The following is a 109,826-nucleotide window of genomic DNA, read 5'->3' on the forward strand; positions in this document are numbered from 1 at the left end:
CCTTCCCTGCGTCAAAGCCGGCAACATCAGGACAATCCCGCCGGTATGGCCGTTTGGCGGGCTAGCCGCCGCTACCCGTTTTGCGACGTTTTTGGCCCGGGCATGACCATCATGCAGTCCACGGCCGGCCGTCGTGCTCGTTTCAAGGCAGGGATGCTCGTCGCCCTCGTCGGCGTGCCGGCGATGCTCGCCGCCTATCTCACCGCTGCCGGGCTTTTGCGCCTGTTGCCCGCCGACATGTGGTGGCAGTCGCTCGTGGCGACCGACTTTTCCGATCCGCGGCAGCTGCTTTACCGGCATGCCTTCCTGCCGCGCCTGGCGATCAGTCTGCTGGCCGGCGCGGCGCTCGGCCTGACCGGCGCGCTGCTCCAGCAGCTGCTGCGCAATCCGCTCGCCGAGCCGACGACCATCGGCACAAATGCAGGCGCCACCGTCGCCCTGACGATCGCCACGCTCTACGCGCCGTGGATGCTGGAGCAAGGTCGCGAATGGGTGGCGCTCGCCGGCGGCGCCCTGTCGACGCTGGCGGTTCTGGCTCTGGCCCGGGGCCGGAGTTTCTCGCCGGTCGCGATCATCATTTCCGGCCTGGTGGTCAGCCTCACATGCAGTTCGGCGAGCGCCCTGCTAATGGCGGTCAATCGCGAATATTCCGAGGAACTCTTCATCTGGCAGAGCGGTTCGCTGATCCAGAACGGCGATGCCGTGGTGCTCGGGTTCGCGCCATGGCTGGCGATGGCCGGCATTGCCGCCTTCCTTCTGCTCCGGCCGCTGCGGCTTCTCGACCTGAGCGACGAGGGAGCCGAAAGCCTCGGAACGAATCCCTCGGTGACACGGCTGGCCGGGATGACTGTCGCCGTCGCGCTGAGCAGCATGGTGGTCGCAGCCGTCGGCGTCCTCAGCTTCGTGGCGCTTGCGGCGCCGGCGCTGGTCAGGCTCGCCGGCGCACGGACCCTGCGCCAGCGCATGATCTGGGCGCCGCTTGCTGGCGCCGCGCTGTTGTGGCTGACCGACCGGCTGGTGCAGGTCCTGCCGTTTGCCTCCGAAATCCCGGCAGGTGTGGCGACTGCTTTCCTCGGTGCGCCGCTGCTGTTTCTTCTCCTGCCGAAATTGCGCACCAGCCCGGACCGGGACGGCGCCATGCTGTCTTCCGTGCGCAAGCGCAGCGGGTGGCCCTGTCTGCTGCTCGGGCTCGTCGCGATGGCGCTTCTTCTCTGCGCCGCGCTTGTCATCGGGCGAGGCGCGGCCGGCTGGCACGTCGCCTCGGCCGCCGAACTTGCCGACCTGCTGCCGCTCAGGGCGCCTCGCATCGTCGTCGCGGTTTGCGCTGGTATGATGCTGGGCGTGGTCGGCACGCTGATGCAGCGGATGACCGGCAATCCGATGGCGGCGCCCGAGGTGCTGGGTATCTCAGGCGGCGCCTCGCTAGGCATCCTGCTGCTCTTCGTCGCGACTTCTGATGTCAACCGTCCGGCGATGATCGCGGCCGGTCTCGTCGGGGCGCTGGTCAGCCTGGCGATGGTTTCGCCGACCGGCCGCCAGCAGCCCCTCGCGCCTGATCGGTTGCTGCTTTCCGGGGTCGCCGTGGCGACGATGGCGTCGGCATTCTCGGCGGTGATGCTCGCCAGCGGCGATCCTCGGCTCGATACGCTGATCGGCTGGCTGTCCGGCTCCACCTACCGGGCCACCGCCGCCGATGCCACAATCGCCGCCGTGACGGCGACTGCTCTGCTCGCCATCGTGCCCCTCACCAGCCGCTGGCTGGAAATCCTGCCGCTTGGAGAAGCCGCCTCGCGCGGGCTCGGGCTTGGCCTGTTTCGCGTGCGGGTCGTGCTCCTGGTGCTTATCTCGGTGCCGACGACAATAGCCACGCTGGTCATCGGGCCGCTGAGTTTCGTCGGATTGATGGCGCCGCACCTGGCCCGCATGCTCGGCCTTCAACGCGCCTTGCCGCAGCTTTTCACTTCCGCGATGCTTGGCGGGATAATGCTTGTCTCGGCCGACTGGGCCGGCCGGATGCTGATTTTCCCGTGGCAGATTCCGGCGGGTTTGCTTGCTGCCCTGGTTGGCGGGCCTTACTTCATGGTGCTGATGTGGAAAGGCCGGCAATGAGCGGCCCCGCTTCGGGTTGGCGACCACAAAGCGCATTGCACGCGCTCAGCCGGCGCGTGCTTCGCGGATCACGCGAGGCGCAAACGCCCCGGGCGGTGGAGCCTCGCGGCGCGCCAGAGTGTTGCGCAGCAGCGCGATCGTTTCACGGCCAGCCATTGCGATCTCGCGTGGCCTGTCGACGCCGACGATCATGAATTCCTCGATTCCCAGGGCAGCATAAGGAAGCAGGGAAAGCGCGACTTGTGCCGGTGGTCCGACAAATTCGACCGCCTTCTGGCCGGAAGCGTTGCCCTCCGAACGGATCCGGACGGGGAGCGCGAAACGCAGCTTGCCGGCCCGACCGTGTTCGGCGGCGGCATTGCGCACCCGCTCCATCAACTGCCGGATCTCGTCGAGCGAACCCGGTGTCAGCTCGAAGACATCGGCATGCCGCCCGGCGACCCTGAGCGCCGTTCCGGACCGTCCGCCCATGCGGATGCTCACGCCGGCGCTACGCGGCCCCTTGCGCGGCACATAGCCGCCGCTGACGCTGTAGAAGGCGCCTTCATGATCGAACGGCCTGTCGTTCGACCACAACCGTTTCAGCAGCACCAGATATTCATCGACGCGCTGCCAGACGACCGTATGACCGACCGGACGCGTTTCCGCATCGTCGTCGTTCAGCGGCTCGCTGAGCATCCTGAGCGACAGCCGACCGCCGCTTTTCGCGTCGAGCGCCGCCAATTGCCGTGCCGCCACCGTCGGCTCGATCACACCAGCCCAATGCGTGAGAACGATCTCGAGCGAAGAAGTGCGGTCCAGCGCCCGGGCGGCAATATCCATATTGGTCAGCAGCCCGGCCGGATCGTCGACGACGATTTTCTGGAAACCGATGTCCTCGATCAGCGACAGCTTTGTCGCTGTTTCCGCGAAATCGTAGAAAAACGGCGCGGTTGGGTCGGCCGGGTGAGTTTTACCGGGAACATGCGTGAACTCGATCGGCATTGCCATCTCCTCCATCACGTTGGGGCAAGGGGCGCGATAAAGCGCACCGGGACTCGGTTCATTCAACTCCGATATCGCGAAACGGGAGACAGCTATCCCTTTAGTCAGGCCCGATGACTCGCGGGCTCCATAGTCAGGGAACAAAACCCAGAACGACCGCCCCGGTGAACACGAACGCAAGGGCAAAGACGAGATAGGCAAAGGCGCCCGCATAGGCCGGCCGCCAAGTCTGCTCGGAACCGAGCCTTTGGCCTTTGCGGGCAGTGTGGGCGTTCTGGAAATAGGACACATCGACCTCCGTCTCGGCAGTTAATCTATTAAATCAGTAGACTTTGTCGAGTGCTATTTTCCAGCGATCCTTAGAATGTTTTTCTCCAACCTGAGGACAATTTGGTTTGTTTGCTGCTTAGCGCGGCACTTTCCGAGGTCGATCGGCCCGATGGCAAAACGCCCGGTCGTGCGGGCGGGCAGGGATGGGCGGAGCGGCCGCCTAGTTGGCGGGCGGCCTGTAAGCTTCCAGGCCGAACAGCATCAGCACGAGCGACACCAGGAAGAACCCGACCGCGACGCCGAGCGCGATCCGGGCGTAGAGTCTATAAACGTCGCCCATGATGGTGCCGAACACCCGTCGTGCCGAGGCATCGGCTGGGCGCGATTTCTCATCGAGGTAGAGCCAGACTTCGGTGTGCTTGGGATTTTTGAAGGCTGCGGTCGTGGCTTTCCACATCAGCGCCAGAACCATGGTCAGCGTGAGGAACGCGCCGGAGCGAAATGCAGACACCGGGTTGAAGGAGAATCCGACCATGACACAGCCAATGGCAAGCGAGCCGAACATGACGGCGCGCCCGATGCACCCCACAGCAACCCGCCTGATCTCATCCATCGGCGCCCTCGGCAGCAAGCTCGCCGACAATGTGCGAGCGCTGCGACCGTATCAAATCACTTTAAGGCGAATGTGCCGCCAGGACGGGTATACCTCTGGGGATTCAGCATGGGCGTGCAGGCAGCGCAACTTTGCGAACCCAACAGCCTGAAATACGGCCATCGACGCGGCCGGCCGGCGCGCTCTATGTTGCATGGCAAGCCGGATCGAACCTTTCCGCACCGACAGGCGCTGCCTCGGACAGGCATTGTCTGGGCAAGACATCCGGCAGAGGAAGGCTATCGGCTATGCCGAAGGAGACGGAATTGAAGCCGCCGAGCGGCGCGACACCGCTGATAGCAATTGCGGCTGCCGCCGTCGACACTGAAACAACCGGGCCCGACGCCACCAAGGCGCGCGTGGTCCAGATTGGCGCGATCGGCATCGCGCATGGCAAGGTCGTCCGGGAAACTCAGCTCGATCTCCTCATCGATCCCGGTGAAGCAATCCCGTCCGAGGCTTCGCTCGTCCACGGCATCACCGATGCCGATGTTGACGGAGCCGGCAGCTTCCCGGATGCATGGGCACAATTCCAGGAGTTCGTCGGCGACCGCATCCTCGTCGGCCATTCGATCGGCTTCGACCTGGCGGTATTGGAGCGCGAATGCCGACGCGCCCGATTGCCCTGGAAAAAGCCTCGGGCGCTGTGCGTCCGGCTTCTTGCAACCATAGCAAATCCCAATCTGGCAGACCATTCGCTGGAAACGATCGCCGGATGGCTTCGCCTGAAGATAACCGGCCGGCATTCGGCTCTGGGCGATGCGATTGCGGCCGGAGACATCTTTGCCGCGTTGATTCCGGAGTTGCGCAAACGCAACATCCGAACACTTGGAGAGGCCGAGGTTGCCTGCCTTGCCCTTTCGGACGCTCTCGAAGCCGGCCATCGCGCCGGCTGGGCCGAGCCGGTGTCGCGACCCCAGGCTCCCGCGTTTCAGCCGGTTGATCCCTATGCCTATCGCCATCGCGTCGGCAGCCTCATGAGCAGCCCACCAATTGTGGTGAAGTCGACCAAACCGACAAGGCAGGTCATCGACCTCATGGTCAAGCGCAAGATCAGCTCGGTCCTCGTGTCCGAGCGTGGAACGCCGGATCAAGCGATCGAGGCGTATGGCATCGTTACCGAGCGTGACCTGCTGCGCCGCATGTCGTCCGACGCCGAGCGGGCTTTTGACATGCCGGTCGCAAGCCTCGCAACGCGACCGTTGGTAAGCATCCGCGCCGCCGCCTTCGCTTATCGGGCGATCGGCCGCATGGATCGGCTGAAAGTCCGCCACCTCGCCGTCCGCGACGACGGCGGCATGCTGGTCGGCGTGCTTTCGTCGCGTGACCTTTTGAGGCTCCGCGCCGCCGCTGCCATCGATCTCGACGACACGATCGAACATGCCAGGGATGGCGCCGAACTGGCGGCCAGCTGGTCGATGCTGCCGGGCGTGGTGCGTTCGCTCATCGGCGAAGCGATCGACCCGCGCGTGGTGGCGGAAATCATCAGCGACGAACTTTGCTCGCTTACCCGCCGCGCCGCCGTGCTTGCCGAACAGCAGATGCAGATCGAAGGTCACGGCCCGCCGCCCTGCGCCTATGCCGTGCTCGTGCTCGGCTCAGGCGGCCGTGGCGAAAGCCTGATGGCCCCCGACCAGGACAACGCAATCGTCTTCGCAGATGGCGAGCCGGATGGGCCCGAAGACCGCTGGTTCAAGAAACTCGGCGCCAGGCTCGCCGACATGCTCGACATCTCAGGCGTGCCGTATTGCAAAGGCGGGGTAATGGCCTCGAATGCCGCATTCCGCGGTAGCCTCTCCACCTGGAAGCGGCGCGTCGAGGATTGGGTTCGCCGCCTGCGGCCTCAGGACCTGCTCAACGTCGATATCGTCTACGACCTGCGACCGGTGCATGGCGACACGACGCTGGCCGCGCAGTTCGTCGAATATGCCTATGACCGTGCCCACGCCGAGCCGGTGTTCGCGAAGCTGCTCGGCGAGCAGATGACGACCGGCAGTCCCTTCACTGTCTTTGGCGGCTTTCAGCTTGAAAATGGCCGGCTGGACATCAAGAAGCATGGCCTTTTTCCAATCGTCGCGACCGCACGCACGCTTGCAATTCGCCACGGCATCCGCGAGCGGAGCACCCGTGCCCGGCTCGAGCAACTGATCGCCCTGAATATTGGCGGCGAGCCCGACATGAAGGCGATGCTGGCCGGCCACGCCATGCTGGTCGGCTTGCTGCTCGCTCAGCAGACGCGTGACATCTACGCCGGTATACCGGTATCCAACCGCGTCGAGATCAATGCGCTGGCGCGCGATCAGCAGGCACAGCTCAAGAGCCTCATCAAGCGCTTTCAGTCGGCACCCGACCTGGTGCGGGACCTGATGTTCGCATCGCCGGCGACGCTCGGACAGTAAACAAACTCAGCTGCGCGCGGCGCCAAGCAGTTGGTCGACGAGAGCGCTGCGGTCGGCCTGCACCAGGAAATCCTCATGCGCGCGCAGCAGATTCATTCTCAGGAAATTGAAGATATAGTCGTAATCGTTGGTCAGCAGATTGGGGTGGATCGGGACCATCTCGAAAACCGTTCGCGCCAGCGGCTCGGGGATCTCGCGCACCGGGCGCGGCGGGCCGATCTGGGTGGCGGCGAGGCGCTGACGTGTGAGTTCGGCGGCGTCCTCCCAGAAAGTGGCGGGCGAGCCCGCCGGAACGGCATATTTGGAGAAGCTTGCCAGGGCGACTTTTTCCAGCGCCGCTGGCAGGCCTCGCTGGCGCAAGCCGGCGGGTTCGCGCAGCGCACCCTCCACCATTTCCGCCACCATCGCGTAACACGCAGGATAGGCGCGCCAGCGCGAATGGTTGAGCGCCGCCTGGAACTCCTTCTCGCTGAACAGCTTCTGCCAGTATACCCCTGCCCTGACGCGGCAGAACTCGACGATGCTTTTCTGCGCCAGGAAGGCGGCGCGCGAATCCATGAAGTCAGCCAGTTCGCCGACGCGGCCGATCGGCTGCGGCTTGCGCAGGAACGCGGGCAACAGGTCGTTCAGCAGGCCCATGGCGCTCTCCCTTCGGTTCCAACCGTTGACCGTTTAGCCTCCGCGATGCCGCACCGCCAGCCTCTTGCCGATTCAAGTCCTCTCACCGATTCTCCAGTCCTTTCACCGATTCTAAAGTCGTATGAACAGCCGCGACAAAAAGTGATACTCCTCCACAGTTACGGTCGGCTGATTCTATGCTTGGCCGCGACATATGCCGGAGGGCTTCCGCGTCAGCGGAAGAGGCAAGCTTTAAACGGCGCCTTGCGGTCGAGACGGTTCGCAAGCTGCCAACCTAGGGAGGGTTCAACGCTATGGCGACGCCAGACCGCATAAGTTATTGGAACAAGACCAAGAGCCTCATGTTCGTCATGCTCGGCCTATGGGTGTTCTTCGGTTACGTCATCCACATGTTCGTGGAGCAACTCAACACCATCGTCATTTTTGGCTTTCCGCTCGGCTTCTACATGGCCGCTCAGGGTTCGCTCATCGCCTTCGTCGTCATGCTGTTCTGGTTCGCACGGCGCCAGAACGCGATCGACGAAGAGCATGGCGTCCATGAAGATTGATCGGGGGAACTTCAATGGCTAACACGACATCCACCACCGCAGGCGGAGGCGACTTCACCTCCAATCTCGGCCGCATCTACGGCATCTACACCGGCGGCTTCATAGCCTTCATCATCCTGATGGCTGTCTTGAGCGCCATGGGCGTCGAGAATGTTGTCATCGGCTACCTGTTCATGGGCTTCACCATCGTCATCTACGCGGTGATCGGCGTCCTGAGCCGCACCATGCACGTTGGTGAATATTACGTCGCCGGGCGTCGCGTACCGGCGCTCTACAACGGCATGGCGACCGGCGCCGACTGGATGTCGGCGGCCTCCTTCATCGGCATGGCTGGCTCGCTCTATCTGCTCGGCTATGATGGTCTCGGCTTCGTGCTCGGCTGGACCGGCGGCTACGTGCTCGTGGCCATCCTCGTTGCGCCCTATCTGCGCAAGTTCGGCGCTTACACCGTTCCCGACTTCCTGTCGGCGCGCTACGGCGGCAATCTTGCCCGCTTCATCGGCGTGATCGTTCTGTTCTCCTGTTCATTTACCTATGTGGTCGCGCAGATTTTCGGCACCGGGCTGATCTCGGCCCGCTTCCTTGGCATCGACTTCAACGTCGCGGTCTATGTCGGACTGGCCGGCATCCTGGTGTGCTCCATGTTGGGCGGCATGCGCGCCGTCACCTGGACGCAGGTCGCCCAGTACATCGTGCTGATCATCGCCTATCTCATCCCTGTCATCTGGATGTCGACGGTGAAAACCGGCGTGCCGATCCCACAATTGATGCAAGGCCAGGCGCTGGCGAACATCACCGCGCTTGAGACGGCGCAGGGCATCACGTTGCATCACATCACCCCATTTGCGCATGGCGGCTATGATGCCAAGAACTACTTTCTGCTCATCCTCTGCCTGATGGTCGGAACGGCGTCATTGCCGCACGTCCTGATGCGCTACTTCACCACCCCGTCGGTGCGTGAAGCGCGTGTCTCGGTCGCCTGGTCGCTGCTGTTCATCTTCATCCTCTACTTCACCGCGCCGGCCTATGCGGCGTTCGCCAAGTGGACGATGCTCGACCTGGTGGCGTCGGGCCTTACGCCCGAAAACATCGCCGAGAAAGCCGGATGGATGATGCGCTGGGCCGCTGCCGACAATACGCTCGTGCAGATCTGCGGCAAGGCGGCGACAGACACCGCGGCGATCGTCGCGGCCTGCGCCGAAAAGGGCGTGACGGCACTTTCGTTTGCCGACATCAACCTCAACGCCGACATGATCGTGCTGGCGACGCCGGAAATGGCCGGCATGCCTTACGTCATCTCGGGCCTCGTCGCCGCCGGCGGTCTTGCCGCCGCGCTGTCGACGGCGGACGGCCTGCTGCTGGCCATCGCCAACGCACTCAGCCACGACATCTACTACAAGATGATCGACCAGAATGCGCCCACGTCGCGGCGCCTGATCGTGTCCCGCATCCTGCTGGTTATGGTCGCCGTGCTGGCCGCCTACGTCGCGTCGACCAAGCCGTCCGACATCCTGTCGATGGTGTCGTGGGCGTTCTCGCTTGCGGCAGGCGGGCTGTTCCCGGCGCTGGTGCTCGGCGTCTGGTGGAAGCGGGCGAACTCGGCCGGTGCGGTCGCCGGCATGATCGCGGGCTTCGGCATCACCATCTTCTACCTTGTCATGACCCAGTACGGCGCCGACTTCGACAAGGCGACGCCGAATATGGAACTGTGGTGGGGCGTGAAGAACATTTCGTCGGCGGCCTTCGGTCTGCCGGTGGGCTTCGCCGTTATGATCATCGTCAGCCTTCTCACCAGGGCGCCGTCCCGGGATATGCAGGATTTCATCGAGGAAATCCGTGTGCCGCGTGGCAAGCAGATGATGGAAGAAAAGACTGCCTGATCGCGCATAGCGATCGGCGCTCAAGGCGGGGTCCGGTGACGGACCCCGCTTTCATTTTGGAGGCGTCGCTGGCATAACGCGGCGCGCCGCTGCTTGGAAACTCCCACGTGAACGATTTCTGGTCCTATTGGTATTTCCACATCCCGAACTTCATCCTTGCCGCGGTGATATACACGCTGATCGGGCGTCTCGTGCTCGGCCTCTTCGTGCCCGAAAGCTGGGACAACTACATCTGGCGCTTCTTCAAGACTGTCACGGACCCGTTCCTGCGGGTCGTGCGGGGCATTACGCCGTCGATCCTGACCCAGCCGGTGGTGATCGTCTTCAGCGTGCTCTGGCTTATGGCCTTGCGCGTGTTCTACCTCGTCTTTCTGATCAATTTCGGCATTGCGCCGATGGCTTCGCAGGGGGGTTGAGGCAATGGACAAAAACGCTCTTGTCCCGGTCATGGCGGTCGCCATCGTCAACGGCATCTTTTCGCCGTGGGTGCTGATGGTGTTCCTGTTCTATCCGATCTGGTATCCGGGCTGGGCGCCTCCCCTGAGCCAGATCGTCTACATGGCAAGTGCGCTGATCCTGTCGACGATGACCATCATGCTCGCCGGCGTGCCGGCCGCGCTCTATGAGCGCTGGTCGGCGCGCCCCAGGAGCATCGTCGTCGCGTCGATCTGGCTTGCCGGCACGGTTTTGCTGACGCTGCCGGCGCTGCCGAATGTGATGCGGGCGCTAAGCAGTGGCTGAGAATTCCCATCCCCGGCCTGTCAGCGTTCTTCGCGGCGGAACGGCTTGAGCAGCGCCGAAGGCGCGACGGCGTTGCGTGACATCACCGCCATGGCGACGATGGTGAAGATGAAGGGCAGCATCAGGAACGCCTCATAGGGGATATGGCCGAGCCCGCTCGCCTGCATGCGCAGTTGCAGGGCATCGACGAAGGCGAACAGCAGGGCGGCCCCTGCCGAACGCCAGGGATCCCAGCGGCCGAAGACGACGAGCGCGATCGCCACCCAGCCACGCCCGGAGACGAGGCCGAAGGTGAAGGCGTTGAACTGCACCATCGACAGGAAAGCCCCGGCCAGCCCCATCAGGGCACCGCCAAGGATCACCGCCTGGAAGCGCGTGGCGATGACGCCGACGCCGGCCGAATCGGCGGCGCGCGGATTTTCGCCGACCATGCGCACCGACAGGCCCCACGGCGTCCGATAGAGCACGAAGGCGGCAAGGGGAACGGCTGCCATCGCCATGTAGACCAGCGAAAACTGGTTGAACACCGCTGGTCCGAGCACCGGGATGTCGGAGAGAACAGGGATCGGCAGCGTTTCGAAACTCTTGATGCTGGGCGGCACCGATTGCTGGCCGAAGATCAGCCGGTAAAGGAAATAGGCGAGGCCCGACGAGAACAGCGTCACGCCGATGCCGCAGACATGCTGGCTGAGGCCGAGAGCCACCGTGAACAGCGCATGCACGGCACCCATCAGCGCACCGGTCAGCACCGCCGCAAGCACGCCGAGCCACAGGCTGCCGCTGAGGCTGGTCGCGGTGAAGCCGGTCATCGCCGACAACAGCATGATGCCTTCGATGCCGAGATTGAGCACGCCGGCCCGCTCCGAAAACATCTCGCCCAGCGTCGCGAAAGCCAAAGGCGTGGCGATGCGGATGATCGCGGCGAGGAAGCCGACCTGAAAAATCTGTTCGAGCACGACGCTCATCATGCGGCTCCGACGCGGCGGATGCGATAGGCCGTGAACAGCAGCGCCACCAGCATGGCGAGCAGCGCGGTGCCCTGGATGACGTCGCTGAGGAAGGCCGGAACGCCGGTGGCCCGCGACATCGCCTCGGCGCCGGTCATGACGGCGGCGAGGAACAGCGCCGCCGGCATCACGCCAAGCGGGTTGAGCCTCGCCAGCATGGCGACGACGATGCCGGAATAGCCATAGCCCGGCGAGATGTCGCTCATCACCTGGAAGTGGACGCCGCCGACTTCGCTGACGCCGGCAAGGCCGGCGAGCGCCCCGGACAGCAGCGCCGTCGAGATCAGCACCCGCTCGACATGGATGCCGCCATAGCGCGCGGCCTCGGGATTTTCGCCGATCACCCTGATCCTGAAGCCGAGCGTCGTGCGCGCAATCAGGAACCAGATGACCGGTGCGGCCACGAAAGCCGCCACGACGCCGAGATGCAGCCGCGTGCCTTCGAGCAGCACCGGGAAATTCGCTGAATCCTCGATCGGCGGCGAGATCGGGTAGCCGCTGAAGCTGTCTTTCCAAGGGCCTTCAATCAGTGCCATCAACGCGTAGAAGATGACCGAGTTGAGCAGCAGTGAACTAACGACATCATCGACTTTGAATTTCACCCGCAGCGTCGCCGGGATCAGGGCGACCGCAGCACCTGCGGCGGCGCCGGCGAGCGCCATCAGCAGCATGGCGAGCGGCCCCGGCATCGGAATGGCGCCGACGGCACAGCTCGCCACCGCACCGGCAAGCAACTGCCCCTCGGCGCCGATATTCCAGAATTTGGCGCGGAAGGCGACCGCCACGGCAAGCCCGGTGAAGATCATCGGTGTTGCACGCACGAGCGTTTCGGTGATCGCGTAGCTGTCGCCCAGCGACGCCGCGAACATCACGCCATAGGCCTCGATCACCCCGGCGCCGGCCAGCGCGATGAGGCCGCTGCACAGCACCAATGTCGCGCCGATGGCCAGCAACGGCAGAGCCAGGTTGAACCAGGCGGGCGTTGAGGTGCGGGCTTCGAGGCGGAACATCAACCATGGCCCTCCGCCCCGGTCATCATCAGGCCGAGCCGCGCGATGGTGGCGTCGGCGCTGGCCAGCGTGCCGGCAATGCGCCCCTCATACATCACCGCGATGCGGTCGCAGAGCATCAGCAGCTCTTCGAGGTCTTCGCCGATGACGACGATGCCGCAGCCCCTGGCACGCATGTCGAGGAACTTTTCGTGGATGAAGCGCGCCGCACCAATGTCGAGGCCGCGCGTCGGCTGCGACACGATCAGCACCTTGGGGTCGAAGGCGAGCTCACGCGCCAGCAGCGCCTTTTGCAGATTGCCGCCGGACAGCGCTCCGGCCCGCGTCATCGGCCCGGGGCAGCGTATGTCATACGCCTTGATCTGCGCCTCGGCGAAGGCGCGGATCGCATCCGGCCTGAGCAGTCCGTTGCGGCTGAACGCCGCCGTGCCGATACGCGGCAGCACCATCGAATCGGCAAGCGGCAGGTTGGTGACCAGTCCCGTCGTCATCCGGTCTTCCGGGATGCGCCCGAGACCGAGCGCCTGCACCTCCCGCGGCGAGAACCGCGAGACAGCTTTGCCGGTTATCGTCATCCGGCCGGCATCGGGCGCGCGAACGCCGGAGATCACCTCGGCAAGCGCCCGCTGGCCGTTGCCCGAGACACCGGCAATGCCGAGGATCTCGCCGGCGCGCACCAAAAGCGAGACATCGCGCAGCGCCATGCCGGAATGGCGCGACGTCGAGATGCCGTCCAGGGTCAGCACCGCGGCACCCGGTGTCGACGGTCCCCTGGCCGGCGGAACGATCTCGTGGCCGCACATCAGCCGCGCCATCTCCGAGGATGTCGTGCTGGCAGGTGCGTCGACGCGCCCGGTCACGCGGCCATGCCGCAGCACGACGCAGCGATGGGTCAACGCCCTGACCTCGTTGAGCTTGTGCGAGATGAAGATGATGCCGAGACCCTGGGCAGCCATCGACCGCAGCGCCGAAAACAGCCCGTCGACCTCTGTCGGCGCCAGCACCGCCGTCGGCTCGTCGAGGATCAGCAGCCTTGCACCGCGAAACAGCGCCTTGACGATTTCGAGCCGCTGCTGCTCGCCGATCGACAGCGCCGAGACGGGAAGGTCCGGATCGAGCGTGAGGCCATGCTGGCGGCCGATCTCCGCCAGTCGCGCCAGCCCGCCGGCGCGGTCGATCCGGCCCGATTTGCCGGGAATGCCTATCAGCAGGTTTTCCAGCACCGAAAGCCGCGGCGCCAGATGAAAATGCTGGTGCACCATGCCGATGCCGGCGGCGAGCGCATCGGCCGAGTTGTTGATCGTCACCGGCCGGCCCTGAACCAGGATCTCGCCGGCGTCGGGGGCATAGGCGCCGAACAGCACGTTCATCAGCGTCGTCTTGCCGGCGCCGTTTTCACCCAGCAGCCCGAGAATTTCGCCGGGTGCGACGCTAAGATCGACGGCCTCGTTCGCCATGACGGCGCCGAAGCTCTTGGAGATGCCGCGCATTTCGATGAGAGGGGCGGGCAAAGGCGAGGGTGCTCCTGGTGGGAGATGGCGCTGATATCCCTCCCCCTCGAGGGGAGGGTGGCCCGAAGGGCCGGGTGGGGTCCGCTGTGACGCGCTCCATCCTTATCGGTCTAAAGCTCGAGGCAGCTGAGGTGACCCCACCCGCCTCGCTTCGCTCGGCACCCTCCCCTCAAGGGGGAGGGCTGCGCCGCTCAATCCGAAACCGGCGTGTTCTCGTCGACGACGACACGGAAATTGCCGTCGAGGATTTCGGCCTTCTTCTTCTCGACCAGCTCCTTGACGTCGGCGGGCAGCGTCTTGTCGAATTTGTGGTAGGGCGCCAGAAAGGAGCCGCCCTTGGCCATGCGCGAGAAATCGCCATAGTCCTGCGCGGTGAAGACGCCGGCCTTGACCAGTTTGATCGCATGCTCGACCGTCGGATACATGTCCCAGACCGGGCCGGTGATCACCGTGTCCGGGCCGAGGTTGGACTGGTCGGACATGTTGGAGATGGCGAGGATCTTCCTCTCGACTGCCGCTTCGATGACGCCGAAACGTTCGGCATAGATCACGTCGACGCCGGCGTCGATCTGGGCGATAGCCGCTTCCTTGGCCTTTGGCGGGTCGAAGAAAGAGCCGATGAATGCGACCTTCCTCTTGATGTCAGGATTGACCTCGCGGGCGCCGGCGAAGAAGGCATTGACCAGCCGGTTCACTTCCGGAATGCCCATCGCCGCAACGGCGCCGATCGTGCCTGATTTCGACATCTTTCCGGCGATCAGGCCGGAGAGATAGGCGGGCTCGTGGATCCAATTGTCGAAGACAGCGAAATTCGGCTCGGCCGGCCCGGCGCCGGAGCCGAACAGGAAGGCGACCTTCGGAAACTGCTTGGCGGTGCGGCGGGATTCGCGTTCGGCAGCGAACGCATCGCCCAGCACTAGCTCATAGCCGCCTTGCGCATATTCGCGCATCACACGGCTGAAATCGGCCGTCTGCACCTTCTCCGACCATTTGTATTCGATGCCGAGTTCCTTCTCGGCCCTCTGCAGGGCGACATGGATCTGGTGGACCCATGGCTCCTCGGTCGGCGTGGCGAAGATCGCCGCCACCTTCAGCTTCTTGTCCTGCGCCAAGACCTGGCCCGGCAGCATGGTTGCCGCCAGGCCGAGCGCGCCGAGTTCCAGCAAATCGCGTCGCGAAAGCCCTCCGCGTTTCGATTGGATTTTGCTCTTCCCGTTTTCCATTGCATGCCCCTCTGATTGGCGCCGTGTCGAGCCGGCTGTTTCTTTGGATATCAGGCGAGGGAACTATGGAACGGCATCCGACCTTTGTCCACATGGTCAAATTTGTCGGGAAGCTGCAGCCGGCTGCCCTCCTCGCAAGACCACGGCGGCAGTGGATTGCTTGCTCAATGCTTGATGCGATCGCGCATGGCGTACCAGAGCATGCCGAGCACATAGAGCGGGCCGCGCAGGGCGGTACCGCCGGGAAACGGCATTGGCTTCAGCGTCGAGAACAGATCGAGCCGCGACGCATCGCCGGTGATCGCCTCGGCAAGCAGCTTTCCCGACAGCGTCGACAGGATCACGCCCTTGCCGGAATAGCCATGCGCAAAATAGACTTCGCCATAGTGGCCGACATCCGGCAGGCGCGACGTCGTCACCGAGACCAGCCCGCCCCAGGCATGATCGATGCGGCGGCCGCGCAATTGCGGAAAGGTCTTTTCCATATGCGGCCGCACGAAGCCGGCAATGTCGGCGGGCGGCGACGGCGTGTAGCGCTCGCCACCGCCGAACAGCAGGCGGCCGTCCGCCGACAGCCGGTAGTAGTTGACGACGAAGCGTGTGTCGGAAACGGCGGCGTTGCTTGGGATGACGTCGCTGGTGTCGTCCAGCGGCTCGGTGGCGATGATGTAATTGCCGACCGGCATGATGCGGCTGTTGACGCGCGGTTCGAGCCCCTGAAGCAGGGCGTCGCCGGCCAACACAACATGTCTGGCCCGGACCGAGCCCTTGGCCGTGGAAACCCGGATGGAAGGTTTCCGCTCCAGCCGCAGCGCTACCGAATTCTCGTGGATGGTGACGCCTGCCGCTGCCGTGGCGCGGGCAAGACCCAGCGTGTAGTTCAGCGGATGCATATGGCCGCCGAGCTTCTCGTACATGGCGCCGTGATAGGGTGTGTTCACCATTTCACGCGCCTGCGCCGCCGACAGCATCTCGACGTCATGAAAGTTCATCACGCTGGCAAGGCACTCGGCCTCTTCCTCGAGGTCGCGCAGGTCGGAGCCGTTGACCGCACCGGCCAGATGGCCGGTGAGCCGGAGGTCGCAATCGATGGCATGGCGCTCGATCAGGTCGAGCACCAGCCCGCGCGCCTCGAGGGCGAGAGCGAAAAGCGCCCGCGCCCGTTCGGGCCCATAAAATTTGACCAGGCCCTTGGCGCCCTTGCGCAGGCCGGGGATGATCTGGCCGCCATTGCGCCCCGACGCCCCCCAGCCGATCTTGCCGCCTTCGAGGAGAACCACCTTCAGCCCGCGCTCGGCCGCATGAAGGGCTGCGGACAGTCCGGTGCAGCCGCCGCCGACCACCACCAGATCGACGTCGACGTCGCCCTGCAGCGCCGGATGATCATGCGCCGGATTGGCGGTCGCGACATAGTAGGATTTGCCGATGTCCAGTCCGGAATTGAAGCCCATCATCAGACCTTGAGCAGCAGGTGGTCGCGTTCCCAACTGGTGACGACGCTCTGGAACAGGTCGAGCTCGACGCTTTTGACGCGCAAATAGGTCTGGACGAAATCCTCGCCGAGCAAGTCCCGAACCGGACTGCAGGCGGCGAAACGGTCGAGCGCCTCCTCCATGGTTTTCGGCAGCGTGCTCTTGCTGCGATAGGCGTTGCCCGATGCCTCGGGCGAACGCGAGAGCTTTTCCTCGACGCCGAGATAGCCGCAGAGCAGCGAGCCGGCCATCGCCAGATAGGGGTTGGCATCGGCGCCGGGCAGACGGTTTTCCACCCGCCGTGCGGCCCGCCCGCCGGCCGGCACGCGCAGGCCGCAGGAGCGATTGTCATGCGACCACTCGATGTTGGCGGGGGCGCTGTGGTTCGGCCGGATGCGGCGGAACGAATTCACGTTCGGCGCAAACAGCGGCATCACCTCCGGAATGTATTTCTGCAGGCCGCCGATGAAATGCCCGAACATCTCGGTGTCGGCATCGTCACGCCCGGCGAACAGCGTATTCCCGGCCTCGTCGATGACCGACATGTGGAGATGCATGGAGCTGCCGGCTTGTGCGGCGATCGGCTTGGCCATGAAGGTCGCATGCATGCCATTATCCTGCGCGGCCCGGCGCGTCATCCGCTTGAACAGCAGCACCTTGTCGGCCAGCGGCAGCGCGTCGCCATGCAGGAAATTGATCTCCAACTGCGCCGTGCCTGACTCGTGGATCAGCGTATCGAGCGGCAGCCCGGCCTTTGCGGCATAGTCGTAGAGCCGCTGGATCACCGGCTCGAATTCCTCCAGCGCCGCCATGTCATAGGGGTGCTGCACGGTTTCGGAGCGGCCATTGCGCCCGACCGGCGCGATCAACGGCCGATCGGGATCGGGATTGGGCGCGGTCAGGTAGAATTCGAGCTCCGGCGCCACCACTGCCCGCCAGCCGCGCTGGTGATAGAGATCGAGCACGGCCCTCAACACATGACGTGGCGAGGCCATCCACGGCCGGTCGTCCATGTGAAACGCATCGGTGAAGACATAGGCCTTTTCAGCTCCAGCGCCGGGCGCAAGGCAGAGCGTCGCGACATCCGGCACCATCCGCATGTCGGGATCCTGATAGGCGAAGCCCTCGTCGTTGGAACCGGAATAGCGGCCGTCTATGCAGACCAGGAAGGCGCTGCTCGGCAGGTAGAGCGCGCGGTCTTCGAGCGACTTCAGGAACTTGGCCGTTGGCAACGCCTTGCCGCGCAAGACGCCGTTTACGTCCGGCACCAGGCACTCGACTTCCCTGATCCCCTGCTGCTCCAGCCATCGCTTCGGATCGTCCGTCGGGGTCATTTGCGGTGCATCCGTTGTCGTGGTGTTGAGCATCAGGTCACGTCCTTGCGAGGGCGAGAATGGCTTCGGCGGCGGCGTCAGTTCCCGGCGCCCGCGCCATGGTGGCCGCATTCTCCTTGAGGCGAAAGCGCATCTCGCCGTCGGCCATTAGGCCAAGGATAGCCTGTTCCAGTTCGTCGTCGCTCCAGCCATCGCGGCTGAGGTAGCGGCCGCCGCCGGTTTCCTCGGCGCGTTGCGCATTGTCGTGCCCGTCCCAGCAATAGGGCATGATCAGCGACGGCACGCCGAAACGCAGCGCTTCGCAAAAGCTGTTGTTGCCGCCGTGATGGATGAAGAGATCGGACTTGGCGACAACCGACGGTTGCGGAAACCAGGCGTCGAGATAGACATTGTCCGGAACCGCGCGATAGCTGTCGCGCAGACCGCCGACATTGACGATGAAGCGGGCCGGAAGCCGGTCGAACACGGCGAGCATGCGCTCGATCAGCCCGACATCCATCGCGCCCAGGCTGCCGAAGCTGAGATAGACCAGCGGCCCGTCATTGCGTGGAAAGACCGGCACGTCGAACGGCCCTTCCGAACGGACGCAGCCTTCGAGATAGACGAAGCGGGCCGGGTCGAGCGGCTCGGCGCGCTGCCTGCGCACGATGGTTGGGGTCAGCAGCAGATTGAGATCGGGCGAAGCTTCGAGAAAAAGCCCCTCCGGCAAGGGCGCAAGGCCGGCGTCGGTCCGAAGCCGGTTGAACCGGTCATGTGCCGGAGCGACGGCTGCCAGGTAGCGCGCCTCGAAGGCCGCGCGACCGGGGTCGTCGGCGGCGAGACCGGACAGATAGGGCGGTACATCGGCGTCGGGCAGCTCGGTCTCGGCGCAGGAGACGACGCGCACCCATGGGCAACCGGCGGCAGCAAGTGCTGGAAACATGACGACGTTGTCGAGCACCACGGCGTCCGGCTTCAACCGGGTCAGCAATTTGCGCAGCGGCGCCTCGGCATTGACCGCGGTATCGACGATCGCTTGCCAGGTCGGGGCGACGTAGGTTTCGAGCTGGTCGATCGGGCTCAGCCTGAAATGCGGCAGATGCCGGCGCACGAAGGCCTGCCAATAGCTCTGGCGTTCGCTGTCGGTCAGCGGATCGTCGGTCGGCAACTGGTATTCCTGAAACCCGTAGTCGGCGAACACGCCGGAAAAGCCGGCGTGACAGATAAACACCGGCCGCGCACCCCTTGCGCGCAAGGCCTGCGCGATGCCGACGCAATTGAGCGCGGCACCGAAGCTCGCTTCGGGAAACAACGCGATAGTCGGGCTGGTTTTGCGCGTCACTGTTCTCGTGGTCCTCGTCAATCCGGCCGGCTGATCATGCCGAACAACGCGGGGGCGCCGCGACTGGCCGCCTGCGGTCGCTGGCTGCGGGACAATCGCAGATGGACGCGAAGCAGATCGGCTGCAACCTCATACTGCCGGCTTTCCAGTTGGTCGAGTATGGTCAGGTGCTCGCGCAGCGATTGCTTCAGCCGGAAGACGTTGACGCCGGCATAGGTCCCCGGCAGCCGGCGCAGCCTGAGATGGTCCGACAGCGCGTCGGCGACGAACCGGTTGCTGGAGCCGCCGGCGATTAGGCCGTGAAAGTCGATGTCCAGCCGCTGGAACTCTCTGATATCGAATGTGGCGTCGTGCAGCGCCAGCAGCGCCTCCATGCCCTGGCGCAACGCTGCCGCGCGGGTCCCGTCCAGCCGAAAGCCAGGCGCCAGAATGGCGGCGGGTTCCAGCATCAGGCGGAACTCATAGCTTTCCCCTTGTGCCTCCGGATCGTCTGGCGCTCGCCTGAACAGCCAGGACTGTCCCGGTGCGCGATCCAGAAGATTTTCGTCTGTCAGTTTCTTTAGCGCTTTTAGTACTGTCCTTCGTTCGGCACTGTAGCGCCGCATCAACGCGCCGATGGTCACAGTCTGATCCAACCGACGTGCCGACCGATCGCGCAGGATCATCTCCGCGAGTTCGTCCTCCTCGGCGCTTGGCAGGTCAGTGGCAAGCGTCGCCTGCTTGGTGAGGTCAACGGCCAGGCGATAGCCGGATTCGGCTTCCCATCGCACGACGCCTTTTTCGGTGAGCAGGCGCAGCGCGGCCCGCACCGGAGTCCGCGAGACGTTGCAGAGCGAGGCGATCTGCTGTTCCGGGAGATGGGCGCCGGCCTCGAAGCCGCGCTGCCGGGCTACATCGAGAATGCGCTGCGCGAGATCAAGATGATTGGTGCGCGGGCGTTTGGCAACGGCTTGCATGGCGTTTCTCGTGAACGGGCTCGACCGCTGCGGTTTTACCAATTGCCCTTGCGGGCGCGATCGGCTGGATTTCGCCGCGATTTTCCAAATTATGGATTGACGTACTTTTTTCCGCAATAGTACTGTGGGTTCAATCGGCAATAAAAAGACCGGGGAACAGGATCGAAGCGGCGGCATGGTCGCAAGCGCTGGTCCGACGATTGATTGAATTCGACGATCAACCAGAATGGGAGTCTGTCATGACCGCCACCACCCTGCGGCACCGTTCGTTAAAAACTTCCGCGGTCGCGCTTGGCCTCGCTATGGCGCTGTCGGCGCCGGCGGCCGCCGCCGACCTCGTCATTTCCAACTGGGACGGCTACATGGCGCCGGACGTCATGGCCGCCTTCAAAGCAGCGACCGGCGTTTCCGGCGAGGTCGTCGTTCACGCCACCAATGAGGAGATCATGGGCAAGCTCGTTGCTTCGGGCGGCAAGGGCTATGACGTGGTCTTCGTTTCCTCGTCGTTCGCAGAAGTGCTGAACAATCTCGGCCTGATCGAGACGATCGACCACGCCAAGATCCCCAATCTCGCCAATCTCTATCCTGAGGCGGCCAAGCTGCCGCACGATGTCGGCAACAATTTTTCCGTGCCTTACACCTGGGGCACCACCGGCCTCTGCTACCGCTCGGATCTGGTGAAGACCGAGCCGGCCAGCTGGAACGATCTTCTCGCCCCGTCCGAGGCGCTCAAGGGCAAGACCACGATGCTGGCGACCGACCGCTGGCTGCTTGCCGCCGGGCAGCTCGCCAAGGGCTATTCGGTCAACGAAACCGATCCGGCCAAGCTCGCCGAGGTCAAGGACCTGCTGATCTCGGCCAAGAAGACCTTGCTCGCCTATGACGACACCACCTTCTATTCGAAGCTGGTTTCGGGCGAGGCGCTGATGGTGCAGGCATGGGATGGCTGGTGCAACTATGGCATCGCCGAGAATCCGCAGATTAAATACACCATACCCAAGGAAGGCTCGGACCTGTGGGTCGATACGATGGTGGTGATGAAGGCATCGGCCAACAAGGACGCCGCCTTCCAGTTCATCAACTTCATGCTGGACGCCAAGAACCACGCCTGGGCGGCTCAGAACATCGATTACAAGGTGCCGAACAAGCCGGCTATGGAAAGCCTGCCGGCGGATTTCCTCGCCAAATTCCCAAATATGAACATGCCTGTGGCCGAACTAGTCAAGTTCGAGCAGTTGCGCGACGTCGGCGACGCCCAGCGCGACTATTCGAAGATCGTCAGCGAGATCAAGGCGGCGCAGTAGTTTCGGCATCTGGAATCAGGCTTGCGTTCCTTCACGCCCCCCTCTGGCCTGCCGGCCATCTCCCCCTCAAGGGGGGAGATCGGCTGGATTGCAGCCGCTCGCCAATCTCCGGCGCAGCACCCCCTCATCCGGCCGCTTCGCGGCCACCTTCTCCCCGCTGGGGAGAAGAGGCTGACGCCAAGGTCGGCGACCTCCTCTCCCCTCGGAGAGAGGTCGGATTGCCCCGAATTGCCCTTCGCAATTCGGTTGGCAATCCGGGTGAGGGGGCGCTTGTCCAAACACAATTTCGATGCCTTTGAGATGGCCTCAAGGCCAGAGGAGGGTGCGACATGAGATCGTTCGCACCTTCTCGCTCCTCCTTGCTGATGGCGCCGGCGCTGGCCTGGCTCACCGCCTTGATGGTGGTGCCATGCGCGCTGGTGCTGGCGCTCGCCTTCTTCCGGCGCGGCATTTATGGCGGCATCGAATACAGCTTCACGCTGGAGAATTTCGGGCTGGTGCTCGACCCGCTCTATGCCGGCATCTTCCTCAATTCGGCGCGCATCGCCGGCACGGCAACGCTGATCGCGGTGGTGATCGGCTATGCCGCCGCCTATGCGATCGCGGCAGCACCGCGCCGGTGGCAGCCGGTGTTCCTGTTCTTCGCCGTCTTGCCTTTCTGGTCCAATTATCTGATCCGCACCTATGCATGGATCGTGCTGCTCAACCGCGAAGGCCTGATCACCCAGCTCTTGCGCTGGTTCGGCTATACCGGCGAGCCGCCGTCGATGCTCTATACCGAAGGCGCCGTCATCGCCGGTCTGGTCTACAATTACCTGCCTTTCGTCATCCTCGCCTGCTACGCGCCGCTGTCTCGGCTCAATCCGGAGCTGGCCGAGGCCTCGCGCGATCTCGGCGCTTCGGCCATGACCACATTTCGCCGGGTTATACTGCCGCTGACGGTGCCGGGCATCGCCGCCGGGGCGGTTTTCGTCTTCGTGCTGTCGATCGGCAATTTCGTCACGCCGGCACTGCTCGGCGGCGGCCGCTTCCAGATGATCGGCAATCTTGTCTACGACCAGTTCCTGACCGCCAATGACTGGCCGTTCGGCGCAGCGCTGGCGATGGCGCTGATCGCCATCATGCTTTTGGTGCTGACGGCGCAGGCCCTGGCTGCCGATCGCGCCGCGGGCCGTATCGCCGAAGCGAAAGGAGGCGCCGATGACTGAGCGCTCGCCCGCCACACGGCGTACGCTCTGGCTCGTGCTGACGCTCGTCTTCGCCTTCCTCTACATTCCGATCGCCGTACTGGTGGCGCTGTCGTTCAACCAAGGCGGGCTGCCGACCGTCTGGTCGGGCTTTTCGCTGAAATGGTATGCCTCGCTCGCCGGAAACGCCGCGATCCTTTCCGCCGCCCTCAACACGCTGATCGTGGCGCTGGTCTCGACAGCCATCGCCACGCTGCTCGGCACCTTGCTGGCCATCGGCGTCGAAATGCGCCGGCAGTACGGAAGCGGCCTCGAGGCGCTGATCTTTGCGCCGATGATCATTCCCGACATCGTGCTGGCGGTGGCGCTGCTCAGCTTCTTTTCTATGCTCGATTTCACGCTCGGCCTGCACACCATCATCCTCGCCCATGTCGTCTTCAACCTCGCCTTCGTCTGCTCGGTGGTGCGCGCGCGGCTAAAAAGCTTCGACTGGTCGATCGTCGAGGCCTCCGCCGATCTCGGCGCTTCCGCGCTCACCACCTTCAGGCGGGTGACATTGCCGGTCATCCTGCCTGCGGTCGTCGCCGGCGCGCTGCTCGCCTTCACCCTTTCGGTCGACGAGTTCATCATCGCCTTCTTCACCGCCGGCGCCGGCCGCGCCTCGACTACGCTGCCGATGCAGATCTATTCGATGATCCGCTTCGGCATCACGCCGGAGATCAATGCATTGGCGACCATCGTCATGGCGGTCTCAATCACCGCGCTAACCCTGTCGCAGCGGCTCAACCGCGGAGTCATCGGCCAATGAGCGAGCCCCGCACGCTGCTGGCGATCGACAAGGTGTCGAAGAACTTCGGCCGGGTGACGGCCGTCGACGGCATCTCGCTCGATATCCGCGAGAACGAGTTCTTCGCCTTGCTCGGACCTTCCGGCTGCGGCAAGACCACGCTGCTGCGCATGCTGGCCGGTTTCGAGACGCCCAATGAGGGGCGCATCCTGCTCGACGGCCGCGACATCGCCAAAACCCCGCCCAACAGGCGGCCGGTCAACCTGATGTTCCAGTCCTACGCGCTGTTTCCGCATATGAGCGTCCGGGCCAATGTTTCCTACGGCCTTGAAATGGAGCGCTTGCCGGCAAACGAAATCTGCTCCCGCGTCGACGCCATCCTGGCGACGACCGAGCTTGTCGCCTTCGCCGACCGCAAGCCGGAGCAATTGTCGGGCGGCCAGAAGCAGCGCGTCGCGCTTGCCCGGGCGCTGGTCAAGCGGCCGCGGCTGCTGCTGCTCGACGAGCCGCTCGGTGCGCTCGACAAGAAATTGCGCGGCGCCATGCAACTGGAGCTGAAGCGGCTGCAGCACGAAGTCGGCATCACCTTCGTCATCGTCACCCATGACCAGGAGGAATCGCTCGTTATGGCCGACCGCATGGCGGTGCTGAGGGACGGCAAGCTGCTGCAATGCGACACGCCGCATGCGGTCTACGAACATCCGGCCGACCGTTTCGTCGCCGACTTCATTGGCGTCATGAATTTCGTGCCGGGCAAAGCCGCCAACGATGGCGTGCTGGCAGCCAATGGTGCGCGGATATCAGGCATGGTTCCCGAAATACTTTCGCCCGGCGCTGCGGCGGTCGCTTCGGTGCGGCCAGAGCGCATCCGGCTGTTCCCGCCGCCAGAGACGGCCAACCGTGTTGCCGGCATCGTCGAGGCGCTCGCCTATCACGGGCTCGACCTGCAGCTGCATGTCCGCACCGCTCTGTCACAAAAACCGTTCCTGGTGCGCGTCACCGCCGACGCCGCCGACCGCCGACCGGTCGCGTCGGGCGATGCGGTCGAGCTCGGCTGGGATGCCGCCGACGTCAGAATTTTCGCAGATTGATTGAAGGAGAACTTTCATGGCGCAGAAGACCATCGCGTTTTTTCCGGAAGCGGCCTACGGCCCGGCGCTCAACTCCGTCGGTATCGCCCAGGCGGTCGAGGCGCGCGGCCACAGAGCGGTGTTCCTGTCGGACCCCGGCTTCGTCGACGTCTACAAGGGCTACGGCTTCGAGGCCCATCCGGTGAACCTGTCCGAGCCGATGCCGCCCGAGCAGATGGCCAAGTTCTGGGAAGACTTCATCAACGGCCACATCCCGAATTTTCGCAAATCGCCCTACGACCAGGTCGACAATTACGTGAAGGACTGCTGGACGGCGATCGTCGACAGCGCCAAATGGGCTGAGAAGGACCTGCCCGGCGTGCTTGCGACGATCAAGCCCGACGTCATCTGCGTCGACAACGTCATCCTGTTCCCGGCGATCAAGCAGTATGGCAAGCCATGGGTGCGCGTCATCTCCTGCTCGGAAAACGAGATAGAGGACGAGGACATCCCGCCGCATCTGTCCGGCTGCGGCGAGAACGACCACGCCTGCCATCAGCGCTACCGCGACCATTTCAACGCGGTAATCAAGCCGATCCATGACGACTTCAATACGTTTTTGAAAGCCAACAACGAAGCGCCGTATCCGATCGGCCAGTTCTTCGAGGCCTCGCCTTACCTCAACCTGCTGCTTTATCCCGAGGCGGCAAAGTTCAAGCGCCGCCATCCGCTCGACCCGGCAAAATTCCAGTATCTGGAAGGCTGCGTGCGGCAGGAGAAGCCCTACACCGTGCCGACCTTTGCTGAGAATAATGACGGGCCGCTGCTCTACGTCTCGTTCGGCAGCCTTGGCGCCGGCGATGTCGATCTCCTGAAGCGCATCATCGCGTCGCTGGCCGAGACTCGCTACCGAGCGCTGGTCAATGTCGGCGGCTACAAGGACCAATACGCGCAAGTGCCCGGCAATGTCATCGTCGAGAGCTGGTTTCCGCAGCCCTCGGTGATCCCGCAGGTCGACGCGGTTATCCACCATGGCGGCAACAACTCGTTCACCGAGTGTCTCTACTTCGGCAAGCCGGCGATCATCATGCCCTATGTCTGGGATGGCCACGACAACGCGACGCGGGTCGAGGAAACCGGCCACGGCTTCGGCATGCCGCGCTACGACTGGAGCGACGCCGAGCTAATCGCCAAGATCGAAACCTGCCTGACCGACCCGGCAATCAAGATCAAGCTGGCGAAGACGTCGGCCCAGATGCAATCGCAGAACGGCCCGGAGAAGGCGGCCGGGCTGCTGGAGGAGCTGCTGTGACCGGGCGGATGGGTATGGCGTTCCTTCGCGCCCCCCTCTGTCCTACCGGACATCTCCCCCACTTGGGGGGAGATTGGCCGTCATCACTGATTTCGCCAATCACAAATGTCGCAAGAAGAGTGCCGCCGCCAGAGCTGCCAATCTCCCCCCTCGTGGGGGAGATGTCCGGCAGGACAGAGGGGGGCGCCGTAGAGCGAGACGATCGCGAAGTCATGCATCGCGCCGGCGGAGCACCCACATGACCTCCTCTGTGCCACATCTCCACCAAGCCTCGACCCGCACCGACCTCGTCGACTGGGGCGCACAGTCCAATGCGCTGGAAGGTGCTTCGCACTCCACCGGCAGGCTCGTCCACAAGGGGCCGAACAACCAGCCGGAATCCGGCATCTGGGTCTGCACGCCCGGCCGCTGGCGGCTGGCGATCCCGCGCGACGAACTGTGCCATTTCGTTGCCGGCCGCGCGACCTACCGATCGGACAACGGCGAGGTGATAGAAGTCTCCGCTGCCACGGTGGTCATGTTCCCGGCCGGCTGGACCGGCGAATGCACCGTCCACGAGACCATCCGCAACATTTACATGCTGGCCTGAAGCCAGCCACTGGAGCTTCACGACATGCCGACACCGATCATGAAATCGCCGCTTGCCCTCACCGACCTCGTCGACTGGGGCGTCATCCCCACGATGATCGAGGGCGACTCCCATACCTCCGGCAAATTGCTGCACAAGGGGCCGGAAGGCCGCTCCGAATGCGGGCTGTGGGTCTGCACGCCAGGCAAATGGCACTGCCACGTCACCCGCGACGAATTCTGCCATTTCCTAGAGGGCCGCTGCACCTATGTCCACGAATCTGGCGAGGTGATCGAGATCGAACCCGACACCGCGGCGTTCTTTCCGCAGGACTGGAAGGGCGTCTGCACCGTCCACGAGACCATCAAGAAGGTCTACATGATCCGCTGAGCGACTTGAAAGGATGACCATGGACTTCTCACCTGACCGGCCGGCCTTCTTCGTCAATCCGGATTATCGGCCGATGACCGGCGCGGCAAAACCGGTGATCGATCCGGCGACGCTGGAAACCGTCGGCGTCATCGCGGCTGCAACCGACGGCGAGATCGACGCCGTGCTCACCGCTGCGGCCAGGGCGCAAGCTGCCTGGAAAAAGCTCGACGCCAAGAGCCGCGCCGGGCATCTGCATGCAGTCGCCAACGCCATCGAGGCGGCCGACTTCACGCGCTGCGCCGAGCTTATGGTGCGCGAGATGGGCAAGCCCTATCCGGAAGCAATCGGCGAGATCGCCAATTGCGCGCCGATCTTCCGCTACTACGCCGAGATGGCGCGTGACGATGCCGGCAAGATCGCCGGCACGACGCAGGCCGGATCGTTCCAGTATGCGCGCTACGAGCCCTACGGCACGTCGGTGCACATCATGCCCTACAATTTCCCGATCCTGTTGATGTGCTGGACCGTCGCCGCCTCGCTCGCCGCCGGCAATGCCTGCGTCATCAAGCCGGCCGAAGCGACGACACTGTCGACGCTGGAGTACATGACAGTGTTCCGCTCCCTGCCTGAGGACCTAGTTTCCTGCCTGCCCGGCGCGGCGGCCACGGCGCAGGCTTTGATCGCCTCCGACCGCACCCATGCGGTCGCCTTCACCGGTTCGGTCGCAGCCGGCAAGGCTGTCGCCGTCGCCTGCGCCGAGCGCATGAAGCCTTGCGTCATCGAGGCCGGCGGCAGCGACCCGCTGATCATCAGCCGGCACGCCCCGCTCGACCTCGCGGCCGCCGGCAGCGTCACCGCCGCGTTCCATCTCACCGGCCAGGTCTGCACCTCGGCCGAACGCTTTTTCGTCGTCGATGCCGTTCACGACCGCTTTGTCGAGCTGTTTGCGCAGAAGACACGGGCGCTGCGCATCGGCAACGGTCTCGACAAGACCGAGATCGGACCGCTGGTCAGCGAGGCGGCGCGGGCGAAAGTCATGCGGCTGGTCGACGATGCCGTGCGCAGCGGTGCCAGGGCGATCACCGGCGGGCGTATCCCGCCGGCGCACAATGTCGGCTGGTTCTACGAGCCGACGATCCTGACCGGCGTCACCCCCGACATGGCGATCGTGCGTGAAGAATGTTTCGGACCAGTCGCCGCGATCTGCCGGGTCAAGGATTTCGACGAGGCGATAGAGCTTGCCAACGACAGCCCGTTCGGGCTCGGCGCCTCGGTGTTCACCACCGATCTCGCCGAGGCGCATGAGGCTGCGGAGCGGCTTGAGGCCGGCATGGTCTGGGTCAACAATCCGCTGATCGACAATGACGCGCTACCGTTCGGTGGCTGGAAGGCGTCCGGCCTTGGCCGCGAACTGGGACGCCAGGGGCTCGATGCCTTCCGCCGTTCGAAGATGGTGATCATCGACCACAAACCGGCGATCCAGGGCTGGTGGTATCCCTATCCCGACAGCTGGTTCCGCGAATCCGGCGGCCGCAAGCACGTATGAGATGACACAGGGTCAGCGCCGCCAAGCGCCGCCGCTTGCTAGCGCAGCGCTTTCTGCCCGCCAGCGGCAGTGATGACGCCGACGATGATCAGCCCGGTCAGCAACAGACGGACGCCGGCGCTGACGCCGAACGTGTTGAGCATGGTCAAAAGCAGCACCAGGAACAGGGCCGCGCCCCATACACCCGGCACATTGGCCTTGCCGCCGGCTACCGACGTGCCGCCGATGACGACGACGGCGATCGAGGCCAGCAGGTACTCATTGCCGATATCGACATTGGCGCCGCGGAAATAGCCGGCGAGCAGCGCCCCGTCGAGGCCGCCGAGCGCGCCCGACAGCGTGTAGGTAAGAAAGCGGATGCGGCCGACATTGACGCCGGCCAGCCACGCCGCGCGGATGTTCTGGCCGATCGCCAGCACCGAACGGCCATAGATCATGCGCTGCAGCGCGATCGCAGCGCCGATGGAGAACAGCACGGTGAGGATCGCCAGCACCGGAATGCCAAGAATCTGCCAGTTGGTGAAACTGGCAAAGCCCGGCGGCGGCTTGATCTGCAAGCCGCGGCCATAGCTGATGTCGATCGACTGGATGATGAAGCTCGCCGACAGTGTGGCGATGATCGGTGGAATGCGCAGCGCCCAGATCAACAGATAATTGGCGGCGCCGATCGCCATGCCGCAGGCCAGCGCCGCCAGCAGCCCGACCGCGATCATTGAATCATTGCCGTCCATCACCTTCATGGCGACGGCGCTGGCGAGGCCGATATTGGCGGGCAGCGACAGGTCGACATTGCCGGGACCGAGCGTGATCACGAACATCTGGCCGACACCGACGATGACGGTGAAGACGGCGAGCGAAAGTGCCGCCGTGATCATGCCGCCGCCGCCATATCCGCCGGTGAAGGTGATCGTCGCCAGCCACACCAGCAGCGCACCGATGAAGGACCATATCCAGGGTTTTGCGAGCAGCAATCGCATCGATGCCATCCCCTCACCTCTCCCTGCGGCTGATCAGCACCCGGGCCGCCAGCACGATGATGAGGATGGCGCCGTTGGCGGCCACCTGCCAATCGGGCGGGATGTGCATGAAGGTCAGCAGCGGCGAGGCGGCGAGCGCCAGCGTCAGCGCGCCGATTACCGCGCCGATCGGCGATACCCGGCCGCCGACAAATTCGCCGCCGCCGAGGATGACGCCGGCAATCGAAAGCAGCGTGTAGCCATTGCCAATATTGGCATCGGCCGAGGTGGTGATGCCGATCAGGGCCATGCCGGACAAAACGCCGAACAGACCGGTCAACGCGAACAGCACGATCTTGGTCTTGAGCAGCGACCAGCCGGCACGGCTGAGGGCCGCGGCATTGCCGCCCGATCCGCGTAGGATGACGCCATACGAGGTGCGCATCAACCCGAAATGAACGACCGCCGCGATCAGCAGCGCCGCAATGATCGGGAACGGAACGAAGGGCGGTTTGAAGGCCATAAGCGACAGCAGCCAGTCCGGTGCTTTGCCGCCGGGCTTCGGCAGGATGAGGATGGCGAGGCCCTGCCAGACAAAACTCATGCCGAGCGTCGCCACGATTGAAGGCAGGTTGCGCAGATGGATCAGCGCGCCGAGCAGCGCATAGACGCCGATCGACCCGAGGAGGATCAAGACACCGACCAGCGGCGCCTCCTTCAGCCATGTCGCCGTGACGCAGCCGACGAAACCGACGAAGGTGCCGATCGACAGGTCCAGCTCGTTGCCGGCAATGACGAACATCTGCGCGATCGTCGCCAATGCGATCGGGATTGCCAGGTTGAGCATCAGGCTGAAGCCGAAATAGCTGATGGCGCGCGGGTTGAGCCAGGCGATCGCCAGCAGCACCAGCACCAGCGACATCGCAGGCAGCAGCCCGCGCAGCAGGCGCGCCCGCGCCAGCGCGCTTCGCTCGGAAGAACTCTTGGGACCGCTCTCGACGGGTGCTGCCGTCATCTCAAGCCGCATCGCCGAACGAGGACTGGATGATCTTTTCCTCGGTCAGCTCGTCGCGACCAAGCTTGGCGACGATCCGGCCGTTCTTGAAGACATAGACGTGGTGGCAATTGTCGAGCTCTTCGGTTTCCGTGGTGTACCAGAGGAAGGTACGGCCGCGGCCAGCCTCTTCGCGCACAAGGTCGTAGACCTCGAGCTTGGTGCCGATGTCGACGCCGCGCATCGGGTCGTCCATCAGCACGATCTTGGCGTCGGAACCGAGCGCCCGGGCAAACAGGGCCTTCTGCTGGTTGCCGCCGGACAGCGAGAAGATGTTGTTGTTCATGTCGGGGGTGCGGATGCCGATTTTCTTTTGCCAGAAGTCGGCGAGCTCGGCTTCGCGCCGCGGCGAGATCAGCAGGCCGTTGCGCAATCGCGCCAGCGAGCGGATGCCGATGTTTTGCGCAATCGACCATTGCGGAAAGATCCCGTCAGACTGGCGGTCGCCGGCCACCAGCGCCACCGGCGCGGTGACCTCGATGCCGGTTTTGGTGCGCGCCGCGGCTGCGAAAATCGCCAGCAGCAGATCGGTTTGGCCATGACCGGCAAGCCCGGCAAGGCCGATGATCTCGCCGGCATGCGCCACAAGTTCGTTGCCGTCCTGTTGCCGCGCTGGGCGGGCCCGGACCCGCAACGGGCCGGTCTCCGGCTTTTGGGTCGCGATTTCGGCCGCGATCTTCTCACGCGCTGCCGCTCCGCCCATGGTCGTCACCAGCCTGCCGCGACCGAAAGCCTTAGCCGCATCCGACGCGACGACCTTGCCGTCGCGCATCACCACGATGCGGTCGGCATTCCCGAGCACCTCGCCCAGAACATGCGAGATCAGAATGCAGCTCTTGCCCCCGGCGACAAAGCGCCGGACGAAACCCAGCAACTGGCCGGCCGTGTGCGCGTCGAGCGAGGATGTCGGCTCGTCGAGGATGACCAATTCGAGCGGATCCTGCGTCACCGTGAAGGCGCGCGCCACCTCGACCATCTGCCGCCTGCCGATGGAAAGGTCGCTGGCGATATCGGCGGCGGAGATGCTGTGGCCCGGAAATATCTCGTCGAGCTTGGCGGCGATCAGATCGGCCGCCTTGCGCCGCCAGCCGAGGCCGCGCAGCGCCGGGTGGTTGATTCGGGTGTTCTCGGCAACGCTGAGGTTCGGGCACAGCGACAGTTCCTGGAATACGCAGCGTATGCCGAGTTGTTGGGCGCGCGGCACCGAATAATTGTCCTCGATGCCGCCACGCACCGCGATCCGACCGCTGTCGGGCACGAGCGTGCCCGCCACCATATGCATGAGCGTCGACTTGCCCGCGCCATTGTGGCCGACGAGACCGACGCATTCGCCGGCGCCGACGTGGAAATCCACCCCGGCGAGCGCCCGGACGGCGCCGAAATGTTTTTCGGCTCCGTCCAGCCTGATGATGTCGACAGTGGCGGCGCCGAAATGTTTTTCGGCTCCGTCCAGTCTGATGATGTCTACACCGGCCTCGGGCATCCCTAGTGAAATCCGGAAGACGACGCGCGCGGCATTGGATGTGCCACGCTCACTTGATGTTGGCTTTGATCGCCGCGATGGCGTCTTCCTGCGTGTATTCGTGGCTGGCGACGCCGCCCTTGGGGATGTTCGGCAGCTCGGCCTCGAAATTGTCCTGGGTGAAGGCGAGGTATGGCACCAACAGGTCATGCGGCACATCGGTGCGGCCGTCGAGCACCTGCTGCGCCACCCAGAAGGCCAGCGACGACACGCCCGGCGCAATCGACGCCGACCAGGTCTGGTAGCCATCCTTGTCCTTCTGTTCCTTCCACCACTGCAATTCGTCCTGGCGGTTGCCCATGATGATGGTCGGGCGCGGTTTGCCGGCGGCGGCGAAGGCTTGTGCCGCGCCATAGCCGTCGCCGCCCTGATCGACGACGCCGACGATTTCCGGCAGCGACGGCAGGATCGTCGCGACCGCCTTCTGCGCTGTGGTCTGGTCCCAGTCGCCGGTCACCGAACCGACGATCTTGAACTCGGGATGGGCGGCGACGCCCTCCAGAATCCCGGCGTGGATGGCGTCGTCGATCGACGTGCCGGCAAGGCCGCGGATTTCCAGCAGATTGCCGCCCTCGGGATGGAACTTGGCCATCTGCTCGACTTCCTGCCTGCCCATGTCCTTGAAGTCGACGACGACGCGGTAGGCGCAGGGCTCGGTGACGATGCCGTCGAAGGAGACGACGACGATGCCGGCATCGCAGGCCTGCTTGACGGCGCCGTTGAGCGCGTCCGGCGAGGCGGCGTTGATGACGATGGCGTCATAGCCTTGCAGGATCAGGTTCTGAACCTGGGCAGCCTGGGTCGGCACTTCCTTGTCGGCCGTCGTGAAGATGTCCGCGGCGGCGACCACCCCGTCGGCGACCGCCTTCTTGGTGACGATGGCATAGCTGTCGAGCATCGCCTGCCGCCACGAATTGCCGGCATAATTGTTGGAAAAGGCGATCTTCTTGTCGCTGGTGTCGGCAAACGCGGCGCCTGATGCGAGCATCGCCGCAAGGGCACTCAAGACGAGTATCTTCTTCATCTGTTATCCTCCCATGGATTGCTGGTCGTTGTTGGCTGCTGGCGGCTGTTATGACGACCCTCGTTTCAATATTGTCAGACAAATTTAGATGGGCGCACTTGTCAACAGCGATCGATGACGGTTTGACGATCAACTTGCGGTGCAATGATTGAAAAGGCTTCGGCTCCTGGTCTAGGGATGGGGCAGGAGACCAAATCAAGATGGCAGCGACGCCGACTGATGCGCTGGGCCCACCCGGAATTCCGGCGCGCTGGACGTCGAGCACCAAGAGCGGCGTCGGAACCGCGCTTTCGCCGGCCTGCCCTGTCTGGTTCACGATCAGCCACGGCATCCTCAACGAGGTCTATTATCCCCGCCTCGACAGCGCCTGCACCCGAGACATGGGACTGGTCGTCACCGGCCCCGGCTTCTATTTCTCGGAAGAAAAGCGCGATGCCGTGCACAGCCTCGAGCCGTTCGAGGATGGGGTGCCCGCCTACAGGCTGGTCAACACCGCCGCCACCTACCGGATCGAAAAGCGCATCGTTACGGATCCGGAACATCCTGTTTTGCTGCAGGAAATCAGCTTCACGCCGCTGAGCGGCACATACGCCAACCACCGCGTCTACGCGCTGCTGGCGCCGCATCTGGTCAACGCCGGCATGGCCAACACCGCCTGGGTCGGCGACCACGAGGGAAGGCCTGTCCTGTTTGCATCGGGACGTGGCGTTTGCCTGGCGCTCGCCTCGTCGCTGCCTTGGGGAGCATGCTCGGCCGGCTATGTCGGTGTCTCCGACGGCTGGCAGCAACTCCGTCGTGACGGCCGACTCGACCCGGCTTGCCGCAGGGCCGAGGACGGCAATGTCGCGCTGACCGGCGAGATCGGCTTTTCGGCTGCGAACCCGACGGCGTTGCTGGCGCTGGGTTTCGGAACGACGCCGCAAGAGGCGGCGGAAAATGCCTCGGCCAGCCTGAAGCGAGGCTTTGCGCCCGCGGCCAAATCCTTTATCGAAAAATGGCGCAAATGGCAGGCTGGCTTGCTGCCGCTGGACCGGCGTGGTGCGGGGATCAACACGTATCGTGTCAGCACGGCAGTTCTGGCAACGCATCGCTCATCCACCGGAGCGGCCGTCGCCAGCCTGTCGATCCCGTGGGGCTTCAGCAAGGGCGACGACGATATCGGCGGCTATCATCTGGTCTGGCCGCGCGACCTGGTCGAAACCGCGGGCGGTTTCCTCGCCGCCGGCGATCCGGCGCAAGCGCTTGAGATCCTCGCCTATCTCCGCTCGATCCAGCAGCCGGATGGGCATTGGCCGCAGAACGCCTGGCTCGACGGATCAGCCTATTGGCCGGGCATCCAGATGGACGAATGCGCGTTTCCGCTGCTGCTCGCAGACGCGCTGCGCCGGGCTGGGCATCTGGCAGACGCCGCGTTGCGCTCCTTCATGCCGATGGTCGAGCGCGCCGCTTCCTACGTCGTGCGCAACGGTCCGGTCACCGGCGAAGACCGCTGGGAAGAGGATGCCGGCTACAGCCCGTTCACGCTGGCCGTCGAGATCGCAGCCCTGCTGGCCGCGGCCGACCTGTTCGAAACTTGCGGCAAAGCAGAGCCGGCAAATTATCTGCGGGAAACCGCCGATGTCTGGAACGACCAGATCGAGCGCTGGACCTATGTCACCGGCACTCCACTCGGCGAAGAGGTCGGCGTCGAGGGCTATTACGTCCGCATCGCGCCGCCCGACACCGCCGGCGCGGCGTCGCCGAAGGACGGCTATGTGCCGATCAAGAACCGGCCGCCGGGCGATAGCGACCGGCCGGCCGAGGCGATCGTCAGCCCGGATGCGCTGGCGCTCGTCCGCTTCGGCCTCAGGGCCGCCGACGATCCGCGCATCGTCGACACGGTCAGGGTCATCGATGCGCGGCTGCGCTGCGACCTGCCGCAGGGGCCCGTCTGGTATCGCTATACCAGCGACGGCTATGGCGAGCACGCCGACGGCGCGCCCTTCGACGGGTCCGGCCAGGGCCGGCCCGGGCCGCTGCTGGTCGGCGAGCGCGCCCATTACGAACTGGCGGCGGGCCGCAAGGACAAGGCAGCGAGCCTGTTAAGGACCCTGGAGGATTCTGCCGGGTCTGGCGGGCTGCTGCCGGAGCAGGTCTGGGATGGTCCCGACATGGCCGAACACGAACTGCGGCACGGCGGACCGTCGGGCAGCGCCATGCCGCTGGTCTGGGCGCATTCGGAGCATATCAAGCTGCTGCGCTCGCTCAATGACGGCGCCGTCTTCGACATGCCGCCGCAAGGCGTGAAACGCTACATCGAGGACAGGACCGTGGCGCCGCGCCGGACATGGCGCTTCAATCACAAGCTCCGCGCCATGCCCGCCGGCAAGCTGCTGCGCGTCGAACTGCTGGCCCGGGCGGTGGTCCATTGGAGCAACGACGATTGGGCAACCATCCATGACGCCGCTACGATCGAGAACGCCTTCGGCATCCATCTCACGGACCTGCCCGTTGCCGATGTCCCGCCGGGCAATATGATCGTCTTTACTTTTTTCTGGCCCGATGCCGGCCGTTGGGAGAATGTCGACTTTTCCGTCGGTATCGACAAGCCGACTAGAGCATGATCCCGAACCGAAGGTCCGCGTTAGCGAAAAGTGGAAACCGGTTTTCGGAAAAGATCATGCTCCAACAATAGAGCCAGTAGATCTTCTATCCCTCAAGAAGCAGGACGAAAAACATGCAGATCGGAATGATGGGACTGGGCAGGATGGGCGCCAACATGGTGCGGCGCCTGCTGCGCGATGGCCACGAATGCGTGGTCTACGACATCAACCCGGCCAGCGTTGAAGCCCTTGTGACGGCTGGCGCGATCGGAGCCGCTTCGATGGAGGAGTTCGTCGGCAAGCTGACCAAGCCGCGCAGCGCCTGGCTGATGCTGCCGGCGGCGATCACCAGCCGGATCGTCGACCAGGTGGCCGACCTGATGGAGCCGGGCGACATCATCGTCGACGGCGGCAATTCATATTATCACGAGGCTGTCGACCACGCCGCGCGCCTGGCATTGAAAGGCCTGAACTATGTCGATGTCGGTACCAGTGGCGGCGTCTGGGGCCTCGAGCGCGGCTATTGTCTGATGATCGGCGGCCCCGACAGCGCGGTCCAGCATCTCGATCCGGTCTTCGCCACCCTGGCGCCGGGCGCCGATGCCGGGATGCCCGCCGCCGGCAAGGATGCCGAAACCGCCCCGTTCGGCTATCTCCACTGCGGGCCGAGTGGCGCCGGTCATTTCGTCAAGATGGTCCACAACGGCATCGAGTACGGCGTCATGGCCGCCTATGCCGAAGGCATGAACATCCTGAAGTCGGCGAATGCCGGCAAGCGACAGCGGACCGCCGACGCTGAAACCAGTCCATTGGAAAACCCGCAATATTACCAGTTCGACTTCGATATCGCCGAGGTTGCCGAGGTCTGGCGGCATGGCAGCGTCATCGGCTCCTGGCTGCTCGACCTCACGGCGGGCGTATTGAAGGCCGATTCGGGACTGACGCAGTTCGGCGGACGGGTTTCGGATTCCGGAGAAGGCCGCTGGACGCTGAAGGCGGCGATCGACACCGGCGTGCCGGCGCCGGTTCTGTCCTCGGCCCTGTTCGACCGGTTCGCCTCGCAAGGCGAATCCGAATTCGCCGACAAGCTGCTATCCGCCATGCGCTATGCCTTTGGCGGCCATGTCGAAAAGCCGAAGATCGGCTCGTGACGGGGAAGACACGCTCATGAACCAGGAACGGTCCGACACGCTGGTGCTTTTCGGGGCGACCGGCGACCTCGCCCACAAAAAAATCTTCCCGGCACTTTACGCCATGGTCGCCAAGGGAACGCTCACCGAACCGGTGATCGGCGTCGCTTTCGACGCCTGGGACCTGAAGCAGTTGCAAGCGCGGGCCCACGACGGCATCGTCAAGGCCATCGGCAAGGTCGACGAGAAGATATTCGCGAAACTTGCCTCGCTGCTTCGCTTTGTCAGCGGCGACTACCGCAGCGCCGCGACATTCGAGAAGCTGAAAAGCGCGCTCGGGACCGCGCAGCACCCGCTGCACTATCTGGCGGTGCCGCCGACCATGTTCGAGACGGTCATCCAGGGCCTGGAACAGTCGGGCGCAGCCCAGGGCGCGCGCCTGATGGTGGAAAAGCCGTTCGGTCACGATCTGCAATCGGCGCGCTGGCTGAACCGGGTCCTTCACCTGGTGTTCGACGAGCAGTCGATCTTTCGCATCGACCATTATCTCGGCAAGGAGGCGATCCAGAACCTGCTCTATTTCCGCTTCGCCAATTCCTTTCTCGAGCCGATCTGGAACCGCAATTTCGTCGAGAGCGTGCAGATCACCATGGCCGAGGATTTCGGCGTCGAAGGCCGCGGCCGCTTCTACGACGAGGTCGGCTGCATCCGCGACGTCATCGAGAACCATCTGCTCAACATCCTGCTGCTGCTGGCCATGGAGCCGCCCGTTGGCCGCTCGGCCGACGATCTGATCGACGAGAAGGTGCAGGTGCTGCGGGCGATCCGGACGCTGACCAGTGACGATGTCGTGCGCGGCCAGTTCAAAGGCTATCTCAGCGAGCCGGGCGTCGCGCCGAATTCGCCGGTCGAGACCTTCGCGGCGGTGCGTTTCTTCGTCGACACCTGGCGCTGGCGCGACGTGCCCTTCTTCATCCGCGCCGGCAAATGCATGCCGGTGCACGCCACCGAGGTCATCGTGCGGCTGAATCGGCCGCCACTCGACGTCTTCGACCCGATCAAACCCGGAGATGCGAATCACGTCCGTTTCCGCATCGACCCGCAGGTGGCGATCTCGATCGGCGCCCAGCGCAAGGCCGCTGGTGACGACATGATCGGCGAGCAGGTCGAACTCACCGCGCTCGACGACAGCAAGGGCGACATGCCGCCCTATGAGCGGCTGATCGGCGACGCCATGAACGGCAATGGCCAGTTGTTCACCCGCCAGGACGCCAGCGAGCTTGCCTGGCGGATCGTCGGCCCGGTGCTCGGCGATACCACGCCGCCACACCTCTATGAGCCGGGAGCATGGGGTCCGGCCGATGCGATGGCCGGGTTCGGACCGCCGAACGGCTGGATCAACCCGGCGAAATGAACTCGGAGGCGACGCAATGGCCAAGGCGGCGAAAAAGCAAGCACCGGACAGCGAAAAGATCGTGCTTGCGATCGATATCGGCGGCTCCCATGTCAAGATCCTCACCAGCGCCGGCGGCGAGGAGCGCAGAGCCGATTCCGGACCCGGCCTGACGCCGCAGCAGATGATCGCCGTCGTGCAGACGCTCGCCGATGGCTTGCCCTACGATGTCGTCTCGATCGGTTATCCCGGCCCAGTGCACCACAACAGGCCACTGGCCGACCCCGCCAATCTCGGCAAGGGTTGGGTCGGATTTGACTTCGCAACGCAGTTCGGCAAGCCGGTGAAGCTGGTCAACGACGCGCTGATGCAGGCCGTCGGCAGCTATGAAGGCGGGCGCATGCTGTTCCTGGGTCTCGGAACCGGACTCGGTGCTGCGATGATCCTCGACAACGTCGCCCAGCCGATGGAACTCGCGCATCTTCCCTACAAGAAGGGCAGCAGCTTCGAGGACTATGTTGGCGAAAGCGGCCTTGAAAAGCGCGGCAAGAAGAAATGGCGCAAACACGTTTTCGACGTCGTCGAGCGGCTGCGCGCCGCCCTTCAGCCTGACTATGTGATCATCGGCGGCGGCAATGTCGACAAACTCGACGAATTGCCTGCCGGTTGCAGGCGTGGCGACAACACACGCGCCTTCGAAGGGGGATTTCGACTGTGGCGCGACAAATCCCTGATTGTCTGATATTATAGCGGTTCGAGGCCAAACCTGTTGATCTGGCCCGGCCGTTAGTATTGTTATTCAAAATAATGTGTAGCGTGGTGCGGCGTCATTGCGTTATGCAGATTTGCCGACTAGGAATTCTGCGACCCCACTAACGGAGAAAATAGATTGACCGACGACAGCAACAAAGCCCGCAAGGACATCGACCTTCTCGAGCTGACCGCTCACATCGTGTCCGCTTACGTCGAGAAGAACCGCTTGCCCGCTTCCGGCCTCGGCGATCTCATCGCCAGCGTCAGCGCGTCGATAGGTGGGCTCGGCCAGCCCGCCGTTCCGGTCGCAGCACCGCTGATCCCGGCGGTCAATCCCAAGAAATCGGTGACGCCGGATTACATCATCTGCCTCGAAGACGGCAAGAAGTTCAAATCCCTGAAACGCCATATCGGCGTTCATTTCGGACTGACGCCGGATGCCTACCGAGCCAAATGGGGCTTGCCGGCTGACTATCCGATGGTCGCCCCGACCTATGCGGCCTCGCGCTCGCAGTTGGCCAAGGCGATCGGCCTTGGCCGCAAGGCCGCCCCGCCGGCGCCGGTCAAGAAGACCAGGAAGCCCAAGGCCACGGTCTGACGCGCTCGAAGTCGCCTTTGACGCTCGAGATTGGCGAAAGCCGTCGCGACGTCCAATCTCCCCCCTTGGGGGGAGATGTCCGGCAGGACAAGAGGGGGCGCGGGGAGAACTCGACCTGCGCGCCTAATAACCCTTCCACCTCCGCCGAGCTGTGCAATTAGCATGGTAGCCGGAAATCCTTGATCCAGAGCCGATTTTTGCGCGCGCCTCGCACCGAACTGCGCTAAAAGCGCGGTGGTCGGACCAGCGCCCTCGTGGAAGTGCCCCGCCGGCCGACTTCCTTGCCACGGGGCCTGATTCATGACACCCGAACCTCACGCACCGCCCGACCGGCGCTATGCCGCCTTCCGGCACAAACCCTTCCTGAGCTATTGGGCGGCACGCTTCCTCGCCACATTCGCCACCCAGATCGTATCCGTCGCCGTCGGCTGGCAGGTCTACGACCTGACCCGCGATCCGTTCGATCTCGGCCTTGTCGGCATTGTCCAGTTCCTGCCTTCGCTGCTGCTGGTGCTGATCACCGGGGTGGTCGCTGACCGTTTCGGCCGCCGCCTGATCATGGCACTGATGGTGCTGCTGGAGGCGATCTGCGCGCTGGCCCTGCTGCTGCTGACGCTGCGCGGTCTTAGCGGACCGGGATTGATCTTCGGCGTGCTCGCCATGTTCGGCATCGCGCGCGCCTTCTTCGGACCGGCAGCGGCGTCGCTGTTCGCCAACCTCGTGCCGCCGGAGGATTTCGGCAACGCGATCGCCTGGAATTCGTCCGCCTGGCAGACGGCGACCATCGTCGGACCGGTCGCCGGCGGCCTGCTCTACGGGCTCTCGGCGCAAGCGGCATACGGCACCGCTGCCGTTCTGATGTTTGTCGCCGCGGTGCTGGTCTTCACCATCCCAAAGCCTGCCCAGCGCAGCGAGACCGACAGGCCGACGATGCAGACCCTGTTTGCCGGCTTCGGCTATATCTGGAGCGAGAAGATCGTGCTCGGCGCCATTTCGCTCGATTTGTTCGCCGTGCTTTTGTCCGGCGCCACGGCGCTGCTGCCGGTCTATGCGCGCGACATCCTCGAACTCGGCCCTTGGGGCCTGGGACTGTTGCGTTCGGCGCCGGGCATCGGCGCCATCTGCGTTGCCATCTGGCTGGCCGGACATCCGATCCGCAACCATGCCGGCGTGGTCATGCTCGGCTTCGTCGCGCTGTTCGGCGCCTTCACGGTGCTGTTCGGCCTTTCCACCATCACCTGGCTGTCGATCGCAGCGCTCGCCTTGCTCGGCGCCGCCGACATGTTCAGCGTCTACATCAGAGAGACGCTGATCCAGCTGTGGACGCCGGACAAGGTTCGCGGCCGCGTCAACGCCGTCAATCAGGTTTTCGTCGGCGCCTCCAACGAACTCGGCGAATTCCGCGCCGGCACCATGGCGGCATTGATCGGCACCGTGCCCGCGGTGGTGATCGGCGGCGTCGGCGCAGTCGTTGTCGCCGGGCTGTGGGCGGTGCTGTTCCCGCAGTTGCGCAAGGTGCGCCACCTCAACGGGCGAAACTGATCCTAGGGCACTCTGATCCGGGCAAACTAGATCAGATCAGGACAGCGCCGGCTTGCCGAAGATCGTCTGCAGGAATTCGCCGAGCCAGCGCTTGAGATGCATGTCCCAGATCAGCCGGCCGCCGAGATGATCGCGACCGGGCTGCGCGCCGGGCAACTCGAAGCGATGCGCGCCGCGAACGACCCAGCGCTGCATCATCGCCCTTGTCAATTCGCCATGGAACTGGATGCCCCAGGCATTGTCGCCATAGCGAAAGGCCTGGTTGGGATAGGTTTCGGCCGTCGCCAGCAGCGTCGCGTCCTTCGGCAGCGAAAAGCCCTCGCGGTGAAACTGATAGACCATCTCAGGCCAGCGCATCAGCTTCTTGCCGTCCTCGGTCGCTGTCAGCGGATACCAGCCGATCTCGACCAGCCCCTCGCCATGACCCTCGACCTTGCCGCCAAGATGGTTGACCAGCATCTGCGCGCCGAGGCAGATGCCGAGCAACGGCCGGTTCTCCCGGAGCGGCACTTTTAGCCAGTCGGTCTCACGGCGGACGAAATCGTCCTCGTCATTGGCGCTCATCGGTCCGCCGAACACCACGGTTCCGGCATGACCGTCCAGTGTTTCCGGCAAGGCGTCGCCGAGCGGCGGGCAGCGGAGATCAAGGTCGAAGCCTTCTTCGATAAGCATGTGGCCGACGCGCCCGGGGCTCGAACTCTCCTGATGCAGCACGATCAGGATTTTTGGTCTCGGCCTCGGCGTGGGTGGCATGGGGAAATCCCGTCTATTCGTCGCTCGATGTTCCAGCCGCGCCCGGCACTTCGGCGGCCGCCTTGCGGCGTGCCTCGACGCGGTCGTGGCGTTCGACATCCATCAGCTCGGCGACGCGCCAGACGATATTGTCCTCGAGCTCGTGCAATTCGCCATCGGCATAGACGATTTCCCACATCAGGCCGATGAAGGCTTTTCGCGCGTCCGGATCGAGCTGACGCTTCAAAACGCTGGTGAAGGCGTAGAGGTCGATCGCCTCATTGTCGGCCCGCTCGCCGGCAGCGGCAAGCGCGTCGAGCTCGTCGCCGCTGATCGAATAGCTTTCCGCCAGCACCGCCTTGAACCGCTCCCATTCGGCATCCTGACGCACGCCGTCGGCACTCATCACATGGTAGAGAAGGGCGGATGCAGCAACGCGCGGATCATCGGCGTTGTTGCGGGCGCGGCCGTCTGCCGGCAGGTCCTTCAGAAACGACAGAACGCGTTCTAACATGTGATTCCTGCTTCCCATCCGCCAAAACTTTCAAGCTCAGCCAAACTTTTCAAGCTCAGCCAAATCAAAACAATCGAAACTTGCGTGGTGATTTTTGCTCTTCGTCATCCGGATCGACGCCGGGATCGTCGGGCAACCGGGCCATTTCCTCCGCCGGTTCGGCAGCGTCGCCATCCGGCGGCACTGCGGCAGACGCCGTGGCGGTGACCGGCGCAACATCGTCTTCGTCAGTTTCCGATGCCGCCACGGCGGTCGGTCTTTCGGCCGAACCAGCGGGGTTCAGCTCGATCACATTTTCCTTTTCCGGCTTCGTTGGCGCTGCAATTGTCGGCACCGCGGCGTCCGGCGCATCCTCGTCACTGTCGATGAGTTGGCCGAGCCGCTCCATCGGCGCACGCCACTCGAAGGCGTCGAGCTTGCCGGTGATCGGCGACACCGGCGCCCAGCGTTCGGAAACGACGCCGTCGGCGACCCAGGCCGGATCGCGCGGTGCACGCACTGCCTTGGACAAAAGCTGCCGCACCTTGCCCTGATCGCCGGTCTCTGCCTCCTCGATGTCGGCCAGAAGCAGATAGGCGCCTTCGCGGCGATCCATGCGGATAGCCGCCTCGGCCTCTTTGCGGGCGGTTGAAAAGTCCTGCGCGTCGAGCGCGGCGCGCGCCACCGCCAGCGACGATTCGGCGTGGTTCTTCTTCATCTCCTGCAGCTTCTTCGCCCGGTTCAGCCGGTCGAGCACGGCATCGCCTGGCCGGGCGTGGGTGTAAAGCTCGGCGATCTCTGGATGCGGCTCGGCTTTCCACGCCGTTTCGAGGATCTTCGCGCCCTTGCGCACATCATTCTGTCTGAACAGCAGTTTGGCTGCGATCCCCGCCGCCGGCGCGAAATCCGGCCGCAGCCGGTTGGCCTCCAGAGCAGCGGTTTTGGCGGCATTGGGATCGCTGTCGATCAGCGCCTGCGCCTTGGCGGTGAGCAGCACGGCGCGACGCCGGTTGGCGGCATCGCGCTCGATCTGCCGCGTCGATTTCTGCGCCTCGACCAGTTTCAGCGCGCCGTCCCAGTCGCCGCGCCCGGTCAGGTCTTCCAGCGTCGATTCGGCGGCCCAGGCTAACTGCGGCGCCATCGCCGCGGCGCGGCCGGCGTAGTGCCGCGCCGCGTTGCGGTCGCCGAGGCGTTCGGCCTCGAGATAAAGCCCGCGCAGGCCGAGCAGCCGCATTTCGGGATCGTCGAGCATGGTCTCGAACTTTTCGCGGGCACCCTCATGGTCGCCTTCGAGCAGCGAGGCTTGCGCCTCCAGCAATTGGATCAGCGGCTCCTGGTCGGAGCGGATCAGCTTTGCCGCTTCCTTGGTCTTCTTGCGGGCGAGCGCCCCGTCACCGGCGCCGGCGGCAATCATACCGGTCGACAGCGCCTGATAGCCACGATCGCGACGGCGCACGCGGAAATAGCGCGAGATGGTGTAGGGGCTGTTCCACAGCGCCTTGAGCAGCCACCAGACGATCATCACCGCGGCAACCACGGCAACGACCGCCACCGCTGCCACCATCAGGCTGACCTGGTATTGATAGCCGCTGAAGGTGACGACCATCTCGCCTGGCCGGTCGGCCAGCCAGGCGAAGCCCAGCCCGAGCGCGAAAACCACGGCGAGGAAAAGCAGAATGCGAATCATCGGGTTTCCCTCACGCCTTCATCGCACTGGCGATCAGCGCGTCGACCTGCTTCTCGACCTCGATTCGCGCCTTCAGTTTGCCGGCAAAATCGGCGCCGGCCGCCTTCACCGCCTCGGGCAGCATATCGTATTCGCTGAGCGCCTTGGCGTAATCGCCCTGATCGACCGCCACCTCCATGCGAGCGACGATTTCCGGAGCGCCAGCGCCTTCGACTGCACCGATCGGCCTGACCTTGACCAGCGATTGCGCGCTCGACAGCAGGTTTTGCAGGAAGCCGGCATTCGGGTCGACGGGCTCGGAGGCAGCGACCATGGCATTGGCGGCGGCAGGCATTTCGGTTGCGATCTCCGCCCGGGTCGGAACGCCCGTTTCGGCGTAGGGACGCAAGGCTGCGATCTCTGGAGCATCCGGCGAAATCGCCGCAAAGGTTTCGAGTTCGGCGGCGAATGGCGCACCACGGTCGAGTGCTGCCTTCAGCGCCGATGCGGCGATGGCGAGCGCAACCTTGGGCTGCCCGGCCTGTGCCTCGACCTTGCCGGAAAGCTGAGACACCGACTGTTCCAGCGCTGCAAGCCGGCCGTCCTGTGCCTTCGCCGTCTCGCCGGCGGATTTCACCGCCGCGTCGAGCCCGGCCAGCTTTTCGTTGAGCGGTCCGAGATCGACCGGCGCCGTGTTGCCGGTCTGGCCAAGCGCCGCAACCGCCGTCTCGATCTGCCTGACCTTGTCGCCGAGGGCTGCAAGCCCGGCTGTGTCGCCTGCTCCGCCCTGCTCGATCGCCGATTTCAGCGCCGCGACATCCGTTTTGACCTGATCCAGCGCTGACGACAGCCCGTCCACCTTGGCCGAGGCGTCATTGTTGCCGGCTGTATCCTTGAGCCCGGCAATCTCGCTCTTCAGCGCAGCGATTTCGCTGTTGACGCCATCGAGCGACACGCCGCTCGAGGATAAATCGCCAACCCCTGGCGCGCCGAGCAGGCCGGCAAACTGCAGCCCTCCGGCGGCAGCCAGCGCGATGACGCCGCCGATAATGCCGGCAGCAATGCCGTTGATGCCGCCACGCTTCGGCTGCGCTGCCATGTCTTCAGTCCCTGCCTGGGTTTCCTTCGGCGCGTCTGCGGCGCCCGCCTTGGCCGAAGCGTCCTTGGCCGATGCGTCGTCGAAACTGTAGTCGAAGGCCCGCTTCGCCGATGCCTCCGAGCCGGCCGGATAAGTCGGTTTGGGCCCTTCAGGAGTTTTGGCACCGCCCTCGGCCGGCTGTTCCGAGCCGTCCGGCGGGGCCGCTTCGGCATGTTCCCACGGCTCGATGTCGGTCTGGTCGGCATGGACGGGTTCTTCAGGCGCTTCCGGCTGCGACGCGCTTGCCGCCTCCTCCGCCTTCGCCTCGTCGGTCCGCCCGTTGGCGGCATCCTCGTCGGCAACGCGCGAGACAGCGCCGGGATCGAGCTCGATGGTCACCGGCTCGCGACGGCTTTTCGAATGCCGCATCTTCGGCGTCTTGACCATGCTTGGGCTCCGCAAATTTCGCTTCGGGATGGTTCAGGAAGGGTCTAGCACATCACCAAGCGGTGAAAAGGGGCGGCGTGATGACACGGGGTCAAGGCGACGTCCGCAAAAGCTCCAGCAGCGCCTCCTCGCTGGGCTCCGGCGCAACGCGGAGCTGTTCTGAGGCAACCGTCTCCAAGGCTGCGGCGATACGTCCGGACAGCGCAAAAAAACATGTCTTTTTAAAAAGCTCACGCAGCGCCGGCCGCCCAGCCAGTGCCTGCAGCGCTGTGGCGGCCTTGGCCGAAAAGAGCAGCACCGCCTCGACCGGCAGGCCGGACAAGCGCGCAAGAACGGCCTCATCGGAATAATCCAGCGCGACAGTGTCATAGGTCTCAACGGCGCGAACCTGAACGCCTGCCGACTGCAGCCGCTGCTCGAAACCCGAATAACGCACCCGCCCGCACAAATAGACGATGGTTTGTCCGGCGCAATCGCCGGCAAGCGCATCCGCCAGCGCCTCGGCATCGCCCGGCCCTTCGCTGACCGACAGAAACCCGGCCGCACGGGCGGCCTGCGCTGTCCGTCTGCCGACGGCATGGCAAGGCAAACCGGCGAGCGCCGCGCTGATTTCTTTCGGCGCATGGCGCACGGCATTGGCGCTGGTGACGGCAACGGCCGCGGTATTGGCTGCGACCCTGTCCGGATCAACCGGCAGCGCCACCGTTTCGGTCAGCGGCAGCAGGATCGGCTTAAAACCCAGGTCCTCAAGCCGCTGTGCCGTGCGCGAGGCGCCCGGCTCCGGCCTCGTCACCAGGACGCGACGCATATCAGGCCCAGCCGTCGAAGAATTTTTCGCCGGCCTTGGCCCGCACGGTCCTGGCGGCATCGTCGCCGATGCGCGCGGCATCCTGCGCCGGGCCTTCCGCCTTGACCTCATGCGATTGCGCGCCGTCCGGCGAGATGATCAGCCCGCCGAAGAACACCGTTTCGGCCGATATCGTCGCATGGCCGGCAATCGGCGTGCGGCAGGAACCGTCGAGCGCCGCCAGGAAAGCGCGTTCGCAGGCCAGCGCCTGCCCGGTCGGCACGTCGTGGACTGCCGTCAGCATTCTTTCCACATCGAGGTCGCCGATGCGGCTTTCGATGCAGATCGCGCCTTGCCCCGGCGCCGGCGGAAAGCTGTCGAGCGGCATCAGGTCGGTGACGACATCTTCGAGCCCGAGCCGCTTCAGCCCGGCATAGGCAAGGATGGTGCCGTCGGCGACGCCCTCGTCGAGCTTGCGCAGCCGCGTCTGCACATTGCCGCGGAACATCACCACGTCGAGATCCGGCCGCATCCGCCGGATCAGCGCCTGACGCCGGAGCGACGACGAACCGACCTTCGCGCCGTGCGGCAATCCGGCGATCGTTTTGGCCGCCTTGCCGACGAAGGCGTCGCGGGCATCCTCGCGCGGCAGGAAGGCAGACAGTTCCAGCCCGTCGGGCAACACCGTCGGCATGTCCTTCGACGAATGCACGGCGATGTCGATGCGGCGCGCCAGCAGCGCCTCCTCGATTTCCTTGGTGAACAGCCCCTTGCCGCCGGCTTCCGACAGCGGCCGGTCCTGGATGCGATCGCCGCTGGTCGAGATGACGACCACCTCGAATGCCTCAACCGGCATGCCGTGAGCGGCCATCAGCCGCGCCTGCGTTTCATGCGCCTGCGCCAGCGCCAGCGGGCTGCCGCGTGTTCCGATTTTCAAGGTTGTTTGCATGGCGCGCTGTCCGTGATAACCCCCGGCAGATCGAGGCCGTTTCCGGGCTTTCTCCTAACGGGGAAAGGCTGGTTGCACAATCTCCAGGGATGGCAACGAATTGATCCGCGTTCTGGGCATTGAGACGAGTTGCGACGAGACCGCCGCCAGCGTGGTAGCGCTGGACGGCGGCGGCGCGCCGAAAATCCTGGCTGATATCGTGCTCAGCCAGATCGAAGAGCATGCCGCCTTCGGCGGCGTCGTCCCGGAAATCGCCGCGCGCGCCCATGTCGAGGCGCTGGACGGCATCATCGAGGCCGCGCTTGCCGATTCAGGCGTCGATCTCGCCGATATCGACGCGATCGCTGCGACCGCCGGCCCCGGCCTCGTCGGCGGTCTGATCGTCGGGCTGATGACGGCCAAGGCGATCGCAGCCGCGGCGAACAAGCCGCTGATCGCCATCAACCACCTCGAAGGCCATGCGCTGACCGCGCGGCTGACCGACGGGCTCGACTTTCCCTATCTGTTGCTGCTGGTGTCCGGCGGCCACACGCAGATCGTCGCGGTGCGCGGCGTTGGTGACTACCAGCGCTGGGCGACGACCATCGACGATGCGCTCGGCGAAGCTTTTGACAAGACGGCCAAGATGCTCGGCCTGCCCTATCCAGGCGGGCCGAATGTCGAGAAGGCGGCGGCGACCGGCGACGCCGCGCGCTTCGCCTTCCCGCGGCCGATGAAGGGCTCGGCGCAGCCCGATTTTTCCTTTTCCGGGCTGAAGACCGCCGTGCGCCAAGCAGCGACGGCCATTGCCCCTTTGAGCGACCAGGACGTCGCCGACATCTGCGCCTCCTTCCAGGCGGCGGTTGCGGATGCGCTGGATGACCGTGTTTCGAGGACGCTGAACCGTTTCCGCCAGGAGTTTCCGAGCGAGCTGAAGCCTGCGCTCGTCGTTGCAGGCGGTGTCGCCGCCAACCGGACGATCAAGACGACACTCGAAGCCCTGTGCGAGAAGGCCGGTTTTGCTTTCGTCGCGCCGCCGCTCAAGCTCTGCACCGACAATGCGGCGATGATCGCCTGGGCCGGCATCGAGCGGCTGCGCGCCGGCATATCGGGTGAAAACACCGCTGATTTCGTGCCGCGTTCGCGCTGGCCGCTGGACAGCATCTCCGCTCCGATGGTCGGCTCGGGCCGGCGCGGAGCCAAGGCATGAGCGGCAGCGGGCACGAGGTACCAAGCGGCTGGCGCATTGCCGTGCTCGGCGGCGGTGCCTGGGGCACGGCGCTGGCGCTGGCCATGCTGCGCGCCAGCCATTTCGTCCGCCTTTATGCGCGCGACCCGGAGACCGTCGCCGCGATCGACCGTGGCGAAAATCCGCGCTATCTGCCGGGCATCGCGCTCCAGGCCGGCATCGTGGCAACGAGCGACATCGAGGCTGCGCTCGACGGCGCCGACTGCGTTCTGGCGGTGGCGCCGGCGCAGTCGCTGCGCGCCATGCTGGCCACCGCGAAAGCCCATATGCCGAAGGACGTCCCGCTGGTCCTCTGCGCCAAGGGCATCGAGCGCGACACCGGCGCATTGCTGTCGGCGGTCGCTGGAGAGACCCTGCCTGAAAATCCGGTCGCCGCCCTGTCCGGGCCGAGCTTCGCCACTGACGTCGCCAGGGGGCTGCCGACGGCCGTGGTGGTCGCCGCCGGCAATGAGGGTCTGGCGGCCGACCTGGCCGCACGCTTTTCGGCGCAGAATCTGCGCTGCTATTCGAGCGACGACCTCATCGGCGTCGAGATCGGCGGCGCGCTGAAGAACGTCTTCGCCATTGCCGCCGGTGCGGTCACCGGCGCCGAGCTCGGCGCCAGCGCCCAGGCCGCCATGGTGACGCGCGGCTTTGTCGAATTGCGCCGCATCGGCGCCGCCTTCGGCGCCAGGCCGGAAACGCTGATGGGACTTTCCGGTCTCGGCGACCTGTTGCTCACCTGCTCGTCCGCCCAGTCGCGCAATTTCGCCTACGGGCTGGCGCTGGGGCAAGGCAAGCCGCTTGCCGGGCTGCCCCTGGCCGAAGGGGTGCCGACGGCGGCGATCGCCGCCCGCATCGCCACCGAGCGCAACATCGACGCGCCGATCATCACCGCCGTCGCCGCCATACTGGACGGCACGATCACCATCCGCCAGGCTGTGTCGGCGCTGATGACAAGGCCGCTGAAGACCGAAACCGACGTGTAATGTTGAACAATCCGGAGATGGAAAGATGCTGTTTGCGCTGATTTGCAAGGACAAGCCTGGAAGCCTGCAGGTGCGGCTCGATACGCGGCCCGAGCATGTTGCCTTTTTGGAGGGACTGAACGGCGAGAACAAGCTGGCCTTCGCCGGTCCGTTCCTCGACGCCGACGGCAAGCCGAACGGCAGCCTCGTCGTGGTTGAGGCGCCCGATCTGGAGGCGGCAGAAGCGCTATCGGCGGCAGACCCCTTTGCCAGGGCAGGGCTGTTCGAAAGCGTCGAAATCCGGCAATGGAATTGGACCTTCAACAAGCCAGTGAGTGCATGACTCCGAAAATCGGAATCGATTTTCGGAGAGGATCATGCGCAAAATCAAAGTGCTACAGCGTCCTTTGCGCGTCTGAAAGACGCGCGGCGCTGCAGCTGATCTCCAGCCGCGGAGGAGCAAAAAATGAACTACTGGCTGTTCAAATCCGAACCCTCGGTCTTCTCCTTCGAGGACCTCAAGGCGAAGAGCAAGGCCGGCACGCAATGGGACGGCGTGCGCAACTATGCGGCGCGCAACAACATGAAGGCGATGCAGATCGGCGATCTCGGCTTCTTCTACCATTCCAACGACGGGCTCGACGTGGTCGGCATCGTCGAGGTCTGCGCGCTGGCCCATCAGGACACCACTACTGACGATCCGCGCTGGGAATGTGTCGATATCCGCGCCGTCAAGGATGTGCCGAAGCCGGTGACGCTGGAGCAGGTCAAGGCCAACCCCAAGCTTGCCGAGATGGCGCTGGTCCGGCTCGGACGACTTTCCGTGCAGCCGGTGACGCCGGCCGAATGGAAAGAGGTCTGCCGCATGGGCGACCTGACGCCGGCGCCGTGACGGCGCTGACGCCAAACAGCGCGAGAAACTTCATCCTCGACAACACGGCGCTGATGGCACCGCCGCATGTGCCGGAGATGCTGCTGCATCTGGCCGACGAGGCGCATGATCTGTGGCAGCGGACAGAGGACGAACTGGCCGAAATCGGTCTGCCGCCGCCTTTCTGGGCCTTCGCCTGGGCCGGCGGCCAGGGCCTTGCCCGCTACATCCTCGACAATCCGTCTGATGTGCAGGGCAAGCGCGTGCTCGACTTTGCCTCCGGTTCCGGCCTTGTCGCCATTGCGGCAGTGAAGGCCGGCGCGGCAGAGGTGATCGCCGCCGACATCGACCCGTTCTGTGCGACCGCGATCCGCCTCAACGCCGAGGCCAATGGCGTCGGGATAATGTTTCTTGGCACCGACTGCATCGGAACCGATGCGGGCTGGGATGTGGTCCTGGCCGGTGACGTCTTCTACGACAAATCCTTCGCCGACCGGCTGAAGCCATGGTTCGCGACGCTCAAGGCGCGTGGCGCCGACATCCTCGTTGGCGATCCCGGCCGCTCCTATCTGCCGAAAGCTGGACTGGAGCCGCTCGCCGTCTACGACGTGGCGGTAACCCGGGCGCTGGAAGACGCGCTGGTCAAACGCACCACCGTCTGGCGGTTTTCTTGACGGCATCGCCGAACAGGCGTTCCATCACGCTTCGATTTTGAGAATACGCATGCCGTTGTCCCAAAACCGCTGGGCACCCCGGCTCGGGCCCGGGGGCATGCTTTTGAGCGATATGCTTCCGGGGAGGAAATCATGGATTTTTCAGCAGTGAACTGGCTGGCAGTGATCGTCGCCGCGGTGGTGGCGTGGTTGTTCGGCGCTGCCTGGTACATGGGCCTGAGCAAGCCGTGGCTAAAGGCCACCAGGCTTGATCCGGCGAACATGAGTAAATCGCCGCTGCCCTTCGTAATCAGCTTCGTCGCGGAAATTGTCATGGCGCTCGTCATGTCTCTGATCGTCGCAGCGATGACCGGTGGCGAACCGAGCCTCGTTGCCGGGCTCGTCTTCAGCTTCGTTCTCTGGTTCGGATTCGTCGCCACGACGCTATCCGCCAATCATCGCTACCAAGGGTTCGACTGGGACTTGACCATCATCGACTGCGGCCACTGGCTCGGCGTGCTGCTTATCATCGGCGCGGTGATAGGTCGACGACTGCCAGCTGATCACTCAGAGCGACCTGAAGCTCATCCAAGCGTCGGCTCCGGCTGCGGGTTGTGAACTTCGTTGAGCAGCCAATCCCTGAACGCCACGATCCTGGGATCATTGGCGGATGCGACGGGATAGACCAGGAAGTAGGCGAATTCGGGCGGAACCTTGATGCCAAGTTCGAAGGGCCGGATCAGCCGGCCCTCGGAAAGGTCGTTCGCCACCATGGCAAAATCGGCGAGCGCAACGGCATTGCCGTCGAGCGCGGCCTGAACGGCGTCGGTCGAGGTGCCGAAAACGATCGTCCGGCTGTCGTCGAAATCGTCGACGCCGGCCGCCGCCATCCACATCCGCCAGTTTGGCCAGGTCACGCCCTGTCGCGCCCACTCGATGTGGGCGAGCGTGTGATGGAAGAGATCGCGTGGCTCGCGCAGAGGCGGGCCGGAGGCCAGCAGGCTGGGGCTGCACACAGGGATGATGATGTTGTCGAACAGCCGGTGGGTGCAAAGTCCCGGATATTTTCCCGCGCCGAAACGGATGCCGACATCGACGTCATCCAGGTCGAAATCGCGCAATTCAGAGGCAATGTCGAAGCGGAGCTCGATGCCCGGTCGCTGCTTGCGAAAATCATCGACGCGTCGCATCAGCCATTTTGTCGCAAACTGGGCGTCGAGTGTCACTTTCAGCAACGCCGTTCCACGCGCCAGCTTGTGCGCCCGTGAGACGGCGCGGCCAAGCAGGTCGAGCGCGTCGGTCGAGGCCTCGAACAGCACCGCGCCCGCCTCGGTCAGCCGGATGGTGCGGCTGGTGCGCGTGAACAGCACGATGCCGAGCTGATCCTCGATTTCCTTGATCTGGTGGCTGACCGCGGCCGGGGTCAAGCCAAGTTCGTCCGCGGCGCGGGTGAAATTGAGGTGCCGGGCGGCTGCTTCCAGCGTCCTCAGGGCACGGGTTCCAGGCAGCAGGCGCGCCATCAGAATAGGACGAGGAGAGGTCGGTCGAGCATTTTCAATCCTCAAACAAAACTTGAAGATGCAGAGAAAACTACTCGTTTCTCGTTTTAATTTCAATCCGTCATGATGTGACCATCGAACAAACATCAAACCGGACTTGATGTCCGGAGAAGCCGGATTGCACCATGTCTCACATCGTCTTGAGTCCTGTAACCATCCGCCCGGCCTGGCTGCGCGCGGTGTCTGATTGGTTCCGCCATGCAAAAATGGCGGTCAACCTCCCGCCCGAGAACGTCGACGACCTTTCGGACCGGCAATTGCGCGACATCGGCGCCGAGCGCAAGGATGTCGCGCGCGCGATGGACCGGGAACTCGGCCGGTTGGGTCTGCTCGATATCGGCTGGCAGAGGCCGCGGACGTAGGGGAGTAGGGGAGTACGAAAACGAAAGGAAGCAGCGCGTCCGCGCAATCCTACTGACACTTTCTTCCTGCCCTATTCCCCTATTCCCCTATTCCCCTATTCCCCTATTGCCCTCCCTTACCTCACCACCCTCATCACCGTGCGGTCCGACAGCAGCGGCAGCAGCCGGGCCATCGTGCGTGCTGTCACCGCGACGCAGCCTTGCGTCGGTGTGAAGTCGGGGCGCGCCAAATGAAAGAAGATGGCGCTGCCGCGTCCGCGGCGACGCGGCGCAATGTTCCAGTCGAGCACCAGGCAGGCGTCATAAAGCCGGTCGGCGCGCAGCATCCGCTCGTGGCTGGCGCCATAGGGAATCTTGACCGGACGGTTGTAGTTGCGGTCCTCAGGCACTTCGCACCAGCCAAGATCGCGACCGATCGGCGCCATCGCCAGCCGGGTTTTGCGGCCGCCGGGAAAATGATCGTTACGGAAATATCCCGACAGTATCCGCATCGACCCAAGCGGCGTGGCGCCATCGCCTTCGCGCTTGCCGGCCGATATGCCGCCGCGCCCCAGTGCACAGGAAAACACCAGTTTGCCAGCCTGCAGAAGTCCCTGGCTGGGGTGGCCGGGCCTGGCGCGCACGGTGAGAACACGAAGCCCTTTTCGCAAAAATGCGCTCGCCTCATTGCACGCGCGTTTTTTCTTGTATGATCGTGCCACGGAACAAATCATTGTGATCGGCTGTTGTGCCGGTCAGCTTCCGCATAAACAGGCAGCGGTCAACTGAATTTTCTTTTCAAAACAACGGATTGATCCATGACTTCACGCACCATTCTGATCGTCGATGACGATGACGACCTGCGCGGCACGCTCGTCGAGCAATTGTCTCTCTATGAAGAATTCGACGTCCTGCAGGAATCAACCGCCGCCAAAGGCATCGCCACGGCCCGCGGCGGCATCATCGATCTGCTCATCATGGATGTCGGCCTCCCCGACATGGATGGCCGAGAGGCGGTGAAGATGCTGCGCAAGGGCGGCTACAAGTCGCCTATCATCATGCTGACGGGACACGACACCGATTCCGACACGATTCTCGGCCTCGAAGCCGGCGCCAACGACTATGTGGTCAAGCCGTTCCGCTTCGCGGTTCTCCTGGCCCGCATCCGTGCCCAGCTTCGCCAGCATGAGCAGAGCGAAGACGCCACCTTTTCGGTTGGCCCCTACACTTTCAAGCCTAGCCAGAAGCTTCTGATCGACCAGCGCGGCGCCAAGGTGCGGCTGACCGAAAAGGAAGCCTCGATCATCAAGTATCTCTATCGCGCCGACCAGAAGGTGGTGACGCGCGACGTGCTGCTCGAGGAAGTGTGGGGCTACAATTCCGGCGTCACCACGCACACGCTGGAAACCCATGTCTATCGGCTGCGCCAGAAGATCGAGCGCGATCCTTCCAACGCAGAAATTCTTGTGACAGAAAGTGGTGGCTACAAGCTGGTTCCTTAAATATTTAATCATTCAATCAGCGGTTAGGGGAGGCGCCGCTTTCGGGTACGATCCTGAGACTGGAGGTGGTTCTGGATCGAGCTCGCTGACGCAACGGCCCAAAAACCGGATTCGTTTTTTGGAAAGCCCGATGCGTCGATTTCAAAGCGTTTAGAGCGTCCTTTGCCGCGTCCAAAGGAACGCTCGGCGCTCCAATGGAGGGATTGGACTGGCCGTTCGGGGACACAGCTAGATGGCGTTGGATGACGACATCCGCATCCTGTCCGCCGTGAGGCTCTTCGAGAGCTTCACCGAGGAACAGCTGCGTCTGCTCGCCTTTGGCGCGGAAACCACCAGGCTGCAGGCCGACCACAAGCTTTACCGCGAGGACGACGAGGCCGATTGCGCCTATATCGTGGTCAGCGGGCGCATCGTGCTGTATCGCGAGCAGGATGGTTCCCGTGTCCCGATAGGCACGGCCGGCCCCGGTACGATGCTGAGCGAACTGGCGCTGATCGCCGACACCAACCGGCTGACCAGCGCATCCGCCGAGATCGATTCGGAAGTGCTGCGGCTCAGCCGCAAGATGTTCCACCGCATCCTGGAGGAATATCCCGATATCGCGGTCCACCTGCACCAGCGCATCTCCGAGGATTTTCTGGCAATGATCCGCCGCATCGAGAAGCTGGCGCCGCGTTTCGACGACTGACACCGGATGCTTTTGCAACTCGCTCTCGCAACAGACCGTGAAAGCCAGTCGGATCAGGGGCGACAGGGGCTGAGGTGTGTCGACATTCAGATCAGGCCGAGCCGAGAATGATGGGATCCGAGAACCGGAGCGGAGCGTACTTTTGGGTAGGTGAGCACCGGAAGGGCAGGAGACCACCATTCGCAGGCCGGCCCCATCTGAATATCGATACACCTAATCCAGGTCGAACCGAGCGATCACCGGCACATGGTCCGACGGCCGTTGCCAGCCGCGCGCCGGCCGCAGGATCTCGTAGCCGGCAAAGCTCGGCACCAGGTTCGGCGACGACCAGACATGGTCGAGCCGCCGGCCGCGATCCGACGCTTGCCAATCCTGCGCGCGATAGCTCCACCAGGTGTAGAGCTTCTGCTCGTAAGGCACGTTGAGCCGCATCAGGTCGACCCAGTCGCCGGCGAGCCGCATCGCCTCGAAATTTTCCGTCTCGACCGGCGTATGGCTGACCACTTTCAGGAGCTGCTTGTGCGACCAGACATCGTGCTCGAGCGGCGCGATGTTGAGGTCACCGACCAGGATCGAGCCGGACACTTCGTCGTGCTCGGCGCGGATGGCGTTCATTTCGGCGACGAAATCCAGCTTGTGCTTGAACTTGCGGTTGATGATGGGATCGGGCTCGTCGCCGCCGGCCGGAACGTAGAAATTGTGCAGCAGGATTGCCTTGCCGCCGGCCCGCACGGTGACCGACAGATGTCGGCAGTCCTCGATCTCGCAGAAGCGGCGCTTTTCGACAATCGCGATCGGCCGGCGCGCCACCGTCGCCACGCCGTGATAGCCCTTCTGGCCGTGGAAGGCGATGTGCTGATAGCCGAGCTTGCGAAACGCCTTCTCGGGAAACAGTTCGTCCGGAACTTTGGTTTCCTGCAGGCAGAGCACGTCCGGTGCCTGTTCGACAAGCAGGCGTTCGACGAGCGGCATGCGCAGGCGGACGGAATTGATGTTCCAGGTCGCGATCGAAAAGGGCATGTTTGGGATTCCGGGACAGCGCAAGGTCCGCCAGATGGCTCCGACGGAAAGTCAATCCCGGAAACTACTGCCAGCCGCGCATCGCAAAAACAAGCCGGCAGCGGTTGGCCGGGCCTGTTGATGTCATGGTCGACCTCGGCGCCGCCCCTCATCGCCCTGCCGGGCACTTCTCCCCGTATTGTGACGGGGAGAAGGGGCTGACCTCACCCTTGGCGCTCGTTTTGCTACGCTGACAAATGGTTGGCGAAATCATTGATGAAGGGTCCCCTCTCCCCGTCCCTATACGGGGAGAGGATGCCGGCAGGCAGGTGAGGGGCAGCACCAACGCCTGGAACCTTCCGACAGCGTTGGCAACCTACCGCGACTTGGTGTTCAGTTCGCGGTTGGCCGTATAGTCGATGGCAAAAGTGTCGGGGGCGAAGCTTACGCCTTCCCTGACGTTGAAGATCATCACCGTCGTGTCCTTGCCTTGCGCGTCGGTAATCGTCCATTGGCGCAATTCGTAGGTTTTCGGATCGAACATCATGGTGATCTTCGAACTGCCGAACACCGATTTGTCGGCGAGTTGGATGGTAGTGACGTCGTTCTCTTCCTTGACGCTTTTGACGCGGCCGCCGGAGAGGTCGATCCTGGTGTCGAGCAGCAGCTTGAGCGGCGTTTTCGACAGTGGGTAGAGATCGGACGTTTTCAGCCGCTTGTTCAGGATGACCACCGACTTGCCGTCGGAAATCACCCGGAAATTCGACGTCCCATCATAGTTGAAGCGTATCTTGCCCGGCCGTTCCAGAAAGAACTTGCCGCCGGTCTGCTCGCCCTTGGGTCCGAACTGCACGAATTCGCCGGCCATCGATTTGACCGAGGAAAAATGGTCGGCGATCTTCTGCGCGGTGGCTGGCACCGCCGCTTGCGCCGACGCCAGCAACTGGACCCCGGGCACGACATTGATGGCCGCGGCGCCGGCCAGGACCAGACCGAGGCCAAGCAGTTGGCGGCGGGTCGGGGCAAAATCGCTGATCGTGGCGAAAGAAGAGTTTTTCATGCCGGTTACTCTCGTCTGGTTCATCTGTTGTCGCAGTGTTTGGCCCCCCAGTTGGGCTTAAGTTTGGCGGCCGAACAGCGCTTGGTCGTTGCAAACGCGCCAGAAGGTTCAAAGTTGCTGCCGTCAGGTTGCAGCCGCGAAAATCCTGTCGGCTTGGCGGGCGGATCAGAACTTGTCGTCCTCCGTTGGCACCAGAATTTCGCGTTTTCCGGCATGGTTGGCCGGCCCGACAATGCCTTCCTTCTCCATCTTCTCGATGATCGAGGCGGCGCGGTTGTAGCCGATGCCGAGCCGGCGCTGGATGTAGCTGGTCGAGGCTTTGCCGTCACGCAGCACCACCGCAACCGCCTGGTCGTAGGGATCGTCGGAATCCTCGAAATTGCCGCCGCCACCGCCCGAGCCACCCTTGCCCGACGGCTCATCGTCGTCCTCGTCGTCATCCTCGGTAATGGCATCGAGATATTCCGGCACGCCCTGCAGCTTCAGATGCGCGACAATCTTCTCGACCTCGTCATCGGAAACGAAGGGACCGTGCACGCGCTGGATGCGGCCGCCGCCGGCCATGTAGAGCATGTCGCCCATGCCGAGCAGCTGTTCGGCGCCCTGTTCGCCCAGAATGGTGCGGCTGTCGATCTTCGACGTCACCTGGAAGGAGATGCGGGTCGGGAAGTTGGCCTTGATCGTGCCGGTGATGACGTCGACCGACGGCCGCTGCGTCGCCATGATGACGTGGATGCCGGCAGCGCGCGCCATCTGCGCCAGGCGCTGCACCGCGCCTTCGATGTCCTTGCCGGCGACCATCATCAAATCGGCCATCTCGTCGATGATGACGACGATGTAGGGCATTGGCTCGAGATCGAGGTTTTCCGTCTCATAGACCGCTTCGCCGGTCTGCCGGTCGAAGCCGGTCTGCACGGTGCGCGAGATTTTTTCGCCCTTCTTCTCGGCCTGCTGCACCCGCGCGTTGAAACCGTCGATGTTGCGGACGCCGACCTTCGACATTTTGCGGTAGCGGTCCTCCATTTCGCGCACGGTCCATTTCAGCGCCACCACCGCCTTCTTCGGATCGGTGACGACGGGCGTCAAAAGATGCGGGATGCCGTCATAGACCGAGAGCTCCAGCATTTTCGGGTCGATCATGATCAGCCGGCAGTCCTGCGGCGTCAGTCGATAGAGCAGTGACAGGATCATGGTGTTGATGGCGACCGACTTGCCCGAGCCGGTGGTGCCGGCGACCAGCACGTGCGGCATCTTGGCGATGTCGACGATGACCGCCTCGCCGTTGATGGTCTTGCCGAGCGCCAGCGCCAACTTGGCCTTGGTGGTCTCGAAATCGCGGCTGGCCATGATTTCCCTGAGATAGACGGTCTCGCGCTTGGCGTTCGGCAGTTCGATGCCGATGGCGTTGCGGCCGGGCACCACGGCGACGCGGCAGGCGATCGCGCTCATCGAGCGGGCGATGTCGTCAGACAGGCCGATGACCCGCGACGATTTGATGCCGGGCGCCGGTTCCAACTCGTAAAGCGTGACGACCGGGCCGGGGCGGACATGGATGATCTCGCCCTTGACGCCGAAATCCTCCAGCACGCCCTCGAGCAGGCGGGCATTCTGCTCGAGCGCATCTTTGGACAGGCTGGCGTCGCGCACGACGTTCTTCGGCTCGGACAGGAAATGCAGCGACGGCATTTCGAATTGTTCGGAGCCGATCAGCGAGGACTGCGCTTCGCGCTGGACGCGCGCGCCCGGAACCGGCCGCGGCGCCGGCGCCGCGACACGGGTGGCGGCATCGGAACGGAACGGCTGCACCTTCGCATTGGGCGCAGCGGCGCGCCGGCCCGCGGGCTCCGGCGCAAAATCCATGTCATCGTCATCGTCAAAAACATCGGCGTCGTCGGGATCGAGCGAGGCGCTGCGGTCGTTGACCATGGCGGCGAAGAATTCCGGCTCGACGCGGGCGCGGCCATCGGCACTCATCCGCGATTCGGCGAATTCGGCCGATTCGACCCGTTCGGCAGCGCGCCGCCAGGCGCTGGCGCGCGGCTCCGGTTCGAAATCGTCGCGCTCGCGGCGGCGGGCGGCGCGGCGGCGGAGATAGGCCCGCAACGATAGCCACCAATGCGTGATCGCGCCTAGCGCCAGAATGCCCTCGTCGCCCTCGTCCTCATCATTGTCGAAAAGCAGGTCGTCCTGGTCCCTCGGATCGGCTGCGGCCGGTTGCTCCAGGACGGCGAAACCATTCCTGCGTGCAATCAGCGCCGAGCCGTAGGCAAACAGCCACAGTGCCGGCGCGGCCAGGAGCACGGCGAGCACACTGGCGATGAGACCGGTCGGATAGCCGCCGACGACGAGCCCGGGAATCTTGAGCACCATGTCGCCGAACACGCCGCCGAGACCGGTCGGCAGCGGCCAGGTCTTGGGCGGCACCACGCAGCCGGCCATGGCCGCGGCAAGCACCGCGTAGCCGAACCAGGCGAGCCCGCGCTTCGGCAGCCTGTCGACGCCGCGTGCCGAAAACAGCAGAGATCCCCACACCACCGCCGGCACCAGCGCCGCGACCGCAGCAAGGCCGAAGAACTGCATGGCTAGGTCGGAGAAGACAGCGCCCACATAGCCCATGGCGTTGGTGACGATGTTGTCGGTGGCATGGGAGAAGCTTGGGTCGGCGACATTCCAGGTGGCGAGGCTGGCGACGCCGAAGGCGACCAGCGCAAACAGGCCGGCGCCGAGCAGCCGGCCGACCTGACGCCGCGCGAACGCCCTGATGCCGTGCTCCGTATCGGCCAGCGCAAGCGGTGCTGAAGCCCCTGAACGCATTCGTCGTTCCCCGTCTGTTTTGGACTGGCCGGACGCATGACGCACTCCGGCAGATTCGGATGCCAGACTATCGGCGGGAAGGTTAAGGCCGCATTAACCATGGGTGCGTGCCGGCGCTCCCCGAGTGGAAACCGGTCACACAAATGGCGGGCACGCTGGCCCGGCCGATGTTTCATCGCCCAAGATCGATCAGGCGCCCGATCAAGCGATTGTGACCGAGCCTGGACTGCCACCGGCGCGGCATCGCACGAAAAAGAGGCCCGGAACCGGTCCGGGCCTCAATGCGTGAGCCCTTTTCAGGAGCGTCACGACGGGAGGGAAGGTGTTGGGCGACCGAGGCCGCCCCAGACAAGACCCACAGGTGGCCTGGCTTACGGGTGATAGGCCGCTTCGCCATGCGCGGTGAGGTCGAGCCCTTCGCGCTCTGCATCGGCTGTCGGGCGCAAGCCTACGATCATATCGACGATCTTGTAGAGGATGGCGCTGCCGATGCCCGACCACAGGACGGTTACCAGAACACCCTTGAACTGCGACCACAACTGGGTCGCCGTGCCGGCATAGCCGGCCGCGAAGTCGGCCGTCGAATAATCGACGATGCCGGCGCCGCCGAGGGCGGGATTGACCAGGATGCCGGTGCCGAGCGCGCCGATGATGCCGCCGACGCAGTGGATGCCGAAGACATCGAGGCTGTCGTCGTAGCCGAACTTGTTCTTCACGACCGAGACGAAGAAGTAGCAGACGCAGCTGGCGACGATGCCGAGCACGATGACGCCCATCGGTCCGCCAAAGCCGGCGGCGGGCGTGACGGCGACAAGGCCGGTAACAGCGCCCGAAACCGCGCCAAGCATGGAGGCTTTGCCACGCAGCAGCGTTTCAAGCACGATCCAGGTCACTGCCGCCGCGGCTGTGGCGACGAAGGTGTTGACCATGGCCAGCACCGCATAGGCGTTGGCTTCGAGGTTCGAACCGGCATTGAAGCCGAACCAGCCGACCCACAGCAGCGAAGCGCCGACCATGGTCAGTGTCATCGAATGCGGCGCCATGACGTCCTTGTTGTAGCCGATGCGCTTGCCGATCATCAGCGCGCCGACAAGGCCGGCGATGCCCGCATTGATGTGAACGACGGTGCCGCCGGCGAAGTCGATGGCGCCGAAGCTGAAGATGAGCCCCGACGGGTCGCTGTAAGCGCTCGGGCCGCCCCAGAACCAGACCATATGCGCGATCGGGAAGTAGACGAATGTGACCCACAGGATGGTGAAAAGGATCACGGCCGAAAACTTGACGCGTTCGGCGAAGGCGCCGACGATCAGGGCAGGCGTGATGCAGGCGAAGCTCATCTGGAAGATGACGAACACCAGTTCAGGAATGGCGACGCCCTTGGTAAAAGTTTCCGACACCGTCGTCACGTCGACGCCGGCGAGAAACATCTTGGAAAGGCCGCCGACGAAGGCGTTGCCGGGGGTGAAGGCAAGGCTGTAGCCGTAGAAAACCCAGACGATCATGACCACGCTGGTGATGGTGAAGACCTGCATCAGCACCGACAGCATATTCTTGGCACGAACCAGGCCGCCGTAGAAAAGGGCAAGGCCGGGAATGGTCATCAGCAGCACCAGGATGGTGGAGATCATCATCCACGTCGTGTCGCCCTTGTCGACGGTAAAGGCCGGCGCTGCTGGCGCGGCCGGTGCGGCCGGCGCCGCTTCCTGCGCGAATGCGGCGACCGTGCCCAGCGCTGCGATAGCGAGTGAGCCCAGCAGCGCGGTGCGCGCCACCGACTTCAAAGTAGAAGGAATATTCATTGAACTCTCCATTGGAATACGTTTCCGCAGCTCAAAGCGCGTCGGTGTCTGTTTCGCCGGTGCGAATGCGCACCGCCTGGTCGATGCCGAAAACGAAGATCTTGCCGTCGCCGATCTGACCGGTCTTGGCCGCCGCAGTGATGGCTTCGACGGCCTTGTCGACCATGTCCAGGCCGACCGCGACTTCGATCTTGATCTTCGGCAGGAAGCTGACCGCGTATTCCGCCCCGCGATAGATTTCCGTGTGTCCCTTCTGACGCCCGTAGCCTTTGACTTCGGTGACGGTCAGGCCCTGGATGCCGACTGCGGTGAGCGCTTCGCGCACCTCGTCGAGCTTGAACGGCTTGATGATTGCCATCACGATTTTCATAAGGTTTCACCCTTTACTGTTGCGGGTCCCCCGCGTTTGCATGACTTCGCCGATCCCCATGAGAGCCGGAGAGTGCCCGCTAGGATTCAAGCTCCGTGCCAGTTGCCGAAGCAGGGCGTTAAGCTGCTGTTAAATAACGACTTGGGGAAGGTTTGTCGGCTGACTGTTCATAGTCGCGGCAGCGCGGCTGATTAAAAAGTAGGCAATTTTGCAAAATTGCCTATTCCGCGGGCGGCCGCTTCAGCCTGATCAGGCCTTCCTGGGCAACCGAGGCGATCAACGTGCCGTCGCGGGCAAACAGCGACCCGCGCGTGAACCCCCGCGACCCTTGCGTCGACGGGCTGTCCTGCGTGTAGAGCATCCAGTCGTCGAGTGGATGGCTGCGATGGAACCACATGGCGTGATCGAGGCTCGCCGCCTGGATGTCGCTATCGAAGATGGCGCGGCCATGCGCAAAGGTCGAGGTGTCGAGCAGCGTCATGTCGGAAAGATAGGCAAGCACGGCCGCCTGCGCGGCGCGATCGCCCGGAACCGGGCCGGTCGTGCGGATCCAGATGTTCTGCTTCGGCTCCAGCTTCTCCCGGCTGGTGTAATGCTCCAGCATCACCGGCTTCATCTCGATCGGCCGGTCACGCTCCCAGTAGCGCCTGATGCCGTCGGGCACGGCCGCGCCGAACTTGCCGATCAATTCGCGCTGCGACAGCAATGTGTCGGGCGCCGGCACGTCCAGCGGCATCGGAACCTGGTGCTCGAGACCGACCTCGTCCTGCTGGAACGAGGCTTCCAGCGAAAAGATCGCCTGGCCGTGCTGGACAGCCACGACACGGCGCGTGGTGAAGGAGCCGCCGTCGCGGATGCGGTCGACCTGGTAGATGATCGGCACCTTGGTGTCGCCCGGCCGCATGAAATAGCCGTGCAGCGAATGCACGTGGCGTTCGGGCTCGACCGTTCGCTGGGCGGCGACCAGCGCCTGGGCGATGGTCTGGCCGCCGAAGACACGCTGCCAGTCGAGTTTGGGGCTGCGACCACGGTACAGGTTGTGTTCCAGCTGCTCGAGGTCGAGAATGCCGAGAAGCTCGTCCATGGCCGCCGTCATGTTTCGCGCCCTCGTGTCGTTTTGATTCCGAAGTTCGCCTTAATTTCGATATTTCACTCGAAGCGAGCTTCAGAAGCCGCAAAAGTGTTATGGCGGTTTCCGACAGGAATGACGGGCAGTCAAGGCCGGAAAGGAATTTGGCCGGAAAGGAATTTGCCATGCTCGACAAGGCGGATGCAAAAAACCGAACCGCGCTCGACATTCTGGTCGCCGGCGCCGGCTATGTCGGCCTTGCCGCCGCCGTATCGCTGAAACAGGCACGACCGAGCCTCGCGGTCGCTGTCGTCGACGCCGCGCCCGCCGGCATCTGGAAAAAGGACGGCCGCGCCTCGGCGATCGCCGCTGCCGCTTGCCGCATGCTCGACCAACTCGGCGTCTGGGCCGAAATCGCCCCCGAGGCGCAGGCGATCACCGAGATGATCGTCACCGATTCGCGCGCTTCCGATCCGCTGCGCCCGGTGTTTCTCACGTTCGATGGCGAGGTCGCGCCTGGCGAAGCGTTTGCGCATATGGTCGCCAACAGGGATTTGAACGGCGCCTTGCGCCGGCGCGCTGAAACACTCGGCATCGACATCATCGAAGGCGTCGCCGTCAGTGCCTTCGACGTCAATGGTGCCGGCATCACCGTGCATCTTGCCGACGGCGCGACGCTGAAGGCGCGGCTGCTGATCGCCGCCGACGGCGTCAACTCGAAGCTGCGCGACATGGCCGGCATCAAGACGGTGAAATGGGACTACGGCCAGTCCGGCATCGTCTGCACCGTCGCGCATGAACGGCCGCATAATGGCCGCGCCGAAGAGCATTTTCTGCCAGCCGGCCCGTTCGCCACGCTGCCGCTCAAGTCGGACAAGGACGGCACCCACCGCTCGTCGATCGTCTGGGTCGAGCGGTCGGAAGATGCCGAAAAACTGGTCGACGGCGACGACCTCGTCTTCGAGCACGAGCTGGAACAGCGGTTTGGCCTGAAGCTCGGCGAAATTCGCGTCGCCGACAGGCCACGTGCCTGGCCGCTCGGCCTGACCATCGCCCGCGATTTCGTCGCGCCGCGCATTGCGCTCGCCGGCGACGCCGCCCACGGCATCCACCCGATCGCCGGCCAGGGCCTCAATCTCGGTTTCAAGGATGTGGCGGCGTTGGCCGAAGTGGTGGTCGAGGCCGACCGGCTCGGCCAGGATGTCGGTGCGCTCGACGTGCTCGAACGCTACCAGCAGTGGCGGCGCTTCGACACGCTGCAGATGGGCATCACCACCGATGTCCTGAACCGTCTGTTTTCCAACGACATCGGCCCGTTGCGCGCCGTCCGCGACATCGGCCTCGGTCTCGTCGAACGCATGCCGCGGCTGAAGGATTTCTTCATCCGCCAGGCGTCCGGTCTGTCCGGCGACACGCCGAAACTGCTCAAGGGCGAGGCGATCTGAACCCGACTGACGGGCCGGCATCACCTGAATATCAGCACACCCTTAGTTGACCTCGAACCCGAGCTTCTGGCGCAGCCGCAGTATCCTCTGGTCGGATATTTTTAGGGGTTGCTCACCAGCCTGCGCCGCGCGATTCACCATCTGCAGCAAATCGTTTCGCTCAGTCACATCGAGACGTTCGCGCAGGAACGGCGCCAGTTTGTCGATGACGATCGTGGCATCGTCGATCTGGGACGCCGCCCATTTGGCGTAGACCACGGCCTCATCGGCCTTCTTGTCGTCTGCAATCTCCGAAATCACCGACCGAATCACGGCTTCGCGCTGCGACAGGACAGGGCCGTTCTCGGCAATGATGGCGGTGATCAGCGTCGCGGCCGCCACGACCGGATCGTCGATCGCCGTCAGCGGTGAGAGCGCCGCCTGCTTGCGCAACCTCTTGCGCCGAATGTTGCCTTGCACACGCCCGACGACGTCCGCGACCTCGCGCGCCGCATCGTTCATGGCCTTCATCCGATACCACCAGAACGCCGCCGCTCCCAACAGCCCAATTGCAGCAATCAGTATATGCATGCCCGAAATCCCCCAACCGCAGCGACGATAGGAGAAGTGCTGTCTCGCTTCAACACGCAAAAGTTGCGCCCGCCGAAGAAATCGATTCCGCCGGACGCAACCGGAATAATGTTCAAGATCCCGGCACGTTGTAGATCGCCCTGACCTCGATGGTGCCGATTTCGGCCAGCGGAATCCCGCCGGCAATCTCCAGCGCCTCGTCGATATCCCCCGCCTCGATTATGACGAAGCCGAGCAATTGCTCCTTGGTCTCGGCGAAGGGACCATCGGTGATCAGCCGCTTGCCCTTGCGCCGGCGCACGGTTTTCGAGGTTTTTACCGACTGCAGTGCCTGCGCGATGATCAGCCGGCCGCTTTGCTCCACCGATTTGTCATAGGCCAGCGAGTCGGCGTCGAGCCTGGCCAGCCTCTCCGGGCTCATTGCGTAAAGGTCTTTTTCCTCACCATAAACCAGGCAAACATATTTCATCTCTCATCTTCCTTGTTGGGACGAACTGTTGGCGACCAAGGTCCGAGCCGGGCTTTTGACCGCCGCATGATCGAGAAGGGATACCGCAACCCCTATCATGGCGACCGCAGCAAGCAGTCGACCGAAACCGGAAGGGTGCCGATCCAACCGGTCAGGTTCCTGTTCAGCCGCCTTTCGGCCGGTGTCACCCCAGTGAGCAGAAAACAGATTATCCATGGTGTCCTCCATTCGGTCACGAAACCCGTGGCCGCCCGCAGGACGGCCGAGGCAGATGGAAGTCGACATTTTTGCACGCGGATTTTTTTACGCGTCGCCATTGGCGCGAAAGCACGGGTGGCCTTCGTGCCCGCGCGCGCTATAGTCGACCAGATGCCGATCACGGCTCAGCCACCACAATCAAGGAGGACTTCATGGACCGCACCGCAAACGCCGTCTGGAAAGGCAATCTGAAAGAGGGCAAGGGCACGCTCGACACGCAGAGCGCGGCTCTGAAAGGCACGCCCTACTCGTTCAAGGCGCGGTTCGAGGATGAAAGCGGCAAGGCCGGCACCAATCCGGAGGAACTCATCGCCGCCGCGCATGCCGGCTGCTACGCCATGCAGTTCTCTCACTTCCTGGCCGAGAACGGCACCCCCGCCACCGAACTCGACGCCAAGGCGGTGGTGACGCTGATCCCTGGCACGGGGATCACAGGCAGCGCGCTCACGGTGGTCGGCAAGGTGCCGGGCATCGATGCGGCGAAGTTCCAGGAGCTGGCCGAACAGGCCAAGGCCGAATGCCCGGTCTCGAAGGCGCTCGGCGCCATAAAGGTTTCGCTCGACGCCAAGCTCGGCTGAGCAGATGGCATGAGGTGATAAACGCCCGCTCCAAGGCCGGCGTTTTCATTTGTGGGGCGTAGGCGATCCTTCACGTCCCTCCAACGCCTCAAAAGGTCATCAGCGTCCGTCGCCGGTCAGCGCGTCGATGCGTGCGCGCAGCTGTGCGATCTCTTCCTCGAGAGCCTGCACGCGCGCTTCGAGATCCGAGGCCGGCGAAGGCGCTTGCAAGGGGGCCGCGGCAGCCGACAGCTGCACCGGCCCGCCCAGGAGATGCACATAGCGGTCCTCACGCTGGCCGGGACCACGATCGATCTGCTGAACGAGCGGCGGCTTGCGGCCGATCAACAGGTCGAGGTTGCTGCGAAGCTCGTCGATGGAGGGCAATCGCGCCATGCGCTCGCTTCGCGCCAGCAATTCATAGGCGGTTTGCGGACCGCGCAGCAACAGCAGCCCAAGCAGCGCAATCTGCGCCGAGGTCAGCGAAAAGCGCTGCGCGACGACATGCTCGTAGCGCTCGACACGCGAGGCAAAGACCTGCCTGACCAGCCCCTTGTGCTCGAGTTGGCCAAGCGCTCGTCTCACCTCGACAAGCTCGACCGACATCACCGGCTCGCGCGCCGTCTTCTGGTTGGCGGCGGCAAGTGCCGCATTGAGCGTCAGCGGGTAGATGTCGGGCGTCAGTTCCTTCTTTTCGATCAGGCAACCGAGCACGCGCGCTTCGAGGGGAGAGAGGATGGGGAGTTCGGTATCGGTCATGGGTCGGCTATCCTTTGAAGTCGGCGGGACAGCGCCGGCGCGAAGGATCACTACCGACGAGATGATCCCTGCAGCAACTCGTCCGAAGCTAAACCCTTCTCTCCACCATCATCTTCTTGATCTCGGCGATCGCCTTGGCCGGGTTCAGCCCCTTGGGACAGGTCTGGGCGCAGTTCATGATGGTGTGGCAGCGATAGAGCCGGAACGGGTCTTCGAGATTGTCGAGCCGTTCGCCCTTGGCCTCGTCCCGGGAATCGATCAGCCAGCGATAGGCCTGCAGCAGCGTCGCCGGACCGAGATAGCGGTCACCGTTCCACCAGTAGCTCGGACATGAGGTCGAGCAGCAGGCGCACAAGATGCATTCATATAGCCCGTCGAGCTTTTCGCGGTCCTCATGGCTCTGCAGCCATTCCTTGGCCGGTTCGGGCGACACCGTCTTCAGCCACGGCTCGATCGAGGCGTGCTGGGCGTAGAAATTGGTCAGGTCTGGCACCAGGTCCTTGACCACCGGCATATGCGGCAGCGGATAGACCTTGATCGCGCCGGAAATGTCGTCGCAGCCCTTGGTGCAGGCCAGCGTGTTGGAACCGTCGATATTCATGGCGCAGGAGCCGCAAATACCCTCGCGGCAGGAGCGGCGCAGCGTCAGCGTCGGGTCGACCTTGTTCTTGATGTAGAGCAGAGCGTCGAGCACCATCGGCCCGCAATCGTCCATGTCGACGAAATAGGTGTCCATGCGCGGGTTCTCGTCATCGTCCGGCGACCAGCGGTAGATGCGGTATTCCCGCAGATTGGTCGCACCCTCCGGCTTCGGCCAGGTTTTTCCGGCCTTGATCTTCGAGTTTTTCGGAAGGGTGAGTTCGACCATTATCTCAGGTCCTTTCGGATGACGAGCTTCAGCCCGGACCAAGTCCCGTTTACGGCGGCCATCATCAATACACCCTGGCCTTGGGCGCGATCTTGGCCAGGTTGATGCCGCCGTCTGCTTCCATGAGCAGCGGCTCGGTGTGCACCGGCCGATAGCTGAGCGACACCCCGCCGGCCTCGCTGAGCCGGGACAGCGTGTGCTTGCGCCAGTTCGCGTCGTCGCGCGCCGAAAAATCCTCCCGCGCATGTGCGCCACGGCTCTCCTTGCGCGCCTCGGCGGCGTAGACCGTGGTGATGGCGTTGGCCATCAGGTTTTCCAGCTCCAGCGTCTCGACCAGGTCGGAATTCCAGATCATCGAGCGATCGAACACTTTTACGTCCTTGAGCTCGCCCCAGATCTGCGAAATGCGCTTGCAGCCGCTTTGCAGCGATTCCTGGGAGCGGAACACCGCCGCATCGTCCTGCATCGCCTTCTGCATCTTTTCGCGCAAAACCGCCGTCGGCGTCGAGCCGTTGGCGTGGCGCAGCCGGTCGAAGCGGTCGATGATCTTGTCGACCGAGGCTTCGTTGGGCGACGGGATCGCTGCGTTGCGATCGATCACCTTGCCGGCCCGGATCGCCGCCGCGCGGCCGAACACCACCAGATCGATCAGCGAGTTGGAGCCCAGCCGGTTGGCGCCGTGGACGGAGGCGCAGCCGGCTTCGCCGACCGCCATCAGCCCGGGCGACACCTGGTCCGGGTTCAAGGCGGTGGGGTTGAGCACCTCACCCCAGTAGTTGGTCGGCACGCCGCCCATATTGTAGTGGACCGTCGGCAGCACCGGGATCGGCTCTTTGGTCAGATCGACGCCGGCAAAGATCTTTGCCGACTCCGAAATACCCGGAAGTCGCTCGTGCAAGACGGCCGGATCGAGGTGGTCGAGATGGAGAAAAATATGGTCCTTGTTCTTGCCGACGCCGCGTCCCTCGCGAATCTCCAGCGTCATGCAGCGCGAGACCACGTCACGCGAGGCAAGGTCCTTGGCCGACGGCGCATAGCGCTCCATGAAGCGCTCGCCCTCGGAATTGACGAGATAGCCGCCTTCGCCGCGCGCGCCCTCGGTGATCAGGCAGCCGGCGCCGTATATGCCGGTCGGGTGGAACTGCACGAATTCCATGTCCTGCAGCGGCAGCCCGGCCCGCGCCGCCATGCCGCCGCCGTCGCCGGTGCAGGTGTGCGCCGAGGTCGCCGAGAAATAGGCGCGGCCATAGCCGCCGGTCGCCAGCACCACCATTTTTGCCGAAAAACGGTGGATGGTGCCGTCGTCGAGGTTCCAGGCGACGACGCCGCTGCAGGTGCCGTCCGGCTCCATGATCAGGTCGAGCGCGAAATACTCGATGAAGAACTGCGCGTTGTTCTTCAGCGACTGGCCGTAGAGCGTGTGCAGGATGGCGTGGCCGGTGCGGTCGGCGGCCGCACAGGTGCGCTGCACCGGCGGGCCGTCGCCGAAATTCATCATATGGCCGCCGAACGGCCGCTGGTAGATCTTGCCCTCTTCGGTGCGCGAGAACGGCACGCCGTAATGCTCGAGCTCGTAGACGGCGGCGGGTGCTTCGCGCACCAGATATTCCATGGCGTCGACGTCGCCGAGCCAGTCCGATCCTTTCACGGTATCGTACATGTGCCACTGCCAGGAATCGGGCCCCATGTTGGACAGCGAGGCGGCGATGCCGCCCTGAGCGGCGACAGTGTGCGATCGCGTCGGGAAAACCTTGGTGATGCAGGCGGTGCGCAGGCCCTGTTCGGCCATGCCGAGCGTGGCACGCAGGCCGGCGCCGCCGGCGCCGACCACAACCACGTCGAATTTGTGGTCGACATAGCTGTAGGCGGACGCCGTGTTGGCGTTGTTCGCGTCCTTGGCCAAGATTTCAGCCTCCAAATGCCAGTTTGAGCAGGGCGAAGATCGAGGCGACGCCGACCACTACGGGAAAGAATGTGTTGAGGGCGAGCAGCGCCAGCCTCATGCCCTCGCCATGCACATAATCCTCGATGATCGCCTGCATGCCGAGCCGCATATGGTAGAGCCCAGACAACAGCACCAGGGCCAGGACCAGCGCCACGAACGGGTTGGCAAGTGCGGTGCGCACTTGCGCATAGCCGGCGCCGTTCAGCGCGATCAGAAAGCCGACGAAGAACAGGATCAGCGGAATGTTGGCGATCGCCGTCAGGCGCTGGCGCCAGAAATGCTCCGTGCCCTCGCGGGCGGAGCCGAGGCCGCGGACCTTGGCCAGCGGCGTGCGCATGTCGGTGTTGTGGTGGCTCACGATCAGGCTCCCCGCGCCATGTAGCCGGCGATCCAGATCAGCAGCGTCAGTACGATCGAGCCGGCCAGCGTCGCCCAGGCGACCCTGGAGGCGGTGTCCTTTTCAAGACCGGCCCCGGTGTCCCAGATCAGATGGCGCACGCCGCCCAGCATGTGGTGCATCAGCGCCCAGGTATAGAACAACAGCACCAGCCGCCCCAGCCACGAGCCGAAGGCCCAGTTGACGGCATCGAAGGTGGATTGCGAGCTCGCCGCCGCCATCAGCCACAGCGCGACCAGCAGCGTGCCGAAATAGAGCGCCCCGCCGGTGATGCGATGGATGATCGACATCGTCATCGTGATCGGCGGTCGATAGACGGTCAGATGCGGCGAAAGCGGCCGTTCACGTCTGGCAAATTCGCGGGTGGCTGGTGATTTGCTCATGGCTCCCCCAGTTCGGCGTCTCTGGAGCCCCAGGTGGAAATGCGGCATTACCGCTTCCGGTTGCGACTTTGGACAGCCCGGTTTCTAATGCTCTTTTTGCACCGCGTCAAAGCCGGAAAATCGTTTCGAAAACGTAATTTATTCTGACAAAAGGCGGTGTTTGGCTTCAATCGATTAGGGCGCGACCCAAAGCCGGCGCAATGTTCGCTGCGGTGCGGTATGTGGTTTCGATCCTGCGGCTGGGGGCATGTTGAGATTCAGGTCAGGCCGTGGCGAAAACAGTGGTTCCGAGAACCGGAACGGAGCGTACTTTTGGGTACGTGAGTACCGGAAGCGCAGGAAACCACTGTTTGCAGACCGGCCTCACCTGAATATCGGCATGCCCCTAGCGCTTGCAGGTCAGCGGCGTCCTCCCGCCCTTCATCACCAGCGCGTCGCGCCCGTCGATCACGATTGCGTCATGCGCCACGCCGAAGCGGCTGTTTTGATTGGCTGGCGAGGCCGGCAGGTCCTCGCTGGCGCCGTCCGGGCCAAGCACCCGCACCGAGGTGCCGAGATTTTCGACGGTGATCCTGGCGCCATCGGCGCAAGTGTAGGTCGCGGTGCGCGGCTGCGGTGAATCGGCGAGCGGATTTCCGGCCTTCGGCGCATTGGTCTGAGACACGCAGGCTATTGTGGTCAGCAATGGACAAAGGGCCAGCGTCACCCGAAACGTCCGGCCTAACGCCATGTGCTGTCTCCCTACACGTCAATCCAGCCGCGATGCTTTGCCAAGATCACCGATGTCGCGCTCGGCGCCGGCCGCGATGGTGATGGCAAGCATGGCCGAAAGATGGCCGCGGATATTAACCATGTTTGCCGAGAACTGGCGGCCAGCAGGGCTGGCCTCTTAACAATGGTTAAGAAAAGGTTAATTTGTGATTCGAGCAAGACTCGGCCTCTGACAAATGGGGACGCCATGCGTTCGAATTCAGCCAGATCGCGCCTTCCGGCGCCCGTCTCGATGGCCGTCGTCCTGGTGGCGGTGGCCATCGGCTTCGCATTCGCAGCGCCGGCACGCGCCGGGACGCGCGACCGCGTCTATGCCGATTCCTTCGGCAACCTCGTCATCGAGAGCGCCGCCGGCTACAAGCGCATCCTCGTTGGCGAGGGCGAATTGGCCAAGGAAATGTCGGATTACGTCGGCGCCGGCCGGCCCAAAATCGTCTATCAAGACGAACCGGACGATGTCAGCAGCCACGACTGCTACAGGCCGCCGGTTTTCGTCAAGGGCCGCAGCTATATGTACGGGCTTTCCGACGGTGAGATGCCGGAGCTTAGCCCCTGCCGCTAATCTTCGGCCCGGCATTGGCGACAGCCGGCTGCCGGGCGGCGATTGATCCTATCGAGATCCGCACGCAATTGCGTCCGCTGCCCTTCGCTTGGTAGAGCGCTTCGTCGGCGCGCCGCAGCAGGTCGGAAAAATTCTCAGTCGGGTGGAGCTCGGCAACGCCGAAGCTGGCGGTGCAACGATGGTTCGCCGGCAGACGGTCGATCGGCAACGCCCCGAAAGCGCTGCGCGTGCCTTCGGCGAAGAGCCGCGCGGCGGCGAGGTTGGTTCCCGGCAGGATGATGGCGAATTCCTCACCACCGATGCGGCCGGCGACGTGATGCTCGGCGGCCGCATCACGCAGGAAGCCGGCAAAGGCCTCGATGACCCGGTCGCCGGATGCGTGGCCGAAACTGTCGTTGATGCTCTTGAAATGGTCGAGGTCAGCGATGACCAGCGCGACCGGAATTCCCCTGCGCACGGCGTCACGCATCGCGAGTTCGGCATGACGCTCGAAGCCGCCTCGGTTGAGCAGCCTCGACAGCGTGTCCGTCTCCGACTTCGACGTCGCTTCGGCGAGCACGTCGCGGACCAGTATGATCAGGATGAGAAGCGCGATTGTCATGCCAAACACCGTGCCGAGCGATTGCGACACCAGAGCGTAATTGCTCTGCAGATAGGCCTGCGGATTGGCTCCCCAGCCGCCCAATGCATGAGCGATGAACGGCTTGCTCACGAATTGCAGGGCGCTGGCTGCCAGTACGGCGATCAGCGCATGGTCGAGCCAGTCGCGTCTTTGCCTGGACGACCAGACGATGCCGACGCCGACGAACTGCATGGCGGCATAGGGAAGCTGGTAGGCCATCATGCGGGCAAGCGACTGGCGCGGCAGATCCTGCACGAAATACACGGCCATGGTGGCCGCCAACAGGAAGACGAGCATCGGCGCCCACGGCGGCGCCACGCCGTATTTATGGGCAAGCCCGCCATTGAAGGCGATGGTGGCACCCAGGAAAACGGCGAAGCCCGCGACGACTGCGGGTCGCGCATTGTCGAAGAGCGGAATGCTGAACTCGATGGCGAAATAGGCCATCCCGAGCAGATAACCGAAGACCAGCCAGCGAGCCGACGCGCGCGCCACATCATAAAACGAGATGATCATCAAGGCAGCCGCCAGTAGGCCGGCGACGAGCAGGTTGATTGCAAGAATGAACTCTGCGCCGCCCATGTGGTTCTATCACTCCCAGCGACAGCAAATCACGAACGGGCGAAAAAGACGTTAACGTGGCCCCAGGCGCAGATGATCAGCCGGCTTTGAGCGGTTCCACTACGAGCACCGTTTCCGACCGTTCATAGGCAGGCCGTTCATCAGATAGCCGCACGCTGTCGCGGCCGTTCCTTTTGGCCCTGTAAAGCGCCTCGTTGGCGCGGCGCATCAGCGGCTCCAGCCCTTCCTCGCCGGTTCGGGCCGCCACCCCGAAGCTCGCGTTTACTTCTTGTGCCGGGCGAAAGCCCATCGACGCCACGAAGCTGCTGCACGGAACTTGAACCCGCGACCGGCGTTTTCCGGCAGCAACCAGGAGACACTTTCATGGCCGATACGATCATGCTGACCGACCACGAGGCAATTCGCTCATGGGCCGCGGCGCGCGCTGGATTTCCGGCAATCGTCGACGTGTCGCCCGAAACAGGTACGCAAGCTATGCTGAGGCTGGTCTTCGGCCAGCATGCCTATCAGGACCTGGATGAGGCCGAACGCCCGGTCAACGCGGGCGGCTACGAACTGGTCGAATGGGACGAATGGTTCAAGCTGTTCGACGAACGGCAGCTGGCCCTGGTGGTCGCCGCGGAGCAACCCGGTCGGCGTGAGCAATTCCATGAGATCGTGAGGCGCCCGGGGTGAAGAAAACCCGAACCGCATCGCGGTTCGGGGTTCTCGCATATCGTCAAATACGGACTGTGGCAGCCCCGAGTTATTTCCACTCGCGGATGTCGACGAAATGGCCGGCGATCGCCGCCGCCGCCGCCATCGCCGGCGACACCAGATGGGTGCGGCCCTTAAAACCCTGGCGGCCCTCGAAATTGCGGTTCGAGGTCGAGGCGCAGCGCTCATGCGGCTTCAGCCGGTCGTCGTTCATGGCAAGGCACATCGAGCAGCCCGGCTCGCGCCAGTCGAAGCCGGCGGCGACAAAGATCTTGTCGAGACCTTCGGCCTCCGCCTGCTCCTTGACCAGACCGGAGCCCGGCACGATCATCGCATCGACGTGAGGGCTGACTTTCTTGCCCTCGACCACCTTGGCGACAGCGCGGAGATCCTCGATGCGGCCGTTGGTGCAGGAGCCGATGAAGACGCGGTCGAGCGCGATATCGGTGATCTTGGTGCCTGGGGTCAGGCCCATATAGTCGAGCGCGCGCTGCTTGGACGTACGCTTGTTCTCATCGGTGATATCGTCTGGGTTCGGCACGATGCCCTGGACCGAGACGACGTCCTCGGGCGAGGAGCCCCAGGAGACGATCGGCGGCAGTTTCGCCGCGTCGAGCACGACCACCTTGTCGAAATGCGCGCCCTCGTCGGACTGCAGCGTCTTCCAGTAGGCGAGCGCGGCGTCCCATGCCTCGCCCTTCGGCGCGCGCGGCTTGTCCTTGACATAGGCGAAGGTCGTCTCGTCAGGCGCGATCAGGCCGGCCCGGGCGCCGCCCTCGATCGACATGTTGCAGATGGTCATGCGGCCTTCCATGGACAGCGCGCGGATCGCTTCGCCGGCATATTCGATGACGTAGCCGGTGCCGCCGGCAGTGCCGATCTCGCCGATGATCGCCAAAATAATGTCCTTGGCGGTGACGCCTTCCGGCAGCACGCCGTCGACGCGCACCAGCATGTTCTTGGCCTTGCGCTGGATCAGCGTCTGCGTGGCCAGCACATGCTCGACTTCCGACGTGCCGATGCCGTGCGCCAACGCGCCGAAAGCACCATGCGTCGAGGTGTGGCTGTCGCCGCAGACGATGGTCATGCCGGGCAGCGTAAAACCCTGCTCCGGGCCGATGATGTGGACGATGCCCTGGCGGATATCCTTCTCGGAATAGTATTCGACGCCAAAATCCTTGGCGTTCCTGGCCAGCGCCTCGACCTGGATGCGGCTTTCCTCGTTCTTGATGCCGAACTTGCGCTCGGGCGAGGTCGACACATTGTGATCGACCACGGCCAGCGTCTTTTCCGGATGGCGGACCTTTCTGCCGGTCATGCGCAGGCCTTCGAAAGCTTGCGGGCTGGTCACTTCATGGACGAGGTGACGATCGATATAGAGCAGGCAGGTGCCATCGTCCTGGCGGTCGACGACATGGTCGTCGAATATCTTGTCGTAGAGGGTGCGCGGTGCGCTCATGTGCGTAAATCCGTGGATATGAAAATGGGAAGTGACTGGCGCCGGCTAGCCGGCGAACACGGCCTAGCGAAATCGGCTGGTCAGAGCGCCGGAAACGCGCGCCGAGAATCGCGACGGCAGGCGTTTTCTGTCCTGCAGCACAAAACCCTTGTAAGCCGGATCGCCAAAAAGCTGTTCCATGGCGTGGCTCATATCAATGTTTTGACTTTTCGGCAATTGCGGCTGCCTGGCGCGGCTCTGCCTTCTCCCCTTGTTGTGGGAGAAGGAAGAAGGCGCTTCAAACCACCTCGAACACAAATGTCTTCACCAGCGCCTCGGGCTCGGCGATCGCGTAGCAGCGGAACCACGGGCTTTCTTCGACCGGCCGCCATTTTTTCGCCTGTTCCAGTTCGTGGAACGTCGCCTGAAACCCGCCGCTCGCAAAAACCTGGTCGCGAACGGTGAAGATGGCGTGGCCGCCCTTCCTGGTGATGCGCACCAGTTCATGCAGGCCGGAGGCCGGTGCATGGCTGATGGTGAACACACCGGTCGAGAAGAAGGCGCGGAAATGCCCATCCGGCCAAGGCAGCGGATCGCCGAGCATCGCCTGTTTCAGCTCGCTGTAAGCCTGCCGGCTGCCGGCGATTTTCAGCATTTCAGCCGACAGGTCGAGCCCGGCGATGTCCTCATAGCCCAGCGCCTTGAGCGACGGTCCTGACAGGCCGGTGCCGCAGCCGGCGTCGAGCAGCGGCCCCTCGCCTGACGGCACATGGCGCGCCACCCAGGCGGCGACCAGGAACGGCAGGAGGTAGCCGAGCGCGGCGGTTTCGCTGTCATAGGTCGCAGCCCAGGCAGCGTAGGCCTTGGCAAGCGCTTCCGGCGTGTCGGCCGTATAGACCGCATCCAGCGCCGCATTGGCTTTGTCGATGTTCATGGAACTGACCCCCAAAAACGTATTGGCCGCAATCGTAGCGCCGCCTTCGCCTGCCGGTTACTGCTCATGCTGGCGGCGCAGCCGCTTCTCCAGCGCCCGCAAGGCCAGCGACAGGCCGACCGTCAGGATGAGATAGATATAGGCGACGATCGAATAGGTCTCGAAGAAGCGGAACGAGCCGGCTGCATAGATCTTGCCCATCTGGGTGATGTCGGCGACGCCGAGCACCGAGACCAGCGAGGAATCCTTGACCATGGCGACGAAATCATTGCCGAGCGGCGGCAGGATGGTGCGGATCGCCTGCGGAAAGACGATCAGCCGAAAACGCTGGGTGCGCGTCAACCCCAGCGCCTTCGCGGCCTCGATCTGGCCCTTCTCGACCGCCTCGATGCCGGCGCGGAAGACCTCCGAGATGAAGGCCGAATAGCCGATGGTCAGCGCCATGATGGCGCGCCATAGCAACGATACGTCGCGTATCATTAGCTCGCCGAACAGGCCGGCGCTTTGCAGCGGCGCCGTCAGCGCGTTCCATCCCGCGACGAAGGCCGGCGCGCCGGCGAAGGCGATCCAGAACAACAGCACCAGCATTGGCACGCCGCGAATGATCTCGACATAGAAGCGAGCGATCTGGCGCAGCCAGCGCGACCCCGACAGGCCCATCAGCGCAATGCCGAGCCCGATCGCCGAGGCCAGCGCGAAGGCGACCATTGTGACGAACACGGTGATGCCGATGCCCTTGGCAACGGTTGCGAAAACCTGGGCATAGAGGTCGCTTGCGGCGATGAAGATAGCCGCTGCCAGGGCGAGCGCCGCGGCCACGGCGAGCCACCAGGGGAAGTCGGACTTGGCGGTTGAAGATGCGGGCGTTGCCATCAGGGCGCGCCGACGAACCAATGTCGCGCCAGGCCACCCCCCTCTGGCCTGCCGGCCATCTCCCCCTCAAGGGGGGAGATCGGCAGCCTTGACGTCGCCGCCCATTCTGCAACGCTGAAAATTGGCGAAAGCCGATGCGAAAGCCAATCTCCCCCCTTGAGGGGGAGATGTCCGGCAGGCCAGAGGGGGGTGCACGGGCGCAGAGTCAGCGCGAGTTCCTGCGCGTCCCGCAACGTCCGCGACAAAAGTCCTACTGCCCCATCTTGTAATCAAGGAACCATTTCTTGTTGAGCGCGTCGAGTGTGCCGTCGGCCTTCAGCGCGGCGATGGCTGCGTTGACCGGTTTCACCAGATCCGAGCCTTTCGGAAAAATAAAGCCGAAATCCTCGGTGCCGAGTGGTCCGCCGATCAGCTTCAGCCCGCCATTGGACGCCTCGACATAGCCCTTGCCGGCAGTGCCGTCGGTCAGCACGACATCGACGTCGCCGGTCTTCAGCGCCTGCACCGTGGCGCCGAACGTCTCGAAAAGTTTTATGCGCGGGTTCTGCTCATTGCCGTCGAGGACGCTGTAGACAGCGGTGTAGAACGGCGTGGTGCCGGCTTGCGCACCAATCAACCCGTCCTTGAAAGCGCCGAGCGTCTTGGCGTCGGTGAAGCGCTTCTCGTCGCCGCGCACCAGCATGAACTGTTCCGAGCGCATATAGGGGTCGGAGAAATCCACCTTCTGCTTGCGATCGTCCTTGATGGTGATGCCGGTCATGCCGATGTTGTACTGGTTGTCGGAAACCGCCTGGATCATCGCGTCCCAGGAGGTGTTCTGGTACTCGACCTGGAAATTCAGCCGCTTGGCGATCTCGTTCATCGCGTCATATTCCCAGCCGATCTGCTTGCCGGTTTTGGCGTCGATGAACTGCAGCGGCGGATAGGCGTTTTCCGTCACCACCACCACCTTCTTGCCGCCGAGATCGGGCAGCGCCTGCGCCAGGGCGGCGACGGGCGCAAGTACCAGAGCCAACAGGCCGGCCAACAGCAGTTTCGATTTGATCATGGTACACCCCGAGCATTTGAACGGCCTCGACATGGTCGAGGCTTGCAGGAAATCCGGCGCCGACTTTAGCTTTCCGCAGGCGCCTTGCAAGCCGGCTTGATGCGGCTTCGCGCGAAAATGGATTCCATGCTTTCACGGCATTACGGAACGATCCGTTTCGATTGCGCACCGGCGGCCCGGCAAAATCGAAACCCATTCCGCGAGGCAAAAAAGGCGGCCGAAGCCGCCTTTCCGAAACATGGTTTTTGAATTCGCCTTATTCGGCGGCAGCGGCTTCCTCGGCCTTGGCGGCCTCGTCGGCGGCCTTCTTCTCGGCGGCTTCCTGCGCGGCCTTCTCGGCGGCCAGCGCCTGGGCGGCTGCCACCTTCTCGGCCTCGATGCGGGCCTTCTCGGCGTTCAGCGCATCGCGCTCCTCATCGTTCAGCTTGCGGGCGCGCACGCCGGTGTTTTCCGAAATGCGGGCCGACTTGCCGCGACGATCGCGCAGGTAATAGAGTTTGGCGCGGCGCACCTTGCCGCGGCGCACGATCTCGACGCCCTCGACCATCGGCGAAAAGACCGGGAACACGCGCTCCACGCCTTCGCCGTAGGAAATCTTGCGAACGGTGAAATTCTCCTGGAAACCGGCGCCGGCGCGGGCGATGACGACGCCCTCATAGGCCTGGACGCGGGTGCGGGTGCCTTCGGTCACGCGGACCTGGACGCGTACGGTGTCGCCGGGCTGGAATTCGGGAAGCTTGCGCTTGGCTTCGATCTTGGCGGCCTGTTCGGCCTCGAGCTGACGGAGGATATCCATCTCTACAAATCCACTTCTTGTTCTTCCGACAGTCAGAGCGTCCGACACTCGCCTTGCAGTTCCATTGACCGCTCGGCTATGCCCTTTGTTCGAGAACATCTGGGTTCGAGAACATCGGGCAGGGGCGACTACACCGTCATTGTTGACGGGTCCGGCAGATTTTCTCCCGGTTCGGCGCGCACATACAGCTATTTCGACGCTTTGTCACGCCTTTGCCGCGTTCTTTTTTGGTCGTTGGTCAACGTCGCAATCTTCCGGCACAGGGGTTGCGTTGAAGGCCCAAGCTTTTTAAGTCGGGCAGAACGTGACTTTCCTCCGGCGGCAACACCCTCCATGCCAGTTCTCGATGCGGCCCTGCTCTTTTTCGCGGGCTTTCTCTCAGGTGCCGTCAACGCCATAGCCGGCGGCGGGACATTCATAACCTTCGGCGCCATGTCGCTGGTCGGCTTGCCGCCGATCGTCGCCAACGCCACCTCGTCGCTGACGCAATTTCCCGGCTACATCACCTCGACGCTCGCCTACTGGTCCGACATCAAGCATTTCTGGCGCACCGCGTTGCTGCTCGGCCTTATCTCGGTTTTTGGCGCGCTGGCCGGTGCGCTCATCCTTCTGGCGCTCGACAATCCGTCGTTCCGCGTCCTGGTGCCCTGGCTGCTGCTCGCGGCAACCGCGCTGTTCGCCGCCGGGCCGTGGCTGAAGCCGGCGCCCAAGCCGGGCCGTCAGGTCGCGATGGGTTCGCTGGTCGGTTCCCTGGCGCAGTTCGCCACCGCCGTCTATGGCGGCTTCTTCGGCGCCGGCATGGGCGTCATGATGCTGGCGACGCTCGGCCTCACCCAGGCCGGCGACTATCACCGCCTCAACGCGCTGAAGAACCTGCTGGCCGTGGTCATCGCGGCAGTAGCCATCCTGGTCTTCGTCTCCGGCGACGTCATCGCCTGGCGGCAGGCGATCGTCATGATACCGGGCGGCGCGCTGGGCGGCTATGCCGGCGTCTGGATCGCCAAGCGCGTGCCGCAAATTGCCGTGCGTGGCTTCGTCGTCGGGGTCGGCGTGTTTCTTGCCTTCTATTACTTCACCAAGGGCTGAGCGGCCAACAGGTCCGGCCGCCGCTCTTTCGTCAATCTTTCCGATTCGGCGCGTCGCCACGCGGCGATCTTCTGATGATTGCCCGAGGTGAGAACCTCGGGGATTTGCCGGCCCTCGAATTCCTGCGGACGCGTGTAGTGCGGATGTTCGAGCAGGCCGTTTTCAAAGCTCTCTTCATCGCCCGACACCGTATTGCCCATCACGCCGGGCAACAGCCGCACCACGGCGTCGAGCAGCACCAGCGCTGCCGGCTCGCCGCCGGAGAGGATGAAGTCGCCGACCGAGACCTCCTCCAGCCCCCGCGCATCAATCACCCGCTGGTCGACGCCTTCGAAGCGTCCGCAGACGATCACCGCGCCCGGCCCCGCGGCCAGTTCGCGCACACGCACCTGCGTCAGCGGTTTTCCACGCGGGCTCATCAGCAGCCGTGGCCGTGGATCGCCCGGTGGCGAGCTATGGTCGATCGCCTTGGCCAGAACGTCGGCGCGCATCACCATGCCGGCGCCGCCGCCGGCCGGCGTGTCGTCGACGGTGCGATGGCGATCGGTGGCGAAATCGCGGATCTGGATTGCTTCCAGCGACCATGTGCCGGCCTCCAGCGCCCGGCCGGCCAGCGACACGCCGAGTGCACCGGGAAACATTTCGGGATAGAGCGTCAGCACCGAGGCGGAAAAACTCACCGGTTGCCCCCGGCGTCCTTCGGCCCGCGCGGCCTGCCCTTCGGGTCGAAACCATCGCTGCCAGGAGCATCGCTGTCTTCGTCATCGATCAAGCCCGCCGCCGCCGGATCGATGCGGACGAAACCGTCCTTGATCGACACGTCAGGAACGGCAGCCTGCGTGAACGGGATCAGCACGCCTTTGCGCCCCGCCAATATCACGTCGAGGATATCGCCACCGCCGAAATTATGCACGGCGACGACCTTGCCGATGTCAGCACCGGTATCGTCCCGGACCGCCAGCCCGACGAGATCGGCATGATAGAACTCGTCCTCTTCGCCGTCGTCCGGCAGCATCGAGCGGTCGACGAATAATTCCGTGCCGGCGAGCGCCTCGGCAGCGTTTCGGTCGCTGATACCTTTGAAGCGCACCACCACGACGTTATTGGCCGGCCTGATGTCGACGATCTGGAAGGCGCGGCCGTCCCTGGCATAGAGCGGCCCGTAGTCGGCCAGCGCCAGCGGATCGCCGGTGAAGGTTTTCACGCGCAATTCGCCCTTGATGCCATGGGCGGCGCCGATCACGGCCATCTGGACAGGGTTTTGCGGTTTGGTCATCGGTGGAAAAATCCTTTGCCTTGCTCTAGCTCCACGCTCTTGTCATTTCAATGACGCGGCTCTTCACCGCTTCCTAACCCGGCTGCCGGAAGATCGCCCGGAAATGGAAGAGCGGCATATCGGAAGAGCGCAATGCAGGAATTCCTCATCCCGGCCAAGCCAGACCTTCAGGCGGCCCGCGAAAGCTGGCTCAAGATGCTGGCGCGCGAGCGCCGGCTGTCGCCGGAAACCGTGGAAGCCTATGAGCGCGACACGCGCCAGTTCCTGCACTTCCTGACCGGCCATTGCGGCGGCTCGCCCGGCATCTCGGATATCGCCGCTCTGCGCCCGGCCGATCTGCGCGGCTTTCTCGCTGCCCGCCGCGCCGGGGGCGCCGGCGCCCGCACGCTCGGGCGGGGGCTCGCCGGCATCCGCTCGCTGCTGCGCTTTCTGGAGCGGCGCGGCCTCGTCAATGCGGCGGGTGCTGCGGCACTGCGCGCGCCACGGCAGCCGAAGTCGCTGCCCAAGCCGCTGACGGCCAGCGATGCGAAACACGTCGTTTCGGTGGAAGGCCAGCTGGCGGAGGAACCCTGGATCGCCTCCCGCAACGCCGCCGTGCTGACGCTGCTCTACGGCTCGGGCCTGCGCATTTCCGAGGCGCTCGGCCTGTCCGGCGCCGATCTGTCGTCGCCTGATGAAACGGTGCTGCGCGTCACCGGCAAGGGCGGCAAGACGCGGCTGGTGCCGGTGCTGCCGGTCGCGCTGCGGGCGATCGCCCAGTACCGGCGGCTCTGCCCCTATCATCTCGATCCGAAGGGCCTGCTGTTTCGCGGCGCCCGCGGCGGGCCGCTCAACCCGGCTATCGTCCAGCGCGACATGGCCAAGCTACGCTCGGCGCTCAATCTGCCGGACACCGCCACGCCGCATGCGTTGCGCCATTCCTTCGCCACACACCTGCTTGGGCGCGGCGGCGATCTGCGCACCATCCAGGAACTCTTGGGCCACGCCAGCCTGTCGACGACGCAGATCTATACCGGCGTCGACACTGCGAGGCTGCTCGAAATTTATGAAGCGGCCCACCCGCGGGCGTAGCCGACGCATGATTTCGCAAAGTTGCAGCCAGGATATGCGCCGTGGAACGATGTCCGAGACAATTTTGCCGCGCCGGTTAACCGTTTCGCCGTTCTTTGTCTCTAAAAGCGAGCCATGAAACGCGTCCTTGCCATCGCCGACCGCACGGCCTTTGCTTCGCTAAAGCTGCTCGTCGCGCTGAACGTCCTGTTCTTCCTCACTTTCCTCGTCGTCGCGCTGCTCGCCGCCGGCAAGGCGCGCGCTGAAACCCCAAGGGCTGAAACCCAGGTCTGCGCCGGCGCCGACATGCTGTCGGCCTTACAGAAGGACGACCCGGCCGCCTACCGCAAGATCGAGACGGAAGCGGCAGCGACACCGAACGGCAAGGGCCTGTTGTGGAAACTGGAAAAGGCGGGCGAAAGACCGTCCTTCCTGTTCGGCACCATGCACATGACCGACCCGCGCGTGACCACGCTGCCGCCCGCCGCGCAAAAGGCCTTTGACGCCGCCGACACTGTCGTCATCGAGACCACGGAAGTGGTCGACAAGCAGAAGATGATGGCGGCGTTCCTGAAAGAGCCCGAACTGATGATGTTCACCGACAGCACCACGCTGTCCTCGCTGCTGTCGCCGGAGGATGCGGCGGCGGTGAACAAGGCGCTCGACGCGCGCGGCATTCCACCGGCGAGCGTTGCCAAGATGAAGCCTTGGATGCTGTCGACCATGGTCGCGCTCCCGGCCTGTGAACTGGCCCGCCAGGCCGGCGGCACGCCGGTGCTCGACATCAAGCTTGCAGAGGACGCCAAAGCCTCAGGCAAGGCGGTCGATGGGTTGGAGACGGTCGCCGACCAGCTTCGCGCCATGGCCTCGCTGCCGCTTGCGTTTCACATGAAGGGCCTCGTCGACACGCTGAAGCTCGGCGACAGGGTGAACGACGTCAATGAAACCATGATCGTGCTTTACCAGCGCGGCGACACCGGCATGCTCTGGCCGCTGTTTCGTGCAGTCCTTCCCGGCGGCGAAGACGATTCGGCAAGCTATGCCGCCTTCGAGGAAATCATGATCACCAGCCGCAACAAGGTGATGATCGACCATGCCAAGCCGATCCTCGCCAAGGGCAACGTGTTCATGGCGGTCGGCGCCCTGCACCTGCCTGGCTCAGAGGGCCTGGTCGAGGATTTCCGCAGGGCCGGCTACACTGTCACCGCCGTCGACTAGTTGCACGGTTGAGTTGCGGGTCCGGCAAGGCGTGATTCGGGACGACGCTTTGCCCGAGTCGCCGGAGGTTTGTCTCCGTGCAGGACGGTCGAAAGGTCTAATTTGGCTCGATCACGGTGAGTTTTGCGAGTAAAGTGCTTGCAGACAAACGATTCTCGGCGAAGTATGCCCCGTCGTCGGCGTTTTCGATTCCTAGCGTGAAACCTGTTCAACGATTGCGCGTTGATGTGTGTTGATTGATACTTTTCATCCACGGAGGACACTTTTATGGCGAATCCAAACGACCCGTACACCACTCCGACCCCCCCTCCCAAGTCGGGTGGCGGCAGCACCGGCTGGCTGATTGCCCTGGTCGTCGTTATCCTGGCCATTGTCGCTTATTATATTTTTGGAACAAGCGGTGAGGCGCCAGAGCCTGGTGAACCGCCAGCTGCAACCACGCCGGCCCCGGCGCCAGCGCCCGCTGAACCGACGCCTGCCCCGGCCCCTGCAGAGCCTGCACCTGCCCCGGCGCCGGCAGAACCAGCGCCCGCTCCGGCGCCAGCAGAACCAGCGCCTGCTCCGGAGCCGGCTCCGGCTCCGGCACCCGCAGAGCCAGCACCTGCTCCGGCGCCCGCACCAGCCCCGCAGTGATCGGCTGCTGACTTCAAATACGAACGGCCCGCTGAAAAGCGGGCCGTTTTTGTTTGAGCCGTCAGATGGCTGCCGGAGTTCCTTGGGAAGGCCTACATGTGGATCGGCTTAAAGAAGGTCGCCAGTGCCGCTTCCTTCACCGCTTCCGACATCGTCGGATGGGCGTGGCAGGTGCGGGCAAGATCTTCCGACGAGCCGCCGAACTCCATCAGCACCGCCGCCTCGTGGATCATCTCGCCGGCGCCGAAGCCGACGATGTGGACGCCGAGCACGCGGTCGCTCTGCTTGTCCGCCAGGATCTTCACGAAGCCGTCGGTATGCAGCATGGCGCGCGCCCGGCCATTGGCGCTGAACGGAAACTTGCCGGCCTTGTAGTCGATGCCGGCCGACTTCAGCTCTTCCTCTGTTTTGCCCACCGAGGCGATTTCCGGACTGGTGTAGACGACGTTCGGGATCACCCCGTAATTCACATGGCCGGCCTGGCCGGCAATGATCTCGGCCACCGCCACGCCCTCGTCCTCGGCCTTGTGGGCGAGCATCGGCCCGGCGATGACGTCGCCGATGGCGTAGATGCCGGGGACATTGGTCGTGAGATGGCCGTCGGTCTTGACTCGGCCGCGCTCGTCGACCTCGACCCCGGCATCCTTCAGCCCGAGACTGTCCGAATAGGCCCGGCGTCCGGTCGCGATCAGCACCCCATCCGCCTCAACCGTCTCGGCCGCGCCGCCCTTGACCGGCTCGAAGGTGACGGTGGCGCCCTTTGTGGCCTTGGCGACACCGGTCACCTTGGCGCCGAGCCTGAATTCGATGCCTTGCTTGGACAGCATGCGCTGGAACTGTTTGGCGACCTCGCCGTCCATGCCGCCGAGAATGGTGTCGAGGAACTCAACGACGGTCACCTTGGCGCCGAGCCGCGCCCATACCGAGCCGAGCTCCAGCCCGATGACGCCGCCGCCGACCACCACCAGGTGGCCCGGCACCTTGCCCAGCGACAACGCGCCGGTCGACGACATGATTACCTTCTCGTCGATGTCGACCTTTACCCCCGGAATGCCGGCGACGTCGGAGCCGGTGGCGATGACGATGTTCCCGGTCTCGATCTCCTCGACCTTGCCGTCCTCGCCGGTCACCGACACTTTTCCGGCGGACAGGACCTTGCCGGTGCCGCGAAAGCTGTCGATCTTGTTCTTCTTGAACAGGAAGGCGACGCCGTTGACGTTGGACGCCACTGTCGCGTCCTTGTGCGCCATCATCTTTTCCAGATTGAGCTTCGGCTTGCTGATTTCGACGCCGAGTGTATCAAAGGAGTGGCCGGCCTCAGAAAAAATCTCGGAGGCATGCAGCAGCGCCTTGGACGGGATGCAGCCGATATTGAGGCAGGTGCCGCCGAAGGTCGGGTTCTTCTCGACCACCGCCGTTTTCAGGCCGAGCTGCGCCGCCTTGATGGCGCAGACATAGCCGCCTGGTCCCGATCCGATGATAACGACGTCATAAGCCATGATTTGTCCTTCTGGTCTGCACTCAGCCTTGGCTGGGATTAGCGGCCGCCGCCCACTTCCAAATTCGCGCCTGTCGTATAGGACGCCCCGTCCGACAGGAGCCAGAGAATTGCCGCGGCGACCTCTTCGGTGGTCCCCGCCCTTTGCATCGGCACGCCGTGACGCATCCTCTCGACGCGATCCGGCTGTCCGCCGGAGGCATGAATTTCGGTATCGACAATCCCTGGACTGACCGCGTTGACGCGAATGCCTTCGCCGGCTACCTCGCGCGCCAGGCCGATCGTGAAAGAATCGATCGCGCCCTTCGAGGCAGCGTAGTCGACATATTCGCCCGGCCCGCCAATTCTCGCTGCAATCGAGGAGACATTGACGATGGCGCCGCCGTTGCCGCCATGGCTGGTCGACATGCGCTTCACCGCTTCGCGGGCACAGAGCATGGGGCCAATGACGTTGATGCGCATCATGCGCTCCAGCCGTGCTCCGCTCATTTCGTCGACACGCGCCCTCTGGTCGACCACGCCAGCGTTGTTGACGAGCGCATCGAGCGGCCCGAAGACATGATCGATCCTCTCGAACATCGCCTGGATATCGGCCTCGCTGCCAACGTCGCCCTTGATGGCCAGCGCTTCGCCGCCGGCCTGTTCGATTGCCTCGACAAGCGCCGTGGCAGCAGCCTCATTCGATGCGTAGTTGATCGCAACACGGTATCCAGCCGTGACGGCAAGCCTGGATGTGGCAGCGCCGATGCCGCGGCCGCCGCCGGTCACCAGCAGCACTTTTTTGGCCGCGCTCATTCCTGACAGCCCCTCAACGAAAAAACATCCCACGGCACCTTTGAAAACCCGTTGGCGCCATAGGCGGTCGACCTCTGCAGCGACGGTCCGAGGTCGGGAAAGATCAGGGTCTTCGGAGCATCTACCCCTTCGGCCGGCAACAGAGCGATGTTGCCCTTGTCATCCGCACTGTAGACGACCCCCTCCCACAGCGTGCAGGCGGCGAGCTCGTCGCCGGTGACGTCGCCTGTCGGGCATTTGTACATCAGCGAACCATGCGGCCGCGCCACGCCTTGCGTCCACATGACGATCCCGTCGAGAACGACATCGTTATCGAGCACCATCTTGAAGGTGTTGGTGACGACAGCCGATCCCACGGTCGGCCTGAAATCGATCTCGGCCGCACTTTCGGCATCGCCATAGACGGCGAGTTCGAGCGGGCATGCGGCAAAGGCTGCCGATCCCGCCTGCGCAATGCCGGCCGCGAGCACAGCTGCGAAAAACATTCCGGAGTGCAAACGAGAGGAACTCATTCGGTGGCGCAGATCCATTCTCCGGCTCACCTCGACCGGGCCTAGAGATCGAGCACCAGCCGTTCCGGATCCTCCAGGCTTTCCTTGACCCGCACCAGGAAGGTCACCGCTTCCTTGCCGTCGACGATGCGGTGATCGTAGGAGAGCGCCAGATACATCATCGGCCGGATCACGATCTGGCCGCCGACCACCACCGGCCGCTCCTGGATCTTGTGCATGCCCAGAATGCCCGACTGCGGCGCGTTGAGGATCGGCGTCGACATCAGCGACCCGTAAACGCCGCCGTTGGAAATCGTAAACGTGCCGCCCTGCATGTCGGCGACCGACAGCTTGCCATCACGCGCGGCGATGCCCAGCCTGCCGATATCTTTCTCGATCTCGGCTATTCCCATCTGGTCGGCATCGCGCACGACAGGCACGACGAGGCCTTTTTCGGTGCCGACTGCGACGCCGATATGGGCGTAATTCTTGAAGATGATGTCGGTGCCGTCGATCTCGGCATTGACGGAAGGGATTTCCTTCAGCGCATGGGTGACGGCCTTGGTGAAGAAGCCCATGAAGCCCAGCTTCACGCCGTGCTTCTTCTCGAACACATCCTTGTATTTGGTCCTGAGCGCCATCACCGCGCTCATGTCCACCTCGTTGAAGGTGGTCAGCATGGCGGCGGTCGACTGCGCTTCCTTGAGGCGGCGGGCGATGGTCTGCCGCAGCTTGGTCATGCGCACCCGCTCTTCACGCGACGCGTCGTCGGCCGAGGACGGCGCACGGGCGGCGACCGGTGCAGGGGCCTTCGGCGTCTCGGAAGGCTGCGACGGAGCGCCCCTGGCGATCGCGTCGAGCACGTCGCCCTTGAGCACCTGGCCGCGCTTGCCGGAACCCGAGATCTGGTCGACCGCGAGATTGCTCTCGGCCAGCAGCTTCGCCGCCGCTGGCGCCGGCGGCATCGCGCGCGCCTCGATCGGCCCGGCATCGCCGGCGATCTTTGCGGTCTCGGCCGCGGCTTGCTTGACGGTGGCTGCGGCGGTCGGCGCCGAGGCCTGCGATACCGCGTCCTGCTTCGCTTCGGATGTTGACGGCTTCGCGGCTTCGGGTGCTGCCGCCTTTGCCCCGTTGCCCGCCGAAATCATGCCGAGCAAAGCACCGACTTCGACCGTCTCGCCTTCCTTGACGGCGATCTCGCTGAGCGTTCCTGCGGCCGCGGCCGGCACTTCGACCGTGACCTTGTCGGTTTCGAGCTCGACCAGCGGCTCGTCGGTGGCGATCGCGTCGCCCACCTTCTTGAACCATTTGCCGATGGTCGCCTCGGTGACGGATTCGCCAAGAGTGGGGACGCGGATTTCGGTAGCCATTGTGCCTGTCCGTTCTTCTGTCGGTTCTGTTCTATTCGCCGAACTCTGTTCTATTCACCGAGCGCGTCTTCGAGCAAGGCGGCAAGCTGGGCGAGATGCTTCGACATCAACCCGGTCGCCGGCGACGCGGCGGCCGGCCGGCCGGTATAGCGCACCCGCTGGTGCTTGGCGTCGATATGCGCCAGCACCCATTCCAGATACGGATCGATGAACGACCAGGCGCCCATATTCTTGGGCTCCTCCTGGCACCAGACCATCTCGGCGTTGCGGAAGCGTGACAGTTCGGTGATCAGCGCCTTGGCCGGGAACGGATAGAGCTGTTCGACGCGCAGCAGGTAGATGTCGTTGATGCCGCGCTTCTCGCGCTCCTCGTAGAGGTCGTAATAGACCTTGCCCGAGCAGAGCACGACGCGGCGAATCTTCGAATCCTTGGTGAGCTTGATCGCCTGGCCGGGGAGTTGCTGGGCATCGTCCCACAACAGCCGGTGGAACGCGCTTTCGCCCGACATCTCCGGCAGTGTCGACACCGCCCGCTTGTGGCGCAGCAGCGACTTCGGCGTCATCAGGATCAGCGGCTTGCGGAAATCCCGCTTCAACTGCCGGCGCAGGATGTGGAAGTAGTTGGCCGGCGTCGTGCAGTAGGCCACTTGCATGTTGTCTTCGGCGCAAAGCTGCAGGAATCGCTCGAGCCTGGCCGACGAATGTTCCGGCCCCTGGCCTTCATAGCCATGCGGCAACAGGCAGACGAGGCCCGACATTCTGAGCCACTTGCGCTCGCCCGACGAGATGAACTGGTCGAACACCACCTGGGCGCCGTTGGCGAAATCGCCGAACTGCGCTTCCCAAAGCGTCAGCGCCTTCGGCTCGGCCAGGCTGTAGCCATATTCGAAGCCGAGCACGGCCTCTTCCGACAGCATCGAGTTGATGACCTCGAAACCGGCCTGCGCCGCCGACAGATTGTTGAGCGGGATGTAGCGTGTCTCGTCGCGCTGGTCGTAGAGCACGGAGTGGCGTTGCGAGAACGTGCCGCGCTCCGAATCCTGCCCGGACAGCCGGACCGGATTGCCGTCGAGCAGAATGGCGCCGAAGGCCAGCGCCTCGGCCGTCGACCAGTCGATGCCTTCGCCCGACTCGATCGCCTGGCGGCGGTTTTCGAGAAACCGCATGATCGTCTTGTGGGCCGCGAAATCCTTCGGCACCTCGGTCAGCTTCTTGCCGATTTCCTTCAGCGTCTTGACCGGCACGGCGGTCTTGCCGCGCCGCTGTTCGTCCTGGTTGTCGGCTGTGCGCAGGCCCGACCAGGCGCCATCCAGCCAGTCGGCCTTGTTGGGCTTATAGTGCTGGCCGACCTCGAATTCCTGCTCGAGATGTGCCCGCCAGTCGGCCTTCAGCTTGTCGAATTCGGCCTGGCTGATGTGGCCTTCGGCGATCAGCCGGTCGGCATAGATCTGCACCGTCGTCTTATGGTTGCGGATGTTGCGATACATGATCGGCTGGGTGAAGGCCGGTTCGTCGCCCTCATTGTGGCCGAAGCGGCGGTAGCAGAACATGTCGACCACGACAGGCTTGTGGAACCTCATGCGGAATTCGATGGCCACCTTGGTGGCATGGACCACGGCTTCCGGATCGTCGCCATTGACGTGGAAGATCGGCGCCTCGATCATCTTGGCGACATCCGACGGATAGGGCGACGAGCGCGAAAAGCGCGGGTTGGTGGTGAAGCCGATCTGGTTGTTGATGATGAAGTGCAGCGTGCCGGCGACGCGGTGGCCGCGCAAGCCGGACAAGCCGAGGATTTCGGCAATCACGCCTTGGCCGGCAAAGGCGGCGTCACCATGCAGGAGCAGCGGCAGCACCTTGGCGCGCTCTTCCAGCGGCACGATCTCTTCGCGGCTGCGGCCGAACAGAGAGTCCTGCTTGGCCCGCGCCTTGCCCATCACCACCGGATCGACGATTTCCAGGTGCGATGGATTGGCGGTCAGCGACAGGTGCACCTTGTTGCCGTCGAACTCGCGGTCCGACGAAGCACCGAGATGGTACTTCACGTCGCCCGAGCCCTCGACCTCGTCGGGCGCGGCCGAGCCGCCCTTGAACTCGTGGAAGATGGCGCGGTGCGGCTTGGCCATCACCTGGGAGAGCACGTTCAACCGGCCGCGATGCGCCATGCCGAGCACGATCTCCTTCATGCCGAGCTGGCCGCCGCGCTTGACGATCTGCTCCAGCGCCGGGATCAGCGCCTCGGCGCCGTCGAGGCCGAAGCGCTTGGTGCCCTTGTACTTGACGTCGATGAACTGCTCGAAGCCTTCCGCCTCGACCAGCTTCTGCAGGATCGCCTTTTTGCCGACGGCGGTGAAGGAGATCTCCTTGTCGGTGCCCTCGATGCGCGCCTGGATCCAGGCCTTCTCCTCGGGATCGGAAATATGCATGAACTCGACGCCGAGCGTCGAGCAATAGGTGCGGGTCAGGATGTCGAGCATCTGCCGGATGGTGCCGAATTCGAGCCCGAGCACATTGTCGAGGAAGATCGGGCGGTCGTAGTCGGCTGATGTGAAGCCGTAGTTTTCCGGCGACAGCTCGTTGTAATCCTCGAGCTTGGCGATGCCGAGCGGGTCGAGATTGGCGTGCAAATGGCCACGCATGCGGTAGGCGCGGATCATCATGATGGCGCGCACTGAATCGCGCGTCGCCTGATGGACGTCGGCGTCGGACAGGGCGACGCCGTTCATCACCGCCCTGTTCTGGACCTTCTTCTCGATGTGCTTCTCGACGATGCCCCAATCGCCGTCGAGCGCCGACACCAGTTCGCCATTGGCCTGCAGCGGCCACGAGGGCTTGGCCCATGAGGCGCCCTTGGCATTCTTGCGGACATCGCCGGCATCGTCCTTCAGCGCCGCGAAAAAATCCTGCCATTCGGGATCGACCGAAGCGGGATCGTCCTCATAGGCGGCGTAGAGCGCGTCGATATAATCGGCATTGCCGCCATAGAGGAAAGAGGTAAGCGAAAATTGGTCGTTGGCCTGATCTTGTCTTGCCATTTTTTCCGCGGAGCCTGGCTCCGTCTCCTGTTTTGGAGGGGAGTAAGGCAGTAAGGCAGTAGGGCAGTAGGGCAGTAGGGAGAACCAGGCACTTGCCATCGTTCGTCCCGTTCTTCCTATTCCCCTACTCCCATACTGCCCTACTCCCTTACTGCCTTAACCTTTTATCGCTTCGACCAGCGTGGTGCCGAGCCGAGCCGGCGACGGCGAAACCTTTATTCCGGCCGATTCCATCGCCGCGATCTTGTCCTCGGCGCCGCCCTTGCCGCCGGAAATCACCGCGCCTGCGTGACCCATGGTGCGGCCGGCCGGGGCCGTGCGCCCGGCGATGAAACCGGCCATCGGCTTCTTGCGGCCACGCTTGGCTTCGTCCTTGAGGAACTGCGCGGCGTCTTCCTCGGCCGAGCCGCCGATCTCGCCGATCATGATGATCGACTGTGTCTCGTCGTCGGCGAGGAACATCTCCAGCACGTCGATGAACTCCGTGCCTTTGACGGGGTCGCCACCGATGCCGACGGCGGTGGTCTGGCCGAGACCGACATTGGTGGTCTGGAACACTGCCTCATAGGTAAGCGTTCCCGAGCGGGAAACAACGCCGACCGAGCCCTTGCGGAAGATGTTGCCGGGCATGATGCCGATCTTGCATTCGTCGGGGGTCAGGACGCCTGGGCAGTTGGGACCGATCAGCCTCGACATCGAGCGGTCGAGCCGCGCCTTGACCTTGATCATGTCGATCACCGGGATGCCCTCGGTGATACAGATGATCAGCGGGATCTCGGCTTCGATCGCTTCCAGGATCGCCTCGGCGGCGCCCGCCGGCGGGACATAGACGACTGACGCATTGGCGCCGGTCTTCGCCTTGCCTTCAGCGACGGTGGAAAAGATCGGCAAGCTCTCGCCCGCGGCGCCGGTCCACGTCTCGCCACCCTTCTTCGGGTGGATGCCGCCGACCATATTTGTCCCGTGATAGGCCAGCGCCTGTTCGGTATGGAACGTGCCGGTCTTGCCGGTCAGGCCCTGCACGAGCACCTTGGTGTTCTTGTCGACGAGAATGGACATTTTTTTACGACCTGATCAGTGAGTGCGGAAGGGGTTGACGGCGACCACGGAGCCGTAGGCCTGCCCGGGGTTGAGGTCTTCGGTGTAAAGTGTGTTGACGCCAAGGCGCTCGGCGGCGGCGATGATTGCGCCATACTCCGCGCGCTTGGAATCGTGTCCGATGGCGGCACAGACGAGAATGTTCGTGTCGAGGCGGCACTCAGCGGTCATGGAGAGCTGCCCGGTTCCAAGTCTTGCTGCCCATGTCGCCTGAAGCCTCGTAGGCAAGCCTAAGCAGGGCTTGCCGAGCCCCGTCGTTGGCATGGCGCTTCGCGGCCACTGTCGCGAAAAACTCCCGCACCAAGGCGTCGACGGTCGTGCCCTGTTCAGCGGCCGTCAGCTTGACCTGCTCCAGAACCTCGTCTTCGACCGCCAGAGTGATGTTCTTCATTTCTCTTCCCCGCACAAGCTCCCTAAAGCCGCTTGAGATCGGCGACTGTGAGGTCGCTCTTGGCGTTGCCGGTGTTGAGCGTCGTCGCCGGCTCGAACATCAGCACCACCGGCTGTTCGCTCAGCGAGCGCGGCCGGTGCTCAATGGCGCGCGGCACGACGATGAACTCGCCGCTGCCAAGCTCCACCGTGCCGTCGCGGAAATCGATGGCGATGCGGCCGCGCAGCACCAGGAACGCTTCGTCCTCGTTGTCATGCGCGTGCCAATCGAAGATATCGCCGAACTTGGCGATCTTGACCTGGGCGTCGTTGACGTCGCCGGCGATATGCGGATCGAAGACCTTTTTGATCTTCTGATCCGCCGCCTCGACCAGGTTTATCTTGTGCGGAGGCACCAGATCAGCCCTTCACCGCCGCCACGATTTTCTTGGCCGCGTCGTCGAGGTCATCGGCCGAGACGACGTTGAGCCCGCTGTCGTTGATGATCTTCTTGCCGAGCTCGGCATTGGTGCCTTCCAGCCGCACCACCAGCGGCACTTGCAGGCCGACTTCCTTGACCGCCGCGATAACGCCCTCGGCAATGATGTCGCACTTCATGATGCCGCCGAAGATATTGATCAGGATGCCTTTGACCGCCGGGTCCTTGGTGATGATCTTGAACGCCGCCGTCACCTTCTCCTTCGACGCACCGCCGCCGACGTCGAGGAAGTTGGCGGGCTCGGCGCCGTAGAGCTTGATGATATCCATCGTCGCCATGGCGAGGCCGGCGCCGTTGACCATGCAGCCGATATTGCCGTCGAGCGCGACATAGGCGAGGTCGTATTTCGACGCCTCGATCTCCTTCTCGTCCTCTTCGGTAATGTCGCGCAGCTCCATCACGTCGGGATGGCGGAACAGCGCGTTGTTGTCGAACGACACTTTTGCGTCGAGCACGCGCAACCGGCCATCCTTCATGACGATCAGCGGGTTGACTTCGAGCAGGCTCATGTCCTTCTCGACGAAGGCTTTGTAGAGGATCGGGAACAACGTCTCGCCGTCCTTGGCGGCGTCGCCGTCGAGCTTCAGCGCGCCGTTGAGTTCTTTGAAATCATCCGCGGTTATGCCTTTTTCCGGGTCGATGGCGACGGTGATGATCTTTTCCGGCGTGTCGTGGGCGACCGCCTCGATATCCATGCCACCCTCGGTCGAAACGACGAAGGCGATGCGGCCGACGGAGCGATCGACCAGCAGCGACAGATAGAGCTCGCGCTCGATGTCGGCGCCGTCCTCGATGTAGAGGCGGTTGACCTGCTTGCCCGCCGGGCCGGTCTGCTTGGTGACCAGCGTGTGGCCAAGCATTTCCTTGGCGTTGGCGACGACCTCGGCCACCGATTTCGCCAGCCTGACGCCGCCCTTGGCGTCGGGGCCAAGCTCCCTGAACTTGCCCTTGCCGCGGCCGCCGGCATGGATCTGGCTTTTCACCACATAGAGCGGGCCGGGCAGTGCCTTGGCGGCGGCTTCCGCCTCGCTTGCCCTAAACACCGGCACGCCTTCGGCCACCGGTGCGCCAAAGCCCTTCAGCAGCGCCTTGCCCTGATATTCATGGATGTTCATGCGCGTTGTCTCCAGATCACTTTACTGGCGGGTCACTTCGGATCATTTGGCGGCGAGTTGCGGAGCGATCTTGACGCAAGCCTCGCACAGGCCCTGCACCGCCGCCACCGAATTGTCGAACATCTTCTGCTCGGCCTTAACGAGCTCGATCTCGATGACGCGCTCGACACCGCCGGAGCCGATCACCACCGGCACGCCGACATAGGTGTTCTTGACACCATACTGGCCGGAGAGATGCGCAGCACAGGGCAGCACGCGCTTCTTGTCCTTGAGATAGGCTTCGGCCATCGCGATCGCCGAGGCGGCCGGTGCGTAGAAGGCCGAGCCGGTCTTGAGCAGGCCGACGATCTCGGCGCCGCCGTCGCGGGTGCGCTGCACGATCTGGTCGAGCTTTTCCTTCGAGGTCCAGCCCATCTTGATGAGGTCGGGCAGCGGGATGCCGGCGACCGTCGAATAGCGGATCATCGGCACCATGGAATCGCCATGGCCGCCGAGCACGAAGGCGGTGACATCCTCGACCGACACCTTGAATTCTTCGGCCAGGAAATAGCGAAAGCGCGAACTGTCGAGCACGCCGGCCATGCCCACGACATGGCTCTTCGGCAGGCCGGAAAACTTCTGCAGCGCCCAGACCATGGCGTCGAGCGGGTTGGTGATGCAGATGACGAAGGCTTTCGGCGCGTATTTCTTGAGACCCGCGCCAACCTGCTCCATGACCTTCAGATTGATGCCGAGAAGGTCGTCGCGGCTCATGCCGGGCTTGCGCGGCACGCCGGCGGTGACGATGCAGACGTCGGCACCCTCGATGCCGGCATAATCGTTGACGCCGGTCAGCCTGGAATCGAACCCATCAACCGGCGACGACTGCGCGATATCCAGCCCTTTGCCTTGCGGGATGCCCTCGGCGATATCGAACAGCACAACGTCGCCGAGATCCTTGAGGCCGATCATGTGGGCGAGCGTGCCGCCGATCATGCCCGAGCCGATGAGCGCTATCTTGTTGCGTGCCATGTCAGGATGTTTTCCCTTTAGACTGTGACGGCGCCCAATCCCTTAAGGAATTGGATGACGGCGTCGAGGAAGGAGGCCGGAATGCTGCGGGGAAGCCGCGAAGATTTCGCCGCACCCAATAGCCCCGGCGCATAAAATATTCAAACGATTATTTTGGAGTGAGATTTTTCAATCGGTTAGATGGATTGGGATTTACGTAAACGTCAAAAGAGATTGAGCCGACTTGGGAAAGCTACGCAATGAAGATGGAATAAGAAGGCTGTTTTCCGGCGATGACGCCCTTGTGATGCGGGTCGCCGAAGATGTGTTCGATGAACCCGTCAGGTTGGATCGGTTGGCAGCGTATCTCCGCGAACCCGGTCATTTCATGATCGTGGCATTGGCCGATGGCACAGTCGTCGGCCAATGCGCGGCCGTCATCCACCGCCACCCGGACAAGGTGAGCGAACTCTACATCGACGAAGTCGGCGTGGCGCCGGCCTTCCAGCGCCAGGCCATAGCGACGAAGATGCTCGACGCCATGTTTGAGCTCGGCCGGGAGCATGGCTGCGAGGAGGCCTGGGTCGGCACCGAGCCGGACAATGTGGCGGCCCAGGCGCTTTATGAGTCGCGCAAGGAGCCGCGCGGGCCGGCGGAGGCGTTCGTCATGTATGTGTATCGACTATAGACGCCGGCGGGACAGCGCCCCCTCTGTCCTGCCGGACATCTCCCCCACATGGGGGGAGATCGGCGGTTTTGACGACGGGCTTCTTCCACAACGCTGGAAACTGGCGAAGGTCGAGGCGACATCTGATCTCCCCCCTTGAGGGGCCCTTGAGGGGCCCTTGAGGGGGAGACGTCCGGCAGGACAGAGGGGGTGTGCCGGAACTCTACGAAACGAGGTTCAGGCCCGAACCTGCCTCGCCTCCGCAGGCACCACCCGCGCCTTCTGCCTCTCCACCCAGTCTTCCAGCCATTCGTGGCTCTGCATCTCGATCAGCCGCGACGCGGTGCGCTCGAACTCGAAGACCTCGTTGCCGCGCCTAGCCGTATACAGCTCCGCTGGCGGTGCGGCGGCGCTCACCACCAGCCGCACATGATGGTCGTAGAGCGTGTCGACCAGCAGGATGAAGCGCTTCGCCTCGTTGCGCATGCCTTCGCCAAGCACCGGCACATGATCGATGAAGACGGTCGAGAAGCGGCTGGCAATCGCCAGGAAATCGCGGGCACCGAGCGGGTTTTCGCAGAGATCGGCAAAGGAAAACCGCGCCGCTTCGCCGGCGGCGCGCGGCACGACGACCTGCCGGCCCTTTACCGTCAGGGCCGCTGCCTGCGTCGGCCTGCCATGCGTCATCACTTTCCAGGCCTCGTCGAGGACAGCATCGGCCGCGGCATCGGCAGGGGTGACATAGACCGGCAGGCGGCTGAGCTTGTCCAGCCGATAGTCCTTGTCGGCATCGAGGGCAATCACCTGCGCATGCCGCTCCAGGATGCCGATGAAGGGAAGGAAAAGCTTGCGGTTCAAGCCGTCGCCGTAGAGATCCTGCGGCGCGACATTGGACGTGGCGACCAGCACGACGCCGTTGGCAAACAGCGCCGAGAACAGCCGCGACAGGATCATGGCATCGGCGATGTCGGTGACGGAAAACTCGTCGAAGCACAGCACCCAGGCTTCCTCGGCCAACGCGCGGGCCACCGGCGCGATCGGGTCGTCTTCCCTGACGGCGCCCTCTTTACGCGCCTGCCGGTGCTTCTGGATGCGGTCCTGCACATCGGCCATGAAGTCGTTGAAATGCACACGGCGCTTGCGCCGGACCGGCACCAGCTCGAAGAACATGTCCATCAGCATGGTCTTGCCACGGCCGACGCCGCCGTGGATATAGAGGCCCTTGACGGCCTCGCGCGTCTCGCGCTTGCGAGCGAACAGCCAGCCCAGCGCGCTCGATTTGTGCGCCAGCCGTTTTGCCGAAATCTCGTCGATCAACCGATCGAGTGCCGCGACGACCCGCTCCTGCGCCGGATCGCGGTCGATCACGCCCGTATCGACCCAATGGTCGTAACGCTGCCGGACGGTCGCATGGGTCTGAAGGCCGTCACGCAGATGCATCGGTCACGTCGTTCCGGAGCAATTCCAATATGTGTAGCGGTTTTCTGTCCGGAATTGCGTAAAAACAAAAGAGAGCAATTCCGGGAAAGCGTGTAGCGGTTTTCGGAATCGCCTAAAAACAATAAGGGCGGGCGGGTCAGCCTCTTGTAAGCGAGATCGGCAGGCCGTTGGAAGTCTGGCCGTCGAATTTCTCTCCGCCCGAGGAATAGAGCCGTGCCAGCGTGCCGCCATTCGCGTCGTACAGCGTCAACTGCTTGCCGGCGACGTTCCAGGATTTGATGCCGTCGATCGGCGCCGGGCAATGCAGTGGTCCAGCCCGATAGCCGGAGCCGAATTTGGTTTGCGGCGTCGCCACCTGGCAGCTCTGGCCGGACACGCTGGCCTTCCACACGCCGGCGACGCTGCTTGCGGTAAGATCCGGGGCTCCGGCCGGAGCCGTTCCGTCCGGCGGCAGCGAGGCGACCTGAGGGCCTTGCGGCGCCGTCGGAAATTTCGACGGGTCGGCGGTGCCAGGCGACGCCGGCGGCGGCAGCTGGTTTGCGGTCACCGTGCCGGAGGGCGCGGCTTGCAGCGGCGCCGGCTGCTGGTCCATCGGCGAGAACCGTGACGTTGAACAGCCGCTCGCAAAGAGCGCGGCCAGCGATACGGCCAGCAGACCGGTTTTCGAAAAATTCATTTCAAACCTCCGTCGGGTCCGGCCGGGCTGCCGTCCGCACAATATCCCCCTTACCAAGACGGAGAAGGTGGCAAAATTTCAACCCTGTATGGTTAAAATAGCATTTGCGGCGGCACCTGTTGCAACTTTGCCACAAATGCGTGCCGCCCGAAAACCTGTCCTGGGGGTCTGACGCGAGACTGCGCAGCGGTTTGCCAGGACAGGCCTGCCCCTGGCGTCCGGCCGCCAAATGCTTGCGCCAGCCCGCTTCGGTCCTATCTCTGATGAAACCGAACCTTGCCGGAGGCGAAATCTTGGCTGCGAGGAAAAGGGCGGCCAACCGCTACTATAGCGGGCCGCCCAGCGATCATTTCGACGGCACCTTGTTCTTCAATCCCAACGGCAAGTTGCCTGCCCGCTTTTCCGATCTTTTGAAGTGGCAGCTGGGCGGCGAACGCTCGAAATGGCCGTCGGCGAATCCAAGTCCGTTTCATCAGGCGACACCGGCCAAACGGATCGACGGCTCTGAACTGAGGCTGACCATGGTCGGCCATTCCACGCTGCTCATCCAGACAGCCGGCCTGAACATCCTCACCGACCCGGTCTGGTCGCGGCGCGCCTCGCCGCTCCCCTTTGCCGGGCCGAAACGGGTCAATCCGCCCGGCATCGCCTTTTCCAGCCTGCCGCCGATCGATCTCGTATTGGTCAGCCATAACCACTACGACCATCTGGACCTCGCCACGCTGAAGCGGCTGAAGACAAAGCATGACCCGCTGGTGCTGACGCCGCTCGGCAACGACGCCATCATCGACGATGGCGTTCCCGGAATGCGGCTTTCCGTGCATGACTGGGGCGAGCGGGTCGAGATCGGCAAGGACGTCGCCGTCCATGTCGAGCCGGTGCACCACTGGTCGGCGCGCGGCACCCGCGACCGGCGCATGGCGCTGTGGGCGGGTTTTGTGGTCGAGACGCCGGGCGGAAAGGTCTATTTCGCCGGCGACACCGGTTTCCACGATGGCATCAACTACCGGCTGATGGCCGCAAGGCACGGTGGCTTCCGCCTCGCCATCCTGCCGATCGGCGCCTACGAGCCGCGCTGGTTCATGGCGCCACACCACCAGAACCCGGAGGAGGCGGTGCAAGGCATGCTGTTGTGCAACGCCGCCTATGCCGCCGGCTGCCATTGGGGCACGTTCCGGCTCACCAACGAGCCGATCGACGAGCCGGCAAGAAAGCTGGGCGAGGCCCTCAACGATCAAGGTGTCCCGCAAGAACGCTTTCGCGCCCTGCGTCCCGGCGAAGTCTGGGACGTGCCGGCGCTCTAGGCTGGCGACCCGGCCCCCCAGAGGCCCCCGGGGGAACCCGGGACGTCGTAAACGCGTTGATGGTGGTCCACAACCGTCGGCTGCGAGGGATTTCCCATGATCAAATGGATTGTGATTCTTCTGATAATCGCGGCCGCGGCCAGCCTGCTCGGCATGCCGGCATTGGCCGGAGCCGCTGCCACCGGCGCCCGCATTCTCATCGGCATCGTGCTGATCATCTTCCTGCTGGTCATGCTTGGCGTCTTCGCTGTGGCGTAGACGCATCGGCCCGAAAATCGGAATCGATTTTCAGAAGGCACGATGCGCGGGTTCAAAATGTCGGAGCGCACTTTGTGCGTCCAAGTCGACGCACGGCGCGCTGGCGTCTCGCACTGGTAATTCCGGCCGCTATCCGCCATATAGGCGCCAAACCGGCATGAGACCTTTCGATCCATGGCAAGCACTGCCCCCTTCGCCAAGATGAACGGCATCGGCAACGAAATCATCGTTGCCGACATGCGCGGTCGCGCCGACCGGGTGGCGCCGGCTGCCGCCCTTGCGCTCAATGCCGATGCCGCGACGAAGTTCGATCAGATCATGGCGATCCACGACGCCAGAACGCCGGGCACTGCCTTTTTCATCGACATCCTGAATTCCGACGGAACCGGCGCGCAGGCCTGCGGCAACGGCATGCGCTGCGTGGTGCAGGCGCTTGCCGCCGAGACCGGCCAGAAGACATTCGCCTTCGAGACCGTCGCCGGCATCCTCAACGCCGAAGAACATGCCGACGGGCTGATCTCGGTCGACATGGGCAAGCCGCGTTTCGGCTGGCAGGATATTCCGCTCGCCGAGGAATTCCGCGATACCCGCATGATCGAGCTGCAGGTCGGCCCGATCGACGCGCCGGTGCTGCACTCGCCCTCGGTCGTGTCGATGGGCAATCCGCACGCCATCTTCTGGGTCGACCGCGACGTCTGGTCCTATGAGCTCGACCGCTTCGGTCCGCTGCTCGAAAGCCACCCGATCTTCCCCGAACGCGCCAACATCACCATCGCGCGGGTGACCTCGGCCGAGACGATGGTCATCCGCACCTGGGAGCGCGGCGCCGGCCTGACCAAGGCCTGCGGCACAGCGGCCTGTGCCGCCGCCGTCGCTGCCGCGCGCACCAGGCGGACCGGACGCAGCGTCTCCCTGGTGACGCCCGGAGGTGGCTCCTTGCATGTCGAGTGGCGCGGCGACGACCACGTCATCCTCACCGGCGCCGCCGAATGGGAATTTTCCGGCAGCTTCGACCCGGCGACCGGCGTGTGGGCCCGCGACACCGAAAGCGCCGCCTGATGGCTCCCCTTGCCAAGAAGGATCCCGCTCTTCCCAAAAGTGTTGACGTCGTCACCTTCGGCTGCCGGCTGAACACCTACGAATCCGAGGTGATGCGGCGAGAGGCGGAAAGCGCCGGCCTTGGCGCGCTGGAAGGCGGCGCCATCATCTTTAACACCTGCGCCGTCACCGGCGAGGCGGTGCGCCAGGCAAAACAGTCGATCCGCAAAGCCCGCCGCGAGAATCCGGCCGCCCGCATCATCGTCACCGGCTGCGCCGCGCAGACCGAGCCGCAGAATTTCGTCGCCATGGACGAGGTCGATCTCGTCCTTGGCAACGAGGAAAAGCTGAAGGCGCATTCCTATCGCGCGCTGCCGGATTTCGGCGTCAACGACACCGAGAAGGCTCGCGTCAATGATATCTTTTCGGTGCGCGAGACGGCCGGCCACATGGTCGACGCCATCGAAGGCCGGGCGCGGGCGTTCGTCCAGGTTCAGAACGGCTGCGACCACCGCTGCACCTTCTGCATCATCCCCTATGGCCGCGGCAATTCGCGCTCGGTGCCGATGGGCGCCGTGGTCGAGCAGGTCAAGCGGCTGAGCGGCAATGGTTATGCCGAGATCGTGCTGACCGGCGTCGACATGACCAGTTTCGGCGCCGACCTGCCGGGCAGCCCGAAGCTCGGCAAATTGGTCAAGACAATCCTGAAGCAGGTGCCTGACGTGAAACGCCTGCGCCTTTCCTCGATCGATTCGATCGAGGCTGACGACGATCTGCTCGACGCCATCGCCACCGAGCCCCGGCTGATGCCGCATCTGCATCTGTCGCTGCAGTCCGGTGACGACATGATCCTGAAGCGGATGAAGCGCCGGCACAACCGGGATCAGTCGATCCGTTTTTGCCAGGATTTGCGCAAATTGCGTCCCGGCATCGTCTTCGGCGCCGACATCATCGCCGGCTTCCCGACCGAGACGGACGCCATGTTCGAAAAATCGTTGGAGATCGTCGAGGAATGCGGGCTGACGCATCTCCACGTCTTTCCGTTTTCGCCGCGCGAAGGCACCCCCGCCGCGCGCATGCCGCAGCTTCGCCGCGAACTGGTCAAGCAGCGTGCGGCACGGCTGCGCGCCGCCGGTGACGCCGCCTATCGCAGCCACCTTTCCTCGCTCGCCGGAACACGCCAGTCGATCCTGATCGAGCGCGACGGGCTCGGCCGCACCGAAGGGTTTACGCTTGCCGCGATCTCCGAGGGTGCGCCGGGCGAAATCGTTAAGGCCGATATCGCCGGCGATGACGGCTCGCGGCTGATCGCGGCGCCGCTTGCCGCCCGCGCCGCCTGAGACGCAAGAACATGGCTGGTTTTCTCAAGAAGATATTTTCGTTCGGCAAGAAGGAAGTGGTCGAGGAGCGGATCGACGAGACCGCACCGCTGCCGCCGATCAAATGGGACGCGCTCGAGGCACTGAAACCGGCGGCCGAGCAAGCCGTTCCGGAATTTTTGAAACGCGAAGAGCCTTGGCCCGAAGCAGAAGCTGCGCCTCCGGCACAGCCGGTGCCTGTTGAAGAGGCCGAGCCTGCTCAGCCGGAGCCTGATCCGGTCGAAGAGCCAGAGCAGATTCCGGCTGCTCCCGTGATTCCCGAGCCAACTCCGGAGCCGCAGGACGTTCCTGAGCCCGAGCAGCCGGAAATCGCCCCGAAGAAACAACCCGAACCTGCGTCCGTCGAAGCGTCCACTCAGCTTCCATCATCAGCGGCTGGCGCCGCTGCGCTGACGCCCCCCTCTCCCCGTCCTTCACGGGGAGAGGGTAAGGGTGAGGGGCAGCGCGGACCTGCGCAAGATGCCGCACCGACGGCCGAAATCCCGCCCCCCATTCGCCAGCCAGCGCCGATCGAGGCGAAGCCGGTCCTTACCGAGATCGCGCCCGAACCTGAAGCCATACCGGCGCCCCGCCCTCCCCTCGATGGGGAGGGTCGCCGCGAAGCGGCGGGGTTGGGTGACAGCGCCGGCGCCAGTCACCCTCACCCCCGAGCTTCTCTCGGGACCTCCCCCATCGCGGGGGAGGTAAAGCGCGAGCCCGTTCCGCAACCACCGCCGGAGCCAAAGCCGGCTCCCGGCAAGGTCACCGTCACCAGGAAGGTCGGGCAGAGAGCCGAACCGCAGAAGGCGCCGGAACCGGCACCGAAACGCTCGTGGTTCCAGCGCATGAAGGAGGGGCTCGCCCGCTCTTCCCGGGAACTGTCAGGCAACATCGCCGGCGTCTTCACCAAGCGCAAGCTCGACGAGGACACGCTGCAGGATCTGGAGGACGTGCTGATCCGCGCCGATCTCGGCATGGAGACGGCTTTGCGCATCACCGATTCGCTGGCTGCCAGCCGCTACGGCAAGGACGTCTCCGAGACGGAAGTCCGCGCCATCATGGCGACCGAGGTTGAGAAGGTGCTGACCCATGTCGCCTTGCCGCTGGAGCTCGACCTCAGCCACAAGCCGCATGTCATCCTTGTCGTCGGCGTCAACGGCACCGGCAAGACCACGACCATCGGCAAGCTGGCGGCAAAGCTGACCGACGGCGGCCTGTCGGTGATGCTCGCCGCCGGCGACACGTTCCGTGCCGCCGCGATCGAGCAATTGAAGATCTGGGGCGAGCGCACCAGGTCGCCGGTCATCGCCTCGAAGCTTGGCGCCGACGCCGCCGGCCTCGCCTACGATGCCTTCGAACAGGCCAGGCAAGCCGGCTCCGACGTGCTGATCATCGACACCGCCGGGCGGCTGCAGAACAAGACCGAGCTGATGGCGGAACTCGAAAAGATCGTCCGGGTGCTGGGCAAGCTCGATCCGGAGGCGCCGCACACCGTGCTGCAGACGGTCGACGCCACCACCGGCCAGAACGCGCTCAACCAGGTCGAGATCTTCCGCAATGTCGCCGGCGTCAACGGCCTGGTGATGACCAAGCTGGACGGCACGGCACGCGGCGGTATTCTGGTGGCGATTGCGGCAAAGCATAAATTGCCGGTTTATTTCATCGGCGTCGGCGAACAGGTCGACGACCTCGAACCATTCTCCGCAAGCGAGTTCGCCAGGGCGATCGCTGGAGTGGCATAACAAGCTTGATCCCAGGAAGTTGCAGACTTTTTGGACAGGATCATGCGCAAGAAGGAAAGCCTATGAACCCGCGCATCCTCGAACGCGACCCGTCCGACCCGCAGAAACAGAAGAAGGAAGGCGTCAATCCGCTGCTCAAGCTGGTGCTGGAGCTCGGCCCGTTGATGGTGTTCTTCTTCGCCAACGCCCGTGGCGCATGGCTGTCGCAGAAATTTCCGGTGCTGGCCGAATTCGGCGGACCGATCTTCGTCGCCACCGGCCTGTTCATGGCCGCGACCGCGATCGCGCTGGCCGCGTCCTGGCTGCTCACCCGCACCTTGCCGATCATGCCGATGGTGTCGGGCGTCGTCGTCTTCGTCTTCGGCGCGCTGACGCTCTACCTGCAGGACGACATCTTCATCAAGATGAAGCCGACAATCGTCAACATGCTGTTCGGCGGCGTGCTGCTCGGCGGCCTGTTCTTCGGCAAGTCGCTGCTCGGCTACGTCTTCGATTCGGCCTTCAGCCTCGATGCCGAGGGCTGGAAGAAACTCACCTTCCGCTGGGGCCTGTTTTTCCTGTTCCTGGCCCTTGTCAACGAAGTGGTCTGGCGGAATTTTTCCACCGACGCCTGGGTTACCTTCAAGGTCTGGGGCATCATGCCGATCACCCTTCTTTTCACCTTCAGCCAGATGCCGCTGATCATGCGCCATTCGCTTGAAGGCAAGACCGGAACGGAAGGGAAGCCCGGCAAGTAACGATTTTAAGGAGAGGGCATGGAATTCGTCACCACGCGCGAAGAGCTGAGAACGATCTACAAGACGCCTCGGCCGACCGACGGCTCGATCCGCAAGGAACTGAAGGCGCTGGATGGCCACGGCCGTTCCTTCATCGGCAAAAGCCCCTTCGTGCTGATTGGCTCCTCGGACGGCGCCGGCAATGCCGATGTGACGCCGAAGGGCGATAGGCCGGGCTTTGCCGCCGTGCTCGACGAGAAGACCATCGCCATCCCCGACCGGCCCGGCAACAACCGGCTCGACACGCTGGAGAACATTCTTCTCAACCCTTCGGTCGGGCTGCTTTTCCTCATCCCGGGCATGAACGAGACGCTGCGCGTCAACGGCGACGCCCGCATCACCGTCGATGCGGCTTTGCGCGAGCGGCTCGCCGTCGACGGCAAGGAACCGCAAAGCGTCGTCCTGGTGACGGTCAAGGCCGCCTACATGCATTGCGCCAAGGCCTTCATGCGCTCCGATCTGTGGAAGCCGGAAACCTGGTACGACCGCGCGACGCTGCCGACGCTCGGCCAGATCCTGCGCGACCAGCTGGCGCTCGCCGATTCGGCCGAGGCGACCGACCGCTGGCTGGACGAAGAATACAAACACACCATGTGGTAGTGTGCCCGACCACGAATCGCCGAGCCCGCCTCTAAGCCTTTGCTGAACATCCTCGCCATTTCCGGCAGCCTGCGCGCCGCCTCGACCAATTCGGCCCTGGTCGCGGCGCTCGCGCAAAACGCGCCGCCGGACTGTCACGTATCCGTCTATGACGGGCTTGGCCGGCTGCCGATTTTCAATCCGGATGACGAAGGCGAGCGGACGCCACCGCAAGCATCCGCGCTGATCGACGCGGTCACCGCCGCGGACGGCGTGATCGTCTCCTGCCCTGAGTATGCCCATGGCGTACCGGGCGGGCTGAAGAACGCGCTCGACTGGCTGGTGTCGCGCGATGCAGCTGTCGGCAAGCCGGCCATGCTGGTGCACACCTCGCCGCGCTCGCTGTTTGCCCGCGCGGCTCTGGCCGAGATCATGCGCACCATGTCTTTCGCGCTTTTTGAAGACACCGCGCTCGAAATCGCCCTGCTCGGCAAGAGGCCACCGGAGGTGGACAAAATCCTGTCGGAGCCGGCAAGCCAACTGGCAATGCACAACGCCATTTCGGCCTTCGCCGATTTCATCCGGTCGCGTTAAGCGGCGGCCACCGTGCTTTCGTTATCCCGGGCGGAGCGAATGCTAAGCGCGTCGGCGACGAAGCCCCCAAGTGGGGGAGATGCCCGGCAGGGCAGAGCGGGGCGCTGTCCCGCAGCCTCTCGCAAATTTCCCTTCGGTCTCAACGCCGCGACATTGGTCTCGCCGACGAACCAGTCACGCGCAGCGACCTCTTCGAAGACCCCAGGGCCGCTCAAAATGTCTTTGCGCCGTTGACCATCAGCCGGACCATGTAGAGCGAGGTCGTGCCGGCGATGTAGAGGCAGTTCAGCTTGCCGCCGCCGAACACGCAATTGGCGACGACTTCCGGCACCTTGATCTTGCCGATCAGCGTTCCGTCGGGATCGTAGCAATGGATGCCGTCGGCGGCACTGGTCCAGATCCGGCCTTGGTCGTCGAGCCTAAAACCATCGAACAGGCCGGCCGTGCAATCGGCGAAGACCTTTCCGCCTGAGATCTTCTTGCCGGCCCCTTCGACATCGAACACCCGCATATGCGCCGGATTCTGCGCGCCATGCGTGCGGCCGGTATCGACGACATAGAGCTTGCTCTCGTCGAGCGAGAAGGCAAGCCCGTTGGGCCTGACCATGTCGGTGATCACCGCTTCGATCTCGCCGGTGCCGGGGTCGGCCCGGTAGACATGGCAGGCGCCGATCTCGCTCTCGGCCTTGTCGCCCTCATAATCCGTATCGATGCCGTAGGTCGGGTCGGTGAACCAGATCGAACCATCGGACTTGACCACCGCATCGTTGGGCGAGTTCAGCCGCTTGCCGCGCCATTTGTCGGCTATGGTGGTGATCGAGCCGTCATGCTCGGTGCGGCTGACCCGGCGGCCCGAATGCTCGCAAGTGACCAGCCGGCCCTGCCGGTCGACGGTGTTGCCGTTGGAATTGCCCGACGGCTGCCGGAACACGCTGACGCTGCCGTCGGTCTCGTCGTAGCGCAGCATGCGGTTGTTGGGAATGTCGGACCAGACCACATAACGGCCGGCCGCAAACCAGGCCGGCCCTTCGGCCCACCGGCATCCGGTGAACAGCTTGTCCACCTGTGCGTTGCCGTTGAACAGCCGCGCAAAGCGTGGATCGAGAATTTCGTAGTCTTCGGCCATGGTTTTCTCCCGGGTCATGCAAATCGTTGGTGCCGGCGCGATCAAGCCAGCCGGCGATCGATATGGCAAGATCGTGTATCGGGACAGGCAATGCGGCCCTTGCTCGACTGACGGATGGAAGGGCGGGCCCATGCGCCGTTAACCGGCTATGCGCCCAGCGCAATGGTGCATTGCAACATCTTCTTTTTGCGATGCACCATAACTATGTCATGCTGCGTATCGATCAGGGAGGAACAACCTGCCGCAACAAAGCGGCACAGAAGGAACCTCGCTATGATTCTCGACAGCCTAATGAGCCGCGCTCGCACCAGCATCGCCAAGCGCCGGCAATACAACCGCCTCATCGCCGAAATCGATTCGTTTTCCAGCCGCGATCTGGCCGACATGCGCGCCGACCGCAGCGAAATGCTCTACCAGGTCCACAAGCAGGTCTACGGCTGAATCTTCGGTCGACCTATCACGTTCGTAATCCTTGGGCGTAACGACGCAAAGCGGAGTGAAGACCCAAGGATGACGAAACGGCGGGGCCATCAGCCGGGTGCTGCCAGCGCCTTCTCGATCTCCGGCAACAGCAGCGCTTGTGCTGAGCCCGGCGTCAGCGGGCCGACGTGCTTGTAGGCGATCTTGCCGTCCTTGCCGACGACGAAGGTTTCCGGCACGCCGTAGACCCCCCAGTCGATCGCCGCGCGCCCTGCCGTGTCGACGCCGATCGCCTGGAACGGGTTGCCGAGATCGCCGAGGAACCGGCGGGCGTTTTCCGGCTGGTCCTTGTAGTTGAGGGCGGCGATGACGAAGCGCTTGTCCTGCGACAGCGCCAGCAGCAGCGGATGTTCGTCGCGGCACGGCCCGCACCACGACGCGAAGACGTTGACGAGCGTGACCTTGCCGGCAAACTGCCTGGAATCAAGCCCCGGCAAATTCATGCCCTCCAGCGCCGGCAGATTGGTCTGCGGCGCCGGCAGGCCGATCAGCGCCGATGGCACTTCCGAAGTGTCGCGGCCGGACAGCAGCTGCGTCAGGAACAGCCCCGCCAGCCCGAGGAAAATCAGCAGCGGCAACAGCACGATCAGGCGGCGTGAGCGCGCCGGCGTTTCCGTCTCCATGCTCATGATTTCCCCGCCTTGTCGGAGCGCCGCCGCACGCCGGACGCTTCCAGCTCGGCGAGGTCTCGTCTGCGTGCACGCTGGTCGAGTAGGATCCAGCCGATCAGCCCGGCCAGCACCACGGCCGTAATGGCATAGGCAGCGGTCACATAGAGCGCATGCGCGCTCATAGGGGTCGCTCCTCCGGTGCAAAACCTTTCAGCCGGACCATTTCGCTTCGTTCCAACATGCCTTCCTTTAACCCTGCGCCATCGGCTTCGCAATCGACAGCAGCGCCGCAGCCTTTGACGCCCTGTAATCACCAACATGGCCGGCCAAATCAGTCGGTTCCATGGCGCAGCGCCAACGCTGCCGCAACCGGCCCCAGCACGGCAAGAAACAAGGTCAGCGCGGCAAGAATGAGGAAAGGCTGCAGAAACGGATCAAGGTTCGCCACCGCGCCATAGCTTGCCGAGACGCCGAAGATCAGCACCGGGATGGTCAGCGGCAGCACCAGCACCGAGATCAGCAGCCCGCCGCGCGGCAGTGCCACCGCCACCGCCGCACCGGCAGCGCCGATGAAGGTAATCGCCGGCGTGCCGACCAGAAGGGTCAGCGCCGTGGCGCCGATGCCGATCGGCTCCATGTTCATGAACAGGCCGAGCAGGGGTGCCGCGATGACCAGCGGCAGCACGCTTCCTGCCCAATGCGCCAGGCATTTTGTCAGCACGGTCAGCGCCAGCATCTGCCGGTCGTCGCCGAGCACCAGCAGATCGAGCGAGCCGTCTTCCCGGTCGGCCTGGAACAATCGGTCGAGACCGAGCAGGCAAGCCAGCAAGGCGCCGATCCACAGGATCGCCGGGCCGATGCGGGCAAGCAGATTGAGGTCCGGCCCGACGCCGAACGGGATCGTGGCGATCACCGCGAGAAAGAAGATCACGCCGGTCAGCGCCCCGCCGCCGGCCCGGATACTCAGGCGGATATCGCGCAGGAAGAGGGCTAGCATGGTTTTAGATGCCCTTGCCCAGGCACCCCCCTCTGTCCTGCCGACATTACCGAGTTTCCCCCATCCTCAATTCTTGTGCCCCCTCCAACCCCAGCGGCAGATGCGTCGCCGCAATAATGATTCCGCCCTCCGAACAGTGCTCCCGCATCAGCCGGCCGAATCGCTCTTCCGAAGCCTTGTCCAATCCGGCCGTCGGCTCGTCGAGCAGCCACAGCGGCCGCCGGCTGACCAGCAGTTTTGCGATCGCCGCGCGGCGGCGTTGCCCGGTGGAGAGATAGCCGAACGGCAGATGGCCGATACCGTCAAGCCCGACCATTGCCAGCGCCTCTTCGGCGCTCAAAAAATCCGCACCCGAAAAATCGCGCCAGAAGCGCAGATTCTCCGCCACGCTCAGCGCCGTCTTCATCGCGTTCTGGTGGCCGAGATAGTGGCAGGCCGAGGCGACCGACGGAAAATCCTCACCGCCACCTTCGAGAAGCAAACGGCCTGCCACCACCGGCAGCAACCCGGCAACGACCCTGAGCAGTGTCGATTTTCCCGCGCCGTTCGGCCCGGTGACGATCAGCGCCTGGCCTTTGCCAAGGGCAAAGTCGAGGCCGGAAAAAACCGCCTCGCCGCCGCGTTCGCCGCCCAGATTTTCGGCGATCAGCCGCATTCCATGCCCGTCCCGAAAACATCGCGCCACGGCAGCTGCCGCATCGCACAAAATAGCCGTTCGACTGTCTAGAACTATTCCAGGAAATTCTCTATATGCGGGGCATCCGTGCCAGCGGTCGGCACGGGAAGCGAATTAGCGCCGAACCAGCGCACGCGCCGCCTTGAACGGCTCGGGTTGGCTGGGAACGGACAGCGGAAATGGCCGTACCCGCACCTTTG

113 protein-coding genes and 1 pseudogene (1 of these 114 only partly in view) are annotated in these 109,826 nt (G+C 64.0%); 48 read left to right on the forward strand and 66 right to left on the reverse strand.

The window, feature by feature from the left end; all coding sequences use genetic code 11:
* Positions 1 to 106 carry the 3' portion of an ABC transporter substrate-binding protein gene (locus AC0L2K_RS00430; protein WP_473530326.1) on the forward strand. The gene continues 776 nt to the left of window position 1, outside the view, so 106 of the gene's 882 nt are visible here — the last part of the coding sequence; the start codon falls outside the window, past its left edge; it ends in the stop codon at positions 104 to 106.
* Positions 103 to 2,109 (forward strand): Fe(3+)-hydroxamate ABC transporter permease FhuB, encoded by a 2,007-nt coding sequence (gene fhuB / locus AC0L2K_RS00435; RefSeq protein WP_473530327.1) that lies wholly within the window; start codon positions 103 to 105, stop codon positions 2,107 to 2,109. Before AC0L2K_RS00430 ends, fhuB begins: the two co-directional genes overlap by 4 nt.
* Positions 2,110 to 2,154: 45 nt before the next feature.
* On the opposite strand, the gene AC0L2K_RS00440 is transcribed toward fhuB, so the two are convergent.
* The 3 genes from AC0L2K_RS00440 to AC0L2K_RS00450 all read right to left on the reverse strand — a co-directional run bounded on the left by AC0L2K_RS00440 (position 2,155) and on the right by AC0L2K_RS00450 (position 3,976).
* Positions 2,155 to 3,093 (reverse strand): LLM class flavin-dependent oxidoreductase, encoded by a 939-nt coding sequence (locus tag AC0L2K_RS00440; protein WP_473530328.1) that lies wholly within the window; start codon positions 3,091 to 3,093, stop codon positions 2,155 to 2,157.
* A 133-nt stretch (positions 3,094 to 3,226) separates the two neighbouring features.
* Positions 3,227 to 3,382, reverse strand: a complete 156-nt coding sequence (locus AC0L2K_RS00445) for a hypothetical protein (RefSeq protein ID WP_091592315.1) — start codon at positions 3,380 to 3,382, stop codon at positions 3,227 to 3,229.
* A 201-nt stretch (positions 3,383 to 3,583) separates the two neighbouring features.
* Positions 3,584 to 3,976, reverse strand: coding sequence for a hypothetical protein (locus tag AC0L2K_RS00450; protein ID WP_023800517.1), 393 nt, complete (start codon positions 3,974 to 3,976; stop codon positions 3,584 to 3,586).
* A gap of 287 nt (positions 3,977 to 4,263) precedes the next feature.
* Between AC0L2K_RS00450 and AC0L2K_RS00455 the strand changes: the two genes are divergently transcribed.
* Entirely contained in the window at positions 4,264 to 6,414 is a 2,151-nt protein-coding gene (locus AC0L2K_RS00455) for a DUF294 nucleotidyltransferase-like domain-containing protein (RefSeq protein ID WP_473530329.1), read from the forward strand.
* 6 nt (positions 6,415 to 6,420) lie between these two features.
* Here AC0L2K_RS00455 and AC0L2K_RS00460 read toward each other — a convergent pair whose 3' ends face one another.
* Entirely contained in the window at positions 6,421 to 7,053 is a 633-nt protein-coding gene (locus AC0L2K_RS00460; RefSeq protein ID WP_473530330.1) for a hypothetical protein, read from the reverse strand.
* Positions 7,054 to 7,346: 293 nt separating this feature from the next.
* Between AC0L2K_RS00460 and AC0L2K_RS00465 the strand changes: the two genes are divergently transcribed.
* The 4 genes from AC0L2K_RS00465 (at position 7,347) to AC0L2K_RS00480 (ending at position 10,222) form a co-directional block, all read left to right on the forward strand.
* On the forward strand, positions 7,347 to 7,601 hold the full coding sequence (locus AC0L2K_RS00465) for a DUF4212 domain-containing protein (RefSeq protein ID WP_023800520.1): 255 nt from the start codon (positions 7,347 to 7,349) through the stop codon (positions 7,599 to 7,601).
* Positions 7,602 to 7,615: 14 nt separating this feature from the next.
* Entirely contained in the window at positions 7,616 to 9,481 is a 1,866-nt protein-coding gene (locus tag AC0L2K_RS00470) for a sodium:solute symporter family protein (RefSeq protein ID WP_128168649.1), read from the forward strand.
* A 107-nt stretch (positions 9,482 to 9,588) separates the two neighbouring features.
* The gene (locus tag AC0L2K_RS00475; protein WP_473530331.1) at positions 9,589 to 9,897 is read left to right on the forward strand and encodes a YggT family protein; all 309 of its coding nucleotides are present in this window, start codon (positions 9,589 to 9,591) and stop codon (positions 9,895 to 9,897) included.
* Between the two features lie 4 nt (positions 9,898 to 9,901).
* The gene (locus AC0L2K_RS00480; protein ID WP_023800523.1) at positions 9,902 to 10,222 is read left to right on the forward strand and encodes a hypothetical protein; all 321 of its coding nucleotides are present in this window, start codon (positions 9,902 to 9,904) and stop codon (positions 10,220 to 10,222) included.
* Between the two features lie 20 nt (positions 10,223 to 10,242).
* On the opposite strand, the gene AC0L2K_RS00485 is transcribed toward AC0L2K_RS00480, so the two are convergent.
* The 8 genes from AC0L2K_RS00485 to AC0L2K_RS00520 form a co-directional block, all read right to left on the reverse strand.
* On the reverse strand, positions 10,243 to 11,187 hold the full coding sequence (locus tag AC0L2K_RS00485; RefSeq protein ID WP_023800524.1) for an ABC transporter permease: 945 nt from the start codon (positions 11,185 to 11,187) through the stop codon (positions 10,243 to 10,245).
* Positions 11,187 to 12,239, reverse strand: a complete 1,053-nt coding sequence (locus AC0L2K_RS00490) for an ABC transporter permease (protein WP_023800525.1) — start codon at positions 12,237 to 12,239, stop codon at positions 11,187 to 11,189. Before AC0L2K_RS00490 ends, AC0L2K_RS00485 begins: the two co-directional genes overlap by 1 nt.
* Positions 12,239 to 13,750, reverse strand: coding sequence for an ABC transporter ATP-binding protein (locus AC0L2K_RS00495; RefSeq protein ID WP_473530332.1), 1,512 nt, complete (start codon positions 13,748 to 13,750; stop codon positions 12,239 to 12,241). The genes AC0L2K_RS00490 and AC0L2K_RS00495 overlap by 1 nt, the downstream gene beginning before the upstream one ends.
* 191 nt (positions 13,751 to 13,941) lie before the next feature.
* Complete coding sequence (locus tag AC0L2K_RS00500) at positions 13,942 to 14,973, reverse strand: BMP family protein (RefSeq protein ID WP_128168651.1); 1,032 nt, start codon at positions 14,971 to 14,973, stop codon at positions 13,942 to 13,944.
* Positions 14,974 to 15,137: 164 nt separating this feature from the next.
* On the reverse strand, positions 15,138 to 16,427 hold the full coding sequence (locus AC0L2K_RS00505; RefSeq protein ID WP_128245861.1) for an NAD(P)/FAD-dependent oxidoreductase: 1,290 nt from the start codon (positions 16,425 to 16,427) through the stop codon (positions 15,138 to 15,140).
* Complete coding sequence (locus AC0L2K_RS00510; RefSeq protein WP_128173657.1) at positions 16,427 to 17,779, reverse strand: glutamine synthetase family protein; 1,353 nt, start codon at positions 17,777 to 17,779, stop codon at positions 16,427 to 16,429. Before AC0L2K_RS00510 ends, AC0L2K_RS00505 begins: the two co-directional genes overlap by 1 nt.
* A 37-nt stretch (positions 17,780 to 17,816) precedes the next feature.
* Positions 17,817 to 19,100, reverse strand: a complete 1,284-nt coding sequence (locus AC0L2K_RS00515) for a glycosyltransferase (RefSeq protein WP_473530333.1) — start codon at positions 19,098 to 19,100, stop codon at positions 17,817 to 17,819.
* A 17-nt stretch (positions 19,101 to 19,117) separates the two neighbouring features.
* Positions 19,118 to 20,056 (reverse strand): GntR family transcriptional regulator, encoded by a 939-nt coding sequence (locus AC0L2K_RS00520; protein ID WP_473530334.1) that lies wholly within the window; start codon positions 20,054 to 20,056, stop codon positions 19,118 to 19,120.
* Positions 20,057 to 20,295: 239 nt separating this feature from the next.
* Here AC0L2K_RS00520 and AC0L2K_RS00525 point away from each other — a divergent pair, with 239 nt between their 5' ends.
* From AC0L2K_RS00525 to AC0L2K_RS00560, 8 genes are all read left to right on the forward strand, one after another.
* Entirely contained in the window at positions 20,296 to 21,360 is a 1,065-nt protein-coding gene (locus tag AC0L2K_RS00525) for a polyamine ABC transporter substrate-binding protein (RefSeq protein WP_473530335.1), read from the forward strand.
* 365 nt (positions 21,361 to 21,725) lie between these two features.
* Entirely contained in the window at positions 21,726 to 22,568 is an 843-nt protein-coding gene (locus tag AC0L2K_RS00530; RefSeq protein ID WP_036269997.1) for an ABC transporter permease, read from the forward strand.
* Complete coding sequence (locus AC0L2K_RS00535; RefSeq protein WP_128168656.1) at positions 22,561 to 23,355, forward strand: ABC transporter permease; 795 nt, start codon at positions 22,561 to 22,563, stop codon at positions 23,353 to 23,355. The genes AC0L2K_RS00530 and AC0L2K_RS00535 overlap by 8 nt, the downstream gene beginning before the upstream one ends.
* Positions 23,352 to 24,425, forward strand: coding sequence for an ABC transporter ATP-binding protein (locus AC0L2K_RS00540; RefSeq protein WP_128173662.1), 1,074 nt, complete (start codon positions 23,352 to 23,354; stop codon positions 24,423 to 24,425). The genes AC0L2K_RS00535 and AC0L2K_RS00540 overlap by 4 nt, the downstream gene beginning before the upstream one ends.
* Positions 24,426 to 24,441: 16 nt before the next feature.
* Positions 24,442 to 25,716, forward strand: coding sequence for a glycosyltransferase (locus tag AC0L2K_RS00545; protein WP_287225019.1), 1,275 nt, complete (start codon positions 24,442 to 24,444; stop codon positions 25,714 to 25,716).
* A gap of 238 nt (positions 25,717 to 25,954) precedes the next feature.
* Positions 25,955 to 26,305: a cupin domain-containing protein gene (locus AC0L2K_RS00550; RefSeq protein ID WP_128173664.1), complete on the forward strand. Its 351-nt coding sequence runs from the start codon at positions 25,955 to 25,957 to the stop codon at positions 26,303 to 26,305.
* Between the two features lie 24 nt (positions 26,306 to 26,329).
* Complete coding sequence (locus tag AC0L2K_RS00555) at positions 26,330 to 26,674, forward strand: cupin domain-containing protein (RefSeq protein WP_128173665.1); 345 nt, start codon at positions 26,330 to 26,332, stop codon at positions 26,672 to 26,674.
* 19 nt (positions 26,675 to 26,693) lie between these two features.
* The gene (locus AC0L2K_RS00560; RefSeq protein ID WP_473530336.1) at positions 26,694 to 28,202 is read left to right on the forward strand and encodes an aldehyde dehydrogenase family protein; all 1,509 of its coding nucleotides are present in this window, start codon (positions 26,694 to 26,696) and stop codon (positions 28,200 to 28,202) included.
* A 38-nt stretch (positions 28,203 to 28,240) separates the two neighbouring features.
* On the opposite strand, the gene AC0L2K_RS00565 is transcribed toward AC0L2K_RS00560, so the two are convergent.
* From AC0L2K_RS00565 to AC0L2K_RS00580, 4 genes are read right to left on the reverse strand one after another with little or no spacing between them, the layout of a single operon-like run.
* On the reverse strand, positions 28,241 to 29,188 hold the full coding sequence (locus AC0L2K_RS00565; RefSeq protein WP_128168660.1) for an ABC transporter permease: 948 nt from the start codon (positions 29,186 to 29,188) through the stop codon (positions 28,241 to 28,243).
* Between the two features lie 4 nt (positions 29,189 to 29,192).
* Positions 29,193 to 30,173 carry an ABC transporter permease gene (locus AC0L2K_RS00570; RefSeq protein ID WP_473530337.1) on the reverse strand — a complete coding sequence of 327 codons (981 nt, stop codon included), beginning with the start codon at positions 30,171 to 30,173 and terminating at the stop codon, positions 29,193 to 29,195.
* A gap of 1 nt (position 30,174) precedes the next feature.
* Positions 30,175 to 31,695, reverse strand: coding sequence for an ATP-binding cassette domain-containing protein (locus AC0L2K_RS00575; protein WP_473530338.1), 1,521 nt, complete (start codon positions 31,693 to 31,695; stop codon positions 30,175 to 30,177).
* Positions 31,696 to 31,744: 49 nt separating this feature from the next.
* Complete coding sequence (locus AC0L2K_RS00580) at positions 31,745 to 32,758, reverse strand: substrate-binding domain-containing protein (RefSeq protein WP_091592281.1); 1,014 nt, start codon at positions 32,756 to 32,758, stop codon at positions 31,745 to 31,747.
* A 200-nt stretch (positions 32,759 to 32,958) separates the two neighbouring features.
* On the opposite strand from AC0L2K_RS00580, the gene AC0L2K_RS00585 reads away from it, so the two are divergent.
* The 6 genes from AC0L2K_RS00585 (at position 32,959) to AC0L2K_RS00610 (ending at position 40,756) form a co-directional block, all read left to right on the forward strand.
* Positions 32,959 to 35,361 (forward strand): glucan 1,4-alpha-glucosidase, encoded by a 2,403-nt coding sequence (locus AC0L2K_RS00585; protein WP_473530339.1) that lies wholly within the window; start codon positions 32,959 to 32,961, stop codon positions 35,359 to 35,361.
* A gap of 113 nt (positions 35,362 to 35,474) precedes the next feature.
* Positions 35,475 to 36,491, forward strand: a complete 1,017-nt coding sequence (gene gnd / locus AC0L2K_RS00590) for a phosphogluconate dehydrogenase (NAD(+)-dependent, decarboxylating) (protein ID WP_473530340.1) — start codon at positions 35,475 to 35,477, stop codon at positions 36,489 to 36,491.
* A 16-nt stretch (positions 36,492 to 36,507) separates the two neighbouring features.
* Complete coding sequence (gene zwf / locus AC0L2K_RS00595) at positions 36,508 to 37,884, forward strand: glucose-6-phosphate dehydrogenase (RefSeq protein ID WP_473530341.1); 1,377 nt, start codon at positions 36,508 to 36,510, stop codon at positions 37,882 to 37,884.
* Positions 37,885 to 37,900: 16 nt separating this feature from the next.
* Entirely contained in the window at positions 37,901 to 38,605 is a 705-nt protein-coding gene (locus tag AC0L2K_RS00600; protein WP_128168665.1) for an ROK family protein, read from the forward strand.
* Positions 38,606 to 38,752: 147 nt separating this feature from the next.
* On the forward strand, positions 38,753 to 39,214 hold the full coding sequence (locus AC0L2K_RS00605) for a Ros/MucR family transcriptional regulator (RefSeq protein WP_023800548.1): 462 nt from the start codon (positions 38,753 to 38,755) through the stop codon (positions 39,212 to 39,214).
* Between the two features lie 300 nt (positions 39,215 to 39,514).
* Complete coding sequence (locus AC0L2K_RS00610; RefSeq protein WP_091592269.1) at positions 39,515 to 40,756, forward strand: MFS transporter; 1,242 nt, start codon at positions 39,515 to 39,517, stop codon at positions 40,754 to 40,756.
* Between the two features lie 36 nt (positions 40,757 to 40,792).
* Here the strand turns inward: AC0L2K_RS00610 and AC0L2K_RS00615 are convergent, their stop codons facing one another.
* From AC0L2K_RS00615 to hemC, 6 genes are all read right to left on the reverse strand, one after another.
* Positions 40,793 to 41,509 (reverse strand): glutamine amidotransferase, encoded by a 717-nt coding sequence (locus AC0L2K_RS00615; RefSeq protein WP_023800550.1) that lies wholly within the window; start codon positions 41,507 to 41,509, stop codon positions 40,793 to 40,795.
* Between the two features lie 13 nt (positions 41,510 to 41,522).
* Entirely contained in the window at positions 41,523 to 42,002 is a 480-nt protein-coding gene (locus tag AC0L2K_RS00620) for a tellurite resistance TerB family protein (RefSeq protein ID WP_023800551.1), read from the reverse strand.
* 64 nt (positions 42,003 to 42,066) lie between these two features.
* Entirely contained in the window at positions 42,067 to 43,668 is a 1,602-nt protein-coding gene (locus AC0L2K_RS00625; RefSeq protein ID WP_128168666.1) for a heme biosynthesis protein HemY, read from the reverse strand.
* A 10-nt stretch (positions 43,669 to 43,678) separates the two neighbouring features.
* Entirely contained in the window at positions 43,679 to 45,172 is a 1,494-nt protein-coding gene (locus AC0L2K_RS00630; protein ID WP_287260884.1) for a COG4223 family protein, read from the reverse strand.
* A gap of 91 nt (positions 45,173 to 45,263) precedes the next feature.
* Positions 45,264 to 45,980, reverse strand: a complete 717-nt coding sequence (locus AC0L2K_RS00635; RefSeq protein WP_023800554.1) for a uroporphyrinogen-III synthase — start codon at positions 45,978 to 45,980, stop codon at positions 45,264 to 45,266.
* Position 45,981: 1 nt separating this feature from the next.
* Positions 45,982 to 46,908, reverse strand: a complete 927-nt coding sequence (hemC, locus tag AC0L2K_RS00640; RefSeq protein WP_023800555.1) for a hydroxymethylbilane synthase — start codon at positions 46,906 to 46,908, stop codon at positions 45,982 to 45,984.
* Between the two features lie 103 nt (positions 46,909 to 47,011).
* Between hemC and tsaD the strand changes: the two genes are divergently transcribed.
* The 6 genes from tsaD to AC0L2K_RS00670 all read left to right on the forward strand — a co-directional run bounded on the left by tsaD (position 47,012) and on the right by AC0L2K_RS00670 (position 51,225).
* Complete coding sequence (gene tsaD, locus AC0L2K_RS00645) at positions 47,012 to 48,097, forward strand: tRNA (adenosine(37)-N6)-threonylcarbamoyltransferase complex transferase subunit TsaD (RefSeq protein ID WP_198032846.1); 1,086 nt, start codon at positions 47,012 to 47,014, stop codon at positions 48,095 to 48,097.
* Positions 48,094 to 49,104 (forward strand): NAD(P)H-dependent glycerol-3-phosphate dehydrogenase, encoded by a 1,011-nt coding sequence (locus AC0L2K_RS00650; protein ID WP_287260887.1) that lies wholly within the window; start codon positions 48,094 to 48,096, stop codon positions 49,102 to 49,104. Before tsaD ends, AC0L2K_RS00650 begins: the two co-directional genes overlap by 4 nt.
* 25 nt (positions 49,105 to 49,129) lie before the next feature.
* The gene (locus AC0L2K_RS00655) at positions 49,130 to 49,426 is read left to right on the forward strand and encodes a YciI-like protein (protein ID WP_027154810.1); all 297 of its coding nucleotides are present in this window, start codon (positions 49,130 to 49,132) and stop codon (positions 49,424 to 49,426) included.
* A 123-nt stretch (positions 49,427 to 49,549) separates the two neighbouring features.
* Positions 49,550 to 49,975 carry an EVE domain-containing protein gene (locus AC0L2K_RS00660; protein WP_023800559.1) on the forward strand — a complete coding sequence of 142 codons (426 nt, stop codon included), beginning with the start codon at positions 49,550 to 49,552 and terminating at the stop codon, positions 49,973 to 49,975.
* A gap of 53 nt (positions 49,976 to 50,028) precedes the next feature.
* Positions 50,029 to 50,628: a class I SAM-dependent methyltransferase gene (locus tag AC0L2K_RS00665; RefSeq protein WP_245277728.1), complete on the forward strand. Its 600-nt coding sequence runs from the start codon at positions 50,029 to 50,031 to the stop codon at positions 50,626 to 50,628.
* A 132-nt stretch (positions 50,629 to 50,760) separates the two neighbouring features.
* The gene (locus tag AC0L2K_RS00670; RefSeq protein ID WP_473530342.1) at positions 50,761 to 51,225 is read left to right on the forward strand and encodes a DUF1761 domain-containing protein; all 465 of its coding nucleotides are present in this window, start codon (positions 50,761 to 50,763) and stop codon (positions 51,223 to 51,225) included.
* On the opposite strand, the gene gcvA is transcribed toward AC0L2K_RS00670, so the two are convergent.
* Positions 51,192 to 52,127 (reverse strand): transcriptional regulator GcvA, encoded by a 936-nt coding sequence (gene gcvA, locus AC0L2K_RS00675; protein ID WP_023800562.1) that lies wholly within the window; start codon positions 52,125 to 52,127, stop codon positions 51,192 to 51,194. The two genes, AC0L2K_RS00670 and gcvA, sit on opposite strands and share 34 nt — an antisense overlap.
* A 164-nt stretch (positions 52,128 to 52,291) precedes the next feature.
* Here gcvA and AC0L2K_RS00680 point away from each other — a divergent pair, with 164 nt between their 5' ends.
* Positions 52,292 to 52,528 carry a hypothetical protein gene (locus AC0L2K_RS00680; RefSeq protein WP_236372866.1) on the forward strand — a complete coding sequence of 79 codons (237 nt, stop codon included), beginning with the start codon at positions 52,292 to 52,294 and terminating at the stop codon, positions 52,526 to 52,528.
* Between the two features lie 116 nt (positions 52,529 to 52,644).
* On the opposite strand, the gene AC0L2K_RS00685 is transcribed toward AC0L2K_RS00680, so the two are convergent.
* Positions 52,645 to 53,241 (reverse strand): L,D-transpeptidase family protein, encoded by a 597-nt coding sequence (locus AC0L2K_RS00685; RefSeq protein ID WP_027155920.1) that lies wholly within the window; start codon positions 53,239 to 53,241, stop codon positions 52,645 to 52,647.
* Positions 53,242 to 53,325: 84 nt separating this feature from the next.
* Between AC0L2K_RS00685 and AC0L2K_RS00690 the strand changes: the two genes are divergently transcribed.
* Both AC0L2K_RS00690 and AC0L2K_RS00695 read left to right on the forward strand, forming a co-directional pair.
* A complete protein-coding gene (locus tag AC0L2K_RS00690) occupies positions 53,326 to 54,009 on the forward strand; it encodes a response regulator transcription factor (RefSeq protein WP_023800565.1) in 684 nt (227 codons plus the stop codon).
* 232 nt (positions 54,010 to 54,241) lie between these two features.
* Positions 54,242 to 54,697 carry a cyclic nucleotide-binding domain-containing protein gene (locus tag AC0L2K_RS00695; RefSeq protein ID WP_473530343.1) on the forward strand — a complete coding sequence of 152 codons (456 nt, stop codon included), beginning with the start codon at positions 54,242 to 54,244 and terminating at the stop codon, positions 54,695 to 54,697.
* 213 nt (positions 54,698 to 54,910) lie between these two features.
* Here the strand turns inward: AC0L2K_RS00695 and AC0L2K_RS00700 are convergent, their stop codons facing one another.
* The 6 genes from AC0L2K_RS00700 to tesB form a co-directional block, all read right to left on the reverse strand.
* Positions 54,911 to 55,717: an exodeoxyribonuclease III gene (locus AC0L2K_RS00700; protein ID WP_202365383.1), complete on the reverse strand. Its 807-nt coding sequence runs from the start codon at positions 55,715 to 55,717 to the stop codon at positions 54,911 to 54,913.
* 355 nt (positions 55,718 to 56,072) lie between these two features.
* Positions 56,073 to 56,756: an outer-membrane lipoprotein carrier protein LolA gene (locus AC0L2K_RS00705; protein ID WP_027155917.1), complete on the reverse strand. Its 684-nt coding sequence runs from the start codon at positions 56,754 to 56,756 to the stop codon at positions 56,073 to 56,075.
* Between the two features lie 165 nt (positions 56,757 to 56,921).
* Positions 56,922 to 59,570 (reverse strand): FtsK/SpoIIIE family DNA translocase, encoded by a 2,649-nt coding sequence (locus AC0L2K_RS00710; RefSeq protein WP_287259424.1) that lies wholly within the window; start codon positions 59,568 to 59,570, stop codon positions 56,922 to 56,924.
* Positions 59,571 to 59,941: 371 nt separating this feature from the next.
* Positions 59,942 to 61,369, reverse strand: a complete 1,428-nt coding sequence (locus AC0L2K_RS00715) for an ammonium transporter (protein WP_091592240.1) — start codon at positions 61,367 to 61,369, stop codon at positions 59,942 to 59,944.
* 31 nt (positions 61,370 to 61,400) lie between these two features.
* Entirely contained in the window at positions 61,401 to 61,739 is a 339-nt protein-coding gene (locus AC0L2K_RS00720; RefSeq protein WP_023800571.1) for a P-II family nitrogen regulator, read from the reverse strand.
* Positions 61,740 to 61,959: 220 nt separating this feature from the next.
* Positions 61,960 to 62,835 (reverse strand): acyl-CoA thioesterase II, encoded by an 876-nt coding sequence (tesB, locus tag AC0L2K_RS00725; protein ID WP_027155914.1) that lies wholly within the window; start codon positions 62,833 to 62,835, stop codon positions 61,960 to 61,962.
* 158 nt (positions 62,836 to 62,993) lie between these two features.
* On the opposite strand from tesB, the gene AC0L2K_RS00730 reads away from it, so the two are divergent.
* Positions 62,994 to 64,253, forward strand: coding sequence for a ubiquinone biosynthesis hydroxylase (locus tag AC0L2K_RS00730; RefSeq protein WP_473530344.1), 1,260 nt, complete (start codon positions 62,994 to 62,996; stop codon positions 64,251 to 64,253).
* 42 nt (positions 64,254 to 64,295) lie between these two features.
* Here the strand turns inward: AC0L2K_RS00730 and AC0L2K_RS00735 are convergent, their stop codons facing one another.
* A complete protein-coding gene (locus tag AC0L2K_RS00735) occupies positions 64,296 to 64,823 on the reverse strand; it encodes a hypothetical protein (protein ID WP_473530345.1) in 528 nt (175 codons plus the stop codon).
* 112 nt (positions 64,824 to 64,935) lie between these two features.
* Positions 64,936 to 65,292 carry a YciI family protein gene (locus tag AC0L2K_RS00740; protein WP_128170439.1) on the reverse strand — a complete coding sequence of 119 codons (357 nt, stop codon included), beginning with the start codon at positions 65,290 to 65,292 and terminating at the stop codon, positions 64,936 to 64,938.
* A gap of 66 nt (positions 65,293 to 65,358) precedes the next feature.
* Here AC0L2K_RS00740 and AC0L2K_RS00745 point away from each other — a divergent pair, with 66 nt between their 5' ends.
* Positions 65,359 to 65,742, forward strand: coding sequence for a hypothetical protein (locus AC0L2K_RS00745; protein WP_473530346.1), 384 nt, complete (start codon positions 65,359 to 65,361; stop codon positions 65,740 to 65,742).
* Positions 65,703 to 66,128, forward strand: coding sequence for an OsmC family protein (locus AC0L2K_RS00750; RefSeq protein WP_287259429.1), 426 nt, complete (start codon positions 65,703 to 65,705; stop codon positions 66,126 to 66,128). The genes AC0L2K_RS00745 and AC0L2K_RS00750 overlap by 40 nt, the downstream gene beginning before the upstream one ends.
* Positions 66,129 to 66,227: 99 nt before the next feature.
* Here AC0L2K_RS00750 and AC0L2K_RS00755 read toward each other — a convergent pair whose 3' ends face one another.
* The 6 genes from AC0L2K_RS00755 to AC0L2K_RS00780 all read right to left on the reverse strand — a co-directional run bounded on the left by AC0L2K_RS00755 (position 66,228) and on the right by AC0L2K_RS00780 (position 71,189).
* Positions 66,228 to 66,866, reverse strand: a complete 639-nt coding sequence (locus AC0L2K_RS00755) for a YceH family protein (RefSeq protein ID WP_128170441.1) — start codon at positions 66,864 to 66,866, stop codon at positions 66,228 to 66,230.
* An 88-nt stretch (positions 66,867 to 66,954) separates the two neighbouring features.
* Positions 66,955 to 67,734: a succinate dehydrogenase iron-sulfur subunit gene (locus tag AC0L2K_RS00760; protein WP_473530347.1), complete on the reverse strand. Its 780-nt coding sequence runs from the start codon at positions 67,732 to 67,734 to the stop codon at positions 66,955 to 66,957.
* 64 nt (positions 67,735 to 67,798) lie between these two features.
* Positions 67,799 to 69,637, reverse strand: coding sequence for a succinate dehydrogenase flavoprotein subunit (sdhA, locus tag AC0L2K_RS00765; RefSeq protein ID WP_473530348.1), 1,839 nt, complete (start codon positions 69,635 to 69,637; stop codon positions 67,799 to 67,801).
* 4 nt (positions 69,638 to 69,641) lie between these two features.
* Positions 69,642 to 70,016: a succinate dehydrogenase, hydrophobic membrane anchor protein gene (gene sdhD / locus AC0L2K_RS00770; protein ID WP_436798760.1), complete on the reverse strand. Its 375-nt coding sequence runs from the start codon at positions 70,014 to 70,016 to the stop codon at positions 69,642 to 69,644.
* 23 nt (positions 70,017 to 70,039) lie between these two features.
* Positions 70,040 to 70,459, reverse strand: coding sequence for a succinate dehydrogenase, cytochrome b556 subunit (gene sdhC, locus AC0L2K_RS00775; protein ID WP_077380892.1), 420 nt, complete (start codon positions 70,457 to 70,459; stop codon positions 70,040 to 70,042).
* A 385-nt stretch (positions 70,460 to 70,844) separates the two neighbouring features.
* Positions 70,845 to 71,189 carry a hypothetical protein gene (locus AC0L2K_RS00780; RefSeq protein ID WP_473530349.1) on the reverse strand — a complete coding sequence of 115 codons (345 nt, stop codon included), beginning with the start codon at positions 71,187 to 71,189 and terminating at the stop codon, positions 70,845 to 70,847.
* A 228-nt stretch (positions 71,190 to 71,417) separates the two neighbouring features.
* Between AC0L2K_RS00780 and AC0L2K_RS00785 the strand changes: the two genes are divergently transcribed.
* The gene (locus AC0L2K_RS00785; protein ID WP_473530350.1) at positions 71,418 to 71,792 is read left to right on the forward strand and encodes a hypothetical protein; all 375 of its coding nucleotides are present in this window, start codon (positions 71,418 to 71,420) and stop codon (positions 71,790 to 71,792) included.
* Here the strand turns inward: AC0L2K_RS00785 and AC0L2K_RS00790 are convergent.
* Positions 71,776 to 72,996 carry a GGDEF domain-containing protein gene (locus tag AC0L2K_RS00790; protein WP_473530351.1) on the reverse strand — a complete coding sequence of 407 codons (1,221 nt, stop codon included), beginning with the start codon at positions 72,994 to 72,996 and terminating at the stop codon, positions 71,776 to 71,778. The two genes, AC0L2K_RS00785 and AC0L2K_RS00790, sit on opposite strands and share 17 nt — an antisense overlap.
* 76 nt (positions 72,997 to 73,072) lie before the next feature.
* Positions 73,073 to 73,289, reverse strand: a pseudogene (locus tag AC0L2K_RS00795) (GGDEF domain-containing protein); the annotation flags it as partial.
* A 70-nt stretch (positions 73,290 to 73,359) separates the two neighbouring features.
* Between AC0L2K_RS00795 and AC0L2K_RS00800 the strand changes: the two are divergent.
* Positions 73,360 to 73,671 (forward strand): hypothetical protein, encoded by a 312-nt coding sequence (locus tag AC0L2K_RS00800; RefSeq protein WP_027153728.1) that lies wholly within the window; start codon positions 73,360 to 73,362, stop codon positions 73,669 to 73,671.
* Positions 73,672 to 73,741: 70 nt separating this feature from the next.
* Here the strand turns inward: AC0L2K_RS00800 and leuC are convergent, their stop codons facing one another.
* The 5 genes from leuC to rplS all read right to left on the reverse strand — a co-directional run bounded on the left by leuC (position 73,742) and on the right by rplS (position 78,781).
* Positions 73,742 to 75,151, reverse strand: a complete 1,410-nt coding sequence (leuC, locus tag AC0L2K_RS00805; protein ID WP_027153727.1) for a 3-isopropylmalate dehydratase large subunit — start codon at positions 75,149 to 75,151, stop codon at positions 73,742 to 73,744.
* Between the two features lie 277 nt (positions 75,152 to 75,428).
* Positions 75,429 to 76,064 (reverse strand): class I SAM-dependent DNA methyltransferase, encoded by a 636-nt coding sequence (locus tag AC0L2K_RS00810; protein ID WP_473530352.1) that lies wholly within the window; start codon positions 76,062 to 76,064, stop codon positions 75,429 to 75,431.
* Between the two features lie 57 nt (positions 76,065 to 76,121).
* Positions 76,122 to 76,937, reverse strand: a complete 816-nt coding sequence (locus AC0L2K_RS00815) for an amino acid ABC transporter permease (protein WP_128187213.1) — start codon at positions 76,935 to 76,937, stop codon at positions 76,122 to 76,124.
* 250 nt (positions 76,938 to 77,187) lie between these two features.
* Positions 77,188 to 77,985 (reverse strand): transporter substrate-binding domain-containing protein, encoded by a 798-nt coding sequence (locus tag AC0L2K_RS00820; protein ID WP_023800590.1) that lies wholly within the window; start codon positions 77,983 to 77,985, stop codon positions 77,188 to 77,190.
* Positions 77,986 to 78,241: 256 nt separating this feature from the next.
* Positions 78,242 to 78,781 (reverse strand): 50S ribosomal protein L19, encoded by a 540-nt coding sequence (gene rplS / locus AC0L2K_RS00825; RefSeq protein WP_023800592.1) that lies wholly within the window; start codon positions 78,779 to 78,781, stop codon positions 78,242 to 78,244.
* A 333-nt stretch (positions 78,782 to 79,114) separates the two neighbouring features.
* Here rplS and AC0L2K_RS00830 point away from each other — a divergent pair, with 333 nt between their 5' ends.
* Positions 79,115 to 79,867, forward strand: coding sequence for a sulfite exporter TauE/SafE family protein (locus tag AC0L2K_RS00830; RefSeq protein ID WP_128170449.1), 753 nt, complete (start codon positions 79,115 to 79,117; stop codon positions 79,865 to 79,867).
* Here AC0L2K_RS00830 and trmD read toward each other — a convergent pair.
* Together trmD and rimM are read right to left on the reverse strand one after the other, a co-directional pair.
* Positions 79,849 to 80,547 carry a tRNA (guanosine(37)-N1)-methyltransferase TrmD gene (trmD, locus tag AC0L2K_RS00835; RefSeq protein WP_023800593.1) on the reverse strand — a complete coding sequence of 233 codons (699 nt, stop codon included), beginning with the start codon at positions 80,545 to 80,547 and terminating at the stop codon, positions 79,849 to 79,851. The genes AC0L2K_RS00830 and trmD overlap by 19 nt on opposite strands.
* Entirely contained in the window at positions 80,544 to 81,143 is a 600-nt protein-coding gene (gene rimM, locus AC0L2K_RS00840; RefSeq protein ID WP_023800594.1) for a ribosome maturation factor RimM, read from the reverse strand. Before rimM ends, trmD begins: the two co-directional genes overlap by 4 nt.
* A gap of 132 nt (positions 81,144 to 81,275) precedes the next feature.
* On the opposite strand from rimM, the gene AC0L2K_RS00845 reads away from it, so the two are divergent.
* Together AC0L2K_RS00845 and AC0L2K_RS00850 are read left to right on the forward strand one after the other, a co-directional pair.
* The gene (locus AC0L2K_RS00845; RefSeq protein ID WP_128170450.1) at positions 81,276 to 82,214 is read left to right on the forward strand and encodes a tyrosine recombinase XerC; all 939 of its coding nucleotides are present in this window, start codon (positions 81,276 to 81,278) and stop codon (positions 82,212 to 82,214) included.
* 114 nt (positions 82,215 to 82,328) lie between these two features.
* On the forward strand, positions 82,329 to 83,411 hold the full coding sequence (locus AC0L2K_RS00850) for a TraB/GumN family protein (RefSeq protein ID WP_473530353.1): 1,083 nt from the start codon (positions 82,329 to 82,331) through the stop codon (positions 83,409 to 83,411).
* Positions 83,412 to 83,769: 358 nt separating this feature from the next.
* On the opposite strand, the gene AC0L2K_RS00855 is transcribed toward AC0L2K_RS00850, so the two are convergent.
* The 12 genes from AC0L2K_RS00855 to mdh all read right to left on the reverse strand — a co-directional run bounded on the left by AC0L2K_RS00855 (position 83,770) and on the right by mdh (position 95,325).
* Positions 83,770 to 84,012: a hypothetical protein gene (locus tag AC0L2K_RS00855; RefSeq protein ID WP_287343411.1), complete on the reverse strand. Its 243-nt coding sequence runs from the start codon at positions 84,010 to 84,012 to the stop codon at positions 83,770 to 83,772.
* Positions 84,013 to 84,136: 124 nt separating this feature from the next.
* Positions 84,137 to 85,543: a dihydrolipoyl dehydrogenase gene (gene lpdA, locus AC0L2K_RS00860; protein ID WP_023803371.1), complete on the reverse strand. Its 1,407-nt coding sequence runs from the start codon at positions 85,541 to 85,543 to the stop codon at positions 84,137 to 84,139.
* A gap of 38 nt (positions 85,544 to 85,581) precedes the next feature.
* Positions 85,582 to 86,337 carry an SDR family oxidoreductase gene (locus tag AC0L2K_RS00865; protein ID WP_128170452.1) on the reverse strand — a complete coding sequence of 252 codons (756 nt, stop codon included), beginning with the start codon at positions 86,335 to 86,337 and terminating at the stop codon, positions 85,582 to 85,584.
* Complete coding sequence (locus AC0L2K_RS00870) at positions 86,334 to 86,822, reverse strand: hypothetical protein (RefSeq protein WP_287259436.1); 489 nt, start codon at positions 86,820 to 86,822, stop codon at positions 86,334 to 86,336. The genes AC0L2K_RS00865 and AC0L2K_RS00870 overlap by 4 nt, the downstream gene beginning before the upstream one ends.
* 68 nt (positions 86,823 to 86,890) lie before the next feature.
* Positions 86,891 to 88,198 (reverse strand): 2-oxoglutarate dehydrogenase complex dihydrolipoyllysine-residue succinyltransferase, encoded by a 1,308-nt coding sequence (gene odhB / locus AC0L2K_RS00875; RefSeq protein ID WP_128170454.1) that lies wholly within the window; start codon positions 88,196 to 88,198, stop codon positions 86,891 to 86,893.
* Positions 88,199 to 88,248: 50 nt separating this feature from the next.
* Entirely contained in the window at positions 88,249 to 91,233 is a 2,985-nt protein-coding gene (locus AC0L2K_RS00880; RefSeq protein WP_128170455.1) for a 2-oxoglutarate dehydrogenase E1 component, read from the reverse strand.
* A gap of 156 nt (positions 91,234 to 91,389) precedes the next feature.
* The gene (gene sucD, locus AC0L2K_RS00885) at positions 91,390 to 92,292 is read right to left on the reverse strand and encodes a succinate--CoA ligase subunit alpha (protein ID WP_128170456.1); all 903 of its coding nucleotides are present in this window, start codon (positions 92,290 to 92,292) and stop codon (positions 91,390 to 91,392) included.
* A gap of 15 nt (positions 92,293 to 92,307) precedes the next feature.
* A complete protein-coding gene (locus tag AC0L2K_RS00890) occupies positions 92,308 to 92,502 on the reverse strand; it encodes a PIN domain-containing protein (RefSeq protein WP_128170457.1) in 195 nt (64 codons plus the stop codon).
* Positions 92,492 to 92,722: a hypothetical protein gene (locus AC0L2K_RS00895; RefSeq protein ID WP_023803364.1), complete on the reverse strand. Its 231-nt coding sequence runs from the start codon at positions 92,720 to 92,722 to the stop codon at positions 92,492 to 92,494. The genes AC0L2K_RS00890 and AC0L2K_RS00895 overlap by 11 nt, the downstream gene beginning before the upstream one ends.
* 22 nt (positions 92,723 to 92,744) lie before the next feature.
* Complete coding sequence (locus AC0L2K_RS00900; RefSeq protein ID WP_091592200.1) at positions 92,745 to 93,116, reverse strand: cupin domain-containing protein; 372 nt, start codon at positions 93,114 to 93,116, stop codon at positions 92,745 to 92,747.
* A gap of 4 nt (positions 93,117 to 93,120) precedes the next feature.
* A complete protein-coding gene (gene sucC / locus AC0L2K_RS00905) occupies positions 93,121 to 94,314 on the reverse strand; it encodes an ADP-forming succinate--CoA ligase subunit beta (protein ID WP_473530354.1) in 1,194 nt (397 codons plus the stop codon).
* Positions 94,315 to 94,356: 42 nt separating this feature from the next.
* Complete coding sequence (gene mdh / locus AC0L2K_RS00910; RefSeq protein WP_287259444.1) at positions 94,357 to 95,325, reverse strand: malate dehydrogenase; 969 nt, start codon at positions 95,323 to 95,325, stop codon at positions 94,357 to 94,359.
* Between the two features lie 223 nt (positions 95,326 to 95,548).
* On the opposite strand from mdh, the gene AC0L2K_RS00915 reads away from it, so the two are divergent.
* A complete protein-coding gene (locus AC0L2K_RS00915; protein ID WP_473530355.1) occupies positions 95,549 to 95,992 on the forward strand; it encodes a GNAT family N-acetyltransferase in 444 nt (147 codons plus the stop codon).
* 216 nt (positions 95,993 to 96,208) lie between these two features.
* On the opposite strand, the gene zapE is transcribed toward AC0L2K_RS00915, so the two are convergent.
* Both zapE and AC0L2K_RS00925 read right to left on the reverse strand, forming a co-directional pair.
* A complete protein-coding gene (gene zapE, locus AC0L2K_RS00920) occupies positions 96,209 to 97,411 on the reverse strand; it encodes a cell division protein ZapE (RefSeq protein WP_287259447.1) in 1,203 nt (400 codons plus the stop codon).
* A gap of 136 nt (positions 97,412 to 97,547) precedes the next feature.
* Entirely contained in the window at positions 97,548 to 98,087 is a 540-nt protein-coding gene (locus AC0L2K_RS00925; protein ID WP_128170462.1) for a protease inhibitor Inh/omp19 family protein, read from the reverse strand.
* A 293-nt stretch (positions 98,088 to 98,380) separates the two neighbouring features.
* Between AC0L2K_RS00925 and AC0L2K_RS00930 the strand changes: the two genes are divergently transcribed.
* The 8 genes from AC0L2K_RS00930 to AC0L2K_RS00965 all read left to right on the forward strand — a co-directional run bounded on the left by AC0L2K_RS00930 (position 98,381) and on the right by AC0L2K_RS00965 (position 105,736).
* A complete protein-coding gene (locus AC0L2K_RS00930; protein ID WP_128175375.1) occupies positions 98,381 to 99,391 on the forward strand; it encodes an MBL fold metallo-hydrolase in 1,011 nt (336 codons plus the stop codon).
* Between the two features lie 96 nt (positions 99,392 to 99,487).
* Positions 99,488 to 99,649 (forward strand): DUF1328 family protein, encoded by a 162-nt coding sequence (locus AC0L2K_RS00935; protein WP_128175373.1) that lies wholly within the window; start codon positions 99,488 to 99,490, stop codon positions 99,647 to 99,649.
* Positions 99,650 to 99,823: 174 nt separating this feature from the next.
* Positions 99,824 to 100,708 carry a diaminopimelate epimerase gene (gene dapF / locus AC0L2K_RS00940; RefSeq protein ID WP_128175371.1) on the forward strand — a complete coding sequence of 295 codons (885 nt, stop codon included), beginning with the start codon at positions 99,824 to 99,826 and terminating at the stop codon, positions 100,706 to 100,708.
* Positions 100,708 to 102,027, forward strand: a complete 1,320-nt coding sequence (gene mtaB, locus AC0L2K_RS00945; RefSeq protein ID WP_287225058.1) for a tRNA (N(6)-L-threonylcarbamoyladenosine(37)-C(2))-methylthiotransferase MtaB — start codon at positions 100,708 to 100,710, stop codon at positions 102,025 to 102,027. Before dapF ends, mtaB begins: the two co-directional genes overlap by 1 nt.
* 11 nt (positions 102,028 to 102,038) lie before the next feature.
* Entirely contained in the window at positions 102,039 to 103,787 is a 1,749-nt protein-coding gene (gene ftsY / locus AC0L2K_RS00950; protein WP_473530356.1) for a signal recognition particle-docking protein FtsY, read from the forward strand.
* Between the two features lie 62 nt (positions 103,788 to 103,849).
* A complete protein-coding gene (locus tag AC0L2K_RS00955) occupies positions 103,850 to 104,524 on the forward strand; it encodes a septation protein A (protein WP_023803351.1) in 675 nt (224 codons plus the stop codon).
* Between the two features lie 18 nt (positions 104,525 to 104,542).
* The gene (locus tag AC0L2K_RS00960; RefSeq protein WP_128171119.1) at positions 104,543 to 105,163 is read left to right on the forward strand and encodes a pyridoxamine 5'-phosphate oxidase family protein; all 621 of its coding nucleotides are present in this window, start codon (positions 104,543 to 104,545) and stop codon (positions 105,161 to 105,163) included.
* A 39-nt stretch (positions 105,164 to 105,202) separates the two neighbouring features.
* On the forward strand, positions 105,203 to 105,736 hold the full coding sequence (locus AC0L2K_RS00965; RefSeq protein ID WP_473530357.1) for an NADPH-dependent FMN reductase: 534 nt from the start codon (positions 105,203 to 105,205) through the stop codon (positions 105,734 to 105,736).
* A 211-nt stretch (positions 105,737 to 105,947) separates the two neighbouring features.
* On the opposite strand, the gene AC0L2K_RS00970 is transcribed toward AC0L2K_RS00965, so the two are convergent.
* The gene (locus AC0L2K_RS00970) at positions 105,948 to 106,862 is read right to left on the reverse strand and encodes an SMP-30/gluconolactonase/LRE family protein (RefSeq protein WP_473530358.1); all 915 of its coding nucleotides are present in this window, start codon (positions 106,860 to 106,862) and stop codon (positions 105,948 to 105,950) included.
* A 273-nt stretch (positions 106,863 to 107,135) separates the two neighbouring features.
* Here AC0L2K_RS00970 and AC0L2K_RS00975 point away from each other — a divergent pair, with 273 nt between their 5' ends.
* On the forward strand, positions 107,136 to 107,303 hold the full coding sequence (locus AC0L2K_RS00975; protein WP_023803346.1) for a hypothetical protein: 168 nt from the start codon (positions 107,136 to 107,138) through the stop codon (positions 107,301 to 107,303).
* Positions 107,304 to 107,392: 89 nt separating this feature from the next.
* Here AC0L2K_RS00975 and AC0L2K_RS00980 read toward each other — a convergent pair whose 3' ends face one another.
* The 4 genes from AC0L2K_RS00980 to ccmA form a co-directional block, all read right to left on the reverse strand.
* Positions 107,393 to 107,971, reverse strand: coding sequence for a DsbE family thiol:disulfide interchange protein (locus tag AC0L2K_RS00980; protein WP_023803345.1), 579 nt, complete (start codon positions 107,969 to 107,971; stop codon positions 107,393 to 107,395).
* On the reverse strand, positions 107,968 to 108,135 hold the full coding sequence (ccmD, locus tag AC0L2K_RS00985) for a heme exporter protein CcmD (protein WP_023803344.1): 168 nt from the start codon (positions 108,133 to 108,135) through the stop codon (positions 107,968 to 107,970). Before ccmD ends, AC0L2K_RS00980 begins: the two co-directional genes overlap by 4 nt.
* 149 nt (positions 108,136 to 108,284) lie before the next feature.
* Positions 108,285 to 108,950 carry a heme exporter protein CcmB gene (ccmB, locus tag AC0L2K_RS00990; protein WP_473530359.1) on the reverse strand — a complete coding sequence of 222 codons (666 nt, stop codon included), beginning with the start codon at positions 108,948 to 108,950 and terminating at the stop codon, positions 108,285 to 108,287.
* Between the two features lie 46 nt (positions 108,951 to 108,996).
* The gene (gene ccmA, locus AC0L2K_RS00995) at positions 108,997 to 109,605 is read right to left on the reverse strand and encodes a heme ABC exporter ATP-binding protein CcmA (protein ID WP_287225063.1); all 609 of its coding nucleotides are present in this window, start codon (positions 109,603 to 109,605) and stop codon (positions 108,997 to 108,999) included.
* Positions 109,606 to 109,826: the final 221 nt, after the last annotated feature.

Source organism: Mesorhizobium sp. WSM4817 (assembly GCF_055811135.1).

What these genes read in the sequence shown, in the direction of transcription:
- fhuB (WP_473530327.1), top strand. Translation starts at nt 103, where the DNA reads ATGACCATCATGCAGTCCACGGCCGGCCGTCGTGCTCGTTTCAAGGCA.
- AC0L2K_RS00440 (WP_473530328.1), bottom strand. Translation starts at nt 3,093, where the DNA reads ATGCCGATCGAGTTCACGCATGTTCCCGGTAAAACTCACCCGGCCGAC.
- AC0L2K_RS00450 (WP_023800517.1), bottom strand. Translation starts at nt 3,976, where the DNA reads ATGGATGAGATCAGGCGGGTTGCTGTGGGGTGCATCGGGCGCGCCGTC.
- AC0L2K_RS00455 (WP_473530329.1), top strand. Translation starts at nt 4,264, where the DNA reads ATGCCGAAGGAGACGGAATTGAAGCCGCCGAGCGGCGCGACACCGCTG.
- AC0L2K_RS00460 (WP_473530330.1), bottom strand. Translation starts at nt 7,053, where the DNA reads ATGGGCCTGCTGAACGACCTGTTGCCCGCGTTCCTGCGCAAGCCGCAG.
- AC0L2K_RS00465 (WP_023800520.1), top strand. Translation starts at nt 7,347, where the DNA reads ATGGCGACGCCAGACCGCATAAGTTATTGGAACAAGACCAAGAGCCTC.
- AC0L2K_RS00470 (WP_128168649.1), top strand. Translation starts at nt 7,616, where the DNA reads ATGGCTAACACGACATCCACCACCGCAGGCGGAGGCGACTTCACCTCC.
- AC0L2K_RS00480 (WP_023800523.1), top strand. Translation starts at nt 9,902, where the DNA reads ATGGACAAAAACGCTCTTGTCCCGGTCATGGCGGTCGCCATCGTCAAC.
- AC0L2K_RS00485 (WP_023800524.1), bottom strand. Translation starts at nt 11,187, where the DNA reads ATGAGCGTCGTGCTCGAACAGATTTTTCAGGTCGGCTTCCTCGCCGCG.
- AC0L2K_RS00490 (WP_023800525.1), bottom strand. Translation starts at nt 12,239, where the DNA reads ATGTTCCGCCTCGAAGCCCGCACCTCAACGCCCGCCTGGTTCAACCTG.
- AC0L2K_RS00500 (WP_128168651.1), bottom strand. Translation starts at nt 14,973, where the DNA reads ATGGAAAACGGGAAGAGCAAAATCCAATCGAAACGCGGAGGGCTTTCG.
- AC0L2K_RS00505 (WP_128245861.1), bottom strand. Translation starts at nt 16,427, where the DNA reads ATGATGGGCTTCAATTCCGGACTGGACATCGGCAAATCCTACTATGTC.
- AC0L2K_RS00510 (WP_128173657.1), bottom strand. Translation starts at nt 17,779, where the DNA reads ATGACCCCGACGGACGATCCGAAGCGATGGCTGGAGCAGCAGGGGATC.
- AC0L2K_RS00520 (WP_473530334.1), bottom strand. Translation starts at nt 20,056, where the DNA reads ATGCAAGCCGTTGCCAAACGCCCGCGCACCAATCATCTTGATCTCGCG.
- AC0L2K_RS00525 (WP_473530335.1), top strand. Translation starts at nt 20,296, where the DNA reads ATGACCGCCACCACCCTGCGGCACCGTTCGTTAAAAACTTCCGCGGTC.
- AC0L2K_RS00530 (WP_036269997.1), top strand. Translation starts at nt 21,726, where the DNA reads ATGGCGCCGGCGCTGGCCTGGCTCACCGCCTTGATGGTGGTGCCATGC.
- AC0L2K_RS00535 (WP_128168656.1), top strand. Translation starts at nt 22,561, where the DNA reads ATGACTGAGCGCTCGCCCGCCACACGGCGTACGCTCTGGCTCGTGCTG.
- AC0L2K_RS00540 (WP_128173662.1), top strand. Translation starts at nt 23,352, where the DNA reads ATGAGCGAGCCCCGCACGCTGCTGGCGATCGACAAGGTGTCGAAGAAC.
- AC0L2K_RS00545 (WP_287225019.1), top strand. Translation starts at nt 24,442, where the DNA reads ATGGCGCAGAAGACCATCGCGTTTTTTCCGGAAGCGGCCTACGGCCCG.
- AC0L2K_RS00550 (WP_128173664.1), top strand. Translation starts at nt 25,955, where the DNA reads ATGACCTCCTCTGTGCCACATCTCCACCAAGCCTCGACCCGCACCGAC.
- AC0L2K_RS00555 (WP_128173665.1), top strand. Translation starts at nt 26,330, where the DNA reads ATGCCGACACCGATCATGAAATCGCCGCTTGCCCTCACCGACCTCGTC.
- AC0L2K_RS00560 (WP_473530336.1), top strand. Translation starts at nt 26,694, where the DNA reads ATGGACTTCTCACCTGACCGGCCGGCCTTCTTCGTCAATCCGGATTAT.
- AC0L2K_RS00565 (WP_128168660.1), bottom strand. Translation starts at nt 29,188, where the DNA reads ATGGCATCGATGCGATTGCTGCTCGCAAAACCCTGGATATGGTCCTTC.
- AC0L2K_RS00570 (WP_473530337.1), bottom strand. Translation starts at nt 30,173, where the DNA reads ATGACGGCAGCACCCGTCGAGAGCGGTCCCAAGAGTTCTTCCGAGCGA.
- AC0L2K_RS00575 (WP_473530338.1), bottom strand. Translation starts at nt 31,695, where the DNA reads ATGCCCGAGGCCGGTGTAGACATCATCAGACTGGACGGAGCCGAAAAA.
- AC0L2K_RS00580 (WP_091592281.1), bottom strand. Translation starts at nt 32,758, where the DNA reads ATGAAGAAGATACTCGTCTTGAGTGCCCTTGCGGCGATGCTCGCATCA.
- AC0L2K_RS00585 (WP_473530339.1), top strand. Translation starts at nt 32,959, where the DNA reads ATGGCAGCGACGCCGACTGATGCGCTGGGCCCACCCGGAATTCCGGCG.
- gnd (WP_473530340.1), top strand. Translation starts at nt 35,475, where the DNA reads ATGCAGATCGGAATGATGGGACTGGGCAGGATGGGCGCCAACATGGTG.
- zwf (WP_473530341.1), top strand. Translation starts at nt 36,508, where the DNA reads ATGAACCAGGAACGGTCCGACACGCTGGTGCTTTTCGGGGCGACCGGC.
- AC0L2K_RS00600 (WP_128168665.1), top strand. Translation starts at nt 37,901, where the DNA reads ATGGCCAAGGCGGCGAAAAAGCAAGCACCGGACAGCGAAAAGATCGTG.
- AC0L2K_RS00610 (WP_091592269.1), top strand. Translation starts at nt 39,515, where the DNA reads ATGACACCCGAACCTCACGCACCGCCCGACCGGCGCTATGCCGCCTTC.
- AC0L2K_RS00615 (WP_023800550.1), bottom strand. Translation starts at nt 41,509, where the DNA reads ATGCCACCCACGCCGAGGCCGAGACCAAAAATCCTGATCGTGCTGCAT.
- AC0L2K_RS00620 (WP_023800551.1), bottom strand. Translation starts at nt 42,002, where the DNA reads ATGTTAGAACGCGTTCTGTCGTTTCTGAAGGACCTGCCGGCAGACGGC.
- AC0L2K_RS00625 (WP_128168666.1), bottom strand. Translation starts at nt 43,668, where the DNA reads ATGATTCGCATTCTGCTTTTCCTCGCCGTGGTTTTCGCGCTCGGGCTG.
- AC0L2K_RS00630 (WP_287260884.1), bottom strand. Translation starts at nt 45,172, where the DNA reads ATGGTCAAGACGCCGAAGATGCGGCATTCGAAAAGCCGTCGCGAGCCG.
- AC0L2K_RS00635 (WP_023800554.1), bottom strand. Translation starts at nt 45,980, where the DNA reads ATGCGTCGCGTCCTGGTGACGAGGCCGGAGCCGGGCGCCTCGCGCACG.
- hemC (WP_023800555.1), bottom strand. Translation starts at nt 46,908, where the DNA reads ATGCAAACAACCTTGAAAATCGGAACACGCGGCAGCCCGCTGGCGCTG.
- AC0L2K_RS00650 (WP_287260887.1), top strand. Translation starts at nt 48,094, where the DNA reads ATGAGCGGCAGCGGGCACGAGGTACCAAGCGGCTGGCGCATTGCCGTG.
- AC0L2K_RS00655 (WP_027154810.1), top strand. Translation starts at nt 49,130, where the DNA reads ATGCTGTTTGCGCTGATTTGCAAGGACAAGCCTGGAAGCCTGCAGGTG.
- AC0L2K_RS00660 (WP_023800559.1), top strand. Translation starts at nt 49,550, where the DNA reads ATGAACTACTGGCTGTTCAAATCCGAACCCTCGGTCTTCTCCTTCGAG.
- AC0L2K_RS00665 (WP_245277728.1), top strand. Translation starts at nt 50,029, where the DNA reads ATGGCACCGCCGCATGTGCCGGAGATGCTGCTGCATCTGGCCGACGAG.
- AC0L2K_RS00670 (WP_473530342.1), top strand. Translation starts at nt 50,761, where the DNA reads ATGGATTTTTCAGCAGTGAACTGGCTGGCAGTGATCGTCGCCGCGGTG.
- gcvA (WP_023800562.1), bottom strand. Translation starts at nt 52,127, where the DNA reads ATGGCGCGCCTGCTGCCTGGAACCCGTGCCCTGAGGACGCTGGAAGCA.
- AC0L2K_RS00680 (WP_236372866.1), top strand. Translation starts at nt 52,292, where the DNA reads ATGTCTCACATCGTCTTGAGTCCTGTAACCATCCGCCCGGCCTGGCTG.
- AC0L2K_RS00685 (WP_027155920.1), bottom strand. Translation starts at nt 53,241, where the DNA reads ATGATTTGTTCCGTGGCACGATCATACAAGAAAAAACGCGCGTGCAAT.
- AC0L2K_RS00690 (WP_023800565.1), top strand. Translation starts at nt 53,326, where the DNA reads ATGACTTCACGCACCATTCTGATCGTCGATGACGATGACGACCTGCGC.
- AC0L2K_RS00695 (WP_473530343.1), top strand. Translation starts at nt 54,242, where the DNA reads ATGGCGTTGGATGACGACATCCGCATCCTGTCCGCCGTGAGGCTCTTC.
- AC0L2K_RS00700 (WP_202365383.1), bottom strand. Translation starts at nt 55,717, where the DNA reads ATGCCCTTTTCGATCGCGACCTGGAACATCAATTCCGTCCGCCTGCGC.
- AC0L2K_RS00705 (WP_027155917.1), bottom strand. Translation starts at nt 56,756, where the DNA reads ATGAAAAACTCTTCTTTCGCCACGATCAGCGATTTTGCCCCGACCCGC.
- AC0L2K_RS00710 (WP_287259424.1), bottom strand. Translation starts at nt 59,570, where the DNA reads ATGCGTTCAGGGGCTTCAGCACCGCTTGCGCTGGCCGATACGGAGCAC.
- AC0L2K_RS00715 (WP_091592240.1), bottom strand. Translation starts at nt 61,369, where the DNA reads ATGAATATTCCTTCTACTTTGAAGTCGGTGGCGCGCACCGCGCTGCTG.
- AC0L2K_RS00720 (WP_023800571.1), bottom strand. Translation starts at nt 61,739, where the DNA reads ATGAAAATCGTGATGGCAATCATCAAGCCGTTCAAGCTCGACGAGGTG.
- tesB (WP_027155914.1), bottom strand. Translation starts at nt 62,835, where the DNA reads ATGACGGCGGCCATGGACGAGCTTCTCGGCATTCTCGACCTCGAGCAG.
- AC0L2K_RS00730 (WP_473530344.1), top strand. Translation starts at nt 62,994, where the DNA reads ATGCTCGACAAGGCGGATGCAAAAAACCGAACCGCGCTCGACATTCTG.
- AC0L2K_RS00735 (WP_473530345.1), bottom strand. Translation starts at nt 64,823, where the DNA reads ATGCATATACTGATTGCTGCAATTGGGCTGTTGGGAGCGGCGGCGTTC.
- AC0L2K_RS00740 (WP_128170439.1), bottom strand. Translation starts at nt 65,292, where the DNA reads ATGAAATATGTTTGCCTGGTTTATGGTGAGGAAAAAGACCTTTACGCA.
- AC0L2K_RS00745 (WP_473530346.1), top strand. Translation starts at nt 65,359, where the DNA reads ATGATCGAGAAGGGATACCGCAACCCCTATCATGGCGACCGCAGCAAG.
- AC0L2K_RS00750 (WP_287259429.1), top strand. Translation starts at nt 65,703, where the DNA reads ATGGACCGCACCGCAAACGCCGTCTGGAAAGGCAATCTGAAAGAGGGC.
- AC0L2K_RS00755 (WP_128170441.1), bottom strand. Translation starts at nt 66,866, where the DNA reads ATGACCGATACCGAACTCCCCATCCTCTCTCCCCTCGAAGCGCGCGTG.
- AC0L2K_RS00760 (WP_473530347.1), bottom strand. Translation starts at nt 67,734, where the DNA reads ATGGTCGAACTCACCCTTCCGAAAAACTCGAAGATCAAGGCCGGAAAA.
- sdhD (WP_436798760.1), bottom strand. Translation starts at nt 70,016, where the DNA reads ATGCGCACGCCGCTGGCCAAGGTCCGCGGCCTCGGCTCCGCCCGCGAG.
- sdhC (WP_077380892.1), bottom strand. Translation starts at nt 70,459, where the DNA reads ATGAGCAAATCACCAGCCACCCGCGAATTTGCCAGACGTGAACGGCCG.
- AC0L2K_RS00780 (WP_473530349.1), bottom strand. Translation starts at nt 71,189, where the DNA reads ATGGCGTTAGGCCGGACGTTTCGGGTGACGCTGGCCCTTTGTCCATTG.
- AC0L2K_RS00785 (WP_473530350.1), top strand. Translation starts at nt 71,418, where the DNA reads ATGCGTTCGAATTCAGCCAGATCGCGCCTTCCGGCGCCCGTCTCGATG.
- AC0L2K_RS00790 (WP_473530351.1), bottom strand. Translation starts at nt 72,996, where the DNA reads ATGGGCGGCGCAGAGTTCATTCTTGCAATCAACCTGCTCGTCGCCGGC.
- AC0L2K_RS00800 (WP_027153728.1), top strand. Translation starts at nt 73,360, where the DNA reads ATGGCCGATACGATCATGCTGACCGACCACGAGGCAATTCGCTCATGG.
- leuC (WP_027153727.1), bottom strand. Translation starts at nt 75,151, where the DNA reads ATGAGCGCACCGCGCACCCTCTACGACAAGATATTCGACGACCATGTC.
- AC0L2K_RS00810 (WP_473530352.1), bottom strand. Translation starts at nt 76,064, where the DNA reads ATGAACATCGACAAAGCCAATGCGGCGCTGGATGCGGTCTATACGGCC.
- AC0L2K_RS00815 (WP_128187213.1), bottom strand. Translation starts at nt 76,937, where the DNA reads ATGGCAACGCCCGCATCTTCAACCGCCAAGTCCGACTTCCCCTGGTGG.
- AC0L2K_RS00820 (WP_023800590.1), bottom strand. Translation starts at nt 77,985, where the DNA reads ATGATCAAATCGAAACTGCTGTTGGCCGGCCTGTTGGCTCTGGTACTT.
- rplS (WP_023800592.1), bottom strand. Translation starts at nt 78,781, where the DNA reads ATGGATATCCTCCGTCAGCTCGAGGCCGAACAGGCCGCCAAGATCGAA.
- AC0L2K_RS00830 (WP_128170449.1), top strand. Translation starts at nt 79,115, where the DNA reads ATGCCAGTTCTCGATGCGGCCCTGCTCTTTTTCGCGGGCTTTCTCTCA.
- rimM (WP_023800594.1), bottom strand. Translation starts at nt 81,143, where the DNA reads ATGACCAAACCGCAAAACCCTGTCCAGATGGCCGTGATCGGCGCCGCC.
- AC0L2K_RS00845 (WP_128170450.1), top strand. Translation starts at nt 81,276, where the DNA reads ATGCAGGAATTCCTCATCCCGGCCAAGCCAGACCTTCAGGCGGCCCGC.
- AC0L2K_RS00850 (WP_473530353.1), top strand. Translation starts at nt 82,329, where the DNA reads ATGAAACGCGTCCTTGCCATCGCCGACCGCACGGCCTTTGCTTCGCTA.
- lpdA (WP_023803371.1), bottom strand. Translation starts at nt 85,543, where the DNA reads ATGGCTTATGACGTCGTTATCATCGGATCGGGACCAGGCGGCTATGTC.
- AC0L2K_RS00865 (WP_128170452.1), bottom strand. Translation starts at nt 86,337, where the DNA reads ATGAGCGCGGCCAAAAAAGTGCTGCTGGTGACCGGCGGCGGCCGCGGC.
- AC0L2K_RS00870 (WP_287259436.1), bottom strand. Translation starts at nt 86,822, where the DNA reads ATGTTTTTCGCAGCTGTGCTCGCGGCCGGCATTGCGCAGGCGGGATCG.
- odhB (WP_128170454.1), bottom strand. Translation starts at nt 88,198, where the DNA reads ATGGCTACCGAAATCCGCGTCCCCACTCTTGGCGAATCCGTCACCGAG.
- AC0L2K_RS00880 (WP_128170455.1), bottom strand. Translation starts at nt 91,233, where the DNA reads ATGGCAAGACAAGATCAGGCCAACGACCAATTTTCGCTTACCTCTTTC.
- sucD (WP_128170456.1), bottom strand. Translation starts at nt 92,292, where the DNA reads ATGTCCATTCTCGTCGACAAGAACACCAAGGTGCTCGTGCAGGGCCTG.
- AC0L2K_RS00890 (WP_128170457.1), bottom strand. Translation starts at nt 92,502, where the DNA reads ATGACCGCTGAGTGCCGCCTCGACACGAACATTCTCGTCTGTGCCGCC.
- AC0L2K_RS00895 (WP_023803364.1), bottom strand. Translation starts at nt 92,722, where the DNA reads ATGAAGAACATCACTCTGGCGGTCGAAGACGAGGTTCTGGAGCAGGTC.
- sucC (WP_473530354.1), bottom strand. Translation starts at nt 94,314, where the DNA reads ATGAACATCCATGAATATCAGGGCAAGGCGCTGCTGAAGGGCTTTGGC.
- mdh (WP_287259444.1), bottom strand. Translation starts at nt 95,325, where the DNA reads ATGGCACGCAACAAGATAGCGCTCATCGGCTCGGGCATGATCGGCGGC.
- zapE (WP_287259447.1), bottom strand. Translation starts at nt 97,411, where the DNA reads ATGCATCTGCGTGACGGCCTTCAGACCCATGCGACCGTCCGGCAGCGT.
- AC0L2K_RS00925 (WP_128170462.1), bottom strand. Translation starts at nt 98,087, where the DNA reads ATGAATTTTTCGAAAACCGGTCTGCTGGCCGTATCGCTGGCCGCGCTC.
- AC0L2K_RS00935 (WP_128175373.1), top strand. Translation starts at nt 99,488, where the DNA reads ATGATCAAATGGATTGTGATTCTTCTGATAATCGCGGCCGCGGCCAGC.
- dapF (WP_128175371.1), top strand. Translation starts at nt 99,824, where the DNA reads ATGGCAAGCACTGCCCCCTTCGCCAAGATGAACGGCATCGGCAACGAA.
- mtaB (WP_287225058.1), top strand. Translation starts at nt 100,708, where the DNA reads ATGGCTCCCCTTGCCAAGAAGGATCCCGCTCTTCCCAAAAGTGTTGAC.
- ftsY (WP_473530356.1), top strand. Translation starts at nt 102,039, where the DNA reads ATGGCTGGTTTTCTCAAGAAGATATTTTCGTTCGGCAAGAAGGAAGTG.
- AC0L2K_RS00955 (WP_023803351.1), top strand. Translation starts at nt 103,850, where the DNA reads ATGAACCCGCGCATCCTCGAACGCGACCCGTCCGACCCGCAGAAACAG.
- AC0L2K_RS00960 (WP_128171119.1), top strand. Translation starts at nt 104,543, where the DNA reads ATGGAATTCGTCACCACGCGCGAAGAGCTGAGAACGATCTACAAGACG.
- AC0L2K_RS00970 (WP_473530358.1), bottom strand. Translation starts at nt 106,862, where the DNA reads ATGGCCGAAGACTACGAAATTCTCGATCCACGCTTTGCGCGGCTGTTC.
- AC0L2K_RS00975 (WP_023803346.1), top strand. Translation starts at nt 107,136, where the DNA reads ATGATTCTCGACAGCCTAATGAGCCGCGCTCGCACCAGCATCGCCAAG.
- AC0L2K_RS00980 (WP_023803345.1), bottom strand. Translation starts at nt 107,971, where the DNA reads ATGAGCATGGAGACGGAAACGCCGGCGCGCTCACGCCGCCTGATCGTG.
- ccmD (WP_023803344.1), bottom strand. Translation starts at nt 108,135, where the DNA reads ATGAGCGCGCATGCGCTCTATGTGACCGCTGCCTATGCCATTACGGCC.
- ccmB (WP_473530359.1), bottom strand. Translation starts at nt 108,950, where the DNA reads ATGCTAGCCCTCTTCCTGCGCGATATCCGCCTGAGTATCCGGGCCGGC.
- ccmA (WP_287225063.1), bottom strand. Translation starts at nt 109,605, where the DNA reads ATGCGGCTGATCGCCGAAAATCTGGGCGGCGAACGCGGCGGCGAGGCG.